Origin of the sequence: Cellulosimicrobium sp. NPDC057862, from assembly GCF_042797035.1 — a bacterium.
Lineage (GTDB): Bacteria > Actinomycetota > Actinomycetes > Actinomycetales > Cellulomonadaceae > Cellulosimicrobium.
On record NZ_JBHVMH010000010.1, the window covers coordinates 1 to 111887 of the forward strand.

Consider the following 111887-nt stretch of genomic DNA (forward strand, 5'->3'; position numbering starts at 1 on the left):
GGAACTCCGGCGGCTTGGCTGCAGGCATCACGGACTCCTCTCCCGAGGCGATCATCGCCTCAGATCAGGTGTCCGGGAAAGCGGGTCAGGCTCCTTCACGCTTCGCAGACCGATGGACTACGACACTGAGGTGACGGTGCGCGCGGCGGGGTGGATCGACGTTCTGCTCGGCGGAGAGACATACGTCCCAGGCCCCAGGGTCCGGGGCGCGAAGGCTGCCTGCCGTGCCGTGATCGCGGAGGTCGAAGACTTTCTCTTTTAGGGCATGCGAAGCCACACGACGATTGCGGCCAGGACGGCTCCGGCGCGGTAGACGATGGCGTGCGCTACGACAAGCGCGCCGTGACCTATCGAGCCGGGGCCGTCCTGGCCGCGATCATCACCTGGCTGCGCACGTCCTAAGAGAGTTCCAGCCACTCGCACGGCTCACCAGCAGCCGCCGCGACTTGCCGCGTGACCTGCTCCATCCACTCCTTGGCCCAAGGCAAATCCGCGTCGAAGGTGACGTGCCAGCCGATCTCCTCGCCGCAGTAGGAGACGTCGACGCCCTCGGTTCGAACGCGGAAGTCACCCCCACCACCAATCGGCTCGCAGTCCCAGCCCGTGGGCTGCAGGACATCTGCCATCCGGTCGCGTTGGAACGCGGGCCAGCCATGATCGGCACTCGTTCGGATTAGGAATTCACGCACGGCCGAATCATGGCAGACCGATTGGGAGACACACCCTAGGGGCGTCCATGCGACGGTGCAGGTCAGAGGCGAGTTCCGGCATTGTCGGTCGAGGGCATGGAAGCCAGCCATCCAGGCCCACCGCTACCGCCACCCGAAGGGCCCCGCCCGTGAGATTCCGCGGCTGTGGGGCCCTTCGTCGTACCGCGCGAGGCTCGACGAGCATTCTGGCGACGGGCTCGTTCGACACCGCAATCGGAGTGACCCCTGGAGCTCCCGGGAGGGCCGGGGTCAGGATCCTCCGGTGAAGAGGTGATCCAGGTGCTGGTCTATGGCTGCCATTGCGGCTTGGGGCTCGATCACCTCGAGCTCGAGCAGCGGAGTGAACCCGGTTAGCGCCAGGATGAGATCCGTCTCGACGTCCGGGTCGCGGTCCCGCGCGATCTGCCCATGAGCGATCGCCTCGCGGACGAGCTGCGCGACCAGCGTGCGACCGTCCCGCAGCCCGAGGCTCGCCTGCTTGCGCAGCGTCGGGTCGTGCAGCGCCTCGAGGACATAGGCGGCACTCATGCGGCTCGACGCCCGCGCGTCGGGACCCAGGGGGAGCATCTCGACAAGCACCAGCCGGAGTACGTCCCGCGGGTGCCGGGGCTGGTCGAGCGCGGCGAGCTCTCGCGCGACCCGGTCGGCGGTCTGCTCGGCGGCGAACTCCATCGCGAAGATCAACAGCTCGGTCCGTGATGCGAAGTAGTGCTGCACGTGCCCCAGCGAGACTCCGGCTTCGCTCGCGACCTCGCGCATCGTGGCCTTCGTCCAGCCCTGCTGGTCGACGACCCGCCACAGCGCACGCGCGATCGCCGCGCGACGCTCCTGGTGGTCCACCAGCTTCGGCACTCAGGACTCCCCTCGTTGACGATACGCGTGACACAATACAGTCGTATGGTCAACGACGGAACGGAGGAGCGATGACCGACCCGCACCCACCCCCGGCGTTCTTCAATTCCTCCGCGGTCGCCATCGACGACGAGGTGGCGATCGCCCTGCTGGCCGACATGCACATCCGCAGAGCGATCGAACGCGGCGAGTTCGACGACCTGCCCGGCGCCGGCAAGCCGCTCCCCATGCCCGACCGCTACGACCCCGACTGGTGGCTCAAGAACCTCGTCAAGCGCGAGCGGCTCGTGATCCTGCCGCCGTCCATCGAGCTGCGCAGAGACGACGCCGCGCTCGACGAGCGCCTCGACGAGATCTGGGTCGAAGAAGACGTGCGGCACGAGGTCGAGGAGTTCAACCGACGCGTGCTTCGCGGCCGCTACCAGCCGCCCGCCGGCCCACCCCTGGTCACCATGCCGCGGGACGTCGACGAGACGGTTGCCGCATGGGCACGCCGCCGGGCCGCGCGCGCCGCGGAGGCGGAGGCGCGGGCGCGTGCGGACGCGCCTGCCGAGGGTCGACGTCGCCGTCGGCGCTTCCTGGGGCGGCACCGCTAGCAGAACGTTCCCCTCAGAGCCCGACCTCGGCTGCCGCGGCGCGGAGTGTGTCGGCGGAACGGTGCAGCGCGGTGAGCTCGGCGTCGGACAGGGGTATCGGCAGCAGGGCCCCCGCGCCGTCGTGGCTGACCATGGTCGGGACGGAGAGGCAGACATCGTCGATGCCGCGGTAGTCGTTCAGGAGCGACGAGATCGGCATGACGCGGTGCTCGTCGTCGGTGATCGCCTCGACGATCCGGGAGGCGGCGAGGCCGATCGCGTAGGCGGTGGCGCCCTTGCCCGCGATGATGTCGTAGGCGGAGTGGACGACGTCGTGCGCGATCGCGTCCCGGACCTCCTGCGTCAGCGGTTCTCGCCCGTCGAACGGGTCGAGCTCCAGGAGCGGTACGCCGCCGATCGTCGCGGACGACCACAACGGCACGGCGGTATCGCCGTGCTCGCCGGCGACGTAGGCGTGCACGTTCTGCACGGCCACGCCGACGTGGTCCGCGATGAGGTACCGGAACCGCGACGAGTCGAGCACGGCGCCGGAGCCGAGGACCTGCGCGCGCGGCAGGCCGGAGTACTTCAGGGCGGCGTACGTGACGACGTCCACCGGGTTAGTGACCATGAGGTACACGGCGTGGGGAGCGACCTCGACGAGCTGGGGCATGAGCGTGCGCGCCAGGGCGACGGTCCGGGCCGCGAGGTCGATGCGCGTCTGGCCGGGCTGCTGCTTGGCGCCCGCGGTGACGACCACGACGTCCGCACCCGCGCACACGGAGATGTCGTCGGAGCCCTCCACGCGCGCCATGGGCATGAACTGGATGCCGTGCGCGAGGTCGAGGGCCTGGGCGCGGACCTTGGCCGTGTCGACGTCGTACAGCGCCACCTCCCGCGCCGCCCCGCGAATCAGGACGGCGTAGGCCAGGGTCGCGCCGACCGATCCGGCGCCGACCACCGCGACCTTCGCGGTCGTTCCGGCTTGGATCCCGCCGGCCCCGGTTCTCGTCTCGCCGGCCTCGATGTCGCTCCGTTCCTGCCTCACCGCAGTCACTCCCTCGTCGCGTGCGTCACATGAGAAGTACGGGCCGCTCCCCAGGCTAGGACGTCTCGGCGGACGAGGACGGGAGCATGTGATCGCCCTTGGCCGGGCAGAGGCACACCAACTCCTGGACGGGTGTCCACAAGCCTGAGTCAGCCGTCCAACGAAGAGATCTCCGCGCGGGCGAATTTCGTTCGGACCCTGGCGTAAACACCCCTGTCCAGGTACGTTGCAGGAGACCGAACAAATCCCGGGATCCCCAGCCCGGGCCGAAGAGCAACGAGGCCTTCATGAACGATCGATCGACACCCAGCGCGGCCTCCTCGGGCCGCTCGCTCTCCAAGACCTCGCCCGCACCGACCGCCCGCTCGCGCGTGGTCGCCGCCACCGCCGTCGCCGGGGCGCTCGCCCTGACCGCGGCCACCTTCGCGTCGCCGGCCGTCGCGGCGCCGCAGCCCACGGCCAAGCCGGCGGCCTCCGTCGCCGGACCGTCCGACATCAACGGGTTCCGCAGCGTCGGCTACGTCATGGCCGACTCGCGGGTTACCCGCGACTTCCACGTGGTCGACCTCGTCCGCACCGGCGCGATCGAGGACCTCACCCACATCAACTACGCGTTCGGGAACGTCACGACCGACCTCGTGTGCGACATCGCCGACGTCCCGGGCGAGGGCGACCCCCTCAACGACTTCGTCGCGCAGGTCGCGGCCAAGGACTCCGTCGACGGCAAGGCCGACAAGCCCGGCCAGAAGCTCGCGGGGAACTTCAACCAGCTCAAGAAGCTCAAGGCCGTCAGCCCTGACACCAAGATCCTCATCTCGCTCGGTGGCTGGACCTGGTCCGACAACTTCTCCGAGGCGGCGTCCACGGCCGAGGGCCGCACTGCGCTCGTCGACTCGTGCATCGACCTGTACATCGACGGCGACCTGCCGGTCATCGACGGCAAGGGCGGCCCGGGCGCCGCGGCCGGCATCTTCGACGGCATCGACATCGACTGGGAGTGGCCGGTCACCGGCGGCGAGACGGCGAACGCCCGCCCGGAGGACAAGGAGAACTTCCTGCTCCTCATGGAGGAGTTCCGCACCGAGCTCGACGCGCGCGGCGCGGCGAACGGCGAGGACTACCTCCTGACGGGCTTCGCGCCCGCAGGTGGCTGGAACGCGGGCCAGGGAGGCTGGCTCGACCCGCGCCTGTTCGCGGTCGTGGACTACCTGAACGTCCAGGGCTACGACTTCCACGGGGGCTGGGTGCCGAACAAGACGGGTCACCAGGGCAACCTGCACCCGGACGGCGCCGAGAACTGGGGCCTCGGTCTCGACGGCGCGCTCGGCATGTACGTCAACGCGGGCGCCGACCCGTCGCAGATCAACGCGGGCCTCGCGGCGTACGGGCACGGCTGGTACGGCGTCGAGGACGGCTCGCAGGGCTGGCAGCCCGCCGCGGGCTACGTCGGCACCAAGACCTATGCCCAGCTGCGCTCGTTCGGTGGCGACTCCTACTTCGACCCGGAGATCGGTGCGAGCTGGCTCTACGACGGCAACGAGTGGTGGAGCTACGACGACCCGGCGTCGGTCACGGCCAAGGCCGAGTTCGTCGCGACTCAGGGCTACGGCGGTGCGATGTGGTGGGACCTCTCAGGCGACTACCGCAACGAGCTGGGCGACGCGCTGGGCTCGACGCTGCGTGCGGCGACCCCCGGCCCGGGCGTGCCCGCCGAGTGTGCGGTGCCGTGGTACGGCACGGGCGTCTACACCGGCGGCGAGGTCGTCTCGCACGAGGGCACCGAGTACAAGGCGCAGTGGTGGACCCGCAACCAGGAGCCGGGCTCGTCGTCCGCCTGGAAGAAGATCGGTCCGTGCGGCACGGCGCCCGAGGTCGAGGTCGCGGACTGCGCCCCCGCCTGGTCGCGCGAGACCGTCTACACCGGCGGCCAGACCGTGTCCCGCGCCGGCGTGAACTACACGGCGCAGTGGTGGACCAAGGGCGAGCTGCCCGGGTCCGTGACGTGGGGCTCGTGGGACCCGGTCGGTCTGTGCGCGTGAGCTGACGGGTCGTCCGGACGCCGCGCATCGCCCGGACGACCACCGCACGACGGCGGGCCCGGTCTCAGGACCGGGCCCGCCGTCGTCGTCGGGAAGCGAGCGCGCAGACCAGGGCCCTCGCTCCTGCGACCAGGGCTCTATTTCGCGCAACCACGGTTCTATCTCGCGCAACCACGGTTCTATCTCGCGCAACCACGGTTCTATCTCGCGCAACCACGGTTCTACCTCGCGCAACCACGGTTCTACCTCGCGCGAACGGGGTTCTCTCTCGTGGGAGGGGCGTCTGCCCTCAGCGCTGGGTGCGGACGTCGCGGCGCAGGTAGTTCCAGGCGAGCACGCAGCAGACGATGCCGTTGATCAGGCCCACGACGACGTCGGCCGGGCCGTGGGCGCCGCGGTAGAGGCGGGAGAGGCCCACCGCGAGCGGCACGAGGCAGCAAAGGACGGTGACGACGACGCGCAGGACGGGGTGCGTGATGCGCTGCGCGAGCAGCGCGAGGGTCAGGTAGAACGCGGCGGACGCGCCGGTGTGGCCGGAGGGGAAGCTCGAGGTCGGCGGTGCCTCGTCGAGTCGCGACACGTCAGGGCGCTCGCGCCCCACGACGATCGACGACGTGAGGAAGATGAGCGCCTGCAGCGCGACGGCGAGCGCGGGCACGACGGCGAACCACCACTGCCGTGTGCGCCACCAGACGAGCAGGATCGTGAGCACGGTCCCGCCGATGATGAACTCGGTCGTCCCGATGAGGGAGAACACGTCGGTCACCGTGTCCCAGAAGGGCGTGCGCCGCTCCTCCAGCCAGCGGTTCACCCCGACCTCGCCGGGCAGGTCGCCCAGCGGACCCGTCACGAGGAACCCGGTCGCGACGATGAGCACCCAGAGGACCGCGCCGGGGAGGAACGCCCGGAGCCCGACGTCGCGCAGCACCTCCTTCGCGGTGGGTCGGGTCGTGTCGAGCTCGTAGCGGTGCACGAAGGGATGCATCAGACCTCGTTCCTGGGAGCGGAGCCGGAAGAGCGGGCGGTCCGGGCGGACGTCCACCCGTGGTAGCCGACGGCGGACGCCCCTGCGACCGCGCCGCCGAAGAGGATCCCGCCGACGACGTCGGACGGGTAGTGCGCGCCGAGCAGCACGCGGTCGGCCGCGGTGACGATCACGAGCACGGTCGCGCCGCTCACCACGGCGACGCGTCCGCGGCGCCCGAGCAGTGGCCACACCAGCACCGTGAGGCTCACCCCGACGGCGGCGGCGTTCATCGCGTGCCCGGACGGGAAGCTGGACCCGGGGACGACGGTCACCGCGTCCTCGACGACGGGACGGGCGCGGTCGACAAGCTCCTTGGCCCCGAGCCCGAGCGCCCACGCGCCCCAGATGGTCCCCGCCGCCCAGGCCGCGCGCGACCCGAGGCCGCGGCGCCGCCAGGCCCAGAGACAGACGCCCATCGCGGCGAGGTTCATCCACCGCGCGGCGAGCACCTCCTGGCCGACGAGCAGCGTGCGCTCGAACGCGGGCCGTTCACCGGTGAACCGGGTGGCCGCGACGACGGCGGCGCGGTCGGCGTCGACGACGAGCCCCGACTCGGCGCGCACGAGCCACGCGAGCACGAGGACGGGGACGGACGCCGCGACCCCGTACGCCGCGGCCCGTCCCAGCGCGCGCCGGAGCGAGCGGCGTGGGGCGGGGTCGGCGGGCACCCCCGGACGGTAGCCGGGGGTGCGGTCGCACGCCCGTGGAGAGGGGTGTCAGCGGGGACGGATCACGCGGGCAGGGCCGCGACGGCCTCGATCTCGACGAGCGCGCCGGGCCGGCCGATCCCGACCCGCAGAACGGTGACCGCGGCCGGGTGCGGCCCCCAGACCTCGCCGACGGCGGCGAAGCCCTCCATGAGGTCGGCCTCGGGGTCGAGGTAGACGGCGAGCCGCGCGACGTCCTCCGGACCGGCGCCGGCCTCCGCCAGCACGGCGAGCACGTTGCGCAGCGCTTGGGCGGTCTGGGCCGCGATGCCGCCCTCGACGAGCGCGCCGTCCGCGTCGGTCCCGTTCTGGCCGCCGACGTAGAGCGTGCGACCGGTCTCGACGATCGTGCCCTGGGAGAACGCCGGGTTGCGGTGCAGCCCGGCGGGGTTGAGGTGCGTGACGCTCGGCGTGGTCATGGTGTCCCCTCCTGCGTTCCGATCCTGAGACAGCCGACGCTACGCCGCGCCACCGACACGATCCGGGGCGGACACCCGTGCTGAACCCCGGCCCGGCGCGGTAGTGCCACGGGCAGCGCTTCCGCAGGCCGCGGCGTCCAACCCGGGGCTACGGGGACGGTGGTCGCCGAACCTGGGGATGTCGCCGGGTTCGGCGGGGTCGCCACCCCGACGGGCCGACCAGCCGTCGGCTGTGTAGGAAGGAGGGGTGAAGCAGTCAGCAGGGCTCGTGCTCTACCGGTTCCGTGACGACGTCGTCGAGGTGCTCCTCGGGCACATGGGCGGCCCGCTGTGGGCGCGCAAGGACGCGGGCGGCTGGACGATCCCCAAGGGCGAGGTGGAGCCGGGCGAGGACGGCCACGCCGCGGCGCTGCGCGAGTTCGCGGAGGAGCTCGGCGTCCCTGCTCCCGCGGCGGAGGTGCCCGACCTGGACCTCGGCACGGTGCGCCAGCGCGCCGGCAAGCTCGTCGCGGCATGGGCACGCGAGGCGGACCTCGACGTCGCCGCGATCTCCAGCAACACGTTCGCGCTCGAGTGGCCGCCGCGCTCGGGGCGGATGCAGGAGTTCCCCGAGCTCGACCGGGCCGGCTGGTTCTCGCTCGCGCGGGCCCGCGGGCTCGTCGTCGCAGGTCAGGTCCCGCTGCTCGACCGCCTCGAGGAACGGCTCACCCGCAGCACGCCGGACGCCGCGCCGCCGGACGTCGCGCTGCCGGATGTCGCGCCGCCGGACGGCGCACCGTCAGGCGCCGCACCAGAGACCGACCCGGACGACCTGCCCGGGACATGACGAGGGCCCGGGACCGCGAGGTCCCGGGCCCACGGCGTCGTGAGCGTCAGCCGAGCAGGTAGGGCGCGGCGGCGAACCCGGCGGCGAGGCCGACGAGCACGACGGCGGCGGCGGACAGGTGCGAGTGGCGCGCTCGGCTCGCGGTGCGGCGGGCTGCCTCGGTCACGGTGGTCATGACGGTCCTCTCGTCGGGGTGGTTCCAGGGAGAGAGACCGCGCCCGACGCGATCCATGACGCGGTTTCGTCCGACCTCGGCGCGATCTGCGTCACACCGCGGCGACCGAAGCGCGCCAACCCTGGTGCAGCATCGTGCACCAGGGGCGGGTGGTTCGCTCGGGCAAGCGCGTCAGCGGCTCACCAGGCCACGGCGCCAGTGGCGCTGAGGAACGACCCGGAGGCTGCGTCGTCGGGCAGTCTCGCGGCCCGGACAACGACCTGCGCCGCCTCGTCCGGCGGCGTCGGAGCCTGCTCGCGGTTCCCCGGGGCGAGATCGGTCTGGACCCATCCCGGGCACACGGACGTCACCTTCACGCCGGTTCCCGCGAGCTGCTTCGCGAGCGAGACCGTCACCGCGTTGAGCGCGGCCTTGGACGCCTGGTAGGCGGGGACGACCAGGCCGAAGTACGGCGAGGCGGGGTCCTGCTGGTCGGTGAGCGAGCCCATCGTCGACGAGACGTTGACGACCCGGCCCGCCGACGAGCGCTCGAGCAGGGGGAGGAACTCCTCGATCACGGCGACCGGGCCGAACACGTTCGTCCGGAACGTCCGCTCGAACACCGCGGGGTCGGCGAAGCGCGGTGCCTCGTCACCCGGCCCGGGCGTCGCCTCGGGGAGGATCCCGGCGTTGTTGACGAGGACGTCGAGGTGGTCGTGTCGCGCGGACACCTCGGCGGCGGCCGCGCGCACGCTCGCCGGGTCGTCGACATCGAGCGTCACGCCCGAGACGTCGAGACCTCGCGCGCGCAGCGCCGCGACCTGCTCGCGGACGGCGTCCGGGCGGCGGCCGGCGAGGACGACCGTCGTGCCGTCGGCCGCCAGCGCCTCGACGACGGCGAGCCCGAGCCCGCGCGTGCCGCCGGTGACCAGGGCGATGGACTGCATGGGTGCTCCTTCGGGAGAGATGGCGCCGGTGTTCGACCGGCACCACCACTCTCGTCGGGCTCGCAGGAGGAGTCCGGCGGCGATCGGACGTCGCATCGGGACGCCGCCCGCCGGGTCGTCAGGCGCGCAATGAGGCGCGCGGTGAGGGTGCTGTCAGGCGCGCAGGATCAGCGCGTCGCCCTGCCCGCCGCCGCCGCACAGCGCCGCGGCGCCGACGCCGCCCCCGCGACGCTTCAGTGCGAGCGCGAGGTGCAGCGCGAGGCGCGCGCCGGACGCACCGACGGGGTGGCCGAGCGCGATCGCGCCGCCGTCGGTGTTCACGACGTCCGCGTCGATCCCGAGGTCGGCGACCGACTGCAGCGCGACCGCGGCGAACGCCTCGTTGATCTCGACGAGGTCGAGGTCCGCGGCGGCGATCCCCTCGCGCTTCACGGCGGCCTCGATCGCCCGTGCGGGCTGGGAGTGCAGCGAGTTGTCCGGCCCCGCGACCTGGCCGGCCGCACCGATCTCGGCGAGCCACGACAACCCGTTGCGCTTCGCGAAGGCGCGGCTCGCGACGACGACCGCCGCGGCGCCGTCGGACAGCGGTGAGCTGGACCCGGCGGTGATGGTCCCGTCCTTCACAAAGGCGGGGCGCAGGCGCTCCAGGGCCTCGAGGGTGGTGTCGGCGCGCACGCCCTCGTCGTGCGCGACGACGACCGGCTCGCCCCGGCGCTGCGGCACCTCGACCGGCGCGATCTCGTCGGCGAGGCGCCCGGCGTCGCGCGCGGCGGCGGCCCGCTGGTGGGAGCGCAGCGCGAACGCGTCCTGCTCGGGGCGGCCGATGCCGCGCGTCGCGCACCCGCGGTCGGTGAGCTCGCCCATGACCTCGCCGCTGAACGGGTCGTTGAGGCCGTCGTGCGTGAGCGAGTCGGCCATCGTCACGTCGCCGAACGCGAACCCGGAGCGCGACCCGACGACGAGGTGCGGCGCGTTCGTCATGGACTCCTGCCCGCCCGCGACGACGACGCTCGCCTCGCCGGCGCGGACCAGGCGGGCCGCGTCGATGATCGCTGTGAGCCCCGAGAGGCACAGCTTGTTGATCGTCACGGTGGGGACGTCCCAGCCGAGGCCCGCAAGGATCGCGGCCTGGCGTGCGGGGCCCTGCTTGGCGCCCGCCTGCACGACCTGCCCGACGATCACCGTGTCGACTTGCTCGGACGCGACGCCCGACGCCGCGAGCGCGCCTCGGATCGCGTGCGCGCCGAGCTCGGCGGCGGACAGCGAGGCGAGCCCGCCGCGAAAGCGCGCGAACGGGGTGCGCGCGCCGTGCAGGAGGACCGGGGTGACCTCGTCCTCGGGGGTGACGGCTGCGCCGTCGGGCAGGGGGGTGGCGTCGGTGCTCATGGGGCTCCGTCCGGGGAGAAGGCGGGAGGGCGAGGGCGGAAAGGGGAAGCCCCGGCGCCGCGAGGAGGGGCGAGCGGCGCCGGGGAGCTGGAGGAGGGCGTGCGCCCTCGGGACCGTCAGACGAACGCGGAGACGCCCGTGATGTCGCGCCCGACGATGAGCGCCTGCACCGACTCGGTGCCCTCGTACGTGTGCAGGGCCTCGACGTCCGCGAAGTGCCGCGCGACGCGGTTCTGGAGCAGGATCCCGTTGCCGCCGAGCAGGTCGCGCGCGCTCGCCGCGACCTCGCGCGCCCCACGGGTGCACGTGTACTTGGCGAGCGACGCCTGCGGGCCGGTGAGCGTCCCGGCCTCGTCGAGGCGCGTCATCTGCGCGACGAGGAGCTGGAGCTGCGTGATCGTCGAGAGCATCTTGGTGAGGCGCTCCTGGACCATCTGGTTCGCGGCGAGCGGGCGGCCGAACTGGACGCGCTGCTTCGCGTACGCGACCGCGGCCTCGTAGCAGGCCACCGCGTGCCCGACGGCGGCCCACGCCACCCCGAGGCGCGTCGCGAAGAGCACACGCGACGTGTCCTTGAACGACCGCGCGCCGGGCAGCGCGTTCTCGGCCGGGACGAACACGTCGTCGAGCACGACGTGCGCCTGCCAGATCGCGCGCAGCGACACCTTGCCGGTGATGGTCGTGCCCGTGTAGCCGGGGGTGTCCTGCGGCACGACGAACCCGTGCACCTGGTTGTCACCGTCCGCCGAGTCGCTCCCGACCAGCCGCGCCCACACGACGGTGATGTGCCCCGACGACCCGTTGCCGATCCACTTCTTCTCGCCGTTCAGCACGTAGCCCTCGACGCCGTCGCGCGTCTCCTTGCGCGCCGTCGTCTCGAGCGAGACGGAGTCCGAGCCGTGTGTGGGCTCGGTGAGCGCGAACGCGCCGAGGATCTCCCCGCGCGCCATGGGCTCGGCGTACTTCGCCTTCTGCTCGTCGGAGCCGAGCATCTGGATGCTGCGCAGCGCGAGACCGCCCTGGACGCCGCAGATCGTCGCGACCGAGCCGTCGCCGCGCGACATCTCCATCGCGGCGAGGCCCGCGCCGAGCAGGCTCACGTGCGGGCGGCCCTCGACGTCGACGCCGTCGCGTAGCAGGTCGAGCTCGCCCATGCGCTTGACGAGGTCGAACGGGACCTCGGCGCGCTCCCAGTAGTCGTCGATGACCGGGAGCACCTCGTCCTGGACGAACTGCCGGACGCGCTGCTGGTGGGCGCGGTCCTCCTCGGTCGCGTCGGCGAACGCGCCGGCGTAGTCGAGGTCGAGCGGGGTCGCGAGGTCGTAGGTGGGCTCGGTGACTCCGGGCATGATCGGGGCGGTGGGCATCGGTGCTCCCCTGGGAGGGCGGCTGCGGTCGGTCGTGCGCGACCGGCTCCGGCGCGGGTTCCCGGGTGCGGGCCCGGCGTCGGCGGCGGTCCCTCCCATAGTGCAGCGATACGCGGTCTCAGTCAATCTGAGACGGCGTATCGCGCGAGATCGTGCGATTCGTTGGCCCGCGACCTACCGTCGAGAGATGGCCCTCGACCTGTTCGTCACGATGCACGTGCGCGACCACGACCCCGCGCGCGACTGGTACGTCCGCCTGCTCGGGGCGGAGCCGACGTTCGTCGCCACGCCCACCGAGTCCGTGTGGGAGCTCGCCGAGCAGCGGTGGCTCGTCGTCGAGCAGGTGCCGGAGCACGCCGGGCACGGCGTCGTCACGGTGTTCCGCGACGACGTCGACGCCTTCCTCGCGGCGGCGTCGGCCCGGGGGATCGAGCCGGACCGTCGGGAGACGTACGACGGCGGGGTCGTGAAGATCGTCTTCCGCGACCCCGACGGCAACGAGGTCGGGCTCAGCGGCGCCCTCCCGTCCTAGCGACGGGTACCGACCGCCCCACCTAAGGCACAGACCGCCGCCAGGACGGAGCCGGGAACGGCGCGAGCGGGGTCAGAGCGCGGGACGGAGCGCCGGGGCGCCGAGGAACGCCCGGACGTCCGTCGCGACGTCGTCCGGCCGTTCCAGCGCCGGGAAGTGCCCGCCGCGCGGTCGCTCCCGCCAGTAGGGCAGCGACTCGTCGGGATCGAGGATGCGGCGCATGAGCGGTTCCTCCCCGAACGCCGTCATGCCCTGGGGGCGGTCGTGCGACCGGCCCCACGCCTGCTGCGCGTGCGCCGCCTCGTACAGGAGGTTCGCGGCGCCGTCGCCCGCGCGGCCGAACCAGCTCACGCTCACCAGGGTGAGCAGGTCGTCGCCGTCGACGGCGTCCTCGGGCAGCTCGTGCAGCGGGTCGGTCCACTCGTGGAACTTCTCGGCGATCCACGTGAGCTGCATCGCCGGGGAGTCGGTGAGGCCGTACGCGACGCTCAGCGGCCGCGTGGTCTGCACCTGGAGGTAGCCGAAGTCCTCCGACCGTGCGGCGACGAGGCTCGCGTGCCGCTCACGCTCCGCGTCTGTGAGGTGGTCGGTCGGCGGCGTGTACGCCGTCGCGATGGCGCCGGGGTCCGTCGACACGAGCGAGGCGAGCACCCGCTCGCCGGCCTCCAGGCAGAGCTGCTCGGCGACGCCCGCGCCGACGTCGCCCCCGAACACCGCGTAGCGGTCGTAGCCGAGCGCGCGCACGACGCGGTCGAACGCGTCCGCCGTGCGGGCGATGTCCCACCCGTACGACGCGAGCGGTGTCGACAGCCCGTAGCCGGGCATGGACGGCGCGACGACGTGGAACGCCGGGCCGTCCTCGGGCTCGGCGAGGAGCGGGGCGAGGCGCGCGAACTCGGCGAACGACGTCGGGTAGCCGTGGCACAGCAGCAGCGGCGTCGCGTCCGGGCGCGACGAGCGCACGTGCAGCCCGTGGACGCGCTGGCCGTCGACGTGCGCGACGAACTGCGGCATCCGGTTGAGCCGGGCCTCCTGCGCGCGCCAGTCGAACGTCGTGCGCCACCGTTCCGCGAGCCCGCGCGCGTAGCCCACCGGGGTCCCGCGCTCCCACGTGCCGGTGAGCTCGGCGGGCCAGCGCGTGCGCTCCAGCCGGTCGCGCAGGTCGGAGACCTCCGCGTCGCTCACGGCGATCTCGTACGGTCGGACGTCCAGGTCGGTGTCGGTGTCGGTTCCCATGGCCGGTCCTCCTCGGCGGCGGTCGTGACCCCACCACGCAACCGCGCGCCGCAGCGGGCTGTCTTGAACGAGCGCGACACTCAGACGGGTTCGCCGCGGTCGCGCGTGCGTCCCGGCGTGAGGCCCGTGAGGCGCTTGAGGTCGCGCGTGAGGTGGGCCTGGTCGGCGTAGCCGAGCCGGAACGCGACGTCCGCGATGGGGCGGCCGTCCTGGAGCCGGGCCACGGCCTCGCGTGCCCGCTCGATCCGGCGGACCCGCTGCGGGCTGATCCCGACGGCGTGCGCGAAGTGCCGCTCGACCGTGCGCGACGACCAGCGCCCGGCGCCGCCGTCGAGCGCCGCCTCGACCACCGCGTCCTGGCGCACGACCCCGGACTCCGCGAGCGCGGCGAGGAGCACGTCGACGTCCGGCGCGTCGAGGTCGAGGGACGGGAAGGGCCAGGCGCGTCCCGCGAGGACGAACGCGCCCCGGCCGAGGAGCGGGAGACGGTCGGTGCGGTCGCACCAGGCGGTGACCGGCTCGTGCGCGAAGTAGGCGCCGGGCGCGAGGCGGACCCCGAGGTTGTGGCTCCCGGCCGTGTACGGGACGGGCGTCGGCCGGGACGACGGCCCGGACAGCAGGACCCGGCGCTCGCCCTCCCGGAGGGTGAAGACGAGGTCCCAGCGGGCGTCCGCGGACGCGACGTAGGTCCCGTCGGTGAGGTCCACGGTGGCCCACACGACGTCCACGGCGGGGGAGGGGGCGGCGCGCTCCCGGTAGAGGAAGCCCACGCGCCCAGTCTAGGTCGCTGCCCCGCGGGGCTCCCCCTAGGGTCGGGGGATGGTGGACTGGGACGACGACGCCGCCGCGGGCGCGTGGATCGCGAAGCGGCTCGGTGAGTTCGGCCCGCGCGTCGACGGCACGGTCCCGCGCGGGTACGCGGCGTACGCGTGCGTCCCGCACCCCGACTGGGACGACGACGTCACGCTCGCGGCCCAGACCGACACCCTGGTCGCCGCGCTCCGACGTTTCACCGGGGACCAGCCCGTGCACCTCGCCCTGTGGACGGGCCACGCGTTCCTCTACGACCACGGGACGGACCCGCGCGCGAGCTCGGGGGTCGCGCCGCTCGTGGGGTGGCCCGAGGACGAGCCGCGGCCGACACCCGAGGAGATCGAGCGCGCGGTCGCCGAGGCGTGGGAGCAGCTCGCGCCTACGCTCGTCGAGCGCCCGGCCGCCCCGATGCTCCTGCTCCCGCACCGCGAGTACCACCTGTGGACGGGGACGCTCGCCGACGCCGGCGCGTTCCGCGACCACGAGCAGCCGCCCAACCTGTGGTGGCCCGAGGACCGCTCGTGGTTCGTCGGGACGGAGATCGACGCCGCCGCGACCTACGTGGGCGGGAGCGACGCGCTCGTCGAGGCGCTGTGCGCGGACCCGGCGCTCCGCGCGAGCCGTGCGGCGCCGTCGGACCGGATGCTGTTCGAGGACTGACCCGCGCCCGCCGCCCGGGCCGCGGTCCCACGGGTCAGGCGGGCGCGCCCGCCGCCTCGGCCGCGGCCGTCGCGCGGCGGTTGATGCGCCACCACACGAAGAATCCGACGAGCGTGAACGCGCCGTAGAACACGTACATGAAGGCCGACGCGTAGAAGCCGGCCGAGATCAGCAGCGGCACGCCCACGACGTCCACGGCGACCCAGATCAGCCAGAACTCGACCCAGCCCTTCGCCATGCCGTACGTCGCGAGCAGCGAGCCCATGAAGATCCACGCGTCGGCCCAGACGGGCTCGTACGACTCGAGCGCGCGGAACACCGGGGTGAGCAGCGCCGTCCCGCCGACGAGCGCGACGACGAGGAACGCGCGCTGGCGCCACGACGCCCAGCGCGGCACGACGGCGACGCCGTGGCTGTCCGCGTCGGCGTCGCCCAGCCGGGCCTGGGTCTTGCGCCACTGCACCCATCCGTACACCGACACGACGACGAACATGACCTGCCGCCCCGCCTGGCCCAGCAGGTTGACGGGGTTGGGCGTCGCGAACACCGCGCCGAGGAACACCGTGAGCAGCAGCAGGTTGCCGACGATGCCCACCGGCCACGCCCACACCTTGCGCCGCATGCCGCCCAGCGCCGACGCCAGGCCGAACCCGTTGCCCACGATCTCGCGCCACAGCAGGTGCTGGTCGCCGATCGTCAGCTGCGCGTCGAACAGCGCGTGGATCAGGTCCATCGGATGTCCTCGTCCTCCCGGGCACGTCGGGCTCCGGGGTGAGGGCGGGCGGCGGGGCCGGGCCACGAGGGCCCGACGGCGTCGCTCACCACGGCGAGGCCGCGCCCCGTCGCGCGGGCTCGCGAGAGCCCGGCCGAGGACGGCCGCGCCGCACGTGCTTCCTCCCATCCGGACTGTCACCGTCGGTCCTGGAGTTCCACCAGGTCAACCGCGCGTGGGCGCGGGTCGCGGACTGTCACCGCCGGCTCGGAATTGCACCGACCCCGGAGCACGTTCGTGCGTACTGCGTTCTGCAACCGCCGATGCTACTCGCGCATTCCCTCCGCGCGATGTCGTCCAGCGGCCGTCCCACGGGCTGGGACGGGTGGCGGACGGCCTCAGGCGAGCGCGTCACGGACCGCTCGTGCGACGTCGTCCGCGACGCCCTGGGCGTCCGTCCCGGCGTCGACGACGGTGACGACGACGCGGCGCCCGGGCAGTCCGTCCCCGGGGTCGCGGCGCTGGGTGGCGACGGTGTCGTCGGGTGCGGCATAGCGGCCGACGGCGGCGCGGCGCAGGTCCGCGAACGCCTCCTCGAGCTGGGGGCGCAGGTCCTGGTCGGGGGAGCGGAGCCACCGGCGCAGGAGCGCGTTGTGCACGGCGACGACCGACGCGGCGAACGCGATGGACGCGGTCGACCGGCGCTCGTCCGGCGGGAGCGCGTCGCGCAGGTACGCGGTGAAGGCGCGCTCGTAGCGGTGGGTCGTGACCAGCTCGCGGTCGCGCAGCGCGGGCACCTGCTGGAGGAGCTGCCACCGCGCGAGCGACGTCTCGCGCTGCCCGACGTGGTGGTCGAACACGAGCCGCGCCGCGCGGCAGACCTCGACGTACGGGTCGACGGCGGGGTCCGGCGTGAGCCGCCCCTCGGCGTCGGGCACGGGCCGGGTCGCGGCCAGCATGACGACGACCTCGTCGAGCAGGAGCTCGTGGTCCGCGAAGACCACGTCCTCCTTGGAGCCGTAGCGGCGGAAGAAGGTGGCGCGGCTGACCTGGGCGGCGTCGGCGATCTCCTCGACGGTCGTCTGCTCGTAGCCCTTGCGGGTGAAGAGCTCGATCGCTGCGTCGACGGCCTGGGCATGGGTGCGGCTGCGGACGTCGGTCATGCACCGGACGGTACACCGGTACCGGTCGCGCGCCTCGTCCGGGCGGTCAGGGCACCAGCCGGTAGAACCGGAAGAACCGGAAGTCGTCCACGGGCAGCACCTCGACGTCCGCGAACCCGGCCTCGCGCGCGTAGCGGCGCAGCGTCGCGGGACGCATGACGGTCCCGGTGCCGACGGACGGCGGCGAGGAGAGCCCGTCGGGCAGGCACACGAAGAGGCTGTACCCGTACATGACCCGGTCGACGTCGTCGGCGGGCGCGGTGAACTCCTCGCCGACGGCCTCGTCCATGACCACGACGACGCCGTCGGGCCGGACCGCGCGGCGCACGGCGTCGAGCACCGCCGCGGGTCGCGGCATGTCGTGCACGCACTCGAACGCGAACGCGGCGTCGAACGGCAGCCCGGCGGGCTCGACGAGGCCGAGCTCGGCCGCGTCGGCGAGGTGGAACGTCACGCGGTCCGCGAGCCCGGCCTCCTCGGCCGCCGCGCGCGCCGCCGCGACCGACGGGCGGTCCACGTCGACGCCGTGGAGCGCCGCGTCCGGGTAGGCGCGCGCGAGGGCGAGCGTCGACCACCCGAACCCGCACCCGACGTCGACCACCCGCGCCCCGGGGCGGCTCAGCACGTCGTGGACCGCGGGGACCCGCGCGAGCGTCGGCGCGAGCTCGCGCTCGAACCACGGCCGGTTGACCTCCGCCTGCGCCTCGCGCGCGTCGTCGCCGAGCTGGTCCCAGGACACGCCGCCGCCCGTGCGGTACGCGTCGAGCAGGTGCGGGAGCTGCGGGCCGATCGCGCCGACGAAGCGTGCGAGCGGCGCGACGTACGCGAGCGAGGTCGTGTCGGTGAGGACCTCCGCGTGCGCGGCCGGCAGGGCGTAGAGGCGCTCGCGGGCGGCCGCGACCGGGTCGGCCGCGAGCGCGGGGCCGGCGCCCGGGTCCTCGGCGACGAGGATCCCGCTGGCCGCCTGCTGCTCCAGCCACTCGCGCGCGTACCGCTCGTGGGTGCCGGTGCGCTCGGCGAGCCCGGACGAGGTGAGGGGCCCGGCCTCGACGAGCGCGCGGTACCACCCGAGCCGGTCGCCGACGTGGACCGACAGGACGTCGATCGCGCCGAGCGTCGCGGCGAACAGGCGGTCGGCGAACGCGTCGGCGTCCGACGCGGCGGGGCCCGACGGAGCGGGGTCGCTCCCCGCGCGCTCGTCCCCCTGGCCCGGGGGCCCGTTCTCGGCTGTGGCGACCATGCGCGGCCTCCGGCTGGACGTTGGCCGGGCGCGTGCCGTGGGCAGCGGCGCCCGTGGGATCGACGGTAGACCTCCGGAGCGCTCACGTCGATGGGCGGAGCGGCTGAAACTTCGGTCGTCCACAGGTCGCTCGCTCGTCCACAATCCCGGTGCCCCTCCCGGCGCCGGATGGCACCATGGCGGCCATGCTCGTGACCCTCGCCGCGACGGCGTCCCCGGGGACGCTCGACGACGCCACCGACCTCGGGTTCCTCCTGCACAAGCACCCGGACCGCGCCCAGGTGTTCGACCTGCCCGTGGGCCGCGCGCACGTGTTCTACCCCGAGGCGACGGCGGAGCGGTGCGAGGTCGCGCTGCTGCTCGAGGTCGACCCGGTCGGGATCGTGCGGAACAAGCGCTTCGGCGGCGGGGACGCCTTCGCGCTCGCGCAGTACGTCAACGACCGACCGTATGCCGCGTCGTCGATGGTCGCCGTCGCGCTGGGCAAGGTGTTCGCGACCGCGATGGCGGGCCGGTGCGACGCCCGGCCCGACCTCCCCGACGTCGAGCTCCCGCTCGACGTGCACGTACCGTCGTTGCCCTGTCGCGGTGGGGTCGACCTGGCGCGCCGGCTCTTCGAGCCGCTGGGCTGGCACGTCACGGCGACCGCGGAGCCGCTCGACCCGACCGTCCCCGCGTGGGGCGCCTCGCGGTACGTCGACCTGCGCCTGCACGGCACGCGCCGGCTCGCCGACGCGCTCGCGCAGCTCTACGTCCTGCTGCCCGTGCTCGACGACGCCAAGCACTACTGGGTCTCCACGGACGAGGTGGACAAGCTCGTGCGCGCGGGTGGCGGCTGGCTCGCCGACCACCCCGAGCGCGCGCAGATCCTGCGCCGCTACCTCGCGCACCAGCGCCGCTACGTCGAGGACGCGACGGCGCGCCTCGCCGCGCTCGACGGCGCCGCGCCCGCGGAGGAGCAGGTCGTGCCCGACGGCGAGGTCTCGCCCGATGGCGCGGCGCCACCCGAGGAGGACGCGCCGGAGCCACCGCTCGCCCGGCAGCGCGCGGACGCCGTGCTCGGGGTGCTGCACGAGGTGGGCGCGCGGACCGTCGTCGACCTCGGCTGCGGGGAGGGCGCGCTCCTGCGCCGCCTCGCCGCCGACCGGACGTTCACGCGCGTCCTGGGCACCGACGTCTCGGCGCGCGAGCTCGAGCGCGCGGCCGCGCGGCTGCGCCTGCACGACGCGAACGACGCCGAGCGCGAGCGCGTGCGCCTGCTCCAGTCGTCCCTCACGTACACCGACGACCGGCTCGCGGGGTTCGACGCCGCGGTGCTCATGGAGGTCGTCGAGCACGTCGACGCGTCGCGCCTCGACGCGCTGGCACAGGCGGTGCTGGGGCACGCGCGGCCGCGCGTCGTCGTCGTCACGACGCCCAACGCCGAGTACAACGTGCACTACCCGAACCTCCTGGACGGGCCGGGCGGGAGCAGGGTGCGGCACCCCGACCACCGGTTCGAGTGGACGCGCGCCGAGCTCCGCGCATGGGCGGACGCCGCCGCGGACCGGTACGGGTACGCGGTCGAGCACCGCGACGTCGGACCGCTCGCGCCGGACGTCGGGGCGCCCACGCAGATGGTGGTCCTCGCGCTCCTGCCGGAGGGGACCGTCGAGCACGACGCGCCGACCGTGGCAGCACCTGGCACGCGCGACGGGGAGGAGGCCCGATGAGCGAGCGCACGACCGAGCCCGCGCCCGAGCCCGCGACCGAGCCCGCGACCGATCGTGCGACGGGGAGCCGCGACCTGCGCGTCCCCGCGTCGAGCCTCGTGGTGCTCGTCGGCGTCTCCGGCTCGGGAAAGTCGACGTTCGCGCGCGAGCACTTCGGCCCGTACGAGACGGTGTCGTCGGACGTGTGCCGCGGCCTCGTGTCGAACGACGAGAACGACCAGGCGGCCACGAAGGCCGCGTTCGAGGTGCTGGAGACGATCGTGTCCAAGCGCCTCGCGGCGAACCTGCTCACCGTCGTCGACGCGACGAACGTGCAGCGCGAGGCCCGCAAGACCCTCGTCGCGCTCGCGCGCGCCCACGACGTCCTGCCCGTGGCGATCGTCCTCGACGTGCCGGAGAAGGTCGCGGTCGAGCGCAACGTGGCACGTGCGGACCGCGGGTTCGGCGCGCACGTGGTGACGCGGCAGCGGGCGGCGCTGCGCTCGTCGCTCAAGAGCCTCCAGCGCGAGGGGTTCCGCACCGTGCACGTCCTGCGTGGGGAGGACGAGGTCGCGGCGGCACGCATCGTGCGGACGCCGCTGCTCACCGACCGCCGCGACGAGCACGGCCCGTTCGACGCGATCGGCGACGTGCACGGCTGCCTCGACGAGCTGGTGACGCTCCTCGGGGAGCTGGGCTACGCCGTCGTGCGCGACGACGCGGGCCGGCCCGTCGACGCCGCGCACCCCGAGGGCCGCCGCGCGATCTTCCTCGGCGACCTGGTCGACCGCGGCCCCGACTCCCCGGGCGTGCTGCGCCTCGCGATGGGCATGGTCCGCGCGGGGCACGCGCTCGCGGTGCCGGGCAACCACGAGCACAAGCTCGTGCGCGCGCTCGGCGGGCGCGACGTGAAGGTCTCCCACGGCCTCGAGACGACGCTCGCCCAGCTCGCCGAGGAGCCCGAGGAGTTCCGGCGCGAGGTCGCGGAGTTCTGCCGCGACCTGGTGTCCCACCTCGTGCTCGACGACGGCCGCCTCGTCGTCGCGCACGCCGGGCTCAAGGAGTCCTACCAGGGCCGGGCGTCCGGGCGCGTGCGGAGCTTTGCGCTCTACGGCGACACCACGGGCGAGACCGACGAGTTCGGGCTGCCGGTGCGCTACCCGTGGGCGGACGACTACCGCGGCCGCGCCACGGTCCTCTACGGGCACACGCCGACGCCCGAGGCCGAGTGGGTCAACAACACGATGTGCCTCGACACGGGGTGCGTGTTCGGCGGGAAGCTGTCCGCGCTGCGCTACCCGGAGAAGGAGGTCGTGCAGGTGCCGGCCGCGAGAGAGTACTACGCGCCCGCGCGCCCGTTCCTGCCCGACGGCTCGGGCGTGCCCGCGCGCGAGCCCGACCTGCTCTCCGTGTCCGACGTGCTCGGGCGACGCGTCGTCGAGACCTCGACGCACGGGCGCGTGACCGTCGGCGAGGAGCAGGCGGCGGGCGCGCTCGAGGTCATGAGCCGGTTCGCCGTCGACCCGCGCCTGCTGCTGTACCTGCCGCCGACCATGAGCCCGGTCGCCACGTCGACCCTGCCCGGCCTGCTCGAGCACCCCGACGGCGCGTTCGCCGCGTACGCGCGCGACGGCGTCGACCGCGTCGTGTGCGAGGAGAAGCACATGGGCTCGCGCGCGGTCCTGCTCGTCGCGCGCGACTCGGGGTCGGACGGCTCGCGCGTCGTCGCCGAGCGGTTCGGCATCGAGGCGCCCGGCGCCGTGCACACGCGCACGGGGCGGTCGTTCCTCGACGAGCCGACGACGGCGCTGCTGCTCGGGCGCGTCGCCGCGGCGCTCGACGCGGCCGGGACGTGGGAGGCGCTCGGCGCCGACTGGGTGCTGCTCGATGCCGAGGTGCTCCCGTGGTCCCTCAAGGCGGACCAGCTCCTGCGCGACCAGTACGCGAGCGTCGGGGCGGCGGCACGGGCCGTCATGCCGTCCGCGCTCGCGGCCCTGGCCGCCGCGGAGGCGCGCGGCGTGGACGTGGGTGCGCTCCGTCGTCGGACCGCGCGGCGCGCGACCGACGCCGAGCTGTTCGTCGAGTCCTACCGGCGCTACCGGTGGGACACGGGAGCCGACGACGGTTCCGCTGACCCGCTGCGCGGCGTGCAGGTCGCGCCGTTCCAAGTGCTCGCGAGCGGGACGTCCGCGCGACCGGGGTCTGCGGAGGCGACCGGGACGACGTACGCCGAGCGCGACCACCTGTGGCACCTCGACGTCGCGGACGGCCTCGTCGCGGCGGACCCGGCGCTGTTCCGCACGACGCGGCGCGTCGTCGTCGACCTCGCGGACGACGCGTCGCGCGGCGAGGCGACGGCGTGGTGGGAGGAGCTCACGGCGGCCGGGGGAGAGGGCATGGTGGTCAAGCCGCTCGCGAACCTCGTGCGGCGACGGCGGGCCGCGGGCGGCAAGGGTGGCGGGCTCGTGCAGCCCGGGCTCAAGGTCCGCGGCCGGGAGTACCTGCGCATCATCTACGGCCCCGAGTACACGGAGGAGCGCCACCTCGAACGGCTGCGCGAGCGGTCGCTCGGGCGCAAGCGCTCGCTCGCGCTGCGCGAGTACGCGCTCGGCCTCGAGGCGCTCGACCGGGTCGCGCGCGGGGAGCCGACGTGGCGCGTCCACGAGCCGGTGTTCGCGGTGCTCGCGCTGGAGTCGGAACCGGTCGACCCGCGGCTCTGACCGCGCGCGTCGTCCCCAGGCTCGAGCAAGGTCTCGTCACGCGGCTTAGGTTCGCCTATCCTGAGCCGCGTGATCGCGGACGAGACGTCGAACGGCATCCCGGAGCCGCTGCTCGCGGCGCGCGGCGTGAGCGTCCGGTACCACGAGCACGACCCCGCGGGACCCGGCGCGGATCCCGGCCCGCGCGCGGCCGGGCGCCCGACGCCCGACGGCGTCACGTTCGACGTGCGCCCCGGCGAGGCGGTGCTCCTGCTCGGCCCGTCGGGCTGCGGCAAGTCGACGCTCGCGCTCGCGACGAACGGGCTCGTCCCGCACGTCGTCGGGGCCGACCTGGAGGGGGCGGTCCGCGTGCGCGGGCGGTCCACGGCCGAGACGACGCCGCCCGAGCTCTCGCGCGACGTCGCGATGGTCTTCCAGGACCCCGACGCCCAGGTCGTCACGGGCACGCTGCTCGACGAGGTGTGCTTCGGCCCCGAGAACCTGCGCCTCCCGGTGGACGACGTGCTCGCCCGCGCCGAGGACGCGCTGCGCCGCGTCGGCCTGTGGGAGCGTCGCGACGACGACCCCGCCGTGCTCTCGGGCGGTGGCCGCCAGCGGCTCGCGATCGCGTGCGCGCTCGCCCTCGGGTCTCCGCTCCTCGTGCTCGACGAGCCGACGGCCAACCTCGACCCGCAGGGCACCGAGGAGGTCTACGCGGTGCTGCGCGACGTCGTGGCGCGCGGCGACCGCGCGGTGCTGCTCGTCGAGCACGACCTCGACGCCGCGGTCTCGCTCGTCGACCGCGTCGTCGTGCTCGACGGCGCCGGGAGGCTCGCCCACGACGGCCCCGTCCGCGAGGTGCTGGGCGAGCGGGCCGAGGCGCTCGCGGCGCTTGGCGTCTGGCTGCCCACCGCGACGCTCGCCGCGCTGCGGCTGCGCGCCGCGGGCGTGCACCTCGACCCCGTGCCGCTCACTCCCGACGAGCTGGGGACCGCCCTGGCGACCGTGACGCACCTGCCCGACGCGTCGCCGCGCCCGCGCGAGCCGGGACGGGCCGCGCCCGAGCCGGTCCTCGTCGTCGACCGCGTGACGCTACGACGCGGCGCCCGCCGCGGGCGCGGTGCGACCGTGCTGCGCGACGTGTCGCTCGCGGTCGCGCCGGGCGAGCTCGTCGCCGTCGTCGGCGCCAACGGGGCGGGCAAGACGACGCTCGCGCAGCTCGCCGCGGGCGTGCTGCGGCCGCGCCGCGGGGCGCTCGACGGCCGCGTGACCGTCGCGGGCCTCGACCCGACCCGTGCCGACCCGCGCGAGCTCTCCCGGCACGTCGGGTTCGTCTTCCAGAACCCCGAGCACCAGCTCGTCACGTCGCGCGTCGACGACGAGCTCGCGCTCGGCCTGCGCGTGCGCGGCGTGCCCGAGGACGAGGTCGCGGCGCGCGTCGAGGACGTGCTGCGCCGGTTCGGTCTCGCCGACCTGCGCGACCGGCACCCGTTCCTCCTGTCCGGCGGGCAGAAGCGTCGCCTCTCGGTGGGGACCGCGATCGTGTGCCGCCCCGAGGTCCTCGTGCTCGACGAGCCGACCTACGGACAGGACCGCGAGCGCGCCGCCGAGCTGCTCGACCTGCTCACCGACCTGCGCCGCGACGGGACGGCGGTCGTCGTCGTGAGCCACGACATGCAGCTGGTCGCGGAGCACGCGACGCGCGTCGTGGCGCTCGCGGGCGGGAGCGTCGTCGCCGACGGCGCTCCGGGCGACGTCCTGGGCGACGAGGACGTCCTGCGCCTCGCCGGCCTGCGCACGCCCCCGCTCGCGCGCGCGACCCGGCACCTGGCCGACCCTGCGTGGCGGCGCGTCGCGCGCCTCGCGGACCTGCCCGTCGCGCCCGTCCCCGCGGGGGTCGGGGCATGAGCGCGGGCACGCTCGACTCCCGGCCCCGCCCTGCGCGCGCGACGCCGGGCGACGCGCGCCTCGGCCGGTTCGCCGGTCCGGCGGGGGACCTGCGCACCTACGACCCGCTCGTCACGGCGTTCGGTCCGCTGCCCGTGGTCGTCTGGGTGTTCACGACCCGTGACCTGCTGACGCCCGCGCTCGTCGGGCTCGCGGCGCTCCTCGTCATCCTCGTCATGGTCCGGCCGCCCCGGCGCGTCGTCGCGGTCCTGCTGCTCGGCCTGCCCGCGCTCGCCGCCGTCATGACGGTGTCGTTCGGCGTGCTCACCGACCCCCGCGACGTCGACGGCACGACGCTGCTCGCGACCGTCGGCCCGTTCCACCTGTGGTCCGGGGCGCTCGAGACCGGGCTGGCGACGAGCCTGCGCACGTGCGCGCTCCTGCTGCTCGTGCTCGTCGGCGGGCTGTCGACGACCGGGCAGGACGTCGTCCGCGCCCTGGTCCAGCAGCTCCGCGTGCCGTACCGCGTGGGGTACGCGGCGCTGTCCGCGCTGCGGTTCGTGCCGCGCTTCGGCCACGAGCTCGAGGTGATCCGCGCGGCGCACCGCGTGCGCGGCGTCGACCACGGGCGCGGGCCCGTCGCGGCGGGCCGGCGCCACCTCGGCTACGCCGTCCCGCTCCTCGCGGGCGGCATCCGCCACGGCGAGCGCGTGTCGCTCGCCATGGAGGCGCGCGGGTTCGGCGCGCACGCGACCCGCACCGAGCGGGTCCTCGTGCCGTTCCGCGTGCGCGACGTCGTCTTCCTCCTCGCGACGTGGGGCGTCGCGGCGGGCATCGCCCTCGTCGTGGTGCCCGCCCTGACCGGCTGACCGCGGCCTGTCGCCCGCCCTGGCTCGACCGCTTCCATCCACCCGCCCAGACCCTCGACGTCCCGGAGCCCACGATGCCCAGCTCGACCCGCCGCCAGTCCCTCACGACGCGCTACCTCATGACCTGTGCCGCCATCGGTGCCGCGACGGGCGTGCTGCTGGTCCCGGCGAACTTCGTCGCGGCGGCGCTCGCGTCGACCGTGCCGGTGCTCTACTCCGCGATGCTCGGCCTGTGGATCGTCGGGCCGGTGCTCGCGCTCGCGCTCGTGCGCCGACCCGGCGCCGCGGTGCTCACCATGCTCGTCGCGGGCGTCATCAGCTCCGCGTCGCCGCTCGGGGCGTCGTCGATCCTCACGTGCCTCATGGTGGGCGCCGCGCTCGAGGTCGCGTTCCTCGTCACGCTCTACCGCGTGTGGGCGCCGTGGCTGTTCTACGTCGCGACGTTCGTCTTCTCGGCGCTGTACACGTGGTCGGCGTTCGTCGCCTTCGACGCCGCGTCCATGGCGCCGGTCGTGCAGGTCCTCATCGTGGCCCTCATGATGGCGAGCTCGCTCGTGGGGACGTGGGCGGGGCTGCTGCTCGCCCGCCGTCTCGAGCGCGCGGGCGTCGCGCGGGGGCTCGTGCCGGCGCGTCGCGCGGCGGCCGCCGACACCGGCGCGGCGGTCGAGGGCTCGCCCGCGGCGGCCGGCCAGGGCTGAGCGGGGATCCTCAGCCGCCGAGGAACGCGTTCATCGCGAGCATCGAGAACAGCACCGCGCCGGCCACGACGGCCACCGCGACGAGCCAGCCGTTCGCCCGCTCGACGGGCGGGACGACCGGGCGCGACGCAGGACGAGCCGTGCGTCGTCGGGCACCGCGGCCGCGGCGCGCGGTGAAGCGCAGGCCTTGCGCGGCCGCGCGGGCCGACGGCTGCTCGGTCGACCGGTCGGGGAAGGGCTCGGGGAGCTGCTCGGGGAACGCCGCGTCCCGGGCGGGGGTGGGGGTCGTCACGGTGCGCCTCCGGAGGTCTCCGGCGCCGCTGCCCGACGCCGTGCCGCCAGTCTCCCCGCCGAGCCGCCTCGGGCGCGTCGGCCGTCCGGTGGATCCCGCGGTCCACCGGGGTGCGACCTCCGGATGACGAGCAGCGCCACCCGTGGCCCGCGCGGGCGACGTCGCCCGGGAGTCAGCGGGGCGCGTTCTCGTGGTAGCGAGGCCGGCCGCCGCGGGCGGCGCGCTGGAGGTAGCGGACCTCGCGCAGCGCGACGGCCGCAGCGACGAGGAGCGGGAACCACGCCCAGACGCGGCCGCGGAGCACGAGCACCAGGCAGACGACCGCGACGGCGATCCCGCCGAAGACCGTCCCGACGCTCGCCCAGCGCACGCCCGTGCGCACGTCGTCGGCGCGCTGCCACCAGCGCCGCAGGCGTTCGCCGAGGCCGGGTCGGGGCGCCGGGCCCGGGGCCGTGCTCACGGGCGGGCCTCGCGGGCGAGCGCGACGCCCTCGATGCTGCGGACGGCCATACGCAGCGCGTCGGCGCGCGTCGCCTCGCCCTCGTCGTGCATCGCCCAGGCGTTGAAGAGCATCCACCAGAGGGTGCGGACGAGCCACGAGACGCTGAGCTGGTCGTCGAACACGCCGTCCGCCTGGCCGCGGCGCAGGAGGTCGCGCACCGGCTCCTCCGCCGCGTCGGACTCCGCCCAGAACTCGGGCTCGCCGCCGGACAGCTCGTTGAACAGGACCATGTACCAGGGGCCGAGGTCGAAGTACTCGAACGCGAGGCGGCGCAGCGCGGACGCCGGCCCGCCGTCGTCCAGCCGCGCCGCGGTGATCGCGGCGCGCGTGCGCTCGACCGCCTCGGACCCGATCGCCTCGACGAGGTCGGCCCGCTCGGGGAAGTAGCGGTGCAGCGTCGTGCGCCCGACCTGCGCGGCCTGGGCGACGTCGCCGAGCGACGCGGACTTGTCCGTGCTGAGCACGGCGACAGCGGCGTCGAGGATCGCGCGCCGCGTGCGCGCGCGGGTTCCGCTCTCCGCGGGCACGCCGTCGTGCGCCGCTGCGGGGGCCGGCGCGGTGGTGGCGTCCCGCGCGCTGGTTCGTGCCGTCACGCGGCCCACGATAGCCCTCGACGCCGTGGAACACCTCTTGCCACTAGTGGAACAAGCATGTTCCACTAGTGGTCAACCTCGTTCCGCCCCAAGATCCACCCGCGCGTCAACCACAGTTGACACGAGAGAGGATGTCAACCATGGTTGACGCCATGTCCCCGACCGATGCCCCCGGCCCGTCGACCACGACGCCCGCCACGACCGACGCACCCAAGGGCCCTTTCCTCCCGCGGCTCAGGGTGCTCTGGGCGTTCGTCCGACCGCATCGCCGCACGCTCCTGCTCGGGCTCGTCCTGGGCCTGGGCACCACGGCCGCGGCCCTCGCGACCCCGATGGTGACCAAGTGGGTCCTCGACACCCTCGGGACGGGGGAGTCGCTCACCCCGGCCGTGCTCACGCTCGTCGGGCTGCTCGTCGTGGGCCTCGTGCTCGGCCTGTGGCAGTGGATCCTGCTCGGCACGCTCGCCGAGCGGGTCGTGCTCGACGCGCGGTCATCCATGGTCCGGCGCTACTTCCGCGCGCGGATCGGCGCGCTCACCGGGCGCCCGACGGGCGAGCTCGTCACCCGCGTCACCTCGGACACCGTGCTGCTGCGCGAGGCCGCGTCGTCGAGCATCGTCAACCTCGTCAACTTCGCCGTGTCGCTCGTCGGGACGATCATCCTCATGGGAGTGCTCGACATCGTGCTGCTCGGCACGACGCTCGGCGCGATCGTCGTCATCGCCGTGCTCGTGGGCGGGCTCATGCCGCGGATCGCCAAGGCGCAGGAGAAGGCGCAGGAGTCGCTCGGCAGCCTCGGCGGGACGCTCGAGGGCGGCCTCCGCGCGATCCGCACCATCAAGGCCAGCCGCGCCGAGGGCCGCCAGATCGAGCGGGTGCTCGACGACGCGCAGGCCTCCGCGCGGCACAGCGTCCGGGCCGTGCGCACCGAGGCCGTCGCGTGGACCATCGCGGGCGGCGGGATCCAGGCCGCGATCATCGTCATCCTCGCGCTCGGCGCGTGGCGCGTCGACGAGGGGCTGCTCGCCGTGTCGAGCCTCGTCGCGTTCCTCCTCTACGCGTTCCAGATCGTCGAGCCCGTCACCGGGCTGACCATGAACGTGACCCAGCTCCAGGCCGGCATCGCCGCCGCGGGCCGCATCAGCGAGGTCCAGGCGATCGAGCCGGAGGAGGACGACGACGCGGCCCGGCCGGGGCGGGCCGGCTCGGCGTCGCTCGACCCGACCCGCGCGGAGGCGGGCCGCCCGGCGGAGGCGGCTGCGGCGTCGGGCACCGACGGGACCGAGGCCGGGGCGCCGCGACTTTCCCTGCGGGGCGTCACGGCGCGCTACCTGCCGGGCGGCGAGCCCGTGGTCCGCGATCTCGACCTCGACGTGCCGCACCGTGGGCAGGTCGCGATCGTCGGGCCGTCGGGCGCGGGCAAGACCACGACGTTCTCCCTGCTCCTGCGGTTCCTCCAGCCCGAGTCCGGGCAGATCCTGCTCGACGGCGTGCCCTACGACGACCTGACGTTCGACGACGTCCGGCGCCGGTTCGCGTACGTCGAGCAGGAGACGCCCGTCGTGCCGGGCACGATCCGCGAGAACCTCCGGCTCTCCGACCCCGGCGCGACCGACGAGGCCATGTGGGCCGCGCTCGCGAAGGTCCGGCTCGAGGCCAAGGTGCGCTCGCTCGCCGACGGGCTCGACACGTCGCTCGTCGGGACGACCGTCTCAGGCGGCGAGAGGCAGCGCGTGGCGCTCGCGCGCGCCGTCCTGCACGCCCCCGACGTGCTGCTCCTCGACGAGGCGACGGCGCAGGTCGACGGGCTTACCGAGGCCGCCGTGCACGCCGTCATCGAGGACCTCGCGCGCGACCGCGCGGTCGTGACCATCGCGCACCGGCTGTCGACCGTGATCGACGCCGACCTCATCCTCGTCATGGAGGACGGACGCGTCCGCGCACGCGGCACGCACGCCGAGCTCCTCGCGACCGACGAGCTCTACCGCGAGCTCGTCGCGGCCCTGCGCATCGCGACCGAGGAGGCCGCGACCCCGAGGGAGACGGTGCGATGAGTTTCGGGTGCACGGGCGGTCGGAGGTGGCGTCAGATGTGGACGACGACGGTCCCGGCTCGCGCGGACCGCGGAGGGTGAGGGTGGCATGGGGAACGTGACGTGCGACGTGGCGGTGTCGGTGGACGGGTTCTCGTCCAGGCCCGACCAGACGCTGGAGCACCCGTTCGGCGAGGGCGTCGACCTGCACCGGTGGATGTTCGAGACGGCCGACGAGAACCGCGCGGAGCTCGACGCGATCCTCGCTGCCGGCGCGTTCGTCATGGGTCGCCACATGTTCAGCCCCGGCCGCGGCGAGTGGGACCTCGACTGGCGCGGGTGGTGGGGGCCGGAGCCGCCGTACCACGGGCCGGTTTTCGTCCTCACGCACCACCCGCGCGAGCCGCTCGTCATGGAGGGCGGGACGACCTTCTTCTTCGTCACCGACGGCATCGAGTCCGCCGTCGCGCAGGCGCGAGAGGCGGCGGGGGAGCGCGACGTCTCAATCGCCGGGGGAGCCGCGACCATCAACCAGGCGCTCGCGGCGGGCCTCCTCGACGAGCTGCGGCTGCACGTCGTGCCGCAGGTCCTCGGGCATGGGGACCGCGTGCTCGACGGCGTCCCACCCCTCGCGCTCGAGACCGTCGCCGTGCGCGCGGCGTCGCTCGTCACGCACGTCACGTACCGGGTGCTCGGGCCGCTCGGCTGACGCGACTCGTCGCGGGGGGTACCTCAGCCGAGCACGGCGAGCAGGAGCGGCGCGGCGACGACGAGCACGACGACGACCCCGACGACGAGGACCCGGCGCCACGGCCCGGCGTCCTCCGACGCGCGGCGCGCGCGGGTGCGGTCGGTCCACTCCGCGCCGTCGTACCAGCGTTCGCTCCCCGAACCGGGTGCGTCCGCGTACCAGCCCGCCGCCGCCTTGCGCACGTCGCCTCCTCGCGTCACGGTCCGTGAGCCCCTTCGTACGGACATGTGTCACGGGGCCCCCACCTCTTACACGCAGCGGGGCGCTCGCAGGTTCCCTCGACACGATCCGAGGTCCCGCTACCGAGACGTCGCGCCGCTGGCACACTGTGCGGGTGGAGGACGGTCGGGAGGCGCGGCACAGCCGTGGATACGACCCCGTGGCGGCCTGGGGTCTCGTCGTCAGCCTCGTGCTGGGCGTGGTCGCGGCGGCGCTGTCGCTGGCCGGCTACCTGGTCGACCTGCCGTCGTGGCTCGTGGGAACCTGTCTGGCCGCCGCGGTCCTGGGCGGGGTCGCGGCCGCCGTCTTCGCGGCACGGCAGGCCCGGCTCGAGCACCGGTCCGCAGGGCGCATCGTCTGGGAGACGGTGACCGCTCCGGTCCGCTTCGTGTTCGACGTCCTCTTCTAGGCCCTACAGCCCGTCGACCTGCGCAGCGCCGTCCGTCGCGATCTGCTCGAAGACGCGCTGGTCGGCCGCGAACCGGGTGCCCGGGATGGGCCAGTGGACGACGATCTCCGTGATCCCGGCCTCCGCGTACCCGTGCGCGGTCTCGACGAACGCGTCGACCGACTCCAGCGCAGGGTCGGGCGTGAAGCCGGTGAGCAGGATCCGCTCGACCGACGCGGGGTCCCGCCCGGCGTCGGCGCACGCGCCCTCGAGCCGCTCCACCTGGTCGCGGACCGCCGCTCGCGACTCCGCCGGGGTCGCGTCGTCGCCGAGGCGCCCGTCGCCCGTCGTCACCCACGCCTGGCCGTAGCGTGCGGCGAGCCGCAGCCCGCGCGGGCCCGTGGCGGCGATGGCGAACGGCACGCGGGGGGACTGGACCGGGCCCGGGATCGTCCGCGCCTCGTGCGCGCGGTAGTGGCCCTCGTCGTGCGTCACCGCGGGCTCGGTGAGCAGCCGGTCCAGCAGGACCGTGAAGTCGCGCAGGCGGTCGGCGCGCTCCCGTGCGGACCACGGCTCGCCGCCGAGGACCGTCGCGTCGAAGCCCGTCGTGCCGGCGCCGAGGCCGACGGTGACGCGCCCGCCGGACAGGTCGTCGAGCGTCATGACGTCCTTCGCGAACGTCACGGGCTCCCGGAAGTTCGGCGACGACACGAGCGTGCCCAGGCGCACCCGCTCCGTCACGCCCGCCGCGGCGGCGAGCGTCGGGACGGCGCCGAACCACGGCCCGTCGCGGAAGGTCCGCCACGACAGGTGGTCGTACGTGTAGGCGGCGTGGAACCCGAGGTCGTCGGCGGCCCGCCACACGTCCCGGCCCTCACGCCACGGATAGATCGGCAGGATCACGGTGCTCACGCGCATGGGTGCCAGCCTAGGGACACAGACCCACGGTGTCCGTCCGTGACGCGTAGCGCAGGAACGGCGCGGTGGTCCTCTCGGGGCACAGGTCGACGTCCTTGCGGAGCGCCCGACCGGTCTGCGCGAGGAAGCGGCAGACGGCGTCGAAGGTGTGCTGGTCGTGGATCTCGCGTGCGTCGACGTCGAAGGCGATCTCGCTCTCGGGCCACAGGAAGAGATTTATCGTCACCACGGGGTCGGGGAAGACGATGATCGTCGGGCGGTCGTCCGTAGGCGGACGGAAGTCACCCACGTCCACCGGCCGACCCTCCCGCTCGATCCGCCAACCGAGCGCCCCGTACCGCGCAAGGAGCGGGGCGTGGTCGGCCTCGCCCGTCCCGTGCACGACCCCGTCCGGGAGGCAGCCCTCGACGTGCTCGTCGAAATGCCGCGAAGCCTCACGCCAGGGGATGCGCACGCCGCGAGACTAGCGGGCGTCGGCTGCGCCGCCCGTCTACGGTGGCGGTGTGATCCAGCACACCGTCGCCTTCCGCCTCGTCCACCCCGCCGGCAGCGCCGAGGAGGCCGAGTTCCTCGGCACCGCGCGCCGCACGCTCACCGCGATCCCGGGCGTCCGGGACTTCACCGTCTCGCGCCAGGTGAGCGCCAAGAGCCCGCTGACGTTCCAGTTCTCCATGGTGTTCGACGACGACGCCGCGTACGCCGCGTACGACGCCCACCCGGACCACCGCGGCTTCGTCGCCGACCGCTGGGTGCCCGAGGTCGCGGAGTTCCAGGAGCTCGACCTCGTCTCCTTGACGGACTGACGGCACCACCTCGGCATCCCCGCCGAAGTAGAACGTCCGGTCTCGAGGTAGGGCACGCGGGTTTCTACCTCGCGACCGGACGTTCTATGTCGCGGGTCGGAGTTTCCGCGGGCGGAGGCAAGCGGACCCGTGTGGCAGGGTGACGGCATGACCAAGATCGACCTGCGCATCTTCACCGAGCCCCAGCAGGGCGCCTCCTACGACGACCTCCTCGCGGTCGCGAAGGCGACCGAGGACCTCGGGTTCGACGCCTTCTTCCGCTCCGACCACTACCTCGTCATGGGCGACGGCGACGGGCTGCCCGGCCCGACCGACGCGTGGACGACGCTCGCGGGCCTGGCCCGCGAGACGAGCCGCATCCGGCTCGGCACGCTCGTGTCGTCCGCGACGTTCCGCCACCCGGGCGTGCTGGCGATCCAGGTGGCGCAGGTCGACCAGATGTCGGGCGGTCGCGTGGAGCTCGGGCTCGGCGCGGGCTGGTTCGCGCGCGAGCACGAGGCGTACGGCATCCCATTCCCGGAGAAGCGGTTCGGGATCCTCGAGGAGCAGCTCGCGGTGATCACGGGGCTGTGGGAGACGCCGGTCGGCGAGACGTTCTCGTTCAGCGGCGAGCACTACGCGCTCAAGGACTCGCCGGCGCTGCCCAAGCCCGCCCAGGACCGCATCCCCGTGATCGTCGGCGGTCACGGGCCGCGGCGCACCCCGGCGCTCGCGGCCCGCTACGCGAGCGAGTTCAACGCGGCGTTCCCCGACCCGGGCGTGCTGCCCGAGCGGTTCGAGAACGTGCGTGCCGCGTGCCTCGACGCCGACCGCGACCCCGACTCGCTCGTGTACTCGGCCGCGTTCGTCGTCGCGGTGGGCAAGGACGAGGCGGAGTTCCGCCGTCGGGCCGAGGCGATCGGGCGCGAGCCCGACGAGGTGCGCCGCAACGGCCTGGCCGGGACGGTCTCCGAGGTCGCGGACAAGGTCGCGGCCGCCGCCGAGCAGGGCGCCACCCGGTTCTACCTCCAGGTGCTCGACCTGCACGACCTCGACCACCTCGAGCTCATCGCGTCGCAGGTCGTGCCGCAGCTGCCCTGACGGCACGCGTCCGGGCCTGCCCCCGAACCCGCGTCGCGACGAAACAGGTCGTCGCGACGCGGGCGCGTACCGCGGGGCAGCGGCCGTGGCCGACCGGTCAGCCGGCGGAGGTCGGCCCGTAGACGGTCACCTGGACGGCGCCGCCGACGAAGAGGTCCACGCGGGCGCACGAGGCGCTCTCGTCCGGGACGCTCGTCGTCGGGAACGGGCCGTCGACCGAGGTGAGGGCCTCGTCGGCGATCGCCCGGGCCTCGCCGAGGGAGACGCACCCCTCCGTGATCCCGCCCTTCAGCGCCGACACGATCGCGGCGACCACCGGGTCCTCGAGGATCCCGTCGGAGCTGCCTGAGGCGCCGACGACGACCGCGCGCCCGCCGACGTCGACGGTCGCGAATGCGCACACCGGCGTCCCGTCGGCACTCTCGGGCAGCGCGTCGTGCTCGCCGACGGACCAGTCGTCCAGGCCGAGCCGGTCGAGCTCGTCCTCGGCCCAGGCGACACCATCGGCGACGGTGCGGCACGCGCTCGCCCCGCCGTCGACCCGGTCGGTCACGCTCTGCTGCAGCTCGACCACGGCGGGGTCCACCGCCGAGCGGCCCTCGAGCCGCTCGACGCCGTCGGGCACCTGGCCGGCCGGGGCGACGTACGTCTGGCCGTCCCAGGAGAAGGCCACGGCGTCCTCGATCGGCGGCAGACCCTGCTCCGCGAGGAGCGTGGTGCAGTCCGCGTACGGGTCTCCGGTGAGCCACGGTCCGGCCGCGTCCACGTCCAGCCCCTCCGCGACGTCCGGGCTCCAGGCGGTCACGCACGTGACGCCCTCGCCCGACGAGCCGCGGAACGCCTGGATCGCCGCGTACGCGACGCCGCCGCCGGCGAGCACCGTCGCCAGGCCTAGCGCGAGCGCGCCACGGCGCCCGAGCCGTCGACGACGTGACGGGGGTGCGGCGGGGGCGGCGTTCGTGGGGTCGAGCGTGCTGGCCATGAGGATCTCCTCCCGCAGGGCGGCGAACGCCGCCTCGTCCACGGCACCGAGATCCGCACGCCGGGCCGGGTCCATACTGCGCAGCTGCATGATCGGGTCCGTCATCGTGCCTCCTCGGTTCCGGGGCGGGGCCGTCCCCACCCGGTGACCACGTGTCCGGTCGGGTCGTCCCGTTTCCTCTGCGGCGCGGACGTCGGTGCGCCGGGTGCGACGAGCCCGTCGAGCTGCTCGGCCAGCCGCCGGCGCGCACGGTGCAGGCGCACCCGGACCGCGGCCCGCGAGATGCCGAGCACCAGGGCGATCTCGTCGCGCGCGAGCTCCTCCCACGCGACCAGGCGCAGCAGCTCCTGGTCGTCGGGGCCGAGCCGCGCGAGCGCACGCTCGACGTCGCTCAGCTCGCCGGTCGGCGGTGGGGTGGCCTCCGCGACCTCGGCGCGGAGCCTGTCGGCGAGGGCGAGCCGGCGCCGCGCGCCCCGGTGGAGGTTCGCCAGGACGCGGCGTGCGACGCCGAACATCCACGGTCGCGCGTCGTCCCCGACCGGGACGTCGTCGAGGCGTCGCCAGGCGACGAGGAACGCCTCGGCGACGACGTCGGCGGCGTCGGACGGGTCGGCAACGCGCCGCACCGCGTAGGCGAGCAGGGGACGGTGCGTGGCCTCGAACAGGGCGGTGAACCGGGCCGCGCGGTCCTCGTCCGGCGGTGGGGCCGACGGGGTCCGCTCGGGCGGACGGTCAGGGGCGGGCATCCGGGGTCCTCTCGACCGGGTGACGTGGACGACCGTCTCATGTCCGGTGCTGGCCGGTGCGTTACACCCTCCCGGTGCGGTGGCGGTGACCGGTCCGCGGTGCGCGACGGCGCGATCCCGGTGGACGACCGGCTCGCCCTCCGGAGCGTCCACCGGTCGGACGCGCGGCGCGTCGGCGCCGTGAATTCTCCGTTTCCGCCCGTGAACGGCGCGTTTCCGGGTCGTGCGGACCACCGCTCGGGTGAGCGCTCACCGCGTGGGGCGGCACGGCGTCGGGCGGGGACGGGAGCGGCGCCGCGCCAACGATCCGGGCCGCGCGGACGGTGCAGCGCCGGGTCCCGACCGGTCCGTTCACATTCGCCGCCGTGCGCCGAGGCGGTGGCGGCCACCGCTCGCGCGACCCGTGACACGACCGTCTCGTACCGCTACCTTCGGCGCAGACGACGAGGTGGCCCGCTCGCAGCGGGCCACCTCGACCCGTCTCCGGGTCTCTCCGCACGAGGGCACCGGCAGGGGGCTCGACAGCACCGCCGCGCACGCACTCACGACGCCGACGACGTCGCCGCACCCGGGCTCAGGAAGCCGGCGGGCATCCGCTCGCCGACGTCCCGTCCGATTCCCGACCCGCGAGGTCCCCGCACGGGACCTGTCGAGAGCCGAGGACCCGCGATGGCCGTCTCCGAGTTCGACCGCCTGGTCGTCACCCCGCGCCGCACGCAGCACGTGCGGCCCGCCCCGTTCGGCCCGACGGCCGACGTCGACCGCCCCGCCGGCCCGCCGCGCGACGAGAACTCCGCCGCGCGCTCGCCGTCGCTCGTCATGATCATGCTGCTCGCGACGCTCGGCGTCGTCGCGTACGCGGTGTTCCTGCTCAACCCCGCGAACCGCGGCGACGCCCTGCCGTACGTCATGGTCATCACGGCCGAGTCCGTGCTCGTCGCCCAGGCTCTCCTGGCGATGTGGACCGTGCTGTCGAGCGGGCACGACCCGCGCGGGTTCTCGTTCCACCACGCCAAGGACCGCCTGTTCGACGTCCCCGAGATCATCCGCGACGGCGCCGAGGACGACCCGACGCGCTGGAACCTCTACCTCCACGACCGCCCCGTCGCCGTCGACGTCCTCATCACGACCTACGGCGAGGACCTCGACACCATCGCGCGCACGGTGCGGGCCGCCGTCGCGATCCGTGGCACGCACCGCACCTGGGTGCTCGACGACGGCCGGTCCGACGGCGTGCGCGACCTCGCCGCCCAGCTCGGTGCGCGCTACGTGCGACGCCTGTCGAGCAACGGCGCGAAGGCCGGCAACGTCAACCACGCGCTCGCCATCGCCAAGGGCGACTTCTTCGTCATCCTCGACGCCGACTTCGTCGCGAAGCCCGAGCTCCTCGTGGAGACCGTGCCGTTCTTCGTCAAGGACGACGTCGCGTTCGTCCAGACCCCGCAGACGTACGGGAACCTCGACAACCTCATCTCGCGCGGCGCCGGGTACATGCAGGCCGTCTTCTACCGGTTCGTGCAGCCCGGCCGGAACCGCTTCAACGCCGCGTTCTGCGTCGGCACCAACGTGATCTTCCGCCGCGCCGCGATCGACGACATCGGCGGCATGCACACGGACTCCAAGTCCGAGGACGTGTGGACGTCGCTCATGCTCCACGAGCGCGGGTGGCGCACGATCTACATCCCCACGACGCTCGCCGTCGGCGACACCCCCGAGACCGTCGAGGCCTACACCAAGCAGCAGCTGCGCTGGGCCACCGGCGGGTTCGAGATCCTGCTCCAGCACAACCCGCTCAGCCCGCGCCGCACGCTCACGCTCGACCAGCGGCTCCAGTACACCGTCACCGCGACGCACTACCTCGCGGGCATCGCGCCGCTCGTGCTGCTGCTGGTGCCGCCGCTGCAGATCTACCTCGACCTCACGCCCATGAACCTCACCATCTCCTGGGGCACGTGGCTGCTCTACTACGCGGGGTTCTACGTCCTCCAGATCGCCATCGCGTTCTTCACGCTCGGGTCGTTCCGGTGGGAGGTGCTCATGCTCGCGTCCGTGTCGTTCCCCATCTACACCAAGGCCCTGTGGAACGCCCTGACCGGTAAGGAGCAGGCGTGGCACGTGACCGGGAGCACGGGCAAGGTCACGTCGCCGTTCAACTACATGATCCCGCAGGTGCTGTTCTTCGCGTTCCTCCTCGTGACGTCGATGGTGGGGGTCTGGAAGGAGTGGGGCGACCCGATGCCGAGCCTCGCGCTCGCGTGGAACGTCACCAACACGCTCATCCTCGGGGCGTTCGTCGTGACGGCCTTCCGGGAGTCGCGGTCCGCCCGGCGCGCGGTGCGTCCCGTCCGGCGGCGAGAAGGCGCCGTCGCGGCCGTCGTCGACGAGGCCTTGTCGGAGCAGCTCGGCGTGGAGGTGACGGTCCGCGCCCCGACGCGGGCCGAGCGGCGGCGGGCGCGCCGTGACCTGAGCTCGTCGACGTCTGGACCTACCGGAGGTGTCGCATGACCTGGTCGAACCGGTTCCGCCTCGTGGGCGGGCTGCTCGTGGTAGTGCTCGTGTGCGCGGCGCTCACGCTCGTGATGAACCGGCGCCTCGGGCAGGCGACGAGCACGACGGCGACCATCCGGGCGGAGGTGCTCGACGTCGGCAGCGACTACGCGGGGACCGTCACCGCGGCGGAGGTCGCCGAGGGGGACGAGGTCGCCGCGGGCGACCCGCTCTTCACCGTGAGCAGCCTGACGCTCCAGCACGACATCGCGCTCGGGCTCGTCAGCGCGGACACGTCCGCGTACCAGGTCGCGCCCGACGGCACCATCACGCTCGTCGCGCCCTACGACGCCGTCGTCACCCACGTCGCGGCCCGCGAGGGCGGCTTCGTCCAGGCGGGCGAGGTCGTCGCGTCGCTCGAGCGGGAGGGGTCGCTGTTCGTCGACGCCCGCCTGACGCTCGACCCGAGCGACTTCGCGCGCGTCCGCCAGGGCGCGGAGGTCACGGTCGTCCTGCCGAACCAGGCGGAGGTCGTGGGCGAGGTCGCGTCGGTCGCGGTGCAGAACACCGCCAACCAGGCGGAGGCCACGGTCGAGGTGACGAGCGACGCGCTCGTGCGCGGGGCCGAGCACGGCCTCGTCGCGTCGGGCACGCCGGTCACGGCGAGCATCGAGCTGCACGACGACGGCCCGCTCGCCGGGGTCGACGAGTCGTTCGGCGAGTTCCTCCGCAAGGTGGGGCTGTGACGCCCCGCCGAGGTCGACCCGTGCGTCGCGAGGTCGACCTCCCGAGGGCCGATCTCGAACGCTCGGGTCGATCTCGCGGCCGGGTAGCCGTGGCGGTGCTGCTCGCGTCCGTAGCCCTTGCCGCCGGGTGCGGGCTGTTCGAGCCGGACGCCTCACCGGGGGCGACGGCCCCGCCCGGGGCGGGTGCCGCCGTCGGGCACCCCGCCGCGGACCTGACCGGCACCGTGCCCGACGTCGACCCGTCGATCCTGCCGAGGGAGTCGGTCGCCCCGATGCCCGTCGCGCGGCTCGCCGACGGGCTCGTCCCGCCGACGAACCGGTGGTTCTCCGGTCTGGTGTTCGGCGACGAGCCGCTGCCCGTGTTCCCCGTGCCGCTCGCGTTCGGGGTGACCGACGGGGGCTTCGCGTTCGGCCTGCCCGACGTCGAGGTCACCGGGCAGTCGATCCTCGGGCCGTTCGTGCCGCAGGTCGGCGTGGACGTCGGGGCGACGTCGGTCGTGGTCACCGCCTACGACACCGCGTCCGTCACGCTCGACCTGCTCGACGGCGCGGGCTCCGCGGTGGGGACGGTGACCCTCGTCGAGGGGTCGCCCGTGCTGCGGTACACCGCGGCGACGGACCAGACGGCGGCGCTCACGGTCGGCTTCACCGAGACGGGCGGGCTCGTGAGCGCCGAGGCCGGCGGGCGCGAGTACGTGCTCGTCGGGGCGGACGACGCGCTGTCGGACGGCGGCCGCTCGCTCGACCTTGCCGAGGGCGACTCCGTGGCCTGGTTCCCCGTGCCCGACGACGCCCCGGCCGGCGCGGTCGCGACGCTCGCCGAGGCGGCCGCGCACCCCGTGACGGGCACGACGCTCGCCTACGGCGTGGCCGACGACGCCGTGACCACGGCGATCACGTACGAGGCCGGCGAAGCGCCCGTGCCGGGGACCGTCGTCGTGCGCCTGCCGCACCAGCGCGAGAGCGACGGTGCGACGTGCGGCCTCGGCACCTACGCGACCGTGCGCGGGACGGTCGACGTCTGCACAGCGAGCACGCTCGCCTGGACGAGCGCCGCCGTCGAACCCGCCGGGGCGCTCGACCTCTCCGGGCTGGGCGAGGACGCGCGGACCGAGCTCGCCGAGCAGGTGCGCGCCGACGCCTCGGCGCTCGATCCGCGGCCGTCGGACACCTACTTCGGGGGCAAGGCGCTCGCGCGCGACGCGAACCTGCTCGCGATCGCCGAGCAGCTCGGTCTCGACGACGTCGCGGCGCCGCTGCGCGAGGACCTCGCCGCCGCGTTGCGCGAGTGGGCCGAGCCCTCCGGCTGCGACGCGCGCGACGCGCGCTGCTTCGTCTACGACCCGGAGGTGCGCAGCGTCGTCGGGAGGACGCCGTCGTTCGGGTCGGACGAGCTCAACGACCACCACTTCCACTACGGGTACTTCCTCTACGCCGCGGGCGTGGCGGCCGCTGACGACCCGGAGCTCGCCGCGGACCTCGCGCCCGTGCTCGACCTGCTCGCGGCGGACGTCGCGTCCGGTGCGGGCACCGACGACCTCCCGCCGCTGCGCGTGTTCGACGCGTACGCCGGGCACTCGTGGGCATCGGGGTACGCGCCCTTCGCGGACGGAAACAACCAGGAGTCCGCGTCCGAGGCGGTGTCCGCGTGGAACGGGCTCGCGCTGTGGGCGCAGACGTCGGGGGACGCGACGCTCGAGGCGCAGGCGCGCTGGCTGCTGTCCGCCGAGGCGGCGTCGGCGCGCGCGTACTGGACGGACTTCGACCGCGACGACCCGGCGCTCGACGGGTTCGGGCACACCGTGACGTCGCTCGTGTGGGGAGGCAAGCGCGACTGGGCCACGTGGTTCAGCGCCGAGCCGAGCGCGATGCTCGGCATCCTCGTGCTGCCGATGCAGCCCGTCGCCGGGTACCTCGCGGGCGACCCGGAGCGCATCCGGGCCAACCTCGACGAGGCGCTCGCAGGCCCGCGCGACGACCCGGCGTCGTGGGACGTGATGTTCGGCGACCAGCTCCTCATGTACGCGGCGCTCGCCGGTCCGGACGACTCCGCGGCAGCACTGGACGTCGCCCGGGCCCTGCCGGACGAACGCGTCGACGACGGCAACACCCGCGGCTACCTCCTCGCATGGCTCCTGGTGCACGCGACGGAGTAGCGCCGCCTCCCGCCGAACCCGTGGTTGTCGCCGGGCTCGTCGACCTCGGGCGCGACAACCCCGGGTTCGGCGGGGCACTACCCTGCTCCGGGGGTCTTCACACGAACTTCACGGACGGGAGAGACATGAGCGCCATCGGGTGGCGGTTGCACGGGAACGGGAAGACGGTGGCGCCGGGGGACGTCGTCGACCCGGACGAGCGGCTGACCTGGCCGCGCACCATCGGGATCGGCATGCAGCACGTCGTCGCCATGTTCGGCGCGACGTTCCTCGTGCCGCTCCTCACCGGGTTCTCGCCCGCGACGACCCTGTTCTTCTCCGCGATCGGCACCGTCGGGTTCCTGCTCATCACGCGCAACCGGCTGCCGAGCTACCTCGGGTCGAGCTTCGCGTTCATCGCCCCGATCGGTGCCGCGACGGCGTCGCAGGGCCAGTCCGTCGCCGTCGGCGGCATCCTCGTCACCGGTCTCGTGCTCGCCGCGGTCGGCCTGCTCGTGCACGTCGCGGGCGCGCGGTGGATCGACGTCGTCATGCCGCCGATCGTCACGGGCACGATCGTCGCGCTCATCGGCCTCAACCTCGCGCCCGCGGCGTGGGGCAACTTCCAGAAGGCGCCGGTCACGGCCGTCGTCACGCTGACCGCGATCATCCTCGTGAGCGTCCTGTTCAAGGGGATCATCGGGCGCCTGTCCATCCTCGTGGGCGTGGTCGTCGGGTACGTCGTGGCCGTGCTCCAGGGCGAGGTGTCGTTCGACGCGGTGCGCCAGGCCGACTGGATCGGGTTCCCCGAGTTCGTCACGCCCACGTTCGACGTCGCCGTGCTCGGCCTGTTCGTGCCCGTCGTGCTCGTGCTCATCGCGGAGAACGTGGGGCACGTGAAGTCGGTCGCGGCGATGACCGGCAAGAACCTCGACGACCTCACCGGACGCGCGCTCTTCGCGGACGGCCTCGCGACGACGTTCGCGGGCGTCGGCGGCGGGTCCGGCACCACGACGTACGCCGAGAACATCGGCGTCATGGCCGCGACGCGCGTGTACTCGACCGCGGCGTACTGGGTCGCAGCGGCGACCGCGCTGGTGCTCTCGCTCTCGCCGAAGTTCGGCGCGCTCATCGCGACCATCCCCGACGGGGTCCTGGGCGGTGCGGCGACGATGCTCTACGGCATGATCGGCATCCTCGGCGCGCGCATCTGGGTGCAGAACAAGGTCGACTTCTCCAACCCCGTCAACCTCACGACCGCCGCCGTGCCGCTCGTCGTCGGCATCGCCAACTTCACCTGGGCCGTCGGCGACCTGACGTTCGAGGGCATCGCGCTCGGCACCGCCGCGGCGCTCGTGATCTACCACCTCATGCGCAACATCGCGCGGTGGCGCGGCACCACCCAGGAGCCCGCCAGCCCGGCGTCCGCCCCCGGCGGCGACGAGCCGATCGTCCACGACGCGGTCGAGGACGCCCGCTGACGAAGCCCCCGCGTTGAAGCCGAACCCGGGGACTCGTCGCCACGATGAGCGACAACCCCGGGTTCGACGGGGGTGGTGGAGGCGATGACGCCGTCCACAGGCCCAACTTTCGGGCGTCTTGTCCACAGACCGTCGGCGACGTCTCGCCGTCGTTACAGGCCCTCCGCTGTGATGCGGGCATGGCGATATCCGCACCCGTCCGAGGCGTCGACGCGATCGACGCCGTCGCGGCCGAGCAGGAGTGGCTCGTCTCTGCTCGACAGTGCCGGGAGGCCGGCGTCGACCATGGCTTGATCCGGCTCCTGCTCCGGCGTGGAGCATGGCGGCGCGTCACGCGCGGGGTGTACGACGTCGACCCGTTCCCCGGGGAGCGCGGCTCGTACGACCGACGACGTCGCCGGGCGGCGTGGTCGGGTCTGCTCGCGTACGGCCCGGAAGCGGTCGCCGTCGGGCCGAGCGCGCTCGCGCTGCTCGGGGTCTCGGGCCTCCCGATCGACGTGGCTCCGCAGGTGGCGCTGCCTGCTGCGAGGTCGCTCGAGTCGCGGGACGGGATCCGGCTGCGCATGTTCGACGACGGGATGACCGTGACACGGGCGGGACGTGCCGTCGTCGCATCGCCGTGGTGGGCGCTGGCGCAGGCCGTCCCAGAGCTCGACCGCGAGCACGCCGTGTCCGTCCTTGACTCCGCGATGCACCGGGGCGTGGTCACGGTCGACGAGGTGGCGCACGCCCACGACCTGGCGCGCGGTCGACGCGGCGTCGCTCGAACACATTCCTGGTGGGGGCTGGCGGACGGGCGGTCTGAGTCACCGCTCGAGACGCGTGTCCGTCTGGACTGTCACGACGGCGGGGTCGGTCCCGACGCGCTCCAGGTGCCGCTCGTCGACGTGTCGGGGGTGGTGCTTCGCGGTGACCTCGGGTGGCGGACGCGCGACGGCCGCTGGCTGGTGGCCGAGGCCGACGGCGCCGAGTTCCACGGTTCGCTCCAGGCGGCGTACGCCGACCGGGCTCGGCACAACGAGCTGGTCGGGGGTGACGTCGCGGGCACGCTGCGCTTCACATTCGACGACGTGCGCGTCGCCGGCCGGTGCTCGCGCACGGTCCGTCGGGCGCTGCACGCCCTAGGACGACGGCCTCGGTAACGCCGAACCCGGGGTTGTCGTCGCGGAGGGCGCCGAACCCGGCGATAACCCCGGGTTCGGCGTCGGAGGGTCGGGTCAGAGGCGGAGGCCCAGGACCAGGCCCTCGTCGACGTCGAGGCGGGTGAAGCCGAGGTGCTCGTAGAAGCCGATCGCGGAGACGTTGTCCTCCGCGACGCCGAGGTGGACGCCCTGCGCGCCGGCCGCGCGCAGCGCGTCGAACAGCGCGGCCATCAGCCGGCGGCCGTTGCCGCCGCCCTGTGCGGCGGGCAGCAGGTCGACGTGCAGGTGCGCGGGGTAGTCGGGGAGCACCGAGGGGTCGGTGAGGTGCGGGCGGTGGATCTGGCGGACGAGCGCCTCGTCGCGGGAGCCCTCCGGAAAGCTGCCGAGCGGGTACCGCGCGCGCAGCGGGGGCCACCACTCCTGCTCGGACCGCGCCTCGAACGCGGCGGTGTCGCGCGTGCCCAGCACGTAGCCCGCGGCGACGCCGTCGACCTCGACGACGAACGCGAGCGACGGCTCGAGGGCGAGGTACGCCCCCAGGTAGACCTCGCCGAGCAGCCGCGGGTCGGCGTACAGCGGGGTCGCGTCCGCGCCGGACGCACCGGTCCGCAGGCAGATCTCGTAGAGGCGGTCGACCTCGTCGGGGTCGGTGGTCCGGGCGGGCCGGAGGGGCAGGGTGCTCATGGGTACCGTTCGGCGGTCGTCAGGCTCGGCGGGGCGCCGGGCGAGGGACGTGCTCAGCCCTCCGCGGGCGGCACGGGCAGCGGCTGGGGGGTGATCTCCTCGATCGCGACGCACCCGGCGCGGCTCTCGAGCGGCACGTCGCCGGACAGGCCGACGAGCTCGGGGTCCACGACGTCCTCGAAGTCGGTGCCCACGTAGAGGTCGACGGTCGCGTCCTCGCGCGTGTCGAGCACGAGGCCGGGGTTGTCGTAGTGCGCGGCGAGCGTGTACGCCTGCGCGAGGCCGGCGGCCCCGAAGTGGATCTGCGTCTGCGCCATCACGTCCGACTTCCCGTCGCCGTCGAGGTCCGGCGCGTTGCCCGTGGAGAGCACCGCGAACCCGCGCGACGTGAGGAGATCCTGGTTCAGCCGCCCGAGAGGGGCGTCCTTGCCGGACGCGTTGTAGACGTTGACCTGGATGTCACCGGTCGCCACGGGGAGGGTGCCGTCGGGAAGGCAGGGGGCCTTGACGTCCGCGAGGTCGTCGACCGCCTCGGGCGACGACAGCGGCCGGTCGAACGGGGCGTCGATCGCCCCCGTGTAGACGGCCAGCGCACCGAGCCCGACGACGGCGAGCGCGGCGATGAGGAGCCCGAACACGACGGCCTGGCGCTCGTGCATGCGTCGGCGACGCTCGGCGCGTGCGGTGTCGGGGCGGGTGGTCACGCCAGAAACCTACCGGACCCCGCGCTCATCGCACGGTCAGGACGCGGGCGTGCAGGATGGCGCGCTGCTGGAGCGCGGCGCGCACCGCGCGGTGCAGTCCGTCCTCGAGGTAGAGCACGCCCTGGTACTCGACGACGTGCGCGAAGAGGTCGCCGAAGAAGGTGGAGTCCTCGGCGAGGAGCGCGTCGAGGTCGAGCGTGCGCTTGGTGGTGACGAGCTCGTCGAGGCGTACCTGACGCGGGGGCACCTCGGCCCAGTCCCGGGCGGTCACCCGGCCGTGGTCCGGGTAGGGGCGCCCGTCACCGACGGCCTTGAAGATCATGCGGCACATCCTAGAGGCCCGACGGCGTCCCTCGCCGGGCTCGGCGGGGTGCCGGTCACGCAGTCGTCACGATCTCCCCACGAGGAGCACCCGCGTCCTCCGCGTCAGCGGGGTTGCTGCCCGGCCCGGCCCGGTCGACGGCGTCCCGCCCGGTGTCCCAGCCGACGTCCCAGGTGGAGCTGGACGAACAGGGTCACGACCCCGGCGACGAGCAGCCCGGCGACGTTCACCAGGAGCTGGACGCCCGCGCCGAGCGCCTCGTCCCACGCCCCGACGGCGAGCGTCAGACCGATCGCCCCGACCGCGGGCACGGTCGTGATGGAGATGAAGACGCCGACGAGGGCCGCCGACTTGGCGGTGGTGAGGGACAGCACACCCGCGATGCCCGCGAGGAGCGCGATGACGAAGGACCACGCGTCGGGCGACACGATGAACTCGGTCTGCGGACCGGTCGTCGCCTGCTCGTAGGTGATGAGACCCGCCGCGTAGGCGAGGCTCCACACGGCCCACGCGACCGCGGCGCAGCCCGCGAAACCGCCGAGGAGCGTCGCCAGCGCCGACCCGGCGATCCCGCGCCGTCGCCGGACGACCGCGTAGCAGATGGCCGCGATGGGGGCGAACTCCGGCCCGACCACCATGGCCCCGATGATGAGGATGGGCTGGTCCAGCAGCCGCCCGATCCCCGCGATGAGCGTCGCGAGCAGCAGGAACACGAAGAACGTGGCGGAGGGGCGGGAGTCCTCTCGCGACGTGTCCGCGAGCTGCGCCCACAGGACCCCGTCAGCTGGGTGGCCCGGGGCCGCCTCCTCGGCCGCGACCGCGGCGTCCGACACGACCGTCACCGGCTCCGTGACGACGATGCTCCCGTCGGCCGGGACGCCCGCGTGCCGGAGGGTCCGCATGACGTTGTTCGCGTTCTCCCGCGCCATCTCGAACCAGAGGACGTCGCCCCGGCCGTCGAGCGCCGCGCCGGGCACGACCGCCAGGTCGCACACGGTCGGGTCGGCGTCGAGGACGGGACGCAGACGTTCGGCGAGGTCGTGCCCCGCGGTGACCCGCACACTCAGCATGGCGCCATCGTGCCAGCCGGGCGCGGCCCGTCGGGGACGTGTCCCGTCAAGGTTCCGGCAGAGGGCGTCAAGGTTCCGTCAGAGCCCCGTCCCAGGCCGTCCCGCCGGGCGTAGAACGGCAGTGCGCCCGGGTTCCGGACGCCGGCACGACGCCCCGCCGCGGGCGCTCGCCGACCCTCGTCGAGAAGGCGTTCCCACCATGGCCGACCTGGCCTTCCTCCTCCTCACCGTCGCGTTCTTCGCGACGGTCGCGCTCGTCGCGCGCCGTCACGGCTCCTCCGGAGGTGCCCGGTGATGGTCCTCGACTGGATCGCGCTCGGCGCCGTCGTCGCCGTGCTGGGCTACCTCTTCGTCGCGCTGCTCCGCAGCGACCGGGCCCGGTGAGCGCCGTGCCGACGACGGTCGACGCCGCGGTCGTGTGGGTGGCCGTCGGCCAGGTCGCGCTGCTCGTCGCGGCGCTCGCGGCGGTGCACGCGCCGCTCGGCGCGTACATGGCGCGCGTGTACACCTCGTCGCGCCACCTCCGGGTGGAGCGCGCGGGCTACCGGCTGGCGCGCGTGGACCCCGACGCGGAGCAGCGGTGGAGCACCTACCTCTTCTCCCTGCTGGGCTTCTCGCTCGCCTCGGTCCTGCTCCTCTACGCCCTGGGCCGCCTCCAGGACCACCTGCCGATGAACCTCGGGTTCACGGGGCTGGACCCGGCGGGCGCCTGGAACATGGCGGTCTCGTTCGTGACGAACACGAACTGGCAGTGGTACTCCGGCGAGGCGGCTGCGGGCCACCTCCTCCAGATGACGGGTCTGGCCGTGCAGAACTTCGTCTCGGCCGCGGTCGGGATGTCGGTCGCGATCGCGCTCGTGCGCGGGTTCGCCCGCTCCGGGACCGACGCGCGGATCGGCAACTTCTGGACCGACCTCACCCGGTCCGTGGTCCGGATCCTCCTGCCGATCGCGTTCGTCGCGGCGGTCGTGCTGGTGGCGAACGGGGTCATCCAGAACCTCAGCCCGCACACCGCGGTCGAGACCCTCGCCGGGGGCACGCAGCACGTCCTCGGGGGTCCCGTCGCCTCCCAGGAGGCCATCAAGGAGCTCGGGACCAACGGCGGCGGGTTCTTCAACGCGAACTCGGCGCACCCGCTGGAGAACCCGAACCCGTTCACCAACGTGTTCGAGATCTTCCTCATCCTGCTGATCCCGTTCACCCTCCCGCGCACGTTCGGCCTCCTGGTCGGCGACCGCCGCCAGGGCTGGGCGGTCCTCGGCGCGATGGCCGGGCTGTTCGCCGTCGCGCTCGCGCTGACCACCTGGGCGGAGCTCGCCGGGCCGGGTGCCGCGCCCCAAGCCGCTGGGGCGGCGCTGGAGGGCAAGGAGACCCGGTTCGGGCTCGCCGCGAGCGCGCTGTTCGCGACCGCGACGACCGGCACGTCGACCGGTGCGGTCAACGCGATGCACGACTCGCTCACCGCGCCGGGGGGCGGCGTGGTGCTGTTCAACATGCTCCTGGGCGAGATCGCCCCCGGCGGCGTCGGTGCGGGGCTGTACGGGATGCTTGTGCTCGCCGTCGTCGCGGTGTTCGTCGCGGGCCTCATGGTGGGCCGCACGCCCGAGTACCTGGGCAAGAAGATCGGGCGCCAGGAGATCACGCTCGTCGCGCTGTACGTCCTGACGACCCCGGCGGTCGTGCTCGTCGGCACGGCGCTGTCCGTGGTCCTGCCCGACGGTCTCGCCGGCCAGCAGGAGGGCGGCCCGCACGGGCTGACCGAGGTGCTGTACGCGTTCGCGTCGGCCGGGAACAACAACGGCTCCGCGTTCGCGGGGCTGTCGGCCGGGACGCCGTACTACAACACGCTGCTCGGTCTCGCGATGCTCGTCGGCCGCTTCGTCCCCATCGCGCTGGTCCTCGCCCTGGCGGGACGCCTCGCCTCGCAGAGGTCTGTCCCGCCGTCGGCCGGCACGCTGCCGACCCACCAGCCGCTGTTCGTCGGCCTGCTCGGCACGGTCGCGCTCGTCGTCGTCGGCCTCACCTTCGTCCCCGTCCTGTCCCTCGGTCCTGTCGTGGAGTCCCTGTCATGAGCACGCCGCTCGCATCCGTCCCTCAGCTGCCCGGTACCCCGGCGTCCCCCGCGGGTGCGCCCGACGGCGGCCCGCACCACGACGACGGCCCCGGCGGCGGGCGTCGTGCCCCGCGGGCGCTGACCCCTGCGCAGGTGGGTGCGGCGCTGCCGGCCGCGGTGCGCAAGCTCGACCCGCGCGTGCTGTACCGGTCGCCGGTGCTGTTCGTCGTGGAGATCGGCGCGGCGGCGACGACGGTGCTCGCCGCCCTGGAGCCGGACCTGTTCTCGATCCTCGTCGCGGCGTGGCTGTGGGCGACGGTCCTGTTCGCGACGCTCGCCGAGTCGGTCGCGGAGTCGCGCGGCAAGGCGCAGGCGTCGAGCCTGCGCGCGACGCAGCGCAGCACGACGGCGCGCCGCGTGGACGCGCCGACCGACGCGCTCACGGCGGGGTCGAGCCTGCACCTGCTGCCGACGGTCGACGTGCCGTCGTCCAGCCTGCGGGTGGGCGACGTCGTCGTGGTCGTCGCGGGGGAGACGATCCCGGGCGACGGCGACGTGATCGAGGGCGTCGCGTCGGTCGACGAGTCGGCGATCACGGGCGAGTCCGCGCCGGTGATCCGCGAGTCGGGCGGCGACCGCTCGGCGGTCACGGGCGGGACGGTCGTCCTGTCCGACCGCATCGTCGTGCGGATCACGGCGCCGGCCGGCCAGACGTTCGTCGACCGGATGATCGCGCTCGTCGAGGGCAGCGAGCGCCAGCGCACCCCGAACGAGATCGCGCTCAACGTGCTGCTCACGTCGCTGACGATCGTGTTCGTCCTCGCGGTCGCGACGCTCCAGCCGTTCGCCGTGTACTCGGGGGCGCGGCAGTCCCTCGTGGTGCTCGTCGCGCTCCTCGTGTGCCTCATCCCGACGACGATCGGGGCACTGCTGTCCGCGATCGGCATCGCGGGCATGGACCGCCTGGTCCGGCGCAACGTGCTCGCGATGTCGGGCCGGGCGGTCGAGGCCGCGGGCGACGTGGACGTGCTGCTCCTCGACAAGACGGGGACGATCACGCACGGCAACCGCTTCGCGACCGAGGTGCTGCCGGTGGGTCACGTGAGCGCGGGCGAGCTCGCCGACGCGGCGCGCCTGGCCTCGCTGTCCGACGAGACGCCGGAGGGGCGCAGCATCGTCGACCTCGTGACGTCGCTGGACGGGCGCCCGGCGGCGGACCTGGCGCACGAGACCGCGGGCGCGGAGTTCATCCCGTTCACCGCCCAGACCCGGATGTCGGGCGTGGACCTGCCGTCGCCCGACGGCGGTGTGCGGCGCGTGCGCAAGGGCGCGGGCTCCGCGGTCCAGCGCTGGGTGCACTCCACGGGCGGGAGCGTGACGGGCCCGGAGACGGACGAGCTCGCGGCCCACGTGGAGACGGTCAGCGGGCAGGGCGGCACGCCCCTGGTCGTCGCCGAGCAGGTGGGCGACGGCTCGGCGCGCGTGCTCGGCGTCGTGCGGCTCAAGGACGTCGTCAAGGACGGGCTGCGCGAGCGGTTCGACCAGCTCCGCGCGATGGGCATCCGGAGCGTGATGGTCACGGGCGACAACGCGATCACGGCGCGGGCCATCGCGGCCGAGGCCGGCGTGGACGACGTGCTCGCCGAGGCGACGCCCGAGGACAAGCTCGCGCTCATCCGGCGCGAGCAGGAGGGCGGCCGCCTCGTCGCGATGGCCGGCGACGGCACGAACGACGCGCCCGCGCTCGCCCAGTCCGACGTCGGCGTCGCGATGAACACGGGCACGACCGCCGCCAAGGAGGCGGGGAACATGGTCGACCTCGACTCGAACCCCACGAAGCTCCTGGAGATCGTCGAGATCGGCAAGCAGCTCCTCATCACGCGCGGCGCGCTGACCACGTTCTCCGTCGCGAACGACGTCGCCAAGTACTTCGCGATCCTGCCCGCGATGTTCCTGGGCGCGTTCCCCGCGCTCGAGGTGCTCAACGTCATGCACCTGTCCAGCCCCCAGTCCGCGATCCTCTCCGCGGTGATCTTCAACGCGCTGATCATCGTGGTCCTCGTCCCGCTGGCGCTGCGCGGGGTGCGGTACCGCCCGGCGTCCGCGTCGGCGCTGCTCCGGCGCAACCTGCTGGTCTACGGGCTCGGCGGCCTCGTGGCGCCGTTCGTCGGGATCAAGCTCGTCGACCTCCTCGTCTCCCTCCTCCCGGGCTTCTGAGCCCGGTGCCGAAAGGAACTCCCGTGCCCACCTCCTCGCAGGTCCCGTCCGGCGCCCGTCCGTCGACCGCCGGCGGCGCCGTCTCCTTCGTCCGCCAGTCGTGGGCGGGGCTGCGCGTCCTGCTCCTCATGACCGTCCTGCTCGGCGGGCTGTACCCCCTGGCCGTGACGGGGGTCGGCCAGGCCGCCTTCGGGTGGCAGGCGAACGGCTCGCTCGTCCGCGCGGACGGCACCCGGGCCGCGTCGGTCGACGACACGGGGACCGACGGCGCCCCGGTCGTCGGTTCCGTCCTCGTCGGTCAGGCGTTCGGCGAGCCAGCGACGGCGCCCGAGTGGTTCCACGGTCGCCCGTCGGCGGCCGGGGACGGCTACGACACCCTCGCGTCCGCGGGGTCGAACCTGGGGCCGAACAACCCTGACCTCGTCGCCGCGATCGAGGCACGCCGGGCGGCCGTCGCCGCGGAGGACGGCGTCGACCCGGCGACCGTCCCGCCGGACGCCCTGACGGCGTCGGCCTCGGGCCTCGACCCGCACGTCTCGCCCGCGTACGCCGACCAGCAGGTCGAGCGTGTCGCCGCGGCTCGCGGGCTCGACCCCGCGGCGGTGCGCGCACTGGTCGACGACGCCGCGGCCGGGCGCACGGCCGGCGTGCTGGGCGACCCGCGGGTGAACGTGCTCGCGCTCAACCTCGCGCTCGAGAGCCTCGCTCCCGCCGGCTCGGACGCGTCCTGACGTGCGGCGTGATGGACTGCGCACATGAGTGCCGACACGCCTGACGGGCGGCGCCGGGGGAGGCTGACGGTCTACCTCGGCGCCGCGCCGGGCGTCGGCAAGACGTTCGCCATGCTCGACGAGGCGCTGCGCCGCCGGTCCCGCGGGACCGACGTCGTGGTCGGCCTCGTCGAGACCCACGGGCGCCCGGCCACGGCGGCGAAGATCGGAGACCTCGAGGTCGTGCCGCGCCGGGCGGTCGGGCACCGGGGCGTCGAGCTCACGGAGCTCGACGTCGAGGCCGTGGTCGCGCGCGACCCGGACGTCGCGCTCGTCGACGAGCTCGCGCACACGAACGCGCCCGGCTCGAGCCACGCTAAGCGGTGGCAGGACGTGCACGACCTGCTGGCGGCCGGGATCGACGTCGTGACGACGGTGAACGTGCAGCACCTGGAGTCGCTCACGGAGGACGTCGAGGCGATCACGGGCGTGCGCCAGCGCGAGACCGTCCCCGACCACGTGGTGCGCGAGGCCGACCAGATCCAGCTCGTCGACCTCTCGCCCCAGGCGCTGCGGCGGCGGCTCGCGCACGGGAACGTGTACCGGGCCGAGCAGATCGACGCGTCGCTGTCCTCGTACTTCCGCGAGGGCAACCTCACGGCCCTGCGCGAGCTCGCGCTCCTGTGGCTCGCGGACCGCGTGGACGACGCCCTCACGCGATACCGCGCCGACCACGCGATCTCCGGGACGTGGCCCGCGCGCGAGCGCGTCGTCGTCGCGGTGACCGGCGGGCCCGAGAGCGCGACGCTGCTGCGCCGCGGCGCCCGCATCGCCGAGCGGGCCGCGGGGTCGGAGCTGCTCGCCGTGCACGTCCTCGCGACCGACGGCCTGCCCACGGCCTCGCCCGCGGCGATCGCCGCCGACCGCGCGCTCGTGGAGTCCCTCGGCGGCACGTTCCACACCGTCGTCGGGGAGGACGTCGCGTCGGCCGTCGTCGACTTCGCGCACGGCGCCAACGCGACGATGGTGGTCGTCGGCGTCTCGCGGCGCTCGCGGTGGCGCGAGGCGTTCCTCGGCTCGACGAGCGCGGAGATCGCCCGGCTCTCGGGTTCGCTCGACGTGCACCTCGTCACCCACGAGCGGGCCCGCTCGGGGCGGGTCGCGCGGCGCGGCTGGAGCCCGCTGTCCGCCCGGCGGCGCGTCGCGGGGTTCGTGCTGGCGGTCGCCGGCCCCGTGGGTCTCACCGCCCTGCTCGACGCCGCCAGGGACGCGGTCGGGCTGTCGACGCAGGTCATGCTCTTCCTCGCGCTGTCGGTCGGGGTGGCGCTCGTCGGCGGCATGTGGCCAGCGCTGGCCTGCGCCGTCGTGTCCTTCGTGTGCCTCAACTGGTTCTTCACGCCGCCCACGGGCCTGCTCACCGTGGCCGACCCGGAGAACCTGCTCGCCCTGCTCGTGTTCGTGCTCGTCGCGGCCGCCGTCGCGTCGGTCGTCGACCTCTCGGCGCGCCGCACGGTGCAGGCGTACCGGGCGCGGGCCGAGGCGTCGACGCTCGCCGCGCTGTCCCGCTCGGTGCTGTCCGGGGAGGACACGGCCGAGGCCGTCGTCGCGCGCCTCGCCCAGACGTTCCAGCTCCGCCGCGTCGCGCTCGAGGAGCGGGTGCGCACGGACGGGCGCGCGCGGGAGTGGTCGACGATCGCGGTCGCGGACCGCGTCGTCGACACGGTGGCCCCGGCACGTGCCGGACGTCGCCACGCGCCGGGGGGCGGTGACGAGACCCGGACCGTGGTGGGCGTCGACGACGACCTCCGGCTCGTGCTCGACGGCCGCCCCCTGCCCGCGGGCGACCGCCAGGTGCTCGAGGCGTTCGGGGCGCAGGCAGGCATCGTGCTGGAGTACCGCCGGCTGCGCGAGGAGGCGGCCCGCGCCGCGGTCCTGGCCGAGGCGGACGCGACCCGCACGGCCCTGCTCGCCGCGGTGTCGCACGACCTGCGCACGCCGCTCGCGGCGATCCGGGCCGCCGTCGACGGGCTGCGCTCGCCGGAGGCCGTCCTGGAGCCGCAGGACCGGACCGCGCTCGTCGAGACCGCGGCCTCCGAGACCGAGCGGCTGGAGCAGCTCATCGACAACCTGCTCGACCTCTCGCGCCTGCAGACGGGGTCCGTCGCCCCCGTCCTGCGGGACGTGTCGCTCGAGGAGATCGTGCCGGTCGCCGTCGAGCCGCACGGCGCGCGCGTCGTGCTCGACGTGCCCGAGGACCTGCCCCTCGTGCGCACGGACCCCGGGCTCCTCGAGCGCGTCGTCGCCAACGTCGTCGCCAACGCCGTGCGGTTCGCACCCCCGGACGAGCCCGTCCGCGTCCGGGCGTCCGCGTCGGGCGGCATCGTCGAGGTGCGGGTCGTCGACCTCGGGCCGGGCGTGCCCGACGACGCCAAGGACCGGATGTTCGAGTCGTTCCAGCGGCTCGGGGACGCCGCGGGCCACGGCGTCGGGCTCGGGCTCGCCGTCGCGCGCGGCTTCTCCCGCGCCGTCGGTGCGACCCTCGTCCCCGAGGACACCCCGGGCGGAGGCCTCACCATGGTCCTGACCGTCCCGGTCGCGCCCCCGCGCGACCCGGCACGCCCCGAGCGGGAGGAGCGCGCGTGAGCGACGACCCGGCGACCCACCACGTGCTCGTCGTCGACGACGACCCCGGCCTGCTGCGCGCGATCGCCATCACGCTGCGCACCCACGGCTGGAGGGTCAGCACCGCCACGTCGGGCGGGGCCGGCATCGACCTCGTCGCGACCGACGCCCCCGACGTCATCCTGCTCGACCTCGGCCTGCCCGACCTCAGCGGCTTCGACGTCATCCGGGCCGTACGGGCCTGGAGCACGGTGCCGATCGTCGTGCTCTCCGCGCGCCACCTCGGTGACGACAAGGTCGACGCGCTCGACGCCGGCGCCGACGACTACGTCACCAAGCCGTTCGCCATGCCCGAGCTCATGGCGCGGCTGCGGGCCGCCGTGCGGCGCTCCGCCGGTGCCGCCAAGGACGGGTCCGCCGTCGTCGAGGCGGGCGACCTGCACATCGACCTCGCGCGACGCCGGCTCCTGCGCCGCGGCGCCGAGGTGCGGCTGAGCCCCACGGAGTGGGCGCTCCTCGAGATCCTCGTCGCGCAGCGGGGGCGCGTCGTCGAGCGCGAGCACCTGCTGCGCGAGGTGTGGGGGCCGACCGCGACGCGCGACACCCACTACCTGCGGGTCTACCTCGCGCAGCTCCGCCGCAAGCTCGAGGACGACCCCGCGGCGCCGCGCCACCTCATCACGAGCCCCGGCATCGGCTACCGGTTCGAGGAGTGACCCGCCGCGTCGTCCACGAGGCGCGCGAGCTCGCGCACGACGGCGCCCGGCAGCGCGGGCGGGAACAGCAGCGCGCGCTGGAGCTCGCCCGCGCGCCAGCCGTCGCACGCGAGCGCGGCGAGCACGAGCGACGACGGCGCGCCCTCGTCACGCCACGCGCGCAGCACGAGCGCGTGCACCGCGTGCTGCCCCTCCGGGACGTCGTCGCGCGCGACCCCGCCCAGGGCGTACAGGCGCAGGAGCGCGGCAGCCTTGCGCGAGTCGTCGAGCGCCGCGACCGACGCCGCGACCGCCGCGCGCGACGGGTCGAGGCGCAGCGGTGAGAGGTCGTCGAACCCGGACTGGAGGACCTCGAGCGCGACGTCGTCGACGAGCGTCTCCGCGTCGCCGAACATCGCGAGCAGCGTCGACTCGCTGCGGTCGCAGCGGCGCGCGACCGCGGCGAGGGTGACGTTCTCGACCCCCTCCTCGAGCGCGACCCGCAGGACGGCGTCCACGAGCGGTCGCTCGTCGTCGCGGAACGGGTCCTCGTCGAGGTCCACGTCGTGGAAGACGACGGCGCTCGCCGGCGGACGCACGTCCGCGTACCGGGAGAGGTCGCCGATCAGGCCCTCCCACTCGGCCTCCGTGAGCGCGTACGCGTCCTGGTAGAGACCGAGCCACGTCCCCTCGAGGACGAGCGCGGCGACCCACGTGCGGGGGTCGAGGACACCGGAGGCGCCGTCGGGCGCCCCGGGTGGCTCCTGGGTGGGGATCGCGGCGACCCACTCGTGCAGGGTGGCCCTGGCCGAGCGCGTCGCGTCGCTCTGGTCAGGCGTGGACATGACCGTCACCTCCGTGGTCGGGCACAGTGGACCGAGCCTAACCGGAGGCCCCCACGGCGACGCGAGGTAGAGCCGTGGTCCGCCGAGGTAGAGCCCTGGTCCGCCGAGGTAGAGGCGTGGTCAGGGGTACGGGTCGACCAGGGCTCTACCTCGCGCTACCAGGGCTCTACCTCGGCGTCACGGGCGGGGGACGTCGCGGCGGCGGAAGCCGACCAGGCCCAGCGCGACAAGCGCGACGGCGAGGAGCGTGAGCCAGACGAACGGCCACGGCTCGACGTCCGCCCCCGGGAGCTGGGGGACGTGCCAGAACGGCGAGAGGCCGCTGGCCCAGGACGGCAGGTCGAGCAGGGCGCCGAACATCGTCACGACGAACGAGTAGGCGAGGAGCGCCCAGGCGAGCGACGCGAGGCCCGGCCGCCAGCCGAACGCGGCGACGGCGACGCCTGTGACGACGGCGATCGCCGGGAGGTAGGCGAACGACGCGGCGAGGTAGTCCCCGAGCCCGAAGGCGTCCTCCCCGACGCTCAGCGCGCCGAACCACAGGCCCAGCGCGCTCACGACGAGCAGCACCGACGTCCCGACCAGCGTCACGACGAGCTGGGCCCCGAGCCAGCGGACGCGCCCCACCCCGGTCGCGAGCACGGGCTCGAGCCGCCCCGCCGTCTCCTCGCCGCGGGCCCGCTGGGCCGACGCGACCGCGAAGCCGCCCGCCCCGAGCCCGAGGAACAGGGCCATGACCGCGACGAACCCGCCCACGAGGTCGGAGGCGTCGCCGAGCATCTGCGCGATCTCGGGGTTGTCGGCGACCATGTCGCCCACGGAGTCGACGAACGTCCCGCACGCGAGCGCGGTGAGGCCGACCCCGACGCCCCACGCGAGCACGGACGCGCGCTGCTGGCGCCACGCGAGGGCGAGCGGGCTCGCGAGCCACCCGGCGGCGTCGGGCCGGCCGGCGCGCGGCGGCACGAGCCCGGCGCCGAGGTCGCGCCTCGCGGCGAGCGCCGCGCCGAGGGCGAGGAGCAGCACGACGAGCGCGATCGACAGTCCGAGCGGCCACCAGCGCAGGTCGACGAACGCGCGGATCTGCTGCGCCCACCCGATGGGGGAGAGCCACGACACCCAGCTCCCGTGCTCCTCCTGGACGTCGCCGACGGCGCGCAGCAGGAACGCGACGCCGAGCACGGCGAGGGCGAGGCCGCTCGCGGCGCGCGCGTGCTCGGTGACCTGGCTCGTCACGACCGCGACGGCGGCGAACACGAGCCCCGTGACGCCCACCGCCGCGCCGAGCGCGAACGAGTCGACGGCGTCGAGCCCGGTCGCGACGAGGACCGCCCCGGTCGCGAGCGCGATCGCCGCGTTGGCGACGAGCGCCGCGACGAAGGCTGCCGTGGCAGGGGCGTGGCGCCCGACGACCCCGGCGCGGACGAGCTCGGCCCGGCCCGTCTCCTCCTCGGCGCGCGTGTGCCGCACGACGAGGGAGATGCTCATGATCGCGACGGCGACCATGACGGTGAGCGCCATCTCGTTCGCGATCATGGCGCCGAGCGTGTAGTCCTCGATCCCGTACTGGGGCCCGGACAGCATGATGCCCGCGGGGCTGGAGACGAGCGCCGCGCGCGCCTGGCGGTCGGCCGCGGTGGGGTAGAGCGTGTCGAGCGCGACGGCCGCGTACCCGAAGAGGAGCGCGATCGACGCCGTCCACACGGGGATGCGGACGCGGTCGCGGCGCAGGACGAAGCGCAGCAGCGTGGTCCAGCCCGTGGCCGCGCGCCCGCGTCGGTGCGGCTCGGGCGCGACGGCGGTGGCGCGCCGCCCGCGTGGTGGCGCCGCCGCCCGGGCCGTCCCGGGGGCGCTCACAGCGCGCCCGCCCCGTCGAGCACGGCGAGCTCGTCGCCGTAGTGGCGCAGGAACAGCTCCTCGAGCGAGGGCGGGTTGACCGCGACGGAGCGCAGACCGAGGTCGGTGAGCGCGCGTAGCACGGCCTCGACGTGGTCGTTGTCGACGTCGAACCGGACGCGTGTCCCGTCGCCGCCGGGCTCGACGACGAGGTCGTGCACGCCGTCGAGGGCGTCGAGCGCCGAGGGGTCGCGCTCGGTCACGGCGGTGACGGACGAGCGCGTGAGGTGCCGCAGCTCGGCGAGCGTCCCCGACTGGACCGTGCGGCCCGCGCGGATGATCGTCACGGTGTCGCACAGCTTCTCGACCTCGGCCAGGATGTGGCTCGACAGCAGGACCGACCGGCCCTCGGCCGTCACCTCGCGCACGCACTGCGTGAACACCGACTCCATGAGGGGGTCGAGGCCGGACGTCGGCTCGTCGAGGACGAGCAGCTCGACGTCGGACGCGAACGCCGCGACGAGCGCCACCTTCTGCCGGTTCCCCTTGGAGTAGGTGCGCGCCTTCTTGGACGGGTCGAGCTCGAAGCGGTCGAGCAGCAGCTTCTTGCGCTGCGGGTCGACGCTCCCGCGCAGGCGGGTGAGCAGGTCGATCGCCTCGCCGCCGGTGAGGTTGGGCCACAGGCTGACGTCGCCGGGCACGTACGCGAGGCGCCGGTGGAGGTCGACGGCGTCGTGCCAGGGGTCGCCGCCGAGCAGCCGGGCGCTGCCCGAGTCGGGCCGCAGCAGCCCGAGCAGCACACGGATGGTGGTCGACTTGCCCGCGCCGTTCGGTCCGAGGAACCCGGCGACCTCGCCCGCGCGGACGGTGAGGTCGAGGCCGTCGAGCGCCTGCACGTGACCGAAGGCCTTGCGCAGGTCGTGCACCTCGACGGCGGGGGTCGTGCTCGTCATCGCGTCTCCTCCTGGTGGGTGGTGTGCTGCACGTAGGCGTCGAGCAGCGTCGGCTCGACGAAGAGTCCTTCGGTGAAGACCTCGAGCGCGGGGAGCATCACGCGTTCGACGTACTCGCGCAGGTCGGCCTCGGGGTCGCGCGGCTCGCTCCGCTCGCGCAGCGCGCCGTCGATCAGGAGCGAGCCGAGGGAGAGGGAGACGAGGTAGCGCGCGCGGGCGGCCTCGTCGCGGCTCGGGCGGATGACGCCGGCGGCGACGCCGGTCTCCATGTACTCGAGCGTGACCTGCGTCAGGTGCTCGACGAACGACCGCGCGAGGTCACCGCCCGCCTGGAGGCTGCGCAGCGTGTACTCGAACACGGGCGCGTACTCCTCGATCCCGGCGAGCTGGGTGAACAGCGCCATCGGGCCGGCCGCGGGGTCCTGGGGCGAGATGGCGTCGGTCTTGGCGGCACGCACGGCGTCGAAGACGTAGGCGTCGCACGCGCGGCGCAGCCCGTCCTTGGACCCGAAGTGGTGCACGACGAGCGCGGCGCTCACGCCGGCGTCGGCGGCGATGGTGCGCAGCGGGGCGCCGAACCCGTCGCGCGCGAAGCGCGAGATGGCGGCGTCCCGGATGCGCGCGCGGGTCGTGAGGTCGTCGGTGGCCGACGACGCGGGGCGGGCGCGATCGGTCTGCGAGGGCTGGTCTGAACGCACGTTCAATAGGCTAAACACTTGTTCAACGCCTGTCCACCCGTGAGGGAGCGCTCTGCCGCGGCCCACCCCTTGACGCCGGTGGCTGGGGGCCGGTTGAGTGGAGGTCACGACGTATGGGAGCGCTTCCATTCGTCGCCCCGCACCCCGTGTCGATCGAAGGAGATCCGCATGAGACGCCGTGCCGTCCTGTCCGCCGTCGCCGGGCTCGCGCTCGCGACCCCGCTGCTCGTCGCCGGCGGGAGCGCCAGCGCTGCCCCGACCCCCGCCGCACCCCGGGCGACGGCCGCCCCCGCGGCGGACGACGTCGTCGGGCCGGGGACCCGCCTCTACGTGGACCCCTTCTCCACGACCCTCCAGGCCGCCGCCTCGCTCACCGGACAGGCCCGCGCGGACGCCCAGCTCCTCGGCTCGTTCCCGTCGGCCTCGTGGTTCACCGGCGGCACGCCCGACGAGGTGCGCGACGACGTCGCGTCCGTCGTGCAGGCGGCCGCGACGGACGGCGCGGTGCCCACCGTCGTCGTCTACAACCTGCCGTTCCGCGACTGCGCGCAGTACTCCGCGGGCGGCGCCGCCGATACGGCCGCCTACACGGCGTGGGTGGACGCCGTCGCCGAGGGGATCGGCGACGACCCGGCGATCGTGATCCTCGAGCCGGACGGCCTCGGGATCATCCCCTGGTACACGGACATCAACGGCAACCCCGAGTGGTGCCGGCCCGCCGAGCTCGACCCGGAGACCGCCGCGGCGGACCGGTTCGTCCAGCTCAACCACGCGGTCGACGCGCTCACCGCGCTCCCGGCCACCTCCGTGTACCTCGACGGGACGCACAGCGGGTGGCTCGGGGTCGGCGACATCACCGACCGTCTGATCAAGGCCGGCGTCGAGCGCGCCGACGGCGTGTTCGTCAACGCGTCGAACTACGTCGAGACCGAGCGCCTCGTGAAGTACGGGACGTGGGTCAGCGACTGCCTCAACCTCTCGGTGAACAGCTGGTGGGAGCCTGCGTGGTGCGCGAGCCAGTACTACCCGGCCGACCCCGACGACGTCGAGACGTGGGGGCTCACCGACGCCGCGTACGCCCAGGCGTACGTGGACACGGGCGTCGTGCGCGACCCGGCGGCGCAGAAGCACGTCGTCATCGACACGAGCCGCAACGGCCAGGGCCCGTGGACCGCGCCGCCCGGCGCGTTCCCCGACCCCGAGGTGTGGTGCAACCCGCCCGACCGCGGCCTCGGCGAGCGGCCGACGACGGACACCGGCGACCCGTTCGTCGACGCGTACCTGTGGATCAAGGTCCCGGGGGAGTCCGACGGCAAGTGCTACCGCGGCACCGGTGGCCCGCTCGACCCCGCCCGAGGCATCGAGGACCCCGCCGCCGGGCAGTGGTTCGTCGAGCAGGCCGCGGAGCTCCTCGCGCTCGCCGTGCCGCCCGTCGAGCGCCCGACCTGCGAGGTGACGTACACCGTCCACGGGACGTGGCAGGGCAAGAAGGGCAGCGGCTTCATCGCTCAGGTCGAGCTCCGCAACACCGGCGCGGCGCCGCTCGACGGGTGGGAGCTGCGCTGGACCCCCGACGGCGACCAGCGGCTCACCGACGTGTGGGGCGCGCGGGCCGGGCGTGACGGTGACGCGGTCACTGCGCACAGCCTGTCGTGGAACGCGACCGTGCGACCGGGCAGGACCGCGACGTTCGGCTTCGTCGCCGACGGCGTGCCGGGCGCGGACCCGGAGCTCGTGACGCTCGGAGGGCGCCCGTGCCGCGTCGTCTGACTCCTCGCCGCCGGCGCCCGCGCGACCCGCGTCGCGGAGTTCACGGGCACTGGGGACGAGAGACCCCTGCCGTTCCGGGCCAGACACCCGTAGGCTGGGGGTAGCCGTCGGCGGCACCGCCGGCGCCACGTCCCGGCGCGTCGGACCGTCGGGACGTCGAGAGGCCCGTCGCACTCGTGCGACGGGCCTTTTCGGTCCGGGCGCCCGGCGGCGGTGCGTCGGACGACGACGAAGGGCCCGCCGCGCGTGCGGCGGGCCCTTCGGTCTGCGGAGGATGGGGGATTCGAACCCCCGAGGGCTGTTAACCCAACACGCTTTCCAAGCGTGCGCCATAGGCCACTAGGCGAATCCTCCTGGTGCGACGCCGACCACGCTCGGAGCGCGTCGACGGCAGCGCAACGAGGATACCGGAACGCGGCCCCCGGGCCGAATCGCCTCCCGCGGGCGCGGGTTTCAGGTGGGGCGCCGACCTGGGCTAGGGTGGGCGCAGACCCCTCGTGCGGCATCATCTCGCCGAACTCCCCCAGGGCCGGAAGGCAGCAAGGGTAGGTGAGCTCTGGTGGGTGTGCGGGGGGTCCTTTGCGTCCCCGGGGGGCGAGCGCCCCGACGGGTCGAGGTGCAGTGCCGGTCCGGGCGTGGTTCCCTGCCCGTGTGACCGGGGAGCCGCAACGCCCGCTGTCGACGATGCACCTGGTGCGCCTGGTCGTCCCGGCGCTCCTGGTCGGCGTGCTGTGCGCCCTGACCCTCGTCGCGCTCTCGGCGCTCGCGACCTGGATCCAGGACCTCGTGTGGGACCGCCTGCCGACCGCGTGGGGGCTGGCCACGACCGAGACGTGGTGGACCGTCCTCGTGCTCACCGTCACGGGTCTGCTGGTCGGCGCGACGATCCGTTGGGCACCCGGCCACGCAGGGGTCGACCCCGCGACCACGGACCTCGTGACCGCACCTCTTCCGCTGCGCGCGCTGCCCGGTCTCGCGGTCGCGCTCGTCCTCGGCCTCGCGGGCGGCGTCAGCCTCGGGCCGGAGAACCCGATCATCGCGATCAACGTCGCCCTGACGGCCTGGATCCTGTGCCGCCCGCGGCTCGGCGTGCCCGTGCAGGGCGCCGTCGGGCTGGCCATGTCCGCCACGATCGGGGCGATGTTCGCGACGCCGCTCGCCGCGGCGCTCATCCTCACCGAGACGTTCGCCGAGGGCGGCGACCGCACGGGCCCGTTGTTCGACCGGCTCTTCGGGCCCCTTGTCGCCGCGGGTGCGGGGGCCGTGACGATGGTCGCGCTCGAGGCCCCGACCTTCGCCGTCGACCTGCCCGAGTACCCGGGCGTCCACGTCGGCGACGTGCTGAGCGCGGCGGTCGTGGCGGTCGCCGCGGCCGTCCTCACGCTGCTCGCCGTCCTCGCGTTCCCGTTCGTCCACCGGTTCTTCCACGGGCTGCGGCACCCGGTGCTCGCGCTCGGCCTGGGCGGGCTCGTCCTCGGGCTGCTGGGGGTGCTCGGTGGTCCGCTCACGCTCTTCAAGGGCCTGGAGGAGATGAAGGAGCTGTCCGCCGACGCGGACGACATGACCTGGTCGGCGATCCTCGTCCTGGCCCTGGTCAAGCTCGCGGCACTCGTCGTCGCGGCGGGAGCGGGGTTCCGCGGCGGGCGCATCTTCCCGGCGGTGTTCGTCGGTGTCGCGGTGGGGTTCGCGGCCGCGTCGCTCGTGCCGAGCGTCCCCGCCGCGGTCGCCGTGTCGGCAGCGGTCCTCGGGGCGGTGATCGTCGTGAGTCGCAGCGGCTGGCTCGCTCTGTTCATGGCGGCCGTGGTGGTCAACGACGCGCGGCTGATCCCCGCGCTGTGCATCGCGATCGTGCCGCTCTGGCTGGTCGTGCGCAGCATGCCGCCGTTGCGGGTCGAGCCGCCCGCCGGCGGCGCACCCGAGTTCGCCGCCGTCGCCCGCCGCGAGCACGGTGTGGCGTAGATCTCCCCGCGGGAGTGCCCGGCGGCCTCGACGTTGGCGCTCGATGACCGTTCTGTCCTGATTCGAGGCGCCGGATTCCCGGCATGCGGCCATTTCCCAGTCCACATCGTGGACGATCCGGCCTGGAGATTGGCGCGCGGGGCGCCGGCGTGCACATGATGTCGGCATGACCCGGAACCACGTCGACACCACGACCCCGCGCGCAGCGTCCTGCGCCGGCACGTCGTGCTGTCGTGGCGTGCGCACCGGGCGAATGTGCGGCTGCTGACGCCGTCGTGACCCGCAGGGAGACCTGCGCCGCACCCGCCGCGTCGTCCTGACGACGCCGCCCCCCGCTCGCCGCGTGGCTGATGGCCCGCCGGAAGCACCCCGAACCCCACCGCCGCGCAGGGCCGTCCCTGCACCCCCGGCCGCGCCGGTCGCCACCCGTGACCGACGACGCCGTCACCGGAAGGAACCCCCATGTCGTTCTCGACCACCCGCAAGCGTCTGACCTGGACCGCGATCGCCGCGACGGCCGCCCTCACCCTCACCGCCTGCGGTGGCGGCGACGACACCGCGGGCGGCGCCGCGAGCGGTGACGCAGCGGACCCGATCCGCGTCGGCGTCGTCGGCGCGTCCGACGACAAGTGGGCCGTGTTCCAGGAGCAGGCCGAGGCCGAGGGCATCGAGATCGAGCTCGTCGACCTCCAGGACTACACGCAGGCGAACCCGGCGCTGTCCCAGGGCGAGCTCGACGTCAACCAGTTCCAGCACCTCCAGTTCCTCGCGGGCTACAACGTCGACGCGGGCGACGACCTGCAGCCGATCGGCGCGACCGCCGTCTACCCTCTCGGCCTGTACTCGTCGAAGCACACGTCGCTCGAGGAGATCCCCGACGGCGGCCAGGTCGCCGTGCCGAACGACCCGACCAACCTCGCCCGTGCGCTCCTCGTGCTCCAGGAGGCCGGCCTGGTCGAGCTCGAGGACGGCGGGAGCTCCATCTCCACCGAGGCCGACGTGCTGCCCAGCTCCAAGGTGACGGTCACGCCCGTCGACGCCGCGCAGACGCCGATCCAGCTCCAGTCGGTCGACGCGTCGATCATCAACAACGACTTCGTCGAGGACGCGGGTCTCAAGCCCGAGGACGCGCTCTTCCAGGACGACCCCGACTCCGACGCCGCCAAGCCCTACATCAACGTGTGGGTCGCGCGGGCGGAGGACAAGGACGACGAGACGCTGCTCAAGCTCGCCGAGATCTCCCACTCGCCGGAGGTCGTCGAGGCCGAGAAGAAGGCGTCGGGCGGCACCGCCGTCATCAAGGAGAACACGCCGGCCGAGCTCCAGGAGATCCTCGCCGGCATCGAGGACGACATCCGCAGCTCCTGATCCGTCGCCGCGAGGGCGGGCGCGCACGTCGCGTCCGCCCTCGCGCGCCGTCGTGCCCGGGGGAGGACGATGGCAGGCGAGCGGCACACCCCGACAGGCGCCCTGGCGACATACCTGGTGATCCCAGATGACCCCGGGCGGCCCCGGCCCGGAGGCACGGCCTCCGACGAGAGGAACCCGACGTGACCGACGTCCCCCGCGACGAGGGCGGTGACGAGCAGCCCGCGATCGAGCTGCGCCACGTGAGCAAGACGTTCGGCGAGGGCGACGCCGCCGTGCACGCCGTCGACGACGTCTCGCTGAGCATCCGCCGTGGCGAGATCTTCGGCGTCATCGGCTACTCGGGCGCCGGCAAGTCGACGCTCGTGCGGCTCGTCAACGCGCTCGAGACCGTGACGAGCGGCGAGGTCGTCGTCGACGGCCAGGTGATCACGGGCCTGCCCGAGCGCCGCGTGCGCGAGGTGCGCTCGCGCATCGGCATGGTCTTCCAGCAGTTCAACCTGCTGTCGTCGCGGACGGTCGCGGGGAACGTCGCCTACCCGCTCAAGGTGGCGGGCTGGCCGCGCGAGAAGCGCGCCGCGCGCGTCGCGGAGCTCCTCGCGTTCGTCGGCCTCGCGGACAAGGCGAAGGCGTACCCGCGCCAGCTCTCGGGCGGGCAGAAGCAGCGCGTGGGCATCGCCCGCGCGCTCGCCGCGCAGCCGACGATCCTCCTGGCCGACGAGGCGACGTCCGCGCTCGACCCCGAGACGACGCGCGAGGTGCTCGCGCTCCTGCGGCGCGTCAACGCCGAGCTGGGCATCACGATCGTCGTCATCACGCACGAGATGGAGGTCGTGCGCTCGACGTGCCACCGCGTCGCGGTGATGGAGCACGGCAAGGTCGTCGAGACGGGCGACGTGTACGACGTCTTCTCCGCGCCGAGCGCCGACGCCGCCCAGCGGTTCGTCGGCACCGCGCTCCACGACCGCCCGTCGCGCGACACCCTCGCCCGGCTGCGCGAGCGGCACCCCGGCCGCCTCGTGACGGTCGGCGTGCGGGAGGGCGCGAGCACCGGGACGGACCTGTTCCGACTGCTGCGGGAGCACGACGTCGACGGGTCCGTCGTCTACGGCGGCATCTCCGAGGTCGGGGAGCGCCCGTTCGGGTCGCTCACCGTCGAGCTCGACTCTCCGGAGGACCGCATCGCGCCGTTCCTCGTCGCGCTCGCCGAGCGCGCCGACGTCGTGGACCTGGGGACGGCGGCCCAGCCGCTCGACGACCCGCGCGTCGCGCGGCTCGACGCCGACCCGGGCGGCGCGGACGCGCCCGCCGACGCCGCCGGCGACCCGGTCGACCCGTACGGGACAGCACGCGAGACCCTCTTCCGCCACGGCAACCTCGGAGGCCAGTGATGAACAGCGACTGGTCGCGGCTGTGGCCGATCCTCGTCGAGTCCTTCGGCCAGACCCTCCAGATGGTGTCGGTCGCGCTCCTCACGGGCGGGCTGGCGGGTCTCGCGCTCGGCATCGCGCTCTACGTGACGCGGCGGGGCAACCTGCTCGACAACCGCTGGGTGTTCGGCGTGCTCAACGTCCTCGTCAACATCGTCCGGCCCATCCCGTTCATCATCTTCGTCACGCTGCTCGGGCCGGTGACGCTCCAGGTGGTCGGGACCACGCTGGGTACCGAGGCGTTCATCTTCCCGCTGTCCGTGATGACGGCGTTCGGCACGAGCCGCATCGTCGAGCAGAACCTCGTGGGGATCGACCCGGGCGTCATCGAGGCGGCGCGCGCGATGGGCGCGTCGTCGTGGCGCATCATCACGACGGTGCTCGTCCCGGAGGCGCTCGCGCCGCTCATCCTCGGGTACACGTTCCTCTTCATCGCCGTGCTGGACATGTCGGCGATCGCGGGGATCATCGGCGGCGGCGGGCTCGGCAACTTCGCGATCGTGTACGGCTACCAGCGCTACAACTGGGGCGTCGTGGTCGTGACGGTTCTCGTCATCATCGGGATCGTGCAGCTCGCCCAGCTCCTGGGCAACTGGCTGGCCCGCAAGGCGCTGCACCGCTGACCCCCGAGGTCGGCCCGTGCGTCCCCAGATCGACCTCCCGAGGGTCGATCTCGGACGTACGGGTCGATCTCGTGGCGCTCGGCGTGGACGACGGCGGAGCGGCCTCGTGCCTGTGGGACGCGACGTCTAGAGTGACGGGGGTGAGCACCGCCCTGTACCGCCGCTACCGGCCCGAGACCTTCGCCGAGGTGATCGGTCAGGACCACGTGACCGCGCCGCTCATGCAGGCGCTGCGCAGCGGTCGGGTGAACCACGCCTACCTGTTCTCCGGCCCGCGCGGGTGCGGCAAGACGACGAGCGCACGCATCCTCGCGCGCACGCTCAACTGCGCGCGGAACACCCCGGACAACCCGCTCGACACCCCGTGCGGCGAGTGCCCGTCGTGCGTCGACCTCGCACGCGGCGGCCCGGGGAGCCTCGACGTCGTCGAGATCGACGCGGCGTCGCACGGCGGCGTCGACGACGCGCGCGACCTGCGCGAGCGCGCCACGTTCGCCCCCACGCGCGACCGCTACAAGATCTTCATCATCGACGAGGCCCACATGGTCTCGCCCGCGGGGTTCAACGCACTGCTCAAGATTGTCGAGGAGCCGCCGGAGCACGTGAAGTTCGTCTTCGCGACGACGGAGCCGGACAAGGTGATCGGCACCATCCGCTCGCGCACGCACCACTACCCGTTCCGCCTCGTCCCCCCGGACGTGCTCGGCCCGTACCTCGAGCAGCTGTGCGTCGCCGAGGGGGTCTCGGTGGGGTCGGGCGTGCTCCCGCTCGTCACCCGCGCGGGCGGCGGTTCGGTCCGCGACTCGCTCTCGGTCATGGACCAGCTCATCGCGGGCGCGGAGGGCGGCGCGGTCGGCTACGAGCGCTCGGTCGCGCTGCTCGGCTTCACGCACGCGACCCTGCTCGACGACGTCGTGGACGCCCTCGCCGCGCGCGACGGCGCGAGCATCTTCCGGGTCGTGGACCACGTCATCGCGACGGGGCACGAGCCTCGGCGCTTCGTCGAGGACGTGCTCGAGCGCCTGCGCGACCTCATCGTCATCGCCGTCTCCGGCGACGAGGCGCAGGCCGTGCTGCGCGACCAGCCCGCCGACCAGCTCGCGCGCATGCGGGCCCAGGCGCAGAACCTCGGCGTGGCGGAGCTCTCGCGCGCGGCCGACCTCGTCAACGCGGCGCTCACGGAGATGACGGGCGCCACCTCGCCACGACTCCACCTGGAGCTCCTCATGGCGAGGCTGCTCCTCCCCGGGGCCGACGACGGCGCGGCCGGCTTCGCGGCACGACTCGACCGCCTCGAGCGCGGGGGGCTGGGCGCGGTCGCCCTCGCCCCGGCGGCCGTCTCGACGGGGGCCGGGACAGCCGCTGGTCCGGGAGCTCCGGTGCCCGACGGCGGGGGGCAGGTTCCCGCCGCGGCCGCGCCGACGTCCGGGCTCACCGGTGCTGCCGCCGTGCGCGCCGCCCTGCGCCCGAACCGGTCCACCTCGTCGGTCGCGCAGCCGCCGGCCGTCTCCGCCGCGCCGACCGACGTGCAGCCCTCCGCCGAACCGGCCGATCCCCGGCCCGCCGAGGCCGCCCCGACAGGGATCGTCGACGACGAGCGGGCCTCCGCACCGGCACCCGGTGCCGCGTCGGCAGCGGACACCCCGTCCGTACCGAGCGCGGGCGCCGTCCCGTCGAGCGTGACCGAGCCCGCGCGCACGGACGCCGCGCACGCCGGTCCGGCGGCGCAGGAGGACGCGGACGCCGGTCCGGCGGCGCAGGAGGACGCGGACGCCGACGGGCCGGCGCAGGACGACGCGGTGTCGCCGCCGCGGGAGGAGGCGGCGCCTCCCGTGCGCGCCGAGGCGGCCCCCGCGGAGCCGACGGCAGACCGTCCGGCCCAGCCGGCGGCGAGCGCCTCGTCCGGCGACGCGAGCCCGGCGCTCACGACCGAGGAGCTGCGGCGGCGTTGGCCGGAGGTCCTCGAGAACCTGCGCGCCAACCCCGTGACGTGGTCCCTCGTCAGCGCGAACGCGCAGGTGGCAGAGCTCGGCCCCGACGTCCTCTACCTCGCGTTCCCGTCGCCGGGGCTCGCGCGGACCTTCTCCTCCGCGCGGCACACGAGCGCGGTCCAGGACACCGTCTACCAGACGCTCGGGCTCCAGGTGCGGGTCGAGCCGCGCCTCGACGAGGGCGGTACAGGTGGTGGCGGTCCGGCCCCGGCCCAGGGCCCTGCCACCCCGGCACCGGGGTCCTCCGCTCCGGCTCCCGTCGCACCCGGCCCGGGCGGATCGCGCGCCGAGCCGGGCCCGGGGGAGAGCGGCGCGGACGCATCTCTCGCCGCGGTCAGCGCGCCGGGCCGTGTCGTGCCGTCGGGCGCGGCCCCGACCGCGCTGGCGGCGGGAACGGCCGCTCCGCGCGGGGCGGTCGCGCTGCAGGAGCGACCCGTCGCGACCGATCCCGCCGCCGCCGACGACACCGGACCGGTGGTCGACGCCGCGGACGAGGCCTGGCTCGCCGGAGCCTCTGCGCCCGCGCCTGCACCCGAGCCGCGCATCGACGCGGCGGACGAGGCGTGGCTCGCGGGGGCGCCCGCCGAGCCGCCGGCCGACCTCGACGACGGTCCCGAGCCGGAGCCCGTCCTCGAGCGTGCGCCCGCGCGCACGACGTCCGCAGCGGAGGCACCGGCCTCGCCCGCGCGCCCCGCCCCGGCCACGCCCGCTTCCGCGCCGCGCCACGAGCCCCCTGCTCGTGCGGCGGCCCCCGTCGCTCCGGTGGACGCGTCGGGAGCCCCCTTGCGCGGGGTCTCCGCGGCGCGCGCGGCGATCGCGGCGGCCACGACGGCCCGCGTCTCCCGACCTGCCGAGGCGCCCGCCCGGCGGGACGCGTCGTCGACGGTCGACCCGCTGGACGACCTCCCCTCCGCGGACGACCCCGACATCGTCTCGACGGGCCTCGTCGGGACGGCGCTCGTCGTGAGCCTGCTCGACGGGAAGATCATCGAGGAGATCCAGGACCAGGTCTGATCCCCCGGACGGCTCGGGACGACGGCTGCCGACGGCGGGCCGACCCGTCATGTGGGCCGCGCCCCGTAGGCTGGGGGCGTGTACGAAGGCGCTGTCCAGGACCTGATCGACGAGCTCGGCCGACTCCCCGGCGTCGGGCCCAAGAGTGCGCAGCGCATCGCGTTCCACCTGCTCGCCGCCGACGCCGCGGACGTGCGCCGGCTCGCCGACGCGCTCACCGAGGTGAAGGCGCGCGTGCGCTTCTGCGAGACGTGCGGCAACGTCGCGGAGTCCGAGCAGTGCCGCATCTGCGCGGACCCGCGCCGGTCGCCCGAGGTGATCTGCGTCGTCGAGGAGCCCAAGGACGTGGTCGCGATCGAGCGCACGCGCGAGTTCCGGGGGCGGTACCACGTGCTCGGCGGAGCCATCAACCCGATCGAGAACGTCGGGCCGGGCGACCTGCGGATCGCCGAGCTCATGGCGCGCCTCGCCGACGGGCAGGTCACCGAGGTGATTCTCGCGACCGACCCCAACGTCGAGGGCGAGGCCACGGCCACGTACCTCGCGCGCATGCTGGGCCCGATGGGCCTGCGCGTGACCCGCCTCGCGTCCGGGCTGCCGGTCGGGGGAGACTTGGAGTACGCGGACGAGGTGACGCTCGGCCGGGCGTTCGAGGGCCGACGCCCCGTCGGCGGCTGACGAGAGGTGACGAGCATGGGGGAGATCGAGAACGACCCCGACCTGCGGGAGATCGCGGAGGGCATGGCCGCGCAGGCGCGCGCGTTCCTCACGACCGCGACGCAGGTCGCGTCGGGGGCCGCGCCCGGGGCCGTGCTGCCCCTCCTGCTGCTCGCGCTGTCCGACGCGCTCGCCGCGGGCGCGCGGCTCGGGGCGATGGGAGACGTCGTCCCGGTCGAGCGCTTCGAGCCCGACGCCGGCCGCGACACCGACGTGGACCCGCTGCGGACCGCGCTCGCGCAGCTCTTCGACGGGTTCGACGACTACGCCGAGATCACGGACCCGCTCGTGGGCGCCGAGGTCGGCGCTGCGTCGCTCTCGGGCGACCTCGCGTGCGTCGCCGAGTGTCTCGCGAAGGGCCTCCAGCACTACGACGGTGGCCGCGAGCTCGAGGGCCTGTGGTGGTGGCAGTTCTCCTACGTCTCGCTCTGGGGCGAGCGCGCGGCGAGCGCGCTGCGCGTGCTCCAGCTCGCGCTCGCGCACCTGCGCCTCGACGTCGAGGACGACGTCGCGGCCGAGGCGGAGTACGACGCCCTCCAGTCCTGAGGCACGCGTCGCAGTCGTGCGCCGCGATCAGGCCGGCGCGCCCGCCGAGCCGTAGTGCGCCGCGAGGGCGGGGTAGTAGCTGTCCCACACGACCGTGGCGGGGTCGCGCCCGGCACGGGCGGCGGCCAGGCGGTCGAGGTAGTACTCCCATCCGGGCCCGATCGACCCGGCGTCCTCGTCCGGGGCCAGCGCCTGCCGGAACACGAGGGCGGTGGTGCCGCCGTCGTCGGCCAGGTCGATCTCCAGGTGCCACGACGTCTCGCCGACGGCGGTCTCGACCACGAGCCGGTGCGGTGGGTCGCAGCGCAGGACCCGGCACTCGTCGCCCTCCGTCGCGCCCTCGGCGGTCATGACGAAGCGGACGCTTCCCGTGGTCGGGTCCCCGTCCCACGTGCCGATCCAGGGCTCGAGCCCCGCCGGCTCGGTGAGGCTCGCCCAGACGTCGGCGACGGGTGCGGCGAAGTTCCGGCGGAGCACGATCCACCGGCCGTCGTCCTCGTGCACGACGGAGCCGGTCGGCTCGACCTCAGGGTTCTCGGTCATCACAGCAGCGTAGGCAGGCCCGGGCCTCCGGGGAAGGGTGCGGCGTGGTACCACTAGGGGGTGCTGCCCGCCTTCTCCCTCCCGGTCTCCGGCGGGCTCGAGATCGACGGCCTGACCGTCCTCCTGCTCGTCCTCGCCGCCCTGACGGCGGGGTGGATCGACGCCGTCGTCGGCGGCGGCGGCCTCGTCCAGCTCCCCGCGCTGCTCCTCGTGCCCGGCATCAGCCCGGTGCAGGCGCTCGCGACGAACAAGCTCGCGAGCATCATGGGCACGTCGGTGAGCGCCGCGACGTACTACCGGCGGGTCGGCCCCGACCTGCGGACGGCGGGCCCGATGGCGCTCGCCGCGCTGGTCGGCGCGATCGGCGGCGCCGCCCTCGCGTCGCGCATCCCGGCCGAGCTGTTCAAGCCGATCATCCTCGTGGTGCTCGTCGGGGTCGCCGCGTACACGATCGCGAAGCCGAAGCTGGGGCACACGACGAACCTGCGCTGGGAGGGCAACGGGCACCGCTGGGCCGCGGCCGGGATCGGCCTCGTCATCGGGACCTACGACGGCTTGCTCGGCCCCGGCACGGGGACGTTCTTCGTCATCGCGCTCGTGAGCATCCTCGGGTACGCGTTCCTGCCGGCGTCGGCGCTCGCGAAGATCGCGAACTTCGCGACGAACGCCGGCGCGCTGATCTTCTTCGTCCCGTACGGCGCGGTGCTGTGGGGCCTCGGCCTGCTCATGGGCGCGGCGAACCTGCTCGGCGCGTACGTCGGCGCCCGCATGGCGGTCGCCAAGGGCAGCGCGTTCGTCCGGGTCGTGTTCGTCGCCGTGGTCGGGGCGCTCATCCTCAAGCTCGGGTACGACGTCGTCGCCGACCTGACCGCCTGACCGCGCCACCCGAGGCCGACGGGTACGGCCTGGTGTCAGGTGGTGTCATACATGTTGTCGCTAGGGGTTGCGGTGACACCACAAGTGGTGCCATGATGGCGTCATGGACCTCACCCCGTACGTCGACGACCTCCAGAACCGCCTCGCCGCCGCCGCGGACGCCGCCGGGGACGACGGCCGTCGCCTCGCCGAGCGGCTGACCGCCCCGCTCGACGCCGCCGTGCGGCTCGTCCTGCTCGACGCGCTCTCGGACGCGGCGGGCGAGATCTCCGCCGAGCTCGCGCCCGGGTCGGTCGACGTGCGACTGCGGGGAGGCGCCCCGGAGTTCGTCGTCGCCGCGCCGGCCCTCGCGGCTCCGCCCGCGGCTCCCGGCGAGCCGGCGTACGGCGTCGCCCCGGTGTCCGCGGCGACGCCCGTCGCGCCGCCCGCCGCCGGGCCGGCCGACGTCGAGTCCGGTGCCACGACCCGCACCACCCTGCGCCTGCCCGACCACCTCAAGACGCAGGCCGAGACCGCCGCCGCCCGCGACGGCGTCTCCGTGAACACCTGGCTCGTGCGCGCGGTCGCCGCGGCGCTCGAGCAGTCCACCGGGCGCCCTGCCGCGCAGGCCCGTCCGCAGCAGCGCGGCTCCGCCCGCGTCACCGGCTGGGTGCGCTGACCTCTCCCGGTCCGCTCGCCCCGCCCTTCCGACCACCCGCTGACACCACACCGACACCACCGTTGGAGCTCCGTCATGCCCACTTTCCCCGCACCCCAGCCCGTCACGGTCGTCGTGGACGTCCCCTTCGCCAACCTGCACGTGGTCGCCGGCGACCGCGACGACGTCGTCGTGACGGTCCTGCCGACGGACCCCGCGAAGTCCGGCAGCGTGCGCGCCGCGGAGGAGATCCGCGTCGACAGCGACGGCAGCTCCGTGACCATCACCTACCCCGGCTCGTGGAAGCAGTTCGTGCTCCCGTTCGCCTCGGGCACCGCCGACATCACGGTCGAGCTGCCCACCGGCACCGACCTGAGCGGCAAGACCGGCTCGCTGTACACCGAGGGCTCGCTCGGCACCGTGGACATGACGCTCTCCGCCGGCGACGCGCGCCTGGAGGACGTCGACCGCCTCGACGTCAAGGCCTCTGCCGGCTCGGTCGCGGCGCGGCGCGTGAGCGGCTCCGTGAACGTCAGGGTCAGCGCCGGGTCGGTCCGCATCGACGAGGTCGCCGGCGACGGCACGGTCAAGGCGACCAACGGCACGACGACGGTCGGCGCCGTCACGGGCACCCTCCAGGTGCACGGCGCGCACGCCGACATCGCGGTGGGACTCGTCACCGGGACGCTCACCGCCCGGTCCGCCCACGCCGGGATCCGGGTCAACACCCTGGAGTCCGGCAGCGTCGACCTCACCACCTCCTACGGCTCGATCGAGGTGGGCGTGCCCGAGGGGACGGCGGTCTTCCTCGACGCGAGCTCGGAGCACGGGAGCGTCCGCAACCACCTGACACCGACCGAGGGGCCCGTCGAGGACGAGTCCACGGCGGAGATCCATGCCAGCACCGGCTACGGCGACGTCGTCGTCCGTCGGCCGTGAACCGCACCACCCGAGAAACGCTCAGGAATCGGAGATCCTCAGATGTCTGTTGACCAGTCCCTCGAGCCCGCGGTGCGGGTCCGAGGCATCGAGAAGTCGTTCGGCGACCTGCGCGTGCTGCGCGGGGTCGACCTGGAGGTGACCCCCGGGAGCATCTTCGCGCTGCTGGGGTCCAACGGGGCGGGCAAGACCACGCTCGTGCGGATCCTGTCGACGCTGCTCGCGCCCGACGCGGGGACCGCGAGCGTCCACGGGCACGACGTCGTCGACCAGCCGGGGCAGGTCCGGGAGTCGATCTCCCTGACCGGGCAGTTCGCCGCGGTCGACGAGGTCCTCACGGGCCGGGAGAACCTCGTGCTCGTCGCCCGCCTGCGCCACCTGAAGGACCCCGGCCAGGTCGCGGACGACCTGCTCGCCCGCTTCTCCCTGACCGACGCGGGCTCGCGTCGGGCGGGGACCTACTCCGGCGGCATGCGCCGGCGCCTCGACATCGCGATGAGCTTGATCGGCGACCCGCCGGTCATCTTCCTCGACGAGCCCACGACCGGCCTGGACCCCCAGGCCCGCATCGAGGTCTGGGCCACGGTGCGCCAGCTCGCGCAGGGCGGCACGACCGTCCTGCTCACCACCCAGTACCTCGACGAGGCCGAGCAGCTCGCCGACCGGATCGCGATCCTGCACCGCGGCACCATCATCCAGAACGGCACCCTGGCCGAGCTCAAGGCGCTCCTGCCGCCCGCGCAGGTCGAGTACGTCGAGAAGCAGCCGTCCCTGGAGGACGTGTTCCTCACCCTCGTCGGCGAGACCGACGAGGACCCCACGACCCCGACGACCGCCGAGGGCACCCAGCCCGCCGGAGAGGAGCTCCGATGACCACGCACGTCCTGGCCGACACCCGTGTCCTGACCGGCCGCTCGCTGCGCCACATCCTGCGCAGCCCGGACACGATCATCACGACCGCCGTCACCCCGATCGCGCTCATGCTGCTGTTCGTCTACGTCCTCGGTGGCGCGATCGACACCGGCGCCGGGTCGTACATCGACTACATGCTGCCCGGCATCCTGCTCATCACCGTCGCCTCGGGCGTCGCGTACACGTCGTACCGGCTGTTCCTCGACCTCCAGGGCGGCATCTTCGAGCGCTTCCAGTCGATGCCCGTCGCACGGTCCAGCGTCCTGTGGGCGCACGTGCTCACCTCGCTCGTCGCGAACCTCGTCTCGGTGACGATCGTCGTCGGCGTCGCGCTCCTCATGGGGTTCCGCACCGGGGCGTCGGTGGGCGCGTGGCTCGCCGTGCTGGGCATCCTCGTCCTGTTCACGCTCGCCCTGACGTGGCTCGCGGTGGTCGCCGGCCTCTCGGCCAAGACGGTCGACGGCGCGTCGGCGTTCAGCTACCCGCTGATCTTCCTGCCGTTCATCAGCTCCGCGTTCGTCCCCACGGACACCATGCCGGCACCGGTCGCGTGGTTCGCGGAGAACCAGCCGGTCACCGCGATCGTCGACACGCTGCGCGCGCTGTTCGGCGGGCAGCCCGTCGGCTCCGACATCTGGGTCGCGCTCGCGTGGCTCGTCGGGATCCTCGTCGTCGCGTACGCGTGGGCCGTCGCGATCTACCGGCGCAAGATGCGCTGACCCGGGGGGTGCGAACGGTCCCGGCACGGTGGAGGCGTGCCGTCCGAGCCAGGGGCGTGGCGCGGACGGCGTCCCGTGCCGGGACCGTCTGCCGGTGAGGGGCCGTGGTACGGCCCCTCACCTGTCCGTGCGGCGACCGCTACGCGGAGCGCTCCGGCCGGCCGGCCGGGATCACGTCCGGTCCGCCGGTCGCCTGGTCGGCCTCCGTCACCGCACCGATGTCGTCGCCGTGCACCGGTGCGCCCGGCAGGGCGACGTGCGGGGAGTCGGGCGGGGGCGGTGTGACGCTGCCCTCGAGCAGGTCGGGGCGGTCGGCGACGGTCGTGATGCCGCTCGAGACCTTGTAGCCCTTCTTGCGCATGGCGCGCGCCCGCTCGCCGGCCGACCGCAGGCGCGGGTTCACGTACTCGTCGATGCCGAAGTTGATGAGCGACAGGGCCATGCCGAGCAGCGCGATGCACAGGCCGGCGGGGACGTACCACCACCAGTAGTCGGGGAAGGCGCCGTTCTGCTGGGCCCAGAAGAGGATCGTGCCCCAGTTGAGGTTCGTGATGGGGATGACCCCGATGAAGGCGAGCGTCGTCAGGCCGAGGACCGCGGCGGTCACGGTGCCGACGAAGCTCGACGCGATGATCGCGGTGAGGTTCGGCAGCATCTCGACGGCGATGATCCGGTGGATCGGCTCGCCGTTCGCGCGTGCCGCCTGGATGAAGTCCCGGTTGCGGAGCGACAGGGTCTGCGCCCGCAGGACGCGCGCGCCCCATGCCCAGCCCGTGATCGCGAGCACCGTGGAGACGAGCAGGAGGCTCGGGTTCTCCTGCTGCGACGCGACGATGATCATGAGCGGGAGGCCCGGGAGCACGAGGAACACGTTCGTGAGCGCCGAGAGCGACTCGCTGCGCCAGCCCGCGATGTACCCGGCCGTCACCCCGATGATCACCGCGACGAGCGTCGCGATGATGCCGGAGACGAAGCCGACGACCAGCACGCCCCGCGTGCCGTAGATGATCTGGCTGAGGACGTCCTCGCCCATGTGCGTCGTACCGAGCAGGTGCTGCGCGGACGGCGGCTGCTTGAGGGCGGTGAAGTCCTTCTCGAGCGGGCCGTAGGGCGCGAGGAGGTTGCCGAAGATCGCGACGAGCGTGAACACGCCGAGGATGATCAGGCCGGTGAGCGACTTGCCGTTGCGGAACATCGCGAACGACGCCCCGGCACGGCTCGCGAGGCCACGTCCGGAGGAGCCGTTCGGGGCGGCCGGCGGGGTCGCGGGCGCGGTGGCCTCGCTCGTCGCGGTCGTGGTGGTGGACGTCATGGCTCAGGCCTCCGTCTGACGCGTGCGCGGGTCGAGGGCGGCGTAGGCGACGTCCGCCAGGATGTTCGCGACGAGGACCGAGAGCGTGATGACGAGGAAGAGTCCCTGCATCAGCGGGTAGTCCTTCGCGTTGGTGGCGTCGAGCAGCAGCTTGCCCACCCCGGGGTAGGAGAAGACGAGCTCCATGACGAGCGTGCCGCCCACGATGAAGCCGAGCGACAGGGCGAAGCTCGACAGCTGCGGCAGCACCGCGTTGCGCGACGCGTAACGCGTGAGCACCTTGCGGGGCGGGAGGCCCTTGGCCTGGGCCACCGTCACGTAGTCCTCGTCGAGGACGGTGATCATCATGTTCCGCATGCCGAGCACCCAGCCGCCCAGCGACGCGACGACGATGGTCAGGGCGGGCAGCGTGCCGTGCTGGATCACGTCCCAGACGAACTCCCACGACCACTCGGGCGACGCGCCCTTGCTGTACGCGTGGGACGCCGGGAACCAGCCGAGCATGCTCGAGAAGACCGCGATGGCGATGAGGCCCATCCAGAAGTACGGGACGGTCGAGAAGAACGTCGAGATGGGCACGATCGCGTCGGCCTTGCTCCCGCGGCGCCAGCCGATGATCGCGCCGAGGCCGCTGCCGAGGAAGAAGCTGAGGATCGTCGCGATGCCGACGAGCCCGAGCGTCCACGGCAGGGCGGCGGCGATCACGTCGCCCACGGGGGCGAGCCCCTTGGAGAACGAGCGACCGAGGTCGCCGCTGAGCATGAGCCCCCAGTAGTCGATGTACTGCTGGAAGAGCGACCGGCCGTCGTCGAGCCCGAAGAGGGTGCGCAGCGACTCGGCGGCCTCGGGGCTGATCTTCCCCTGGTTCTTCGCGAGGTACGCGGAGACCGGGTCGCCCTTCATCATGCGGGGCAGGAAGAAGTTGATCGTGATCGCCGCCCAGGCGGTGAACAGGTAGAAGGCGGTGCGTCGGGCGAAGAATCGCAACGGGATCAGCTCCTCGACGATGCGGGGCCGGTGCCGGAGAAGTGGACCTCCGGGTTGGGCGAGGCATCGCGTAGCGCGCGGGTGTAGGGGTGCTGGGGCTCGAGGATCACGTCGTCGGCCGGCCCGTGCTCCACGACCTTGCCGTGGTGCAGGACCATGATCTCGTCGCTGAAGTGGCGCGCGGTCGCCAGGTCGTGCGTGATGTAGAGGACCCCGAGGTTCGCCTCGCGCTGGAGCTCGGCGAGGAGGTTGAGGACGCCGAGGCGGATCGACACGTCGAGCATCGAGACCGGCTCGTCGGCGATGAGCAGCGACGGGCGCGACGCGAGGGCGCGCGCGATCGCGACGCGCTGGCGCTGGCCGCCGGACAGCTCGTGCGGGCGGCGCTCCACGACTCCGCTGTCCAGGTGGACGCGGTCGAGGAGGCGGTGGACCTCGGCGTCGACCTCGTCCTTCGGGACCACGTGGTCGAGGCGCAGCGGACGCTCGAGGTGGTGGCGGATCGTGTGGTACGGGTTGAGCGACGCGAACGGGTCCTGGAAGACCATGCGGATCTGCTGCCGGTAGCGGCGCAGCGCCCGTCCCCGCCGGGGGATGGGGGCGCCGTCGAGCAGGATCTCGCCGGACGTGGCGCGCTCGAGCTGCGTGAGGATCTTCGCGATCGTCGACTTGCCGCTGCCGCTCTGGCCGACGAGCGCGATGGTGCGCCCGGAGGTGAGGGTGAAGCTGACGTCGTCGAGCGCGAGCAGGTCTCCGGAGCCGCGGACCTTGTACTTCTTGCTGACGTGCGAGAACTCGAGGGTGGTCATCAGGCCTGGCCTCCTGCGCTGGTCGCGGCCGTGCTCGCGGCCGTGGCCGCGGGCTCCGAACGGCCGCGCACGAACCCGCCCCGCTCCCCGGTGAGGCTCGGGAACGAGCCGAGGAGCTTGCGCGTGTACTCGTGCTGGGCGTGGTGGTAGATGTTCGACGCGGTGTCGAGCTCGACGATCCGGCCCTGGCGCATGACCGCGATCCGGTCGGAGATCTCGAGGAGCAGCGGGAGGTCGTGCGTGATGAAGATGACCGAGAAGCCGAACTGCTTCCGCAGGTCCGAGATCTGCTGGAGGATCTCGCGCTGCACGAGGACGTCGAGCGCCGTCGTCGGCTCGTCCATGATCATGAGCTGGGGCTTGAGCGCCAGGGCCATGGCGATCATGACGCGCTGGCGCATGCCGCCGGAGAGCTCGTGGGGGTAGGAGCGCAGCCGGTCGCGTCCGACGCCGACGAGGTCGAGGAGCTGGGCGCTCTCCTCGGTCCGCTCGGCCTTGCTCATGCGGGGGCGGTGCGTCTCGAACACGTCGCCGAGCTGCTTGCCGATGTTGGCGACCGGGTTGAGCGCGTTCATCGCCCCCTGGAACACCATCGACGCCTTGTCCCACCGGAACCGGCGCATCGCGTCGTCGTCGAGCGCGTTGAGGTCGACGTCCTCGCCCGACTCGTCGTGGAAGATCGCCGAGCCCGAGGGGATCACAGCCGGCGGCTTGAGCAGCCGCTGGATGCCGTACGCGAGCGACGTCTTGCCGCAGCCGGACTCTCCGGCGAGGCCGAGGATCTCCCCGCGGTGCAGCGTGAGGGAGACGTCGCTGACGGCCTCGACGGGCGGGTCGACGTCGTAGACCACGCTGAAGCGCGAGACGGTCAGCAGGGGTTCGGTGTTCACTCGTCCTACCTGTTTCTGTGCTGGGGGGTTCGCGGTGCGTCGTGCTCTCGGGTGCGGGTCATACCGTCGCACCGCGGTGGGTGCGCCGGGAAGGTGTGGGGACCTTCCCGACGCACCCGGCCGCACCCGGCTCGCGCGCCGTTCCGACGCGCGAGCCGGCTGCCTCACTCGGCGGGCTTGAGCTGGGTGAGGATGAGCACCGCGGTCGGCTGCGTCGGGTCCGCGTTGATGTACGGGTCCTCGTCGCTCGGCCAGCCGACGTAGTTGCGCGTGTTGAACTCCGTGATGAACGGACGCGTGCCGATCGGCATGACCGGGACCTGGTCCACGAAGATCTTCTGCGCCTCGGCGATGGCCGTCGCACGGTCCTCGTCCGTCGTCGCCGCGAGGTACGCGTCGAGGGCGGCCGTGGCCTCCGGGCTGTCGAAGCGGCCGAAGTTGTAGTCCGCTGCCTCACCGACCGGCTTGAGCCAGCGGGCGTCCATCGTGTCGCTGTAGATGTCGTACGGCGTCGCGCCCGTCTCGGTCCAGTGCAGGATCGCGTCGAAGTCGCCCGTGCCCTTGGCGGCCCACCACGAGTCCGAGTCCGGCGTGTCGACCGTGGCCTCGACGCCGATCGCCTTGACCGACTCCGCGATGAGGCTGATGCCGGTGACGTAGTCGTTCCAGCCCTGCGGGACGCTGAGCTGGAAGGTGACGGGCTCGCCGTCGGGGTCGATCAGGGCGTCGCCCTCGAACGTGTACCCGGCGTCCGTGAGGACCTTCTTCGCGCCGTCGACGTCGACCGCGTACTCCTCGCCCGCGAACTCGTCCGAGATGAACGGGTCACCGGCCGGGGTCGGCAGACCCGTGACGGAGGTGAGCAGCGGGACGCCGCCCTCGCGGGCGATCTGCTGGTGCTGCTCACGGTCGATGACCATGTTGACGGCCTGGCGGAACGCGACGTCGTCGAACGGCTTCTTGGTCGTGTTGACGAACATCGCGTCGATGCCGAGGCCGGCGGGGGCCCAGTACACGTTGTGCTCCGGGTCCTTGTCGACGAACGCCGACTGCACGTTCGGGAGGAAGGCCTGGGCCCAGTCCGCGTCGCCGTTGGCGAGCGCGGTCGTCAGGGCGCTGTTGTCGTTGTAGGAGACGTAGTACAGCGTCGGGACCGCGAGCTCGCCGCCCCAGTAGTCGTCGCGCGCGTCGAGCTGGACGCTCTCCGTGCTGAAGCTCGTCAGCGTGTACGGGCCGGTGCCGACGGGGTCGGGGTTCGTCTCCGTCGTCGGGTCGGCGACGCCCTCCCACACGTGCTTCGGGACGACGAACCGGTGCAGCACCTTGTCCTGCTTGGCGAACATCGGCGTGCCGAAGGTGACGGTGACCGTGTCGCCGTCCACGGCGACGTCCTTGATGTCGAGCGCCGCGGTGTTGAGCTCGGGCGTGTCGACGAGGATCTGGTACGAGTACGCGATGTCGTCGGCCGTGAGGTCCTTGCCGTCGCTCCACTTCACGCCCTCGCGGGTCGTGAGCGTCACCGACGTGTAGTCCTCGGACCACGTGATCTCGGACGCGAGCCACGGGCGGACCTCGTCCGACGGGTTGACGACGTTGACGATGCCGACGGGCTCGTAGATGGCGTTGACGTAGCCGAGCTTGAGCGCGGACGAGTCGCCGATCCACGGGTTGTTCGACTCGGTCGCGATCGCGCCGTCCGGCTTGGCGATGGTGAGGGCGGCGCCCGCGCCGGAGCCGGTCGTCTCGTCGTCGTTGTTGCCGCCCGTCGACGAGCAGCCGGTCAGCACGAGTGCTGTCGCGATGCCGAGGGCGATCGCGGAGGCCTTCAACCTCATGAATCTCTCTCCTTCGAGGGAACATCGTCCCCGGCGCGGTGCCGGGGCGGTGGAGCGTACGGGTGAAACGGAAGGTGGCGCGGGGCGCTGGGTCGCCCCGAGTGGACCGCGGTCCGGGCTACTCCTGTTCGGTGGTGCTGCCCTGCACCCGGACCGCGGTGTCCAGGCGGAGGTCGTGGACGGAACGCCCCACCCGGAGCCGGTAGGTCCCGGCCGGGAGGTGCCAGCGTCCGCTGTCGGTGTCCCACACCTCGAGCTGACGGCGGGGGACGGTCACGGTGACGTCGGCGGAGGCCCCCGCGGCGACGTCGACGACGGCGAACCCGCCGAGCCAGCGGACCGGGCGGTCGCGCTCGGCGACCGGGGCCGACGCGGGCGCGACCGGGGGTTCGACGTAGACCTGGACGACCTCGCGGCCGTCGCGGGGTCCGGTGTTGGCGACGCGGACCGTGAGGGTCGCGTCGCCGTCGGGCGTGCGGACCGGGTCGGACGACGCGTCGTACGACCACGTCGTCCAGCCCAGCCCGTGCCCGAAGGGTGCGGCGGGGACGGCGCCCGAGCGCTCCCACGCGCGGTAGCCGACGTGGACGCCGTCGGCGTACTCGACGACCCCCTGGTCGGGGACAGCGTGCGGGACGGGGACGTCGGCCTCGGTGGCCGGGAGGGTCCAGGGGAGGCGGCCGGCCGCCTCGACGTCGCCCGCGAGCACGTCCGCGATCGAGTGCCCGGCCTCCTGGCCGGGGAACCAGACCCACAGCACCGTGCGCGCGCGGTCGAGCCAGGGGAGCAGCACGGGCGCGCCCGCGTTCACGACGACGACCGCGTCCGGGTCGGCGTCGAGGACGCGCTCGACGAGCTCGTCCTGGCGACCAGGCAGCGCGAGCGACGTCCGGTCCCAGCCCTCGGACTCGACCTCCTCGTTCGTCCCGACGACGACGACGGTCAGGTCGGCCGCGCGGGCCGCCTCGACGGCGTCGGCGATCTCCTGCTCGGCGCTCGGCGCGGGGACACGGTGGCGCAGCTCCGCGCGGACGAGGTTGCCGTAGCCCTGGGCGCGGGTGACGAGGAGCGACGCGGTGATCCGCACGCGCCGCGGCGCGTCGACGTGCACGGTCGCGGGGGCGCCCGAGGGGTTGTTGATCGAGGAGTCGAGGATGACCTCGACGCCGGAGCGACGGTCGTCCTTCGCGACGACGACGCCGTCGATCTCGATCGAGTGGCCCGGCACCGTGCCGACCTCGAGCACGTGGTCGCCGGGCTCGTCGAGGAGGACGTCGACGTCGAGCACGACGGTGTCGACCTCGGCGGGCAGGTCGCGCAGGAACCCGTCCCAGCGGGGCAGGACGGACTTGCGGAGCGTCGTGCCCTCGGCGTCGAGCCAGGTCACCGCGACGGCGGCGCCGTCGGCGCTGCGCCCCTCCACGTCGAGGCGGGGGGCGAACCGGCGCGCGTCACCGCCGCGGGCCACCGTGAGCGTGGCGTCGGGCCAGCGCGCGGCCAGGCCCTCGGCGGGCGTGACGACGTGCGCGGGGTTGACGGTCGAGCTGCCGCCGCCGAGCACGTGCGGGCGCACGGCGTTGGGGCCGACGAGCGCGATCGACCGCGGCGCGGGACGGTCCCAGACGGGGTTCTCGGCGTCCGAGCGCAGGACGACGGTGCCCGCGGCGGCGGTGCGGCGCACCAGGGCCCGCAGGTCGCCGTCGTGCGTGACCGGGCGGGCGGGCTCGTCGAGCGCGCCGACGCGGCGCGCGAGCAGGAGGATGCGTGCGACCTTGTCGTCGATCTCGCTCTCGGCGACGCGGCCGTCCTCGACCGCGCGGACGAGGGCTTCCTCCCACGGGCCGCCCGGGCCGGGCATGACGACGTCGAGCCCGCCGTTCGCGGAGAGCTCGGTCGTGTGCGTCGCGACCCAGTCGGAGACCACGGCGCCGTCGAACCCGAGCTCGTCCTTGAGGACGTCGGTGAGCAGGTGCCGGTGCCCGGTCATGGGGCCGGACTCCACGCCGTCGTCCACCTGGTTGTAGGCCGCCATGACGGACCACGCGCCCGCCGCGACCGCGTCCTCGAACGGGGCGAGGTAGACCTCGCGCAGCACGCGGGGGTCGACGTGCGACACGTACGACGTGCGCTGGGTCTCGGAGTCGTTGGCGACGTAGTGCTTGACGCACGCGGCGACGCCCTGGTCCTGGAGGCCGCGCACGACGCCGGTGCCGATCTGCGCGGTGAGGTACGGGTCCTCGGAGTAGCACTCGAAGTGCCGGCCCCCGACGGGCGTGCGCTGGATGTTGACCTGGGGGGCGAGGACGACGTCGACGCCGTGCGTGCGCGCCTCGCGGGCGAACGCCTGCCCGGTCTCGTGCGCGGCGGCCCGGTCCCACGTCGCGCCGATCGCGCTGGGGGACGGGAAGAGGATCGAGGTCTCGCCCTCGACCTCGCTCGTGCCGCGGACCCCGACGGGGCCGTCGGACATGACGACGGGGCGCAGCCCGAGCTCGTCCTGGGCGTGCAGGCGCCACATGGACCGGCCGGTGAGGAGGCGGACCTTTTCGCGGAGGGGCAGCCCCTGCGCACGGGTGCGCAGGGTGTCGAGCTCCGCGGGGTCGCGCTCTCCCGCGAGGGACTGCGATGTCACGAACGTGCTCCTCGTCGTCGAGTCGTCTGTCGAGCGGAGAACTTACCGTGCAGTCAGTAAGTTGGCAAGAATCTGCGTTTCCGCAGGTCAGATCGATATCTCACCGTGACCTTCGGCGGGAGGGTGGCTCGGAGGCGCCGACGCGTGCGTAGGATCACCCCCGGACGGCGACGGACCGAGGACGTGCTCGGTGCACGGAACGCCGACGTCGGCGCCGACGGTGGCGCACCGGGGACCACGACGAGGAAGTGACGAGGCGATGACCACGAGCAGGCGGCGCCCCCGCGTGCGGGAGGAGACCCTCCGGCGCCGCGAGGAGATCCTCAAGGCCGCCATGGCGACCTTCGGGAGCAAGGGCTACCACAACGGCCCCCTGGCGGAGATCGCGGAGCAGGTCGACATGACCCACGCCGGGATCCTGCACCACTTCGGGTCCAAGGACCACCTGCTCCTCGAGGTGCTGCGCTACCGCGACGAGAGCGACGTCGCCGGCCTCGACGGGCAGCACATCCCGGGCGGCATCGACATGTTCCGCCACCTGGTCCGCACGGCGTTCCTCAACGCGCAGCGTGCCGGGATCGTGCAGACGTACGCCGTGCTCTCCGCGGAGTCCGTGACCGACGACCACCCCGCGCGCGCCTTCTTCGAGGGCCGGTACCGCACGCTGCGGAGCGAGGCCGTCGAGGCGTTCGAGGCGCTCTGCGCGGAGCGGGGCGTCGCCGTCCCCGCGAGCGTCCGGCACGCGTCGGCGTCGATCCTCGCCGTCATGGACGGGCTCCAGGTCCAGTGGCTCCTCGATCCCACGCAGGTGGACCTCGGCGAGGCGAGCCAGTTCGCGATCGAGGCGATCGTCGCCGCCGTGCTCGACCCTCGCCCGTCCCCGCTCGGGGCGCTCCCGGTGGCCTCCGAGGAGGGCGGCGGCACGGGTTCGGTCGACGCCGACGCCGACGTCAGGGTCGCGGACGCACGGCCCGTGGAGGCGGCGACCGCCTGACGCCCGGGGCTCGGCGCTCCTTCGGAGCCAGGTCCTGTCGCCTCGGTCCTTCGGTCCCGGCCGGTTGCGACCACGGGCCCTGGCCCCACGTCCCGGGCGGCGGCGAGGATCGAGGTCGTGCAGACCCTCGCCCAGGCGTTGACCACCCAGTCGGAGGCGGCCCGGAAGAAGGTCGGCTCGGCGAGACGCCCGGCGCGCTACCTCGTCGCCGCGATGCTCGCGGGTGCGTACATCGGCGTCGGCGTCGTGCTCATGGTCGCGACGGCCGGGCCCTTCCTCGCGGCCGGGTCGCCGGGGGAGCGGCTCGTCGCTGGCGGCGTGTTCGCCGCGGCGCTGACCCTCGTCGTGTTCGCCGGTGCCGAGCTCGCGACGTCCGCCATGATGATCCTCGCCCAGGGCGTCGCGACGCGCGCCGTCCGGGTGCGCGACGCCGTCCTCACCCTCGGCCTGTGCCTCGTCGGCAACCTCGCCGGCTCGATGCTCTTCGCGTTCGCGGTGACGAAGGCCGGAGTCCTGCACTCCAACGCGGCCGCGGGGGAGATGGTCGCGTCCATGCTGCGCGCGAAGGCCCACGAGACCGGCGGCGAGCTCTTCTTCCGCGGCGTCCTGTGCAACCTCCTCGTGTGCGCCGCGATCTGGGCGTGCGGTCGCCTGCGCTCCGAGGCGGGCAAGGCGATCGTCCTGTTCTGGGCGATCCTCGCGTTCATCGCCTCCGGCTTCGAGCACGTGGTCGCCAACATGACGACCTTCTCGCTCGGCCTCCTCGGCGACCTCGGCCCGACGACGTGGGCCGACTTCGCCCGCAACCTCACCTGGGTCGGCCTCGGCAACCTCGTCGGCGGCGCCCTCGTCGTCGGTCTCGCCTACGTCGTCGTCGCGGGCCCGACGCGAGACGCCGGGCGCGGTGCGCCCTCGACGGACGCGACCCCCAGGCCCGTCGTGCTTCCCGTGCCGGCGATCCGGCGCGCGACCGCGGCCCTCGACCGGAGCCACCGCGCGGGCTGACGCCGCGCCGCCCGGGCCCGCATGGCGGGACGGGCTTGGCCGGACCGCGGTACGCGTGCGTATCATCGATCGACCCACAAGCACCCGGCGGGCCGTTGAGAGAGACGGAGGCCGGCGACAGATGGAGCAGCACGTGGCACTTGTCGTGCAGAAGTACGGCGGTTCGTCGGTCTCGGACGCCGAGAGCATCAAGCGCGTGGCCAAGCGCATCGCGCAGACCAAGCGGGCCGGTCACGACGTCGTCGTCGTGGTCTCGGCGATGGGCGACACGACGGACGAGCTCATCGACCTCGCGCAGCAGGTCACCCCGCTCCCGCCGCAGCGCGAGATGGACATCCTCCTCACCGCGGGCGAGCGCATCTCGATGTCGCTGCTCGCGATGGCGATCAACAGCCTGGGCGTCAAGGCGAAGTCGTTCACGGGCCAGCAGGCCGGCGTCATCACCGACGCCGTGCACGGCAAGGCGCGCATCGTCGACGTCGTCCCGCACCGCATCCGGGAGACGATCGAGCGCGGCCAGGTCGCGATCGTCGCGGGCTTCCAGGGCGTCACGCAGTCGACGAACGACGTGACGACGCTCGGCCGCGGCGGGTCGGACACGACGGCCGTCGCGCTCGCCGCGGGCCTCGACGCCGACGTGTGCGAGATCTACACCGACGTGGACGGCATCTTCACCGCCGACCCGCGCATCGTGCCGAACGCACGCAAGATCGACCGCATCACGTACGAGGAGATGCTCGAGATGGCGGCGAGCGGGGCCAAGGTCCTCGCGCTGCGCTGCGTCGAGTACGGCCGCCGGTACGGCGTGCCGATCCACGTGCGCTCGTCGTTCAGCGGCAAGGAGGGCACGTTCGTGAGCGCGGACGCCTACTCCGCGCCCCGGCCCGCCGGCGCCGCTCCCAGCCCCGCAGACCTTCCCGAGGAGACCGTCATGGAAGACCCGATCATCTCCGGCGTCGCGCACGACCGCAGCGAGGCCAAGATCACCGTCGTCGGGGTGCCCGACGTGCCCGGGACGGCCGCGCGCATCTTCGAGGTCGTCGCGGGCTCGGGCGTGAACATCGACATGATCGTGCAGAACGTCTCGGCCGCCCGGACGGGCCTGACCGACATCTCGTTCTCGCTGCCCGAGGGCGACGGCCCGGCCGCGATGTCGGCGCTGTCCGCTCTCCAGGGCGAGATCGGGTTCGACTCGCTCCAGTTCGACGACCAGATCGGCAAGCTCTCGCTCGTCGGCGCGGGCATGAAGTCGCACCCGGGCGTCTCCGCGAAGCTCTTCGGTGCCCTGCGCGACGCGGGCATCAACATCGAGATGATCTCCACCTCCGAGATCCGCATCTCCGTCGTGACCCGCGAGGACTCGCTCGACGACGCGGTGCGCGCCGTGCACACCGCGTTCGAGCTCGACGCCGCCGACGGCGAGGCCGTCGTCTACGCCGGCACCGGCCGCTGAGAGGACGAGGAACCATGAGCACCGAGAACCGTCAGGGCCTCAATGTCGCCGTCGTCGGCGCGACCGGCCAGGTGGGCGCCGTCATGCGCCGCCTCCTCGACGAGCGGGACCTCCCCGTCGCGAGCATGCGCTACTTCGCGTCGGCGCGCTCCGCCGGGTCGACGCTCCCGTGGCGCGGGACCGACGTCGTGGTGGAGGACGTCGCCGCGACCTCGACCGACGACCTGCGCGGGATCGACGTCGCCCTGTTCTCCGCGGGCGGCGCGACCTCGAAGGCGCAGGCCGAGCGCTTCGCCGAGGCGGGCGCCGTCGTCATCGACAACTCGTCCGCGTGGCGCATGGACCCCGACGTCCCGCTCGTCGTGTCCGAGGTCAACCCCGCCGCGCTGCGCGAGGCGCGCAAGGGCATCATCGCCAACCCGAACTGCACGACCATGGCCGCGATGCCCGTGCTCAAGCCGCTCGCGGACGAGGCCGGGCTGGAGCGCCTGATCGTCGCGACGTACCAGGCCGTGTCCGGGGCCGGGCTCGCCGGCGCGGAGGAGCTGCGCGCCCAGGCCGTCGCGGGCGCGGCGGCCGAGGGCACGGGCGCCGGGCTCGTCGGGCTCGTGCACGACGGCGGCGCGGTCGCCCTCCCGGAGCCCGCGGTCTTCCCGCGCAACGTCGCGTTCAACGTCGTCCCGCTCGCCGGGTCGATCGTCGACGACGGGCAGGAGGAGACGGACGAGGAGAAGAAGCTCCGCAACGAGTCGCGCAAGATCCTCGGCCTGCCCGAGCTCGCGGTCGCCGGGACCTGCGTGCGCGTCCCGGTGTTCACCGGCCACTCGCTCGCGATCCACGCCGAGTTCGGCGCCGCGATCACGCCCGACCGCGCGCGCGAGATCCTGGCGTCCGCGCCGGGCGTCGCGCTCGCGGACGTCCCGAACCCGCTCGAGGCGGCCGGCAAGGACCCGTCGTTCGTCGGCCGCGTCCGCACCGACCAGTCCGTCCCCGGCGGGCGCGGGCTCGTGCTGTTCGTGTCGAACGACAACCTGCGCAAGGGCGCCGCGCTCAACGCGGTGCAGCTCGCCGAGCTCGTCGCGCAGGACCTCGACGCCGTCCGCGCCGCGTTCGCCCCGGCCCTCGCGAAGTAGAGCCCTGGTTCCGCGAGGTAGAGCCCTGGTCATCGACCAGGGCTCTACCTCGTGGCAGGAGGTCCGGGGCTCAGCCCTCGACCATGCGTGCCATGTTCTCGCCGTCGGCGAGGCCGACGATGTTGCCGGCCGGGTCGGTGAACCAGGCTCCGTCGCCACCCTCCATGAACCCGCGCACGATGCCCTTCTCGTCCTGGTCGAACCCCTCGTAGCGCTCGAACGTCACGCCCTTCGCGGTGAGCTCGTCGACGACCTGGTCCACGTCGTCGACGGTGAGGTGCATGACCGTGAAGGCGGCCGGCCGATGGTCCTCCTTCGGGTAGACGAACACGTCCGAGCCGCCGCCCAGGTGCAGCACCAGCCCGCCCCCGTCGTCGAGTGCCGTGACGGGGAGCCCGAGGGTGCTCCCGTAGAAATCGCGCGCCGCGTCGAGGTCGTCCGCCGAGAAGCTGGAGAACCCGCGCCGAATGGTGACCATCGTCGTCTCACTCCTTCGTGACCGCCGGCGGCCGGAGGGCGTGACCCGCCGCGGACGCCGGATCCTCCCAGGGTCCCACCAGCGGGCCGCCATGGGTACCGCCGAGGGCGGGTGAACGGTCCGTCGTCAGGGCGCCGCGCGGGTCCCGAGCGTCGGGGCGAGCAGCCACAGCGCGGCCGCGGCGAGCACGTGCCAGACGGCGTGGCCCTGGAGCGCGACGCCGACCGTCCCGTCCGCGTCGCACAGGGGCCACCCGGGACGCGTGAGCGTCCCGATCCCGCCGCCCACGGCGAGGAGGACGAGCGCGGTGACGGTGCGGCGTCGGACCGCGGGGCGACGCCACGCCCGCAGGGTGCTCGCACCCACGGCGACGGCGGCGGCGACCACCTGCGCGACGGTCGAGGCGGTGGGCGACGCCGCGGCGAGCGGCACGCCCAGCAGCGTCGGGGCGAGCCACCACCACGGCCGCAGCCGGCGCCCGGTGAGGTCCGCGACCGCGTCCGCGGCGACGAGCGCGAGCGCGCCGAGCAGCGGAGGGTCGTGCACGACCGGGTTCCACGCGGGCGACGGTCCGTGCTGGACCACGGACCCGATCCCGATCAGGGCGACCAGGATCCCGAAGGCGACGCGCAGGCGCGTGGCTGCTGCGGCGTCGGGCAGGGTCGTGCCCGACGGCGTGCTGCGGCGGGCGTGCAGCTCCGCCACCACGACGGCCGCGCCCGCCACGACGAACGCGAGGCTCGTCCAGGTGCTCAGCGGCTCGGCCCAGGGCGTCCCGCCTGCGAGCTCGCACGCTCCGTCCACACCGCCTCCCGCGAGATAGAGCCGTGGTCACCCCCAGGGTGCCTCCTCGCGTGACCGGGCTCCACCTCGGTGGACGGGCCTCGGCCGTGCGGAAGGGGGTTGCGGGATCGTCGGCATCTATGGTTCATTAGTTGAGTAATGAACCACAGAACGCGCGAGCCGGGAGAGGATGGGGCCCATGTTCGACGGACCGGAACCCATCTACCTCCAGATCGCGCAGATGATCCGGGCGCAGGTGCTCGCGGGCGAGCTCGCGGAGGAGGAGCAGGTCATGTCGACGACGCAGTTCGCGACGACGTTCCGCATCAACCCGGCGACGGCCGCCAAGGCGTTCGCCGGCCTGGTCGACGAGGGCGTCCTCTACAAGCGCCGCGGGCTCGGCATGTTCGTCGCGCCGGGGGCGCGTGAGCAGCTCCTCGCCGACCACCGCGCCCGGTTCTTCGACGAGGTCCTCGCGCCCGCGCTCGCGCAGGCCGACCTCCTCGACATCCCGACGGCCGAGATCGTGGACTACGTCCTCGGCCGAGCTCGCCCCGCCGGTCCGCCGGCGGACGGCGGCCCCCGCACCGGCCCGACCACCGACCCCACCCCGAGGTGAGACCCGTGACCGTCCGGCCCGCCAGCCACATCCCCGACCAGAACCCGGCCACCACGGCCCCGGAGCCGTTCGCGGTCGAGGTGCGCGACGTTGTCGTGCGCTACTCCCGCCGCGACGAGACGCGCGCTCTGGACGGGGCGTCCCTGACCGTCCGTCCCGGCGTCATCACCGGACTGCTGGGTCGCAACGGCGCGGGCAAGACGACGCTCGCGGCGCTGCTCGCCGCGTTCCGCCGACCTACGGACGGGACGGTGCGCGTGGGCCTGCCGGGCGAGCTCGAGGACCCGTTCGAGAACGTGTGGGCGACCATGCACACGCAGCTCGTCCGCGAGAGCGGCGACGTGTGGGAGACCGACAAGGCCCGGGACACGCTCGAGTACTACGCGGACCTGCGCCCGCACTGGGACGCCGACCTCGCCGCCCGCCTGCTCGACGAGCTCGAGGTCGACGTCCGCAAGAAGCCGACCGAGATGTCGCGCGGCAAGCGGTCCGCGCTCGGCGCGGTCATCGGCCTGGCCTCGCGCGCGCCCCTGACGATCTTCGACGAGGTCTACCTCGGCATGGACGCCCCGAGCCGCTACGCGTTCTACGACGCGCTCGTCGCCGACTACGCCGAGCACCCGCGCACGATCCTGCTGTCGAGCCATCTCATCACCGAGGTGGAGCGGCTCTTCGAGGACGTCGTGATCATCGACCGGGGGCGTGTCCTGCTCGCCGAGAACGCCGACGACGTCCGGGCCCGGGGCGTGAGCCTCACGGGCCCGGCCGAGGTGGTCGAGCGGCACGCGGCCGGTCGCGAGGTGCTCGCCCGGCAACGGCTCGGCGGCACGGCCCAGGTGACGCTCTTCGGCACGTTCGCCGAGGACGAGCGTGCCGCCGCGGTGGAGGCCGGGCTCGAGGTGGGCGCCGTGCCCGTGCAGGACCTGTTCGTCCACCTGACGCGCAACGGGCGCCCGGGTTCCGAGGCCGGGACGGAGACGACGAGATGACCGCCACGACCCAGCGCAGCGCCGAGCGCCGCGCCCTCGAGTCCGCCGCCCACCGGCGCGGCGTCAACGCCGTCGCCTGGTACTTCATCGGCGGCACCTGGTACGTCGGGGTCTGGTTCTGGGCCATCGCGCTCGCCGTCGGGGCGCTCGTGCTCTGGATCATGGAGCGCAACGACGACGTGAGCATCGAGGCCGTCGGAGGAGTTGCCGGCTCGGCGAAGTTCTTCCTCTTCGTGATGGGCATCATCCTGCCCCTCATGACGATCGCCGTGCACGTCGCGTCAGGCGGCACGCGCCGCTCGTACACGCACGGGCTGTGGATCGGCGCGGCCGTGTCGGGCATGACGTTCGGCGTCGCCACGGCGCTCGTGAAGTGGGGCGAGTGGGCGCTGTTCCGCCGCTCCGGGTGGTCGACGGCGCCGGAGCTCGCCCAGCTCTACGTCGACGGCTCGCAGGTGGGCCTGGCGATCCTCGTCGAGGGGCTCTTCTGCGTCGTGTACTACCTGGCCGGGATGGTCATCGCCGCCGGCTTCTACGGGTTCGGGTTCCTGCGCGGGGTGCTCCTCGTGCTCGCGTCGCTCGTCCCCGTGGTGGTGAGCGAGATCTTCCTGCGCTCCGGGTTCTTCGGCCACGCGCTCGCGCGCGTCGTCGGTCTCGACGGCACCCCCGTCGCGCTCGCCGTCCTCGGCGGCGTCGTCGGGGTCGTGCTCGCCGCCCTGCTCCTCCGCCTCGTCCTGCGAAGCGTCGCGATCCAACCGGTCGAGTTCGCCGCCAGCGCGAGCGCCTGACCGGCCCGCAGCACCACACCCAAGCCCTCCCGGGCGGCGCACCGCGCCGTCCGTGGGTGGCGCACACCCTCCAGGAGGCCAGCATGAGCACCGCTCCACCGCCCACCGGGGCTGCGACCGTCGCGTCGCCCGCCCCGACCGCCGTCGCGCAGGCCGGGACGCCGCCGGTCGTCGAGGTCCGGAACCTGCGCAAGACCTACCCGGGGCCCCGTGGCTCCGACACCCGTAAGGTCGCCGTCGAGGACGTGAGCTTCACCGTCACGCCGGGCGAGATCTTCGGCATCCTCGGCCCGAACGGTGCCGGCAAGACCACGACGGTCGAGTGCCTCGCCGGGCTGCGCGAGGCGGACGGTGGTGCGATCCGCGTCCTCGGGGTCGACCCGCAGGCCGACCCGGCCGCGGTGCGCGACGCCGTCGGCGTCCAGCTCCAGGAGGCCGCGCTCCACGAGAAGATCACGGTCGAGGAGGCGCTGCGCCTCTTCGCGTCCTTCTACGAGGCCCCGTCGGAGGTCGAGGAGCTGCTCGACCTCCTCGACCTCGCCGAGCACCGGCGCGTCGCGTTCGGCAAGCTCTCGGGCGGGCAGAAGCAGCGCCTGTCGATCGCGCTGGCGCTCGTCGGCGACCCGCGTGTCGCGGTCCTCGACGAGCTGACGACCGGCCTCGACCCGGCCGCCCGCCGTGCGACCTGGGAGCTCGTCGAGCGCGTGCGCGACCGCGGCGTGACGATCCTGCTCGTCACGCACTTCATGGAGGAGGCGGAGCGCCTGTGCGACCGGCTCGTCATCATCGACGGCGGCCGCGTGGTCGCGCAGGGCACGCCCGCGGAGCTCATCGACTCCGTCGACGCGTCGCGCACGGTCCGCCTGCGCGTGCCCCCGGCCGACCACGACCTCGCGCTCCACACGCTCGCCGGGCTCGCCGACGTCGAGCACGTCGAGGTGGACGGGCGCGAGATCGAGGTGACCGGGACACGCCGGGTGCTGCTCGCCGTCGTGCTCGCGCTCGCCGAGCAGGAGGTCGTGCCCGACGACGTCCGGACCGTCACGCGGACGCTCGAGGACGTGTTCGTCGCCGTGACCGGTCGGACCTACGACCACGCCGCGGACTCCGCGGCCCAGCCCGAGGGAGCCTCACGATGACCGCCGCGACCACGACCCTGACCCGCGTCCCGACCGCCCGCTCGGCGTGGCGAGGCTTCGGGACGCTCCTGAGGACCGAGGCCCGCCTGTTCCTGCGCGACGGCGCGGCCGTGTTCTTCGCGCTCATGTTCCCGACGGTCCTCCTCGTCGGTGTCGGGTTCGCGATCCCGGGCATGCGGGAGCCGATCACGGGGGCGGGCGCGCCCTGGGACGGGCTGACGGCGATCGCGACCTACGTGCCGATCGTCCTCGCCGCCGCGGTCGCGACGCCTGCGCTGACGACGATGCCCGTGACCTTCGCGACCGCCCGCGAGAAGGGGCTGCTCCGCCGGCTCTCGACGACCCCCATGCGCCCGCAGGGCGTCGTCGTCGCGCACCTGCTCATCAACCTCGGCGCGATCGCCGTGTCCGCGGTGCTCGCGCTCGTCGTGGGCCAGGTCGTGTTCGGCCTCGCCGCGCCCGTCAGCCCGCTGACGGTCGTGCTGGCCTTCGTGCTCACGGTCCTGTCCATGCTCTCCCTCGGCATGGTCGTCGCGGCGGTCGCCGCCAAGGGGAGCACCGCGTCGGCGATCGGCAACCTCGTCTACTTCCCGATGCTCTTCCTCTCGGGCATGTGGACGCCGGGGCCGATCATGCCCGACGTCGTGCGGGACATCGGGCAGTTCTCCCCGCTCGGGGCCGCCGCCCAGGCGATGTCCGCGGGCTGGTTCGAGACGGAGGTCCCCACGCTCCAGCTCGTGGTGATGGCCGCGTGGACCGCCGTGCTCCTCCCGCTCGCGGTGAAGCTCTTCCGCTGGAGCTGAGCCTCAGATCGCCCGCGAGCCCAGCTCGCGGGCGATCTCGGCGAAGGCGCGGACCTCGGCGGTCTCCCGGTCGCGCGACCAGACGAGCACCCACTCGGTGTCGGGGACGTCGACGATCGGCACGTAGACGACGCCCGGGTGCGTGTAGTACCGCCGGACGTGCGCGTTGAGCGGGGTGACCGCCTCGCCCGAGGCGACCGCCGTGAGCACCTCGTGGAACGTGCGCGCGACCGGCCCGCGCAGCACGGGTCGCCCGGCGGGCGTGCGGCGGGGCACCATCGCCTCCTCCCAGTACGAGGGGACGCCGGCGCCGAGGTCGAGCACGGTGTGGTCCCCGAGGACCTCGACCGAGACGCCGTCCTCGCCCGCCAGCGGGTGGCCCGCCGCGACGGCGAGGACGCGGCCCTCCGTGAGCACGCGCGGCCCCACGACGACGTCGGGCTCGCGGACGGGCGACCAGGTCACCTGGAGGTCGGCCACGCCCTCGCGCAGCGACCCGAACGGGTCCGAGAAGTGGAACTCACGACGCTCGACCGAGCACCCCGGGTGCCGGGCGGTGAACTCGTCGACCACCGGACCGAGCTCGTGGCCGACGATGCCCATCGCGGCGACGCGCAGGACCCCGACGGGGCGCTCGCCGGTGCGGCTCGCCGCGGCGATGCCGGACTGGATGAGCTCGTACCCCTGCCGCAGGTCGTCGCGCAGGCGGGCGCCCACCGGCGTGAGCTCGACGCGACGGCTCGTGCGCTCGAACAGGGTGGTCCCCATGCGGCGCTCCTGCCGGCTGATCGCCTGGCTGACGCGGGCGGGGGAGACGTGGAGTCGTTCCGCGGTCCGCCCGAAGTGCAGCTCGTCCGCGAGCGTCAGGAAGATCTCGATGTCCCTCAGGTCCACGTAGCCACCTCTGCCTCCGTCTCCGCGCACCGTTCACACCGGGTGAACGATCGCCCCAGCATGCGTCATTGATCCCGTATCGGCGGAATCCGAGGCTGGAGCCATGAGACGACTCACCTACTTCGTGGCCCTCTCCATCGACGGCTTCCTCTCCGGTCCCGACGACGAGGTCGACTTCTACCCGTCCTCCGACGCCTACAGCGCGCGCATGATCGACACGTTCCCGGACGTCCTGCCCACGCACGGGCGCCGCCAGCTCGGCGTCGACGACCAGCCCAACCGGACGTTCGACACCATCGTCATGGGACGGCGGACCTACGAGCCCGCGCTCGACCTCGGGATCACGAGCCCGTACGCGCACCTGCGCCAGTACGTCGTCTCGACGTCCCAGCCCGAGCTCGACCCCGCGGTGACGATCGTGCGCGACGACCCGGTCGGGCTCGTGCGCGCGCTCAAGGCCGAGGACTCCCCGCTCGACATCTATCTCGCGGGCGGCGGCGTCCTCGCGGGCGCGCTGCGCGACCAGATCGACCGGCTCGTCGTCAAGCTCTACCCGGTGGTCGCGGGCGCCGGGCGGAACGCGTTCGGCGCGGCCGCGTTCCGGCCCACGACCTACGACCTCATCGACGTCGCCACGTTCGACGGCGGCAACGCCGTCCTCACGTACGACCGTGCCTGAGCGCGTCCCGGCGCGCGTGCTCCGGCGCCGCGCGTCGATCCTCACAGCCCGCGCGGTCGTGACCGTCCGGCTCTTGCGGCCGCGCTGCCGCCGTCGTGCGCGCCGTCGGGCCGGAGCCGGAGCCGGAGGCGTCGGCGCGGTCCTCGACGATGCGCTCGTCGACCCGGACGGCGACTCCGGTCCCGGCCGCCGCTCCGGCCCCGGCCGCGGCCCGCGCCCACCCCGGGCGAGGCCGCGACGACGCACCTAGCCTGGCCGGCATGAGGCCGTTCCTGCTCCTCGCGTCCCGGGCGGAGGACCCTGCCGCGGACGGCGAGCACGCGGCCGTGCTCCGCTACTCCGGGCTCGGCGCCGGATCGCTGCACCGGGTGCGGATGGAGGCCGGGCCGCTCCCGGTGATCGACCTCGACGGCTACTCGGGGGTGATCGTCGGGGGCAGCCCGTTCGACTCGTCCCTGCCCGAGGCGGACAAGTCGTCGACCCAGCGGAGGGTCGAGCGCGAGCTCGCGCCGCTCCTGGACGAGGTCGTCGAGCGCGACGTCCCGTTCCTCGGCGCGTGCTACGGCGTCGGGACGCTCGGGCTGCACGAGGGCGCGGTCCTGGACGACACCTACGCCGAGCCGATCTCGCCCGTCACGATCCGGCTCACCGCCGAGGGTCGTGCGGACCCGTTGCTCGCCGACCTGCCCGACGCGTTCGAGGCGTACGTCGGGCACAAGGAGGCCGTGACCCGGCTGCCGTCGCACGCGGTGCTGCTCGCGACGTCGGACGCCTGCCCGGTCCAGATGTTCCGGGTCAAGGAGAACCTCTACGCGACCCAGTTCCACCCCGAGCTCGACCTCGACGGGATCCTCACGCGCATCGGCGTCTACCGGGACTACGGGTACTTCGCGCCCGAGACTGCGGGCGACGTCGAGGCGACGGTCCGCCGCGGCGACGTCTGGGCGCCGCACCGCATCCTCGCGGCGTTCGTCCGTCGCTACGCGCGCGACTGACGAGCATGCGCTCGTCGCAGGTCGAGCCTGCGAAAACTGCCCGTCCCGACGCGAGGGCGGGCAGCATCCGCATGCTCGGCGTGGACCGGGTCAGCGTGCGGCGGGCGCCATGTCCACGGACGTCTCGGCGGACCCGAGCGACTCGGCAGCCTCGAGGGCGACGGCGCGGCGGTGGGCCCGGACCGACCACGCGACGGCCGCCGCCCACACGACGGCGACGAACCCGAGCACGACGCCCTGGACGGCGCCGCTCGCGTCGACCCAGTCGGAGCGCAGGAGCGTGCGGACGTTCGTGAGCACGATGACGCCACCGACCGCCGAACCGAGGATCCGCGGCGGCAGGAGCCGCACGAGCCAGGCCGCGATCGGCGCGGCGACCAGGCCGCCGAGCAGCAGCGCGCCCACCCACAGCAGGTCGATGCCCTGCGAGCCCAGCGAGACGAGGAACCCGAGCGACGCGGCGACCGCGACGAGGAACTCGCTCGTGTCGATCGAGCCGATGACCTTGCGCGGCTCGATGCGTCCCGACGCGAGCAGCGCCGGCGTCCCCACGGGACCCCAGCCGCCGCCGCCCGTGGCGTCGACGAAGCCGGCGACCAGGCCGAGCGGAGCGAGGAACCGCTTGCGCAGCGGAAGGCCCTGTCGGCCCTTCGGCAGCCCGACGAACGTGAACCGCGACAGCACGTACACGCCGAGCGCCAGGAGGAGCAGCGACATGACCGGCGCGGCGAGCTCCGTCGACAGGTTCGACAGGAACGTCGCGCCCGCGAACGCGCCGATCGCGCCGGGGACGCCGATCCGCACGACGACCTTCCAGTCCACGTTCCCGAACCGCCAGTGCGCCGCACCGGACGCGAGCGTCGTCCCGATCTCCGCCAGGTGGATCGTCGCCGACGCCGCCGCGGGGTTGGTCCCGATCGCGAGCAGGAGCGTCGTCGACGTCACGCCGTACGCCATGCCGAGGCTGCCGTCGACGAGCTGCGCACCGAGGCCCACGAGGGCCAGCAGGATGAGGGTCCGCACCGCGTCTCCTTGCTCGGGTGGCCGGGGCGGCCCCGACGTGTCCAGACAAGGTTGACCGAACGAGTCCAGTATGTGAAGCGCCGACCACATCGTGGGCCAGTGTTAACGGCCGCGAGGGCTCAGCAGGTCAGGGGTTCTCCCAGGCATCGGCGCGGGCGGCGAGGGCGTGGACGTCGTGGGGGAGGTCGCGACGGACGACGTCGTCGATCGTGACCCTGTCGAGCACGTCGCGGACGCTCGCGCGGAGCGCGACCCAGACCTCGAGGAGCGCGGCCGCGGAGCCCTCGTACTCGAGGCTCGGGGGGCGCTCGTCGCGCACGGTGACGAGCGGTCCGTCCACGGCGCGGAAGACGTCGGCCAGGGTCACCTCGGACGCGGGGCGGGCCAGGCGGTGGCCGCCGGAACGGCCGCGGACGCTCGCGACGATTCCGGCGCGACGGAGGTCGCCGAGGATCCGTTCGAGGAAGCTGACGGGCAGGCCCTGGCCCGCCGCGAGGTCCTCTGCCCGCACGGGGTCGCCGTGGGGGGACGCGGCGAGCTCGGCGCACGCCCGAACCGCATAGTCAGCCTTCGCCGAGACACGCATGGGGACATTGTGCCGTGCGGACGGCGACGAACGGCGGCAGACGGTGGTGCGCGGTCGCTCCCGGGCACGATCTCACCCGCGCGGGCCGTGCTCACCGGATCGGGTTCCCCCTACGCTGTCACCCGTGGACGTGCGCGAACGCAACAACGTGCGGGTCATGGGGCTGGACGACGGCCCGACGATGGTCTTCGCGCACGGCTTCGGTTGCGACCAGTCGATGTGGCGCTTCGTCGCGCCCGTCTTCGCGGCGGACCACCGGGTCGTGCTCTTCGACCACTCGGGGTGCGGCGCGTCCCACCCGGCCTCGTGGGACCCCGCGCGGCACGCGGAGCTGGAGGGCTACGTCGCGGACATGATCGAGGTCGTGGAGGACGTCGCGGACGAGCCGGTGATCCTCGTGGGCCACTCGGTGAGCGCCGTGATCGCCCTCCTCGCCGCGGCGGACCGGCCCGACCTCGTCGACCGCCTCGTGCTCGTGGGGCCGAGCCCCCGGTACATCGACGACGACGGGTATCGCGGCGGGTTCTCGGCGGAGGAGATCGACGAGCTGCTCGAGACCATGGACGCGAACTACCTCGGCTGGACGCAGGCGATGGCGCCCGTGATCGTCGGGAACCCCGACCGCCCGGCGCTGGGAGACGAGCTCGCGGAGGTCTTCCGCCGGAACGACCCGGCGATCGCGCGCCAGTTCGCGCGCGTGACGTTCCTCGGCGACAACCGGGCGGACCTGGCGCGGGTGCGGACCCCGAGCCTCGTCGTGCAGAGCCGGGAGGACGTCATCGCCCCGCAGGCGGTGGGCCGGTACGTGCACGCGCACCTGCCGGGGAGCGAGCTCGTCGTCATCGACTCGGTCGGGCACTGCCCCAACCTCTCGCACCCGGCGCTCCTCGTGCGGGCCATGCGCGACTGGCTCGGGGGCCCCTGATGGTGATGTCGCGCGGCGAGCGCTGGGTGCTCGCTCCCGTCGCGCTCCTGCTCCTCGACGCGGAGGGGCGGGTGCTCGACGCGAACGACGAGCTCCTGCGGCTGCTGGACGTGCCGGACGTGGAGGCGGTCGCCGGGCGGCGGCTCGCGGACCTGCTCACGGTGGGTGGCCGCATCTACTGGGAGACGCACCTCGGCCCGCGCCTGCACATCGAGGGGCGGGTCGACGAGGTCGCGGTGGAGCTGCGGACGCCGCGGGGGCGCGAGCCCGTGCTGCTCACGGCGATCGGGCGCGAGGTCCGCGGCGAGCGCCTCGTCGAGGTCGCGATGCTCGGGGCGCGCGAGCGGTCCCGGTTCGAGCAGGAGCTCGTGGCGGCCCGGCGTGCGGCGGAGGAGGCCGAGCGGCGGGTGCGCCTGCTGCACGGGATCGCCGCCGACCTGGCGAGCGTCGCCGGTCTCGACGGCGTCGCGTGGGTCCTGCTCCGCGCCGCGGTGACGATGCTCGGGGCGGGCGACGCTGCCCTCTGGACGCCTCAGGAGGGCGGGCCGCTCCGCCGGTGGGGCGGCGCAGCGGGGGTGACCGCCCCGACGATCGACGAGCTGGCCGAGGCGGGCGTGCGCGCCGACGGGACCGTCGTCGTCCCGCTGCGCACGGCCGGGGCGCTGCTGGGCGTCCTCGCCCTGGAGCCGCGCCGGGCGGCGGGCTCGGAACCTGTCGACCTGGGCACGGCCGCCGCGGCCGGTCAGCTCGCGGCGCTCGCGCTGGCGCGGGCGACGACCCACGAGCAGAGCGTGTCGGTCGCGAGCGAGCTCCAGGGCGCGATGCTCTCGGACGGGATCGTCGCCGACCCCCACGTGGAGATCGCGGCCTGCTACCGCCCGGGTGTCCACGACCTCCAGGTCGGCGGCGACTGGTACGACACGTTCCGCGTCGCCCCCGACGTCGTCGCGCTCTCGGTCGGGGACGTGGTGGGACGCGGGCTCAAGGCCGCGACCGCGATGGGGCAGCTCCGGACGGCGGTCCGCGCGGCGTCGGACACGGGCCTGCCGCCGGAGGAGGTGGTGGAGCGGCTCGACCGCTTCGTCGACCGGACGGGCACCGGCTTCATGGCGAGCCTCGTGTACGGCGAGCTCGAGCTGCTCGAGGGGGTGCTGCGCTACACGTGCGCCGGCCACCTGCCGCCCTTGCTCGTGCGCGCGGACGGGTCGGCGGGCTACCTGTGGGAGGCGCGGTCCACACCGTTGGGCGTCCGGGGCACGACGCCGCGCGTCGCCGACACCGTCACGCTCGCCCCGGGCGACCTGCTGCTCCTCTTCACCGACGGCGTGGTCGAGCGGCGCGACCGGCCGCTCGCGCTGGCGCTCGACGAGCTCGCGGAGATCGTCACGAACGCCCTCGGGGCCGGGCTGAGCGGTGCGGAGCTGCTGGAGGCGGTCGTCGCGCGCGCGCCGGAGGACGACGACGCGTGCCTGCTCGCGCTGCGCTGGCTCGGCCCGGAGGCGTCGGGCGCGTCCGCGACGGAGACGTCGCGCGTGGCGTCAGCGGACGAAGAAGGGGCCGGCTGAGGGGTCGGCGAGCCGGCCCAGCGCGTGGCCGAGGCGCTCGACGGTGGAGCGCGCGAGGTCGTCGGGCAGGTCGTCCGGGGCGAACCACGCGACCGCGAGCGACTCGTCGTCCGCGACGTGCGCCGCCGCCGCGGCGGCGGGGGAGACCGGCCGGCACAGGAACGCGAGGTCGAGGTACTGCGAGCGGTCGCCGTTGGGGTACTCGACCGGCTCGGTGACGGTCACCGCGACGAGGCTGTCCACGACGACCTCGACGCCCGTCTCCTCGCGCACCTCGCGCACGAGCCCGACCGCGGGGTCCTCGCCGGGCTCGAGGATCCCGCTGATCACGGCCCACTGCCCGGTGTCGGCGCGCTGCCCGAGCAGCAGGCGGCCGTCGTCGTCCACCACGACGGCGGACACCCCCGGCATCCACAGCAGGTCGGTCCCGACGCGGGACCGGAGGGCGGCGACGAACTCGGGGATCGGCATGCCCCGAGCCTAGGCTCGCCCGCCGGTCCCGACCGACCGGCACGTGAGACGCGCCGTCCGACCCGCGGAGCCCCTGTGCTACGGTCACCCGGTGACTTCTCAGTGGTATTGGCGCTTTACGCAGGCTCCCGGTGGGGCCGTGCGGGCGTTCGCCTGACCACAGATCACCACCCGGAGCCAGCACAGGGCCTTGGACGCGGACCGCGTCCGGGCCCTTCGTCGTGAGACGGGCCGCTCCGGGACCACGGGCGGCAGCAGGCCGGTGAAGCGCCGCTGGGCACCGCTGGGCATTCCGACTCACGGCGGTCCCCGACCCCCGCCGCACAGACCAGGAGCCTCCCGTGACCAGCACGACCACCCAGCCTGAACCCGCGACGTCCGATCAGCTGACGAGTACCGTCGACCCCGTGGACAGCCCCGAGCTCCAGGCCCGCACGAGCGACCTGCGGGTCCGCGCGCTCGACGCGCTCCCCGCACCGCGCACGATGCTCGCCGACCTGCCGCTCGGCGCGACGCGCAGCGACCTCGTGACCACGTCGCGCCGCGAGGTGCGCGACGTCCTCGCGGGCGACGACGACCGCCTCCTCGTCATCGTCGGCCCCTGCTCGGTGCACGACCCCGAGGCCGCGCTCGAGTACGCGGGCCGCCTGGCCGCCGTCGCGCACGAGCTCGCCGACGACCTCATGGTCGTCATGCGCGTGTACTTCGAGAAGCCGCGCACCACGGTGGGCTGGAAGGGCCTCATCAACGACCCGCACCTGGACGGGTCGCACGACGTGCACCACGGCCTGCGCCTCGCGCGCGAGGTGCTGCTGGGCGTCCTCGACGCCGGCGTCCCGGCCGCGTGCGAGTTCCTCGAGCCGACGAGCCCGCAGTACATCGCCGACGCCGTGTCGTGGGGCGCGATCGGCGCGCGCAACGCGGAGTCGCAGGTGCACCGCCAGCTCGCCTCCGGCCTGTCGATGCCGGTCGGGTTCAAGAACGCGACGGACGGCGACGTGCAGATCGCGGTCGACGGCTGCATCACCGCGGCGAGCGAGCACACGTTCTTCGGCATGGACTCGCTCGGACGCGCCGCGGCCGTCGAGACGGCGGGCAACCCGGACTGCCACGTCATCCTGCGCGGCGGGCGCTCCGGCCCCAACTACGGGGCCGACGACGTCGCGGCGGCGCTCGCGGTCGCACGCACCTCCGGCCAGGGCGGGGTCACGGAGCACGGGCTGGTCGTGGACGCCTCGCACGGCAACTCGGGCAAGAGCCACGTGCGCCAGGCCGAGGTCGTGCGCGAGGTCTCGGCGCGGCTCGCCGAGGGTGAGCAGGGGATCACCGGGCTCATGATGGAGAGCTTCCTCGTGGCAGGCGCGCAGAAGCCCGCGCCGAGCGGCCTCGTGTACGGGCAGTCGGTCACCGACGCGTGCATCGACTGGGAGACCACCGCGGGCCTGCTGCGCGAGCTCGCCGGCGCGGTGCGCACCCGTCGCGCGCTCTGACACGGTCCGGGCGACCTCCCATCCGCGGGGGCGTCGGCACCGAACCCTGAGCGTCTCGGACGGTCCGGGACGGGTGCGTCGGCGGGAGGTCTGGTGGCGAGAGCCATGGTCGGCGCGCTGCAGCGGGTGGGTGAGGCGCCCGTGCCGCACACTGACCGGGTGCCACCTCCCGTGACGACGAACCCCGCGGTCGACGCCGCGCTGTCGGCGTGCGCCGGCGGCGACCCGGCGGCGTTCGCGCCCGTCTACGACGCGCTCGCGCCGGTCGCCTACGGCACGTGCCTGGGTGTCCTGCGGGACCCGGACCACGCGGCGGAGGTCGTCCAGGAGGTGATGGTCGAGGTGTGGCAGACGGCGGAGCGGTACGACGCGACGCGCGGCTCGGCGCGCACGTGGGTCGTGACGCTCGCGCGGAGACGGGCCGTGGACCGCGTGCGAGCCGAGCAGGCGCGTCGCGACCGGGACCAGCGCGACGTGGACGCGTCGACGGCCTCGGTGCCGCGTGACGTCGTCGTCGAGGACGTCGAGCGGCGGCTGGAGGGCGCGGCCGTGCGCCGGTGCCTGGACTCGCTCACGGCGACGCAGCGGGAGGCGGTCGTGCAGGCGTACTACGGCGGTCTCACGTACCGCGAGGTCGCCGAGCGGCTCGACGCGGCCCTCCCGACCGTGAAGTCCCGGATCCGGGACGGGCTCCTGCGTCTGCGCGACTGCCTGGGGGTGCGCCGTGGCTGACGAGAACTCTCCGCACGAGGCTGGTGCGGACGACCCGCGGGACGTCCGCGACCTGCTGCCCGCCTACGCGCTCGACGCCGTGGACGACGTCGAGCGGCGCGCCGTCGAGCGCCTGCTCGCGTCCGACCCCGACGCGCGCCGCGAGCTCGACGAGTACCGCGACGTCGTGGCGGCGTTCGCGGTCGAGAGCGCCCCGCCGCCCGGCCTGCGCGACGCCGTGCTGGCCCGCGTGGCCGCGTCCCCCGGAACGGGTGCCGCTCCGGGCGCGGTGCCGAGCGCGCGGTCGGACGCTGGGCCGGACGCTGGTTCGGACGAGGCGCCGCGTACCGGGACGGACACGTCCGCCGGAGAGGGCGCGGGGGACGGCGTGGTCGTCGACCTCGCGGCCGCGCGCCGCGCACGCCGCCGGCGCTGGACCGGTCTCGCGGCGGCGGTGGCCGCGGCGGTGGCGGTGGCCGTCCCGACGACGGTCGCGGTGCGCGCGACGCAGGAGCAGTCGCGCCTGCAGGAGCAGGCCGACGCGATCGCCCAGATGCTGGCGGACCCCGACGCGACGATCCTGCACGGCGACGTCGAGGGGGGCGGCCAGGCGTCCGTGCTCGCCGCCGGCGACGACATGTACTTCCGCGCGTCCGACCTGCCCGACGCCGGCGACGACCGCGACTACCAGCTCTGGGTGGTCGAGGCCGACGGCGCGGTCGTCTCGGCGGGCGTGCTCGACGTCCGGGACGGGAGCACGTCGCGGCTCGTCCAGGACGAGCCGGGCGTCGGGATGGCCGTGACGGTCGAGCCGGCGGGCGGTTCCGAGCAGCCCACGGCGGACCCGGTGGTCGCGCTCGTCGGCTGATCGCCACGGCCCCGGAGGGGTGGGGACGCGCGGGGAGAACCCGTGCGGATCTCGACCCATCCACCCGGGGCCGCGCTCCGAACCCTCGGCATGACGCCCCGCACCGGCGGGGCGACGACCCGAGGAGAGACCGATGAACGTTCGCACCCGCACGTCGTACGCCGTCGCCGGCATCGCCACGCTCGCCGTGCTCGGCCTGTCCGCGTGCAGCTCGGACTCGGACACGGGGGCCGACTCGACGACGGCCGACTCCCAGGCCGAGGACACCATGACGGACGACTCGACGTCCGACGACATGACCGAGGGCTCGGACGACATGGCGGCCGACCCCGCCGCGAACCTCGTGGGCCCCGGCTGCGCGGCGTACGCGGAGCAGGTCCCCGACGGCGCCGGGTCGATCACCGGCATGTCGACGGACCCCGTCGCCGTGGCGGCGTCGAACAACCCGCTGCTCACGACGCTCACCGCGGCCGTCTCGGGTGAGCTCAACCCGGACGTCAACCTCGTCGACACGCTCAACGGCGGCGAGTTCACCGTGTTCGCCCCCGTCGACGACGCGTTCGCGAAGATCGACGCCGCGACGCTCGACTCGCTCAAGACGGACGCCGACACGCTGACGAAGATCCTCACCTACCACGTGGTGCCCGGCCAGCTCACGCCCGACCAGGTCGTCGGCGAGCACGAGACCGTCGAGGGCGGCACGGTCGAGGTGACCGGCTCGGGCGACGAGCTCATGGTCAACGACGCGGCCGTCGTCTGCGGCGGCGTGATGACGCAGAACGCGACCGTGTACCTCGTCGACTCGGTGCTCATGCCGACCATGTGACGCGTACCGCGCCGACCTCAGGCGCGAGCAGGACTCCGCAGCCCCGTGCGGAGCGCGACGGCCCCGCCCCACGGTCGGGGCCGTCGTCGTGCGCCGTGGCGGAGCCGTGACCCCTTGCGGCGGACCCATCCATGCGGGCGACCGGTCCGAACCCCGGGCATGGAGACGCTGATCGTCATCGGCCTGCTCGGGGGACTCATCACGGGGATCTCGCCGTGCATCCTGCCGATGCTCCCCGTCATCTTCTTCGCGGGCGGCGTGCAGGGCGCGCGCACGGGGGAGAAGCCGTCGGCCGCCGGGGAGCCCGCGGCGGGCGGCGTCTCGCCGGCGCTGTTCGCGGGCGTCCCGGACGCGGTCCGCGTCGGCGGTCGCCCGGCCGCGGGGCTGCGTGGCCCGGTCGGCTCGGGCGGCGCGCAGGAGGCCGCCGGGGTGCGGGAGGTCGCGGCGCGGCCGACGCGCGGCGGGACGCTCGCCCTCGACCTGTCGACGGGGGACGCGGCCGAGCCCGCCGCCCCGGCCGACGGCGGGACCGACCGCCGCGCGTCCCGGCGCGCCGCGCGCCCGGCGGGTCGCTCGTGGCGCCCTTACCTCGTCATCGCGGGCCTGGTCCTCAGCTTCAGCGTCTTCACGCTCCTCGGCTCCCTCGTGCTGACCGCGCTCGGGCTCCCGCAGGACCTGCTGCGCTGGGCGGGGATCGTGCTCCTCGTCGCGATCGGCGTCGGGATGATCGTGCCGCGCGTCGAGGAGGTCCTGGAGCGGCCGTTCCGGCGGATCGCGGCGCTCGGGGCACGACGCGGCGCCGCCCGCCAGGACCGCGGGGCGTTCGTGCTCGGCCTCGGCCTCGGCGTGCTGTACGTGCCGTGCGCCGGGCCCGTCCTCGCGGCGATCACCGTCGCGGGGGCGACGGGGAACATCGGTCCCGGCACCGTCGCGCTGACGGTGTCGTTCGCGGTCGGGGCGGCGGTCCCGCTGCTGGTCTTCGCGCTCGCGGGCCGGCGCGTCGCGGAGCGGGTCCGCGGGTTCCAGCGGCACACGCGCGGCATCCGCGTCACGGGCGGGGTCGTCATGATCGCGCTCGCGGGCGCGCTCGCGCTCGACCTCCCCGCCGCGCTCCAGCGCGCCCTGCCCGACTACACGGGCGCGCTCCAGCAACGGGTCGACGAGAACGAGGCCGTGCGCGAGGCGCTCGACCTCGGCGGCCTCGTCACCGACGAGAACCGCGAGCTGTCGAACTGCTCGAACGGCGCGCCCGTGCTGGAGGACTGCGGCACCGCCCCGGAGCTGCGCGGCATCGACACGTGGCTCAACACCCCGGGCGGCGAGGCGCTGACGCTCGACGGGCTGCGGGGGAAGGTCGTGCTCGTCGACTTCTGGACCTACTCGTGCATCAACTGCCAGCGCGCGATCCCGCACGTCAACGCCTGGTACGACCGGTACCGCGACGTCGGCGACGGCTTCGAGGTCGTCGGGGTCCACACGCCCGAGTTCGCGTTCGAGCGCGAGACGCGCAACGTCGTCGCGGGAGCGCGGGACCTCGGCGTCACCTACCCCGTCGCCCAGGACAACTCGTATGCGACCTGGACCGCCTACCGGAACCGCTACTGGCCCGCGCAGTACCTCGTCGACGCCGACGGGACGGTGCGCCACATCCGGTTCGGGGAGGGCGGGTACGAGGACACCGAGCGCCTCGTGCGCGAGCTCCTGCAGGACGCGAACCCCGGCGTCGAGCTGCCCGAGCCCACCGCCGTCGGCGACACCACGCCGCAGGACGAGACGACGCCAGAGACCTACTTCTCCATCAAGCGCGTCGTCAACTACGCCGGCGAGCCGCGCTACGCCGCGGGGCAGCAGGACTTCACGCTCGCCGACGACCAGCGGCAGGACACGTTCTCCCTCGGCGGCACGTGGGACGTCGACTTCCAGGGCGCGACCGCCGTGTCCGACGACGCGCGCGTGCGCCTCGCGTACCGCTCGACCGACGTGTTCACTGTGCTCGGCGGTGAGGGCACCGTCACGGCCCGCGTCACGTCGGACGGGCGGACCACGACCCGCGACGTCGACGTGTCGGGAAGCCCGACGCTCTACCCCGTCCTGGAGGGCGACGGCCCGACCGCAGGGCTCGTCGAGCTCGACGTCCCCGCCGGTGTGCAGGTGTTCACCGCCACCTTCGGGTGACGCACGTCAGCTCGCGAGCTCCCGCGCGGGCGTCCAGGACCCGATCGTCGCCGTCCCGCCGCCGAGCAGGTCGAGGCCGTCGCCGACGCCGGGGATCCCCGAGAGCCCGACGACGGACTCCGGGTCGCCCGGGTGCGGGGCCACGAGCAGCGTCGTGACGAGCGGCGGGTCGTCGGCCGTCGACCCGCCGCGCCACGAGAGCGCGGCCCAGGCCGTGGCGCCCGGTGCGAGCGTGAGCGGGGCGAGGCCGTCGTCGTCCGGCTCGAGGAGCACGTCCGTCTCCGAGCCGTCGTCCGCGACGAAGCGGACCGCGGGGGCGCCCGCGAGGACGCACTCCGTGGTGCCGTCGTTGCGGGCCGTGACGGTGAGGAACCGGCGCCCCGCCGCGGCGTCGAACCCCAGGGCCCCGAGCGTGAGGTCGCCGGGCGCGCACGCGCCCGCGGGGCGCGCCTCGGTCGTCGGGGCGACCCCCGCGACGAACCCGGAGCGCGTCGCCGACGAGCCACCGTCCGTCGAGCCGTGGACCTGGTACGCGAGCACCGGGCCGGAGTAGGCCGCGCCGTCGAGGACGCGCGCGACCACGGCCGCGTCGCCCGAGGTGATCACCGTGAGCAGAGGGTCCTGCGGGAACGCGTCGCGGACGGCGTCGTGCACGACCTGCGTCACGCCGGGCTCCGCCGCGACGTCGGCCAGGAGCGTGAGCAGGGCGTCGTCGGGGACGGTCAGCCCGTCGCCGTCGTAGGTGCCGACGCCGGAGCCCTCGACGCCGAGGCTCGTCAGCCCGCGGCCCTCGGCACGTACGAGCGCGGCGACGGGGACGAGGTCGCCGGGCGAGCGGACGTCGACGGACGCGGACCCGGGGGACAGGAACACGCGCCGGACGGAGTCGTGCGCGACGAGGCGCACCGCGTCGGCGACGGCGTCGGTCCCGAGGAGCTCGGGGCGCGGCTCCCCGGTGGCCGGGTCGACGCCGCGGTCGGTGCCCATCCCCGGGCCGACCGCGATGGCGAGCGTCCCGCCGCTCGCGCCCGTGCCCTCGACGCGGAGCGACCAGGCACCGCCGCCGGGCACGGCGGCGACGATCGCGCTCGCGTCCTCCGCGGTGCGCTGCGCGTCCTCGGGGGACGGGAGCGGGGTGACGAGCGTGATCTCGGCCGACGACGCCCCGGCCGACCCGTTCACCTGCACGTCCTCGACACCCGGCAGGGCGAGCAGGAGCGCGGTCGTGTCCTCCGCCCCGTGCTCAGGATCGAAGGGCCCGGGCGACGGCGCCGTCGACCCGTCCGGCGGCGACGACCGGGGCAGGGTCGGGTCCGCGACGGCGGAGCCGAGGATCGTCGGCGCGAGAAGTGCGGCGACGACCGCGAGGCCCACGCCGGCGACCGACGCGACGGCGGCGACCGTGCTCCGCGGGACCCGGCGCGCGCTCGCGGGCCGCGGTCCGTCGGTGCCGTCCGCCGTCGGTACGGTGCGCTCGTCGTCCACGGCCGAGACGCTACCCACGGGGAGGCCCCGGGATGACCGCACCGACGCGGTCTGCGCGGGCTCGCCGCCGAGTCTTCACACCCGACCTGTGACGATCAGGGAGATCGGTGGCCGGGTCGTGTCGCAGGAGCCCTTCCGAATCGGTCTTTCAGCCCATCGGGGGACCTGCCGGGCGCCGCTCCATAGCAGGACTCCTGGATGCCGGCAACATCTGGCATGATCCGGCCATGACAGTGAGGACGGCAGCGGAGCTGGCGGCGGTCGACGACCCCGCCTGGCCGACGCTCTCCCGCATGCTCGGGCGCGGTGGCGTGGAGGTCGTGCCGGCTCCGGCGTGGTCGCTCGAGGTCCTCTTCCGGCTCCAGGTCACGGTCCGTTCGACGCTGGGCGCGCTCGCGCTGCACACGGGCGGCGTGCTCGTCGACGGCGGGTGGCTGCGGATCATCGGCGGGGGCGGGGCCGGGCTGCCGGACCTCGCGACCGTCAACGGGCTCGGCGAGCCGGGCGACGACAGCGTGGCGCCGTCGGTCCTGGTCGTCGCGTACGACGTGCTCGGCGGCACGTTCGCGATCAACGGCGGCGGCCTCCCGGGCCAGCTCGGCAACGTCAACTACTTCGCGCCCGACTCGCTCGCGTGGGTGGACCTCGGGTTCGGCCAGGCGGCGTTCCTCGAGTGGGCGGTGAGCGGCGGGACGACGGAGTTCTACGCCTCCGTGCGCTGGCCCGGCTGGTACGACGAGATCGGGGCGGTCCGCCTCGACGAGGGGCTGAGCCTCTACCCGCCGCTGTGGTCGGAGGAGGGGCGCGACGTCGCGCGGTCGTCGCGCACCCCCGTCCCCCTCGGCGAGCTGGTCGACTGGCACTTCGAGATGGCCGAGCGCATGACGCCGGTCGACGACTACGTGCGCGACGCCGACGAGCACCTCGACGGCTTCGGGGCATGGCCCGCCGAGGACTACCGGCCGTAGCCGTCAGGGCCACCACGGGCCGGGGTCGTCGAGCAGCCCCGGCGGCACGGTGGTGAGCTTGTCGGGGTTCCGCACGATGTCGAGCGCCGCGATGCGGCCGTCGGCGAGCGTGAACGCCAGGACCGTGAGCACCCCCGAGCCGTCGACGAGCGCGAGCCCGGGACTGCCGTTGACGTCGACGGCCCCCGCGCCGCGCGGCCGGTTGCGGAGGTAGGAGAGCAGGACCTCCCCGACGGTCTGCGCCCCCTGGACCGGGTGCCGCAGCGCGCGGACCTTGCCGCCGCCGTCGCCCCGGAGCATCACGTCGGGGTCGAGCAGGCCGAGCAGCGTCGGCAGGTCGTCGCCCGCGCACGCCGCGACGAAGGCCTCGACGACGCGCTCCTGCTCGGCGCGCGACGTCCGGCCTCGCGGCCGTCCCGCCTCGACGTCCTTGCGGGCGCGCGACGCGAGCTGGCGCACCGCCGCGGGGGAGCGCCCGACGACGTCGCCGACCTCCTCGAACGGCAGCCCGAAGACGTCGTGCAGGACGAACGCGACGCGCTGCGCGGGGGAGAGCCGCTCGAGCACGAGGAGCAGCGCCATGCTCACCTCCTCGTCGAGCGTGGCGCGGTCGGCGGGGTCGGCGGCGTCCCGCGCGGTCGCGGCGGACGACGCGACCGGTGACCGCGCGCCGGGTGCGGTGACGACGGGCTCGGGCAGCCACGTCCCCACGTAGCGCTCGCGCCGCACGCGCGCGCTGCCGAGCACGTCGAGCGCGAGGCGGCCGACCGTCGTCGTGAGCCACGCCGCGAGGTTGCGGATCGACGCCGGGTCCTGGGTGCGCAGGCGCAGCCACGCGTCCTGCACGCAGTCCTCGGCGTCCGACCAGGAACCGGTCGTCGCGTAGGCGAGGCGCAGGAGGCGCGGGCGCTCGGCCTCGAAGGCGTGCGCGAGGTCGTCGGTGCTCATCGCGCGGTCGTCGCCGCGGTGCGCTGCGCCGCGAGCCAGTTGCCGAACGTCGTCGTGCCGCGCGCGTCGGGGTGCGGGTCGGTGAGACCGCCCGCGCGCAGCGCGCGCCCGAGCTTCCCGGGAAGCGGGACGCGGACGGGGAGCGCCCGCGAGCCGGTCGCCGAGCGCCAGGCGCGCGCCGCGTCCCGCAGGTCCAGGATCTCCGGCCCGGCGACGGTCGTGGTCGACCGTCGCGGCTCGCGGCCCGCGGCGTCGGCGACGGCCGAGGCCGCGTCCTGCGCCGCGACGGGCTGGACCGGCGCGCGCAGCAGCGGCACGACACCGCGCCGCGCGGCGCCCGCGAGCGTCCCGGCGACGAACTCGTGGAACTGCGTCACCGCGACGACCGTCCAGGGGACCTCGCCTGCGGCGACCGCCCGCTCCTGCTCGACCTTCACGCCGTAGTAGGCCATCGGCACATCGTGGCACCCCACGATCGAGACGAGCACGTGGTGCCGCACCCCCGCGTCGTGCTCGGCCGCCAGGAGCCGCCGCGTCCCGTCGACGAGCGTCGCGCGCGCGTCCGCCGTGGACGACGACGCGTTGCTCGCGTCCACGACCACGTCGACCCCGGCGAGCGCGGCGGTCAGCCCGGCGCCCGTCGTGAGGTCGACGGGGTAGCGCCCCGCGTGCCGGCTCAGCGCGCGCACCTCGTGCCCGCGCGCGGCCAGCTCCGCGACGACGTGCCGGCCGATCGTCCCTGTCCCACCTGTCACTGCGATCCTCATACCGGTACGACGCCGCAGCGCCCCGGGATGTGACACGGCCACCCGCGATCGATACTTGTATACAAGTGCGCAGATCGTGTGGCACGATGGCGGGGTGACGACGACGCCCGACCTGCGCGCTGCCGTCGGGCAGGCCACGACGGCCCCCGGCGACGCAGGTCTCGCACGTCGCCAGTCCGGGGCCCGCGCGGTCTACGACCTCCTCCGTGGCCGCATCATCGACGGCTCCCTCGCGCCCGACGCGCGTCTCACCGAGCCCGTGCTGTCCGCCGAGCTCGGCGTCTCCCGGACGCCGGTGCGCGAGGCGCTGCGCCTGCTCCAGGCGGAGGCGCTCGTCGTCGAGCTGCCGACCGGGGGAGTGCGCGTCGCGCCGCTCGACGTCGCGGACGCGCGCCGCGTCTACGACGTCCGCGCCCGCCTCGAGGGCCTGCTCGCCCGGGACGCGTGCGAGCGCGCCACGCCCGACGACGTCGCCCGCCTCGTCCGGCTCGTGACCCTCATGGACGCCGTGCGCGACCACGAGGACGAGGTGCTGCGCGTCGGCGCCCAGTTCCACGGCGAGATCGAGGCGCTCGCCGACAACCGCTGGGGGTCGGCGCTCCTGCGCCAGATCCGCGGCCACGTCGACCGGTACCGCGCGCTCGCCGCGCGCCGCCGCGTCGGTACCACCGACCACGTCGACGAGCACCGCGCGGTCGCCGACGCGATCGCGAGCCGCGACCCCGACGCCGCCGAGGCCGCGATGCGCGCGCACATCGAGCGCAGCGCGGCCCTCGCCGAGCAGTCCCTGCGCGGCGTGGGGTCGGCGACCGACGACCTCCCCTGACCACCGCCCACCGCACGACGGAGACACCG

The 111887-nt window shown here is 74.1% G+C and carries 107 protein-coding genes, 1 tRNA gene, 1 other RNA gene and 1 riboswitch; of the genes, 61 read left to right on the forward strand and 48 right to left on the reverse strand.

Annotated features, from left to right (window positions below):
* Positions 1–262 (forward strand): hypothetical protein (locus ACFVN3_RS13335; protein WP_378233336.1); only part of this gene is annotated, 262 nt, incomplete at its 5' end.
* A gap of 136 nt (positions 263–398) precedes the next feature.
* On the opposite strand, the gene ACFVN3_RS13340 is transcribed toward ACFVN3_RS13335, so the two are convergent.
* Positions 399–626 carry a hypothetical protein gene (locus ACFVN3_RS13340; RefSeq protein WP_378233337.1) on the reverse strand — a complete coding sequence of 76 codons (228 nt, stop codon included), beginning with the start codon at positions 624–626 and terminating at the stop codon, positions 399–401.
* A 333-nt stretch (positions 627–959) separates the two neighbouring features.
* Positions 960–1562, reverse strand: a complete 603-nt coding sequence (locus tag ACFVN3_RS13345; RefSeq protein ID WP_378233338.1) for a TetR/AcrR family transcriptional regulator — start codon at positions 1560–1562, stop codon at positions 960–962.
* A gap of 71 nt (positions 1563–1633) precedes the next feature.
* Here ACFVN3_RS13345 and ACFVN3_RS13350 point away from each other — a divergent pair, with 71 nt between their 5' ends.
* The gene (locus ACFVN3_RS13350; protein WP_378233339.1) at positions 1634–2158 is read left to right on the forward strand and encodes a DUF1992 domain-containing protein; all 525 of its coding nucleotides are present in this window, start codon (positions 1634–1636) and stop codon (positions 2156–2158) included.
* A 13-nt stretch (positions 2159–2171) separates the two neighbouring features.
* Here ACFVN3_RS13350 and ACFVN3_RS13355 read toward each other — a convergent pair whose 3' ends face one another.
* Positions 2172–3164, reverse strand: coding sequence for an L-lactate dehydrogenase (locus ACFVN3_RS13355; RefSeq protein WP_378233511.1), 993 nt, complete (start codon positions 3162–3164; stop codon positions 2172–2174).
* Between the two features lie 308 nt (positions 3165–3472).
* Here ACFVN3_RS13355 and ACFVN3_RS13360 point away from each other — a divergent pair, with 308 nt between their 5' ends.
* Positions 3473–5224, forward strand: a complete 1752-nt coding sequence (locus tag ACFVN3_RS13360; protein WP_378233340.1) for a glycosyl hydrolase family 18 protein — start codon at positions 3473–3475, stop codon at positions 5222–5224.
* Positions 5225–5513: 289 nt separating this feature from the next.
* On the opposite strand, the gene ACFVN3_RS13365 is transcribed toward ACFVN3_RS13360, so the two are convergent.
* From ACFVN3_RS13365 to ACFVN3_RS13375, 3 genes are all read right to left on the reverse strand, one after another.
* Complete coding sequence (locus tag ACFVN3_RS13365; RefSeq protein WP_378233341.1) at positions 5514–6209, reverse strand: phosphatase PAP2 family protein; 696 nt, start codon at positions 6207–6209, stop codon at positions 5514–5516.
* Complete coding sequence (locus tag ACFVN3_RS13370; RefSeq protein ID WP_378233343.1) at positions 6209–6919, reverse strand: phosphatase PAP2 family protein; 711 nt, start codon at positions 6917–6919, stop codon at positions 6209–6211. Before ACFVN3_RS13370 ends, ACFVN3_RS13365 begins: the two co-directional genes overlap by 1 nt.
* Before the next feature lie 62 nt (positions 6920–6981).
* Positions 6982–7377, reverse strand: a complete 396-nt coding sequence (locus ACFVN3_RS13375; RefSeq protein WP_378233344.1) for a RidA family protein — start codon at positions 7375–7377, stop codon at positions 6982–6984.
* A 247-nt stretch (positions 7378–7624) separates the two neighbouring features.
* Here ACFVN3_RS13375 and ACFVN3_RS13380 point away from each other — a divergent pair, with 247 nt between their 5' ends.
* Positions 7625–8203, forward strand: coding sequence for an NUDIX domain-containing protein (locus ACFVN3_RS13380; RefSeq protein WP_378233346.1), 579 nt, complete (start codon positions 7625–7627; stop codon positions 8201–8203).
* 46 nt (positions 8204–8249) lie between these two features.
* Here ACFVN3_RS13380 and ACFVN3_RS13385 read toward each other — a convergent pair whose 3' ends face one another.
* The 4 genes from ACFVN3_RS13385 to ACFVN3_RS13400 form a co-directional block, all read right to left on the reverse strand.
* Positions 8250–8378, reverse strand: coding sequence for a hypothetical protein (locus tag ACFVN3_RS13385; RefSeq protein ID WP_264031249.1), 129 nt, complete (start codon positions 8376–8378; stop codon positions 8250–8252).
* Between the two features lie 179 nt (positions 8379–8557).
* On the reverse strand, positions 8558–9304 hold the full coding sequence (locus ACFVN3_RS13390) for an SDR family NAD(P)-dependent oxidoreductase (RefSeq protein ID WP_378233347.1): 747 nt from the start codon (positions 9302–9304) through the stop codon (positions 8558–8560).
* Between the two features lie 153 nt (positions 9305–9457).
* Complete coding sequence (locus ACFVN3_RS13395) at positions 9458–10690, reverse strand: acetyl-CoA C-acyltransferase (protein WP_378233348.1); 1233 nt, start codon at positions 10688–10690, stop codon at positions 9458–9460.
* Between the two features lie 116 nt (positions 10691–10806).
* The gene (locus tag ACFVN3_RS13400) at positions 10807–12057 is read right to left on the reverse strand and encodes an acyl-CoA dehydrogenase family protein (RefSeq protein ID WP_378233349.1); all 1251 of its coding nucleotides are present in this window, start codon (positions 12055–12057) and stop codon (positions 10807–10809) included.
* Between the two features lie 187 nt (positions 12058–12244).
* On the opposite strand from ACFVN3_RS13400, the gene ACFVN3_RS13405 reads away from it, so the two are divergent.
* Positions 12245–12589, forward strand: coding sequence for a VOC family protein (locus ACFVN3_RS13405; RefSeq protein WP_378233350.1), 345 nt, complete (start codon positions 12245–12247; stop codon positions 12587–12589).
* Between the two features lie 72 nt (positions 12590–12661).
* Here the strand turns inward: ACFVN3_RS13405 and ACFVN3_RS13410 are convergent, their stop codons facing one another.
* Both ACFVN3_RS13410 and ACFVN3_RS13415 read right to left on the reverse strand, forming a co-directional pair.
* Positions 12662–13825, reverse strand: a complete 1164-nt coding sequence (locus ACFVN3_RS13410; protein ID WP_378233351.1) for an epoxide hydrolase family protein — start codon at positions 13823–13825, stop codon at positions 12662–12664.
* An 80-nt stretch (positions 13826–13905) separates the two neighbouring features.
* A complete protein-coding gene (locus tag ACFVN3_RS13415; RefSeq protein ID WP_378233353.1) occupies positions 13906–14595 on the reverse strand; it encodes a helix-turn-helix domain-containing protein in 690 nt (229 codons plus the stop codon).
* 49 nt (positions 14596–14644) lie between these two features.
* Between ACFVN3_RS13415 and ACFVN3_RS13420 the strand changes: the two genes are divergently transcribed.
* Positions 14645–15298 carry a hypothetical protein gene (locus tag ACFVN3_RS13420; RefSeq protein WP_378233354.1) on the forward strand — a complete coding sequence of 218 codons (654 nt, stop codon included), beginning with the start codon at positions 14645–14647 and terminating at the stop codon, positions 15296–15298.
* A 34-nt stretch (positions 15299–15332) separates the two neighbouring features.
* On the opposite strand, the gene pnuC is transcribed toward ACFVN3_RS13420, so the two are convergent.
* The 3 genes from pnuC to ACFVN3_RS13435 all read right to left on the reverse strand — a co-directional run bounded on the left by pnuC (position 15333) and on the right by ACFVN3_RS13435 (position 18413).
* Positions 15333–16031, reverse strand: a complete 699-nt coding sequence (pnuC, locus tag ACFVN3_RS13425) for a nicotinamide riboside transporter PnuC (RefSeq protein ID WP_378233355.1) — start codon at positions 16029–16031, stop codon at positions 15333–15335.
* A 150-nt stretch (positions 16032–16181) separates the two neighbouring features.
* A riboswitch (FMN riboswitch) is annotated at positions 16182–16307 on the reverse strand.
* Positions 16308–16408: 101 nt separating this feature from the next.
* Positions 16409–17173, reverse strand: a complete 765-nt coding sequence (locus tag ACFVN3_RS13430; RefSeq protein ID WP_378233356.1) for a TetR/AcrR family transcriptional regulator — start codon at positions 17171–17173, stop codon at positions 16409–16411.
* 46 nt (positions 17174–17219) lie between these two features.
* A complete protein-coding gene (locus ACFVN3_RS13435; RefSeq protein ID WP_378233357.1) occupies positions 17220–18413 on the reverse strand; it encodes a class I SAM-dependent methyltransferase in 1194 nt (397 codons plus the stop codon).
* Positions 18414–18598: 185 nt separating this feature from the next.
* On the opposite strand from ACFVN3_RS13435, the gene ACFVN3_RS13440 reads away from it, so the two are divergent.
* The 5 genes from ACFVN3_RS13440 (at position 18599) to ACFVN3_RS13460 (ending at position 26257) form a co-directional block, all read left to right on the forward strand.
* On the forward strand, positions 18599–20125 hold the full coding sequence (locus tag ACFVN3_RS13440; protein WP_378233358.1) for a 3' terminal RNA ribose 2'-O-methyltransferase Hen1: 1527 nt from the start codon (positions 18599–18601) through the stop codon (positions 20123–20125).
* The gene (locus ACFVN3_RS13445) at positions 20122–22824 is read left to right on the forward strand and encodes a polynucleotide kinase-phosphatase (protein ID WP_378233359.1); all 2703 of its coding nucleotides are present in this window, start codon (positions 20122–20124) and stop codon (positions 22822–22824) included. Before ACFVN3_RS13440 ends, ACFVN3_RS13445 begins: the two co-directional genes overlap by 4 nt.
* 69 nt (positions 22825–22893) lie before the next feature.
* Positions 22894–24711, forward strand: coding sequence for an ABC transporter ATP-binding protein (locus ACFVN3_RS13450; protein ID WP_378233360.1), 1818 nt, complete (start codon positions 22894–22896; stop codon positions 24709–24711).
* Complete coding sequence (locus ACFVN3_RS13455) at positions 24708–25559, forward strand: energy-coupling factor transporter transmembrane component T (protein WP_378233362.1); 852 nt, start codon at positions 24708–24710, stop codon at positions 25557–25559. The genes ACFVN3_RS13450 and ACFVN3_RS13455 overlap by 4 nt, the downstream gene beginning before the upstream one ends.
* Before the next feature lie 74 nt (positions 25560–25633).
* A complete protein-coding gene (locus ACFVN3_RS13460; RefSeq protein ID WP_378233363.1) occupies positions 25634–26257 on the forward strand; it encodes an ECF transporter S component in 624 nt (207 codons plus the stop codon).
* 10 nt (positions 26258–26267) lie between these two features.
* Here the strand turns inward: ACFVN3_RS13460 and ACFVN3_RS13465 are convergent, their stop codons facing one another.
* From ACFVN3_RS13465 to ACFVN3_RS13475, 3 genes are all read right to left on the reverse strand, one after another.
* A complete protein-coding gene (locus ACFVN3_RS13465) occupies positions 26268–26549 on the reverse strand; it encodes a hypothetical protein (RefSeq protein ID WP_378233364.1) in 282 nt (93 codons plus the stop codon).
* 172 nt (positions 26550–26721) lie between these two features.
* Entirely contained in the window at positions 26722–27009 is a 288-nt protein-coding gene (locus ACFVN3_RS13470) for a hypothetical protein (protein ID WP_378233365.1), read from the reverse strand.
* Positions 27006–27644: a TetR/AcrR family transcriptional regulator gene (locus ACFVN3_RS13475; protein ID WP_378233366.1), complete on the reverse strand. Its 639-nt coding sequence runs from the start codon at positions 27642–27644 to the stop codon at positions 27006–27008. Before ACFVN3_RS13475 ends, ACFVN3_RS13470 begins: the two co-directional genes overlap by 4 nt.
* Positions 27645–27784: 140 nt before the next feature.
* Here ACFVN3_RS13475 and ACFVN3_RS13480 point away from each other — a divergent pair, with 140 nt between their 5' ends.
* Together ACFVN3_RS13480 and ACFVN3_RS13485 are read left to right on the forward strand one after the other, a co-directional pair.
* Positions 27785–29698, forward strand: coding sequence for an ABC transporter ATP-binding protein (locus ACFVN3_RS13480; protein ID WP_378233367.1), 1914 nt, complete (start codon positions 27785–27787; stop codon positions 29696–29698).
* Positions 29699–29785: 87 nt separating this feature from the next.
* Positions 29786–30385, forward strand: a complete 600-nt coding sequence (locus tag ACFVN3_RS13485; protein WP_378233368.1) for a dihydrofolate reductase family protein — start codon at positions 29786–29788, stop codon at positions 30383–30385.
* Between the two features lie 23 nt (positions 30386–30408).
* Here the strand turns inward: ACFVN3_RS13485 and ACFVN3_RS13490 are convergent, their stop codons facing one another.
* Complete coding sequence (locus tag ACFVN3_RS13490; RefSeq protein ID WP_378233370.1) at positions 30409–30609, reverse strand: DUF2510 domain-containing protein; 201 nt, start codon at positions 30607–30609, stop codon at positions 30409–30411.
* 152 nt (positions 30610–30761) lie between these two features.
* Between ACFVN3_RS13490 and ACFVN3_RS13495 the strand changes: the two genes are divergently transcribed.
* Positions 30762–31055 (forward strand): hypothetical protein, encoded by a 294-nt coding sequence (locus tag ACFVN3_RS13495; RefSeq protein ID WP_378233371.1) that lies wholly within the window; start codon positions 30762–30764, stop codon positions 31053–31055.
* Positions 31056–31058: 3 nt separating this feature from the next.
* On the opposite strand, the gene ACFVN3_RS13500 is transcribed toward ACFVN3_RS13495, so the two are convergent.
* Together ACFVN3_RS13500 and ACFVN3_RS13505 are read right to left on the reverse strand one after the other, a co-directional pair.
* A complete protein-coding gene (locus ACFVN3_RS13500) occupies positions 31059–31952 on the reverse strand; it encodes an LLM class flavin-dependent oxidoreductase (RefSeq protein WP_378233372.1) in 894 nt (297 codons plus the stop codon).
* 10 nt (positions 31953–31962) lie between these two features.
* Positions 31963–32406: a hypothetical protein gene (locus tag ACFVN3_RS13505; protein WP_378233373.1), complete on the reverse strand. Its 444-nt coding sequence runs from the start codon at positions 32404–32406 to the stop codon at positions 31963–31965.
* A 49-nt stretch (positions 32407–32455) separates the two neighbouring features.
* Here ACFVN3_RS13505 and ACFVN3_RS13510 point away from each other — a divergent pair, with 49 nt between their 5' ends.
* Together ACFVN3_RS13510 and ACFVN3_RS13515 are read left to right on the forward strand one after the other, a co-directional pair.
* Positions 32456–32755, forward strand: a complete 300-nt coding sequence (locus tag ACFVN3_RS13510; protein ID WP_378233374.1) for a Dabb family protein — start codon at positions 32456–32458, stop codon at positions 32753–32755.
* A gap of 156 nt (positions 32756–32911) precedes the next feature.
* A complete protein-coding gene (locus ACFVN3_RS13515) occupies positions 32912–33835 on the forward strand; it encodes an LLM class F420-dependent oxidoreductase (protein ID WP_378233513.1) in 924 nt (307 codons plus the stop codon).
* Between the two features lie 97 nt (positions 33836–33932).
* On the opposite strand, the gene ACFVN3_RS13520 is transcribed toward ACFVN3_RS13515, so the two are convergent.
* Together ACFVN3_RS13520 and ACFVN3_RS13525 are read right to left on the reverse strand one after the other, a co-directional pair.
* Positions 33933–34922 carry a hypothetical protein gene (locus tag ACFVN3_RS13520; RefSeq protein ID WP_378233376.1) on the reverse strand — a complete coding sequence of 330 codons (990 nt, stop codon included), beginning with the start codon at positions 34920–34922 and terminating at the stop codon, positions 33933–33935.
* Positions 34919–35563 (reverse strand): RNA polymerase sigma factor, encoded by a 645-nt coding sequence (locus ACFVN3_RS13525; protein ID WP_378233377.1) that lies wholly within the window; start codon positions 35561–35563, stop codon positions 34919–34921. The genes ACFVN3_RS13520 and ACFVN3_RS13525 overlap by 4 nt, the downstream gene beginning before the upstream one ends.
* Positions 35564–36232: 669 nt before the next feature.
* Between ACFVN3_RS13525 and ACFVN3_RS13530 the strand changes: the two genes are divergently transcribed.
* The 5 genes from ACFVN3_RS13530 to ACFVN3_RS13550 all read left to right on the forward strand — a co-directional run bounded on the left by ACFVN3_RS13530 (position 36233) and on the right by ACFVN3_RS13550 (position 43554).
* Positions 36233–38068, forward strand: a complete 1836-nt coding sequence (locus ACFVN3_RS13530; RefSeq protein ID WP_378233378.1) for a glycosyltransferase — start codon at positions 36233–36235, stop codon at positions 38066–38068.
* Entirely contained in the window at positions 38065–38796 is a 732-nt protein-coding gene (locus ACFVN3_RS13535) for an HlyD family efflux transporter periplasmic adaptor subunit (RefSeq protein WP_378233380.1), read from the forward strand. The genes ACFVN3_RS13530 and ACFVN3_RS13535 overlap by 4 nt, the downstream gene beginning before the upstream one ends.
* A gap of 89 nt (positions 38797–38885) precedes the next feature.
* Positions 38886–40952 (forward strand): glycosyl hydrolase, encoded by a 2067-nt coding sequence (locus tag ACFVN3_RS13540; protein ID WP_378233381.1) that lies wholly within the window; start codon positions 38886–38888, stop codon positions 40950–40952.
* 125 nt (positions 40953–41077) lie between these two features.
* Positions 41078–42412: a uracil-xanthine permease family protein gene (locus tag ACFVN3_RS13545; RefSeq protein WP_378233382.1), complete on the forward strand. Its 1335-nt coding sequence runs from the start codon at positions 41078–41080 to the stop codon at positions 42410–42412.
* A 179-nt stretch (positions 42413–42591) separates the two neighbouring features.
* A complete protein-coding gene (locus ACFVN3_RS13550) occupies positions 42592–43554 on the forward strand; it encodes a type IV toxin-antitoxin system AbiEi family antitoxin domain-containing protein (protein WP_378233383.1) in 963 nt (320 codons plus the stop codon).
* A gap of 75 nt (positions 43555–43629) precedes the next feature.
* Here ACFVN3_RS13550 and ACFVN3_RS13555 read toward each other — a convergent pair whose 3' ends face one another.
* From ACFVN3_RS13555 to ACFVN3_RS13570, 4 genes are all read right to left on the reverse strand, one after another.
* Positions 43630–44238, reverse strand: a complete 609-nt coding sequence (locus ACFVN3_RS13555) for a GNAT family N-acetyltransferase (protein WP_378233384.1) — start codon at positions 44236–44238, stop codon at positions 43630–43632.
* A gap of 53 nt (positions 44239–44291) precedes the next feature.
* On the reverse strand, positions 44292–44942 hold the full coding sequence (locus ACFVN3_RS13560) for a LytR C-terminal domain-containing protein (protein ID WP_378233385.1): 651 nt from the start codon (positions 44940–44942) through the stop codon (positions 44292–44294).
* 25 nt (positions 44943–44967) lie between these two features.
* Positions 44968–45264, reverse strand: a complete 297-nt coding sequence (locus tag ACFVN3_RS13565) for a type II toxin-antitoxin system VapB family antitoxin (RefSeq protein WP_378233387.1) — start codon at positions 45262–45264, stop codon at positions 44968–44970.
* 104 nt (positions 45265–45368) lie between these two features.
* The gene (locus ACFVN3_RS13570; protein ID WP_378233389.1) at positions 45369–46334 is read right to left on the reverse strand and encodes a DUF389 domain-containing protein; all 966 of its coding nucleotides are present in this window, start codon (positions 46332–46334) and stop codon (positions 45369–45371) included.
* Between the two features lie 294 nt (positions 46335–46628).
* On the opposite strand from ACFVN3_RS13570, the gene ACFVN3_RS13575 reads away from it, so the two are divergent.
* The 6 genes from ACFVN3_RS13575 to ACFVN3_RS13600 are packed head-to-tail and all read left to right on the forward strand — an operon-like array spanning position 46629 to position 54652.
* A complete protein-coding gene (locus ACFVN3_RS13575) occupies positions 46629–46718 on the forward strand; it encodes a potassium-transporting ATPase subunit F (protein WP_141389068.1) in 90 nt (29 codons plus the stop codon).
* 5 nt (positions 46719–46723) lie between these two features.
* Positions 46724–48406, forward strand: a complete 1683-nt coding sequence (gene kdpA, locus ACFVN3_RS13580) for a potassium-transporting ATPase subunit KdpA (protein WP_378233514.1) — start codon at positions 46724–46726, stop codon at positions 48404–48406.
* Positions 48403–50604: a potassium-transporting ATPase subunit KdpB gene (gene kdpB / locus ACFVN3_RS13585; RefSeq protein WP_378233390.1), complete on the forward strand. Its 2202-nt coding sequence runs from the start codon at positions 48403–48405 to the stop codon at positions 50602–50604. Before kdpA ends, kdpB begins: the two co-directional genes overlap by 4 nt.
* A 23-nt stretch (positions 50605–50627) precedes the next feature.
* Positions 50628–51335 carry a potassium-transporting ATPase subunit KdpC gene (gene kdpC / locus ACFVN3_RS13590; protein WP_378233391.1) on the forward strand — a complete coding sequence of 236 codons (708 nt, stop codon included), beginning with the start codon at positions 50628–50630 and terminating at the stop codon, positions 51333–51335.
* A gap of 24 nt (positions 51336–51359) precedes the next feature.
* Positions 51360–53957 carry a DUF4118 domain-containing protein gene (locus ACFVN3_RS13595; protein ID WP_378233393.1) on the forward strand — a complete coding sequence of 866 codons (2598 nt, stop codon included), beginning with the start codon at positions 51360–51362 and terminating at the stop codon, positions 53955–53957.
* On the forward strand, positions 53954–54652 hold the full coding sequence (locus ACFVN3_RS13600; RefSeq protein ID WP_378233395.1) for a response regulator: 699 nt from the start codon (positions 53954–53956) through the stop codon (positions 54650–54652). The genes ACFVN3_RS13595 and ACFVN3_RS13600 overlap by 4 nt, the downstream gene beginning before the upstream one ends.
* Here ACFVN3_RS13600 and ACFVN3_RS13605 read toward each other — a convergent pair.
* The 4 genes from ACFVN3_RS13605 to ACFVN3_RS13620 all read right to left on the reverse strand — a co-directional run bounded on the left by ACFVN3_RS13605 (position 54634) and on the right by ACFVN3_RS13620 (position 58963).
* Entirely contained in the window at positions 54634–55476 is an 843-nt protein-coding gene (locus ACFVN3_RS13605) for a hypothetical protein (RefSeq protein WP_378233397.1), read from the reverse strand. The two genes, ACFVN3_RS13600 and ACFVN3_RS13605, sit on opposite strands and share 19 nt — an antisense overlap.
* 177 nt (positions 55477–55653) lie before the next feature.
* Positions 55654–57333 carry an ABC transporter permease gene (locus ACFVN3_RS13610; protein ID WP_378233398.1) on the reverse strand — a complete coding sequence of 560 codons (1680 nt, stop codon included), beginning with the start codon at positions 57331–57333 and terminating at the stop codon, positions 55654–55656.
* A complete protein-coding gene (locus ACFVN3_RS13615; protein WP_378233400.1) occupies positions 57330–58265 on the reverse strand; it encodes an ATP-binding cassette domain-containing protein in 936 nt (311 codons plus the stop codon). Before ACFVN3_RS13615 ends, ACFVN3_RS13610 begins: the two co-directional genes overlap by 4 nt.
* The gene (locus tag ACFVN3_RS13620) at positions 58262–58963 is read right to left on the reverse strand and encodes a TetR family transcriptional regulator (protein ID WP_378233402.1); all 702 of its coding nucleotides are present in this window, start codon (positions 58961–58963) and stop codon (positions 58262–58264) included. Before ACFVN3_RS13620 ends, ACFVN3_RS13615 begins: the two co-directional genes overlap by 4 nt.
* 168 nt (positions 58964–59131) lie before the next feature.
* Here ACFVN3_RS13620 and ACFVN3_RS13625 point away from each other — a divergent pair, with 168 nt between their 5' ends.
* Positions 59132–60733, forward strand: a complete 1602-nt coding sequence (locus ACFVN3_RS13625) for a glycoside hydrolase family 6 protein (RefSeq protein ID WP_378233404.1) — start codon at positions 59132–59134, stop codon at positions 60731–60733.
* A 268-nt stretch (positions 60734–61001) separates the two neighbouring features.
* Here ACFVN3_RS13625 and ACFVN3_RS13630 read toward each other — a convergent pair.
* Positions 61002–61087, reverse strand: a tRNA-Ser gene (locus tag ACFVN3_RS13630).
* A 132-nt stretch (positions 61088–61219) separates the two neighbouring features.
* Between ACFVN3_RS13630 and ffs the strand changes: the two genes are divergently transcribed.
* From ffs to ACFVN3_RS13670, 8 genes are all read left to right on the forward strand, one after another.
* Positions 61220–61316, forward strand: an RNA gene (gene ffs / locus ACFVN3_RS13635) — signal recognition particle sRNA small type.
* Between the two features lie 68 nt (positions 61317–61384).
* Complete coding sequence (locus ACFVN3_RS13640; RefSeq protein WP_378233406.1) at positions 61385–62692, forward strand: ion channel protein; 1308 nt, start codon at positions 61385–61387, stop codon at positions 62690–62692.
* Between the two features lie 462 nt (positions 62693–63154).
* Complete coding sequence (locus tag ACFVN3_RS13645; RefSeq protein WP_378233407.1) at positions 63155–64060, forward strand: MetQ/NlpA family ABC transporter substrate-binding protein; 906 nt, start codon at positions 63155–63157, stop codon at positions 64058–64060.
* 182 nt (positions 64061–64242) lie between these two features.
* Positions 64243–65451, forward strand: coding sequence for a methionine ABC transporter ATP-binding protein (locus ACFVN3_RS13650; protein ID WP_378233408.1), 1209 nt, complete (start codon positions 64243–64245; stop codon positions 65449–65451).
* Entirely contained in the window at positions 65451–66113 is a 663-nt protein-coding gene (locus tag ACFVN3_RS13655) for a methionine ABC transporter permease (RefSeq protein ID WP_378233409.1), read from the forward strand. The genes ACFVN3_RS13650 and ACFVN3_RS13655 overlap by 1 nt, the downstream gene beginning before the upstream one ends.
* A 140-nt stretch (positions 66114–66253) precedes the next feature.
* On the forward strand, positions 66254–69118 hold the full coding sequence (locus tag ACFVN3_RS13660; protein WP_378233410.1) for a DNA polymerase III subunit gamma and tau: 2865 nt from the start codon (positions 66254–66256) through the stop codon (positions 69116–69118).
* Between the two features lie 78 nt (positions 69119–69196).
* The gene (gene recR, locus ACFVN3_RS13665; protein WP_378233412.1) at positions 69197–69796 is read left to right on the forward strand and encodes a recombination mediator RecR; all 600 of its coding nucleotides are present in this window, start codon (positions 69197–69199) and stop codon (positions 69794–69796) included.
* Positions 69797–69811: 15 nt separating this feature from the next.
* The gene (locus ACFVN3_RS13670; protein WP_378233413.1) at positions 69812–70381 is read left to right on the forward strand and encodes a DUF5063 domain-containing protein; all 570 of its coding nucleotides are present in this window, start codon (positions 69812–69814) and stop codon (positions 70379–70381) included.
* 27 nt (positions 70382–70408) lie between these two features.
* Here ACFVN3_RS13670 and ACFVN3_RS13675 read toward each other — a convergent pair whose 3' ends face one another.
* Positions 70409–70924, reverse strand: a complete 516-nt coding sequence (locus tag ACFVN3_RS13675) for an SRPBCC family protein (protein WP_378233414.1) — start codon at positions 70922–70924, stop codon at positions 70409–70411.
* Between the two features lie 60 nt (positions 70925–70984).
* Between ACFVN3_RS13675 and ACFVN3_RS13680 the strand changes: the two genes are divergently transcribed.
* From ACFVN3_RS13680 to ACFVN3_RS13700, 5 genes are all read left to right on the forward strand, one after another.
* Positions 70985–71800 carry a TSUP family transporter gene (locus ACFVN3_RS13680; protein ID WP_378233415.1) on the forward strand — a complete coding sequence of 272 codons (816 nt, stop codon included), beginning with the start codon at positions 70985–70987 and terminating at the stop codon, positions 71798–71800.
* 103 nt (positions 71801–71903) lie between these two features.
* On the forward strand, positions 71904–72458 hold the full coding sequence (locus tag ACFVN3_RS13685) for a histidine kinase (protein ID WP_378233416.1): 555 nt from the start codon (positions 71904–71906) through the stop codon (positions 72456–72458).
* Between the two features lie 75 nt (positions 72459–72533).
* On the forward strand, positions 72534–73376 hold the full coding sequence (locus ACFVN3_RS13690; RefSeq protein ID WP_378233418.1) for a DUF4097 domain-containing protein: 843 nt from the start codon (positions 72534–72536) through the stop codon (positions 73374–73376).
* A gap of 42 nt (positions 73377–73418) precedes the next feature.
* The gene (locus ACFVN3_RS13695) at positions 73419–74249 is read left to right on the forward strand and encodes an ABC transporter ATP-binding protein (protein ID WP_378233420.1); all 831 of its coding nucleotides are present in this window, start codon (positions 73419–73421) and stop codon (positions 74247–74249) included.
* The gene (locus tag ACFVN3_RS13700) at positions 74246–75007 is read left to right on the forward strand and encodes an ABC transporter permease (protein ID WP_378233421.1); all 762 of its coding nucleotides are present in this window, start codon (positions 74246–74248) and stop codon (positions 75005–75007) included. The genes ACFVN3_RS13695 and ACFVN3_RS13700 overlap by 4 nt, the downstream gene beginning before the upstream one ends.
* Positions 75008–75146: 139 nt before the next feature.
* Here the strand turns inward: ACFVN3_RS13700 and ACFVN3_RS13705 are convergent, their stop codons facing one another.
* The 6 genes from ACFVN3_RS13705 to ACFVN3_RS13730 form a co-directional block, all read right to left on the reverse strand.
* The gene (locus ACFVN3_RS13705; protein ID WP_378233423.1) at positions 75147–76319 is read right to left on the reverse strand and encodes an ABC transporter permease; all 1173 of its coding nucleotides are present in this window, start codon (positions 76317–76319) and stop codon (positions 75147–75149) included.
* Between the two features lie 3 nt (positions 76320–76322).
* The gene (locus tag ACFVN3_RS13710) at positions 76323–77306 is read right to left on the reverse strand and encodes an ABC transporter permease (RefSeq protein ID WP_378233424.1); all 984 of its coding nucleotides are present in this window, start codon (positions 77304–77306) and stop codon (positions 76323–76325) included.
* A 5-nt stretch (positions 77307–77311) separates the two neighbouring features.
* Positions 77312–78115: an ABC transporter ATP-binding protein gene (locus ACFVN3_RS13715; RefSeq protein ID WP_378233425.1), complete on the reverse strand. Its 804-nt coding sequence runs from the start codon at positions 78113–78115 to the stop codon at positions 77312–77314.
* Complete coding sequence (locus ACFVN3_RS13720) at positions 78115–79005, reverse strand: ABC transporter ATP-binding protein (protein ID WP_378233426.1); 891 nt, start codon at positions 79003–79005, stop codon at positions 78115–78117. Before ACFVN3_RS13720 ends, ACFVN3_RS13715 begins: the two co-directional genes overlap by 1 nt.
* A 164-nt stretch (positions 79006–79169) precedes the next feature.
* A complete protein-coding gene (locus tag ACFVN3_RS13725) occupies positions 79170–80840 on the reverse strand; it encodes an ABC transporter substrate-binding protein (RefSeq protein WP_378233428.1) in 1671 nt (556 codons plus the stop codon).
* 118 nt (positions 80841–80958) lie between these two features.
* Positions 80959–83472: a beta-glucosidase gene (locus ACFVN3_RS13730; RefSeq protein WP_378233430.1), complete on the reverse strand. Its 2514-nt coding sequence runs from the start codon at positions 83470–83472 to the stop codon at positions 80959–80961.
* A gap of 259 nt (positions 83473–83731) precedes the next feature.
* Between ACFVN3_RS13730 and ACFVN3_RS13735 the strand changes: the two genes are divergently transcribed.
* From ACFVN3_RS13735 to ACFVN3_RS13750, 4 genes are all read left to right on the forward strand, one after another.
* Complete coding sequence (locus tag ACFVN3_RS13735; RefSeq protein ID WP_378233431.1) at positions 83732–84466, forward strand: TetR/AcrR family transcriptional regulator; 735 nt, start codon at positions 83732–83734, stop codon at positions 84464–84466.
* A gap of 117 nt (positions 84467–84583) precedes the next feature.
* Entirely contained in the window at positions 84584–85471 is an 888-nt protein-coding gene (locus ACFVN3_RS13740; protein WP_378233432.1) for a formate/nitrite transporter family protein, read from the forward strand.
* A 133-nt stretch (positions 85472–85604) separates the two neighbouring features.
* A complete protein-coding gene (locus tag ACFVN3_RS13745; protein ID WP_378233516.1) occupies positions 85605–86924 on the forward strand; it encodes an aspartate kinase in 1320 nt (439 codons plus the stop codon).
* Positions 86925–86938: 14 nt separating this feature from the next.
* On the forward strand, positions 86939–88057 hold the full coding sequence (locus tag ACFVN3_RS13750) for an aspartate-semialdehyde dehydrogenase (protein ID WP_378233433.1): 1119 nt from the start codon (positions 86939–86941) through the stop codon (positions 88055–88057).
* 70 nt (positions 88058–88127) lie between these two features.
* Here the strand turns inward: ACFVN3_RS13750 and ACFVN3_RS13755 are convergent, their stop codons facing one another.
* Positions 88128–88535 carry a VOC family protein gene (locus ACFVN3_RS13755; RefSeq protein WP_047232276.1) on the reverse strand — a complete coding sequence of 136 codons (408 nt, stop codon included), beginning with the start codon at positions 88533–88535 and terminating at the stop codon, positions 88128–88130.
* 126 nt (positions 88536–88661) lie between these two features.
* Positions 88662–89339 carry a hypothetical protein gene (locus ACFVN3_RS13760; RefSeq protein ID WP_378233435.1) on the reverse strand — a complete coding sequence of 226 codons (678 nt, stop codon included), beginning with the start codon at positions 89337–89339 and terminating at the stop codon, positions 88662–88664.
* A 178-nt stretch (positions 89340–89517) separates the two neighbouring features.
* On the opposite strand from ACFVN3_RS13760, the gene ACFVN3_RS13765 reads away from it, so the two are divergent.
* From ACFVN3_RS13765 to ACFVN3_RS13785, 5 genes are all read left to right on the forward strand, one after another.
* A complete protein-coding gene (locus tag ACFVN3_RS13765; RefSeq protein ID WP_378233436.1) occupies positions 89518–89937 on the forward strand; it encodes a GntR family transcriptional regulator in 420 nt (139 codons plus the stop codon).
* A gap of 5 nt (positions 89938–89942) precedes the next feature.
* Positions 89943–90926 carry an ATP-binding cassette domain-containing protein gene (locus ACFVN3_RS13770; protein ID WP_378233437.1) on the forward strand — a complete coding sequence of 328 codons (984 nt, stop codon included), beginning with the start codon at positions 89943–89945 and terminating at the stop codon, positions 90924–90926.
* Positions 90923–91714, forward strand: a complete 792-nt coding sequence (locus tag ACFVN3_RS13775) for a hypothetical protein (RefSeq protein ID WP_378233439.1) — start codon at positions 90923–90925, stop codon at positions 91712–91714. The genes ACFVN3_RS13770 and ACFVN3_RS13775 overlap by 4 nt, the downstream gene beginning before the upstream one ends.
* 83 nt (positions 91715–91797) lie before the next feature.
* Positions 91798–92853 (forward strand): ABC transporter ATP-binding protein, encoded by a 1056-nt coding sequence (locus ACFVN3_RS13780; protein ID WP_378233440.1) that lies wholly within the window; start codon positions 91798–91800, stop codon positions 92851–92853.
* Positions 92850–93656 (forward strand): ABC transporter permease, encoded by an 807-nt coding sequence (locus ACFVN3_RS13785; RefSeq protein ID WP_378233442.1) that lies wholly within the window; start codon positions 92850–92852, stop codon positions 93654–93656. The genes ACFVN3_RS13780 and ACFVN3_RS13785 overlap by 4 nt, the downstream gene beginning before the upstream one ends.
* 3 nt (positions 93657–93659) lie before the next feature.
* On the opposite strand, the gene ACFVN3_RS13790 is transcribed toward ACFVN3_RS13785, so the two are convergent.
* Positions 93660–94550: a LysR family transcriptional regulator gene (locus ACFVN3_RS13790; protein WP_378233443.1), complete on the reverse strand. Its 891-nt coding sequence runs from the start codon at positions 94548–94550 to the stop codon at positions 93660–93662.
* A gap of 103 nt (positions 94551–94653) precedes the next feature.
* Here ACFVN3_RS13790 and ACFVN3_RS13795 point away from each other — a divergent pair, with 103 nt between their 5' ends.
* Together ACFVN3_RS13795 and ACFVN3_RS13800 are read left to right on the forward strand one after the other, a co-directional pair.
* Entirely contained in the window at positions 94654–95229 is a 576-nt protein-coding gene (locus tag ACFVN3_RS13795; RefSeq protein ID WP_378233444.1) for a dihydrofolate reductase family protein, read from the forward strand.
* A 260-nt stretch (positions 95230–95489) separates the two neighbouring features.
* Positions 95490–96224, forward strand: coding sequence for a glutamine amidotransferase (locus tag ACFVN3_RS13800; protein WP_378233446.1), 735 nt, complete (start codon positions 95490–95492; stop codon positions 96222–96224).
* 90 nt (positions 96225–96314) lie between these two features.
* On the opposite strand, the gene ACFVN3_RS13805 is transcribed toward ACFVN3_RS13800, so the two are convergent.
* Positions 96315–97247: a sulfite exporter TauE/SafE family protein gene (locus ACFVN3_RS13805; protein ID WP_378233447.1), complete on the reverse strand. Its 933-nt coding sequence runs from the start codon at positions 97245–97247 to the stop codon at positions 96315–96317.
* Positions 97248–97374: 127 nt separating this feature from the next.
* Positions 97375–97833: an RrF2 family transcriptional regulator gene (locus ACFVN3_RS13810; protein ID WP_378233448.1), complete on the reverse strand. Its 459-nt coding sequence runs from the start codon at positions 97831–97833 to the stop codon at positions 97375–97377.
* A gap of 124 nt (positions 97834–97957) precedes the next feature.
* Between ACFVN3_RS13810 and ACFVN3_RS13815 the strand changes: the two genes are divergently transcribed.
* Both ACFVN3_RS13815 and ACFVN3_RS13820 read left to right on the forward strand, forming a co-directional pair.
* Complete coding sequence (locus ACFVN3_RS13815) at positions 97958–98758, forward strand: alpha/beta fold hydrolase (RefSeq protein WP_378233450.1); 801 nt, start codon at positions 97958–97960, stop codon at positions 98756–98758.
* A complete protein-coding gene (locus tag ACFVN3_RS13820) occupies positions 98758–100323 on the forward strand; it encodes a SpoIIE family protein phosphatase (protein WP_378233451.1) in 1566 nt (521 codons plus the stop codon). The genes ACFVN3_RS13815 and ACFVN3_RS13820 overlap by 1 nt, the downstream gene beginning before the upstream one ends.
* Here ACFVN3_RS13820 and ACFVN3_RS13825 read toward each other — a convergent pair.
* Positions 100297–100794 (reverse strand): NUDIX domain-containing protein, encoded by a 498-nt coding sequence (locus tag ACFVN3_RS13825; protein ID WP_378233452.1) that lies wholly within the window; start codon positions 100792–100794, stop codon positions 100297–100299. The genes ACFVN3_RS13820 and ACFVN3_RS13825 overlap by 27 nt on opposite strands.
* 386 nt (positions 100795–101180) lie before the next feature.
* Here ACFVN3_RS13825 and ACFVN3_RS13830 point away from each other — a divergent pair, with 386 nt between their 5' ends.
* The 5 genes from ACFVN3_RS13830 (at position 101181) to ACFVN3_RS13850 (ending at position 106864) form a co-directional block, all read left to right on the forward strand.
* Positions 101181–102284 (forward strand): 3-deoxy-7-phosphoheptulonate synthase, encoded by a 1104-nt coding sequence (locus tag ACFVN3_RS13830; protein ID WP_378233517.1) that lies wholly within the window; start codon positions 101181–101183, stop codon positions 102282–102284.
* A 159-nt stretch (positions 102285–102443) separates the two neighbouring features.
* On the forward strand, positions 102444–103016 hold the full coding sequence (gene sigK / locus ACFVN3_RS13835) for an ECF RNA polymerase sigma factor SigK (RefSeq protein ID WP_378233453.1): 573 nt from the start codon (positions 102444–102446) through the stop codon (positions 103014–103016).
* Positions 103009–103863 carry an anti-sigma factor domain-containing protein gene (locus ACFVN3_RS13840; protein ID WP_378233454.1) on the forward strand — a complete coding sequence of 285 codons (855 nt, stop codon included), beginning with the start codon at positions 103009–103011 and terminating at the stop codon, positions 103861–103863. Before sigK ends, ACFVN3_RS13840 begins: the two co-directional genes overlap by 8 nt.
* Before the next feature lie 133 nt (positions 103864–103996).
* Positions 103997–104689, forward strand: a complete 693-nt coding sequence (locus ACFVN3_RS13845; protein WP_378233456.1) for a fasciclin domain-containing protein — start codon at positions 103997–103999, stop codon at positions 104687–104689.
* 159 nt (positions 104690–104848) lie between these two features.
* Positions 104849–106864 (forward strand): cytochrome c biogenesis protein DipZ, encoded by a 2016-nt coding sequence (locus ACFVN3_RS13850; protein WP_378233458.1) that lies wholly within the window; start codon positions 104849–104851, stop codon positions 106862–106864.
* 6 nt (positions 106865–106870) lie between these two features.
* On the opposite strand, the gene ACFVN3_RS13855 is transcribed toward ACFVN3_RS13850, so the two are convergent.
* The gene (locus tag ACFVN3_RS13855) at positions 106871–108349 is read right to left on the reverse strand and encodes a DUF4232 domain-containing protein (RefSeq protein ID WP_378233459.1); all 1479 of its coding nucleotides are present in this window, start codon (positions 108347–108349) and stop codon (positions 106871–106873) included.
* 227 nt (positions 108350–108576) lie between these two features.
* On the opposite strand from ACFVN3_RS13855, the gene ACFVN3_RS13860 reads away from it, so the two are divergent.
* A complete protein-coding gene (locus ACFVN3_RS13860; protein WP_378233461.1) occupies positions 108577–109317 on the forward strand; it encodes a DUF2625 family protein in 741 nt (246 codons plus the stop codon).
* 3 nt (positions 109318–109320) lie between these two features.
* Here the strand turns inward: ACFVN3_RS13860 and sigJ are convergent, their stop codons facing one another.
* Positions 109321–110265: an RNA polymerase sigma factor SigJ gene (gene sigJ, locus ACFVN3_RS13865; protein ID WP_378233462.1), complete on the reverse strand. Its 945-nt coding sequence runs from the start codon at positions 110263–110265 to the stop codon at positions 109321–109323.
* The gene (locus ACFVN3_RS13870) at positions 110262–111020 is read right to left on the reverse strand and encodes an SDR family oxidoreductase (protein WP_378233463.1); all 759 of its coding nucleotides are present in this window, start codon (positions 111018–111020) and stop codon (positions 110262–110264) included. The genes sigJ and ACFVN3_RS13870 overlap by 4 nt, the downstream gene beginning before the upstream one ends.
* A gap of 106 nt (positions 111021–111126) precedes the next feature.
* Here ACFVN3_RS13870 and ACFVN3_RS13875 point away from each other — a divergent pair, with 106 nt between their 5' ends.
* Positions 111127–111858, forward strand: coding sequence for a GntR family transcriptional regulator (locus tag ACFVN3_RS13875; RefSeq protein WP_378233464.1), 732 nt, complete (start codon positions 111127–111129; stop codon positions 111856–111858).
* Positions 111859–111887 lie beyond the last annotated feature (29 nt).

Bases quoted from the DNA above. Each gene is read 5' to 3' on its own strand.
- ACFVN3_RS13705 (WP_378233423.1), bottom strand. From the start codon at position 76,319: ATGACGTCCACCACCACGACCGCGACGAGCGAGGCCACCGCGCCCGCG.
- ACFVN3_RS13360 (WP_378233340.1), top strand. From the start codon at position 3,473: ATGAACGATCGATCGACACCCAGCGCGGCCTCCTCGGGCCGCTCGCTC.
- ACFVN3_RS13615 (WP_378233400.1), bottom strand. From the start codon at position 58,265: ATGACGAGCACGACCCCCGCCGTCGAGGTGCACGACCTGCGCAAGGCC.
- ACFVN3_RS13500 (WP_378233372.1), bottom strand. From the start codon at position 31,952: ATGCGCGTGAGCACCGTGATCCTGCCGATCTATCCGTGGCGTGAGGGC.
- ACFVN3_RS13735 (WP_378233431.1), top strand. From the start codon at position 83,732: ATGACCACGAGCAGGCGGCGCCCCCGCGTGCGGGAGGAGACCCTCCGG.
- sigJ (WP_378233462.1), bottom strand. From the start codon at position 110,265: ATGAGCACCGACGACCTCGCGCACGCCTTCGAGGCCGAGCGCCCGCGC.
- ACFVN3_RS13595 (WP_378233393.1), top strand. From the start codon at position 51,360: ATGAGTGCCGACACGCCTGACGGGCGGCGCCGGGGGAGGCTGACGGTC.
- ACFVN3_RS13440 (WP_378233358.1), top strand. From the start codon at position 18,599: ATGCTCGTGACCCTCGCCGCGACGGCGTCCCCGGGGACGCTCGACGAC.
- ACFVN3_RS13570 (WP_378233389.1), bottom strand. From the start codon at position 46,334: ATGCTGAGTGTGCGGGTCACCGCGGGGCACGACCTCGCCGAACGTCTG.
- ACFVN3_RS13685 (WP_378233416.1), top strand. From the start codon at position 71,904: ATGGACCTCACCCCGTACGTCGACGACCTCCAGAACCGCCTCGCCGCC.
- ACFVN3_RS13375 (WP_378233344.1), bottom strand. From the start codon at position 7,377: ATGACCACGCCGAGCGTCACGCACCTCAACCCCGCCGGGCTGCACCGC.
- ACFVN3_RS13860 (WP_378233461.1), top strand. From the start codon at position 108,577: ATGACAGTGAGGACGGCAGCGGAGCTGGCGGCGGTCGACGACCCCGCC.
- ACFVN3_RS13625 (WP_378233404.1), top strand. From the start codon at position 59,132: ATGAGACGCCGTGCCGTCCTGTCCGCCGTCGCCGGGCTCGCGCTCGCG.
- ACFVN3_RS13390 (WP_378233347.1), bottom strand. From the start codon at position 9,304: ATGCAGTCCATCGCCCTGGTCACCGGCGGCACGCGCGGGCTCGGGCTC.
- ACFVN3_RS13480 (WP_378233367.1), top strand. From the start codon at position 27,785: ATGGTTGACGCCATGTCCCCGACCGATGCCCCCGGCCCGTCGACCACG.
- ACFVN3_RS13670 (WP_378233413.1), top strand. From the start codon at position 69,812: ATGGGGGAGATCGAGAACGACCCCGACCTGCGGGAGATCGCGGAGGGC.
- ACFVN3_RS13655 (WP_378233409.1), top strand. From the start codon at position 65,451: ATGAACAGCGACTGGTCGCGGCTGTGGCCGATCCTCGTCGAGTCCTTC.
- ACFVN3_RS13395 (WP_378233348.1), bottom strand. From the start codon at position 10,690: ATGAGCACCGACGCCACCCCCCTGCCCGACGGCGCAGCCGTCACCCCC.
- ACFVN3_RS13825 (WP_378233452.1), bottom strand. From the start codon at position 100,794: ATGCCGATCCCCGAGTTCGTCGCCGCCCTCCGGTCCCGCGTCGGGACC.
- ACFVN3_RS13565 (WP_378233387.1), bottom strand. From the start codon at position 45,264: ATGATCTTCAAGGCCGTCGGTGACGGGCGCCCCTACCCGGACCACGGC.
- ACFVN3_RS13750 (WP_378233433.1), top strand. From the start codon at position 86,939: ATGAGCACCGAGAACCGTCAGGGCCTCAATGTCGCCGTCGTCGGCGCG.
- ACFVN3_RS13800 (WP_378233446.1), top strand. From the start codon at position 95,490: ATGAGGCCGTTCCTGCTCCTCGCGTCCCGGGCGGAGGACCCTGCCGCG.
- ACFVN3_RS13420 (WP_378233354.1), top strand. From the start codon at position 14,645: ATGGTGGACTGGGACGACGACGCCGCCGCGGGCGCGTGGATCGCGAAG.
- ACFVN3_RS13530 (WP_378233378.1), top strand. From the start codon at position 36,233: ATGGCCGTCTCCGAGTTCGACCGCCTGGTCGTCACCCCGCGCCGCACG.
- ACFVN3_RS13525 (WP_378233377.1), bottom strand. From the start codon at position 35,563: ATGCCCGCCCCTGACCGTCCGCCCGAGCGGACCCCGTCGGCCCCACCG.
- ACFVN3_RS13445 (WP_378233359.1), top strand. From the start codon at position 20,122: ATGAGCGAGCGCACGACCGAGCCCGCGCCCGAGCCCGCGACCGAGCCC.
- ACFVN3_RS13695 (WP_378233420.1), top strand. From the start codon at position 73,419: ATGTCTGTTGACCAGTCCCTCGAGCCCGCGGTGCGGGTCCGAGGCATC.
- ACFVN3_RS13845 (WP_378233456.1), top strand. From the start codon at position 103,997: ATGAACGTTCGCACCCGCACGTCGTACGCCGTCGCCGGCATCGCCACG.
- ACFVN3_RS13430 (WP_378233356.1), bottom strand. From the start codon at position 17,173: ATGACCGACGTCCGCAGCCGCACCCATGCCCAGGCCGTCGACGCAGCG.
- ACFVN3_RS13435 (WP_378233357.1), bottom strand. From the start codon at position 18,413: ATGGTCGCCACAGCCGAGAACGGGCCCCCGGGCCAGGGGGACGAGCGC.
- ACFVN3_RS13715 (WP_378233425.1), bottom strand. From the start codon at position 78,115: ATGACCACCCTCGAGTTCTCGCACGTCAGCAAGAAGTACAAGGTCCGC.
- ACFVN3_RS13785 (WP_378233442.1), top strand. From the start codon at position 92,850: ATGACCGCCGCGACCACGACCCTGACCCGCGTCCCGACCGCCCGCTCG.
- ACFVN3_RS13460 (WP_378233363.1), top strand. From the start codon at position 25,634: ATGCCCAGCTCGACCCGCCGCCAGTCCCTCACGACGCGCTACCTCATG.
- ACFVN3_RS13520 (WP_378233376.1), bottom strand. From the start codon at position 34,922: ATGACGGACCCGATCATGCAGCTGCGCAGTATGGACCCGGCCCGGCGT.
- ACFVN3_RS13850 (WP_378233458.1), top strand. From the start codon at position 104,849: ATGGAGACGCTGATCGTCATCGGCCTGCTCGGGGGACTCATCACGGGG.
- ACFVN3_RS13400 (WP_378233349.1), bottom strand. From the start codon at position 12,057: ATGCCCACCGCCCCGATCATGCCCGGAGTCACCGAGCCCACCTACGAC.
- ACFVN3_RS13700 (WP_378233421.1), top strand. From the start codon at position 74,246: ATGACCACGCACGTCCTGGCCGACACCCGTGTCCTGACCGGCCGCTCG.
- ACFVN3_RS13780 (WP_378233440.1), top strand. From the start codon at position 91,798: ATGAGCACCGCTCCACCGCCCACCGGGGCTGCGACCGTCGCGTCGCCC.
- ACFVN3_RS13690 (WP_378233418.1), top strand. From the start codon at position 72,534: ATGCCCACTTTCCCCGCACCCCAGCCCGTCACGGTCGTCGTGGACGTC.
- ACFVN3_RS13765 (WP_378233436.1), top strand. From the start codon at position 89,518: ATGTTCGACGGACCGGAACCCATCTACCTCCAGATCGCGCAGATGATC.
- ACFVN3_RS13410 (WP_378233351.1), bottom strand. From the start codon at position 13,825: ATGGGAACCGACACCGACACCGACCTGGACGTCCGACCGTACGAGATC.
- ACFVN3_RS13350 (WP_378233339.1), top strand. From the start codon at position 1,634: ATGACCGACCCGCACCCACCCCCGGCGTTCTTCAATTCCTCCGCGGTC.
- pnuC (WP_378233355.1), bottom strand. From the start codon at position 16,031: ATGGACCTGATCCACGCGCTGTTCGACGCGCAGCTGACGATCGGCGAC.
- ACFVN3_RS13725 (WP_378233428.1), bottom strand. From the start codon at position 80,840: ATGAGGTTGAAGGCCTCCGCGATCGCCCTCGGCATCGCGACAGCACTC.
- ACFVN3_RS13550 (WP_378233383.1), top strand. From the start codon at position 42,592: ATGGCGATATCCGCACCCGTCCGAGGCGTCGACGCGATCGACGCCGTC.
- ACFVN3_RS13810 (WP_378233448.1), bottom strand. From the start codon at position 97,833: ATGCGTGTCTCGGCGAAGGCTGACTATGCGGTTCGGGCGTGCGCCGAG.
- ACFVN3_RS13575 (WP_141389068.1), top strand. From the start codon at position 46,629: ATGGTCCTCGACTGGATCGCGCTCGGCGCCGTCGTCGCCGTGCTGGGC.
- ACFVN3_RS13775 (WP_378233439.1), top strand. From the start codon at position 90,923: ATGACCGCCACGACCCAGCGCAGCGCCGAGCGCCGCGCCCTCGAGTCC.
- ACFVN3_RS13605 (WP_378233397.1), bottom strand. From the start codon at position 55,476: ATGTCCACGCCTGACCAGAGCGACGCGACGCGCTCGGCCAGGGCCACC.
- ACFVN3_RS13555 (WP_378233384.1), bottom strand. From the start codon at position 44,238: ATGAGCACCCTGCCCCTCCGGCCCGCCCGGACCACCGACCCCGACGAG.
- ACFVN3_RS13535 (WP_378233380.1), top strand. From the start codon at position 38,065: ATGACCTGGTCGAACCGGTTCCGCCTCGTGGGCGGGCTGCTCGTGGTA.
- kdpB (WP_378233390.1), top strand. From the start codon at position 48,403: ATGAGCACGCCGCTCGCATCCGTCCCTCAGCTGCCCGGTACCCCGGCG.
- ACFVN3_RS13675 (WP_378233414.1), bottom strand. From the start codon at position 70,924: ATGACCGAGAACCCTGAGGTCGAGCCGACCGGCTCCGTCGTGCACGAG.
- ACFVN3_RS13755 (WP_047232276.1), bottom strand. From the start codon at position 88,535: ATGGTCACCATTCGGCGCGGGTTCTCCAGCTTCTCGGCGGACGACCTC.
- ACFVN3_RS13405 (WP_378233350.1), top strand. From the start codon at position 12,245: ATGGCCCTCGACCTGTTCGTCACGATGCACGTGCGCGACCACGACCCC.
- ACFVN3_RS13455 (WP_378233362.1), top strand. From the start codon at position 24,708: ATGAGCGCGGGCACGCTCGACTCCCGGCCCCGCCCTGCGCGCGCGACG.
- ACFVN3_RS13485 (WP_378233368.1), top strand. From the start codon at position 29,786: ATGGGGAACGTGACGTGCGACGTGGCGGTGTCGGTGGACGGGTTCTCG.
- ACFVN3_RS13385 (WP_264031249.1), bottom strand. From the start codon at position 8,378: ATGACCACCGTGACCGAGGCAGCCCGCCGCACCGCGAGCCGAGCGCGC.
- ACFVN3_RS13645 (WP_378233407.1), top strand. From the start codon at position 63,155: ATGTCGTTCTCGACCACCCGCAAGCGTCTGACCTGGACCGCGATCGCC.
- ACFVN3_RS13820 (WP_378233451.1), top strand. From the start codon at position 98,758: ATGGTGATGTCGCGCGGCGAGCGCTGGGTGCTCGCTCCCGTCGCGCTC.
- ACFVN3_RS13340 (WP_378233337.1), bottom strand. From the start codon at position 626: ATGGCAGATGTCCTGCAGCCCACGGGCTGGGACTGCGAGCCGATTGGT.
- ACFVN3_RS13365 (WP_378233341.1), bottom strand. From the start codon at position 6,209: ATGCATCCCTTCGTGCACCGCTACGAGCTCGACACGACCCGACCCACC.
- ACFVN3_RS13545 (WP_378233382.1), top strand. From the start codon at position 41,078: ATGAGCGCCATCGGGTGGCGGTTGCACGGGAACGGGAAGACGGTGGCG.
- ACFVN3_RS13795 (WP_378233444.1), top strand. From the start codon at position 94,654: ATGAGACGACTCACCTACTTCGTGGCCCTCTCCATCGACGGCTTCCTC.